The organism is Marinococcus sp. PL1-022 (assembly GCF_033845285.1).
Classification (GTDB): Bacteria; Bacillota; Bacilli; order Bacillales; family Marinococcaceae; genus Marinococcus.
Map to the genome: position 1 here is coordinate 56,664 of NZ_JAWXCX010000001.1, position 115,343 is coordinate 172,006.

Below are 115,343 nucleotides of genomic sequence, written 5' to 3' on the forward strand. Positions count from 1 at the left end.
CGTACCGGCTCGGGGAAATCGACACTTGTACAGCATATCAACGGCCTGCTGAAGCCTTCCGCCGGTGTGGTGACGGTAGGGGAGCACCAGCTGGAAGCCAGGACAAAACGAAAAATGGTCAAAACGGTGCGGAGTCATGTAGGGATGGTGTTTCAGTATCCCGAGCACCAGCTGTTCGAGGAAACCGTCGAAAAAGATTTATTATTTGGGCCGAAAAACAAGGGAATGGATGTTGCAGAGATACAAAAAAAGCTTCCGGAATTGCTGCAGCAGGTGGGACTCAGTGAAACACTGCTGGAGCGCTCGCCGTTCGAGCTGAGCGGGGGACAGATGCGGCGGGTAGCAATAGCTGGGGTGCTTGCCACCAACCCGGACATTCTTATCCTGGACGAACCGACCGCCGGGCTCGACCCCCAGGGGCAAAAAGAAATTTTGGAGTTATTTATGGACTGGCAGCGTGTGTATCAGCCGACTACGATTATGATTACGCATCAGATGGAGGAGGCGGCCGCATTTGCTGAGTACATGTATGTGATGGAGGATGCAGAGATCAGAATGCAGGGAGAGCCGGAAGCCATTTATGCCCAACGGGAAAAGCTGCAGGAAATGGATCTGGATATCCCGGAGCAGGTACAGGTGCTTCAGCAGATTGAACGGGACAGCGGCATCCGCTTCCCGCACTATAAGCTTTCTCCAACAGAAGCTGCCGATTACTGGGAGCATGCGGTTCAGAACGGGGAGGTGCCGCATGTTTGAAAATGTCATAATCGGCCAGTACCTGCCAGGGCGCTCCTTTCTTCATCATATGGATCCGCGGGCGAAGATTGCCGCCGTATTATTTTTGATCATCGCGGTTTTTCTCGTGAACAGCTGGAATGGCTACGCGCTTTTCGGAGCGGCAGCGATAGCCGTTTATTTTCTCTCAGGCGTTCCGTTTCGGTATATTCGCAAAGGCATGTTTCCGGTATTCATTTTAGTAATATTGACTTTCTTTCTGCATGCGTTTTTCACAAGGGAAGGGGAGGTGCTATTCTCAATCGGCATGTTTTCTTTTTATGAGGAAGGCATCCGCCAGGGACTGTTTATTTCTCTTCGTCTGCTGCTGCTCGTATACTTTACGTCGCTCTTAACGCTGACAACGAGTCCGATTGATCTTACAGATGCATTGGAGCAGATGTTTTCCCCGCTCGAGCGCTTTAAGTTTCCCGCCTATGATGTGGCGATGATGATGTCTATTGCGATCCGGTTTATTCCTACACTGCTTCAGGAAACAGAAAAAATCATTAAAGCCCAGACGGCCCGCGGCGCTGATTTTAACAAAGGCTCTATGCGGGATAGGATGCAGGCATTTGTCTCCCTTCTGGTGCCGTTATTTGTACGTGCCTTCCGCCGGGCGGAAGACTTGGCCTATGCGATGGAGGCCCGCGGCTATAATGGAGGAGAAGGACGGACCAAGCTTCGTCTGCTTGTGTGGGGATGGAGAGATACCCTGTGCTGTGTCCTGATCGCAGCATTTGGAATTGTTTTATTGTTTTTACGTCAGTAAACGAAAGGAGAAGAGCCCGATGCCGAGAGTGAAAGCAACGGTGGCGTATGATGGTACATTTTTTGAGGGCTGGCAGGTGCAGCCGGGACGCCGGACTGTTCAGAGAGAAATCGAGGAGGCACTGCAGAAAATGCATAAAGGTGTCCACGTGCCCGTTCATGCTTCTGGAAGGACAGATTCAGGCGTGCATGCAAAAGGCCAGGTCTTTCATTTTGATTCTCCGCTGCAGCTGCCGGAGCACAAATGGGGAAAGGCTCTCGAATCGTTCCTGCCAAAAGATATCTATGTCTGGCACTCCGCTTATGCCGATGAGGATTTTCATGCACGTTTTGATGCGGTGGAAAAAGAGTACCGGTACTGTGTGCTGCTGCGTAAGGAGCGGGATGTATTCCGGCGGAATCATGCCTTTTATTATCCGTATCCTACGGACGTTGAAGCTGTGAAGAAGGCCGTCCGCTACCTTGAAGGGGAGCACGACTTTTCCTCCTTTTGCGCTGCCAACACCGACGTGAAGGAAAAAACCCGTACGGTATACAAAGCAGATGTTACGCTCGACGGGGAAGAGCTGTGGTTTACGTTCCGCGGCTCAGGCTTTTTGTATAATATGATTCGTATTGCTGTAGGGACGCTGCTTGAAATAGGGAAGGGAAACCGTTCCCCTGAAGAAATGAAAGCCATTATTGAAGCGAAGGAGCGGGCAGCTGCAGGCAATACCGCTCCCGGCCACGGGCTGTACCTTTGGAAGGTAAACTACTGACAGAGAAGTATCTTTGAATAGAACGGACTTAAAACATAGTATTGGATAGGAAATTAAGGGAGCTGAGGTCATGACGTTTGTGAGTTTTCTTTTCGTGCTTGTTTTTGCTGCTGTCCATGCGGCGGTTAAATTTGTGGGCCGTATATCCAATGCGAGTCGCCGTAAGCTGATTTCGATCTCCGGTGGAGTGGCAATCGCTTACGTGTTTTCTATTACGCTGCCGAATTTGAGCACTTCTCAAAAGCAGATCGACAGCCAGACCAGCACTGGTTTTTTAGAAACAGTCAATAATGATGCCTACCTGGTGGCCATGGCTGGACTGCTTTTAACCTATGCGCTGGAAAAGGTGGCTCATTCATTTCATAGAGAAGACAGCGTCAGAGATCGTCTTCGGAGCGGGAACCTCTACTTTTTAATCCCGCTTATATTTTATACATTATTTAATGTTGTCGTGGGCTACCTGCTGCTTCACGGGCAAATGGGAACAACAAAGGAAACTATCTTTTATTTCGCTGCCCTTTCGGTATACCTGTTAACCTCAGATATCAGCATGCGCTCCATCAATCATCGTCTCTTTGATAAGTTTGCCCGTTGGCTTTTAGTAGCTGGAGTTTTAGCAGGCTGGCTCTTCGGATTGACCGTTGATTTAAAGGACGAGTGGGTCTCAATTATCTATGCGTTTATTTCCGGGGGTATTATTTATCAAGTAATGCAGGAGGAAATACCTCAGCACCGGAAGAGTACTTTCCGGTATTTTGCCGTGGGCTGTGCACTGTACACAGTACTCTGGCTGGCTGTCCGTTAATGGTTTTTAAGGTCAGCTGAAGGCGTTCAAGTCCCGAAGAAAATTGATTATAAAAAAACAACGTTTCCTGGTGTTTTAACATTGACATTTGGTCCCTATTATTATACGATGTTATTTGGCATTTCACGTCCCACTGCCCCGGGATACGGAATGATGAGCGTAAATAAGACAAGTGATCGATGATATAATCGGCAGAGAATTGATTTAGGAGGGAAACAACTATGCGTACGACATACATGGCTAAGCCAGGCGACGTAAAACGCAAATGGTACGTAGTAGACGCACAAGGCCAGACACTCGGACGTCTTGCAAGTGAAGTCGCTGCAATCCTTCGCGGTAAAACAAAGCCACAATACACCCCGCACATCGACGTTGGGGATAACGTGATTATTGTTAATGCAGAAAAAATCCACTTGACAGGGAAAAAGCTTTCTCAAAAGTATTATCACCGTCACAGCGGTTATCCAGGTGGACTGAGATCTACACGCGCAGACGACATGCGTCGTGAGAAACCAGAAAAAATGCTCGAAATTGCTATTAAAGGCATGCTTCCGAAAAATACTCTTGGCCGTGAACAAGGCAAGAAGCTATTTGTATACGAAGGCCCAGAGCACAATCACCAGGCACAACAACCAGAAGAACTGCAACTGCGCGGTTAAAATAAAAGGAGGGACTACATTTGGCACAAGTACAATATTACGGTACTGGACGCCGGAAAAACTCATCGGCTAGAGTTTTTCTTGAGCCAGGCGATGGAAAAATCACTGTAAACGACCGTGAACTCGACGAGTATTTCAATCTTGAAACATTGAAGCTTGTTGTAAAGCAGCCACTCGCTGCTACAGGCACGGAAGGTTCTTATGACATTAAAGTAACTGTAAGAGGCGGCGGCTTCACCGGCCAGGCTGGTGCTATCCGTCACGGAGTAGCGCGCGCTCTCCTGAAAGTAGACCCGGATTTCCGTCCTACTCTGAAATCTGAAGGCTACCTGACTCGTGACGCACGTATGAAAGAACGTAAAAAATACGGTCTCAAATCAGCACGTCGTGCGCCACAGTTCTCGAAGCGTTAATTCATCTCTTTATCCAAAAACTCCTTCTGCATTCAGCAGAGGGAGTTTTCTTTTTATCTGGTTTGCTTATGTGTAAAGAAAAAACGCCGGGTTTTAGTTGTAAACGTTTGAAATCTGCTTCTTAAAAACGGTATGCTAGATAAGGAATGTTTCCAATAGTTACAGCTATAGTCTAGAGAAGGAAGGTGTACAATGTGATTACAGAAGAACAGGTGCGCGAAGCACTTCAGTCCATAGAAGATCCTGATCTGGGCAAGCCGATCGTTGAAACCGGCGGTATCCGTAGTATCAGTGTGAAAGATGACAGCAAGGTGCGTTTAAAAATAGCATTGGCTAAGACTGGTACTCCTGAACAAATGCAGATGCAGCAGCAGGTAGTGGATACGCTCAAAGAAGCCGGGGCCGACTCAGTGGGACTCCGCTTTGAAACTCTTGAACCCGAAGAAGTAGAAAAAGCCGGAGGGTTAAAAGGAGAAGAAGGACCGAAAATTTTATCTGAGGACAACAAGACTCAGTTTATTACCATTGCAAGCGGTAAAGGCGGAGTCGGTAAATCTACAGTTACAGTGAACACAGCTGTGGCGCTGGCCCGTGCCGGAAAAAAGGTAGGTATTATCGACGCAGACATATACGGCTTCAGTGTACCGGATATGATGGGCATTGAAGAACGCCCGAAGGTACAGGATGAACGGATTTATCCGGTAGAGCGTTTCGGCGTTAAAGTCATTTCGATGGGATTCTTTGTGGAGGATAACGCTCCGGTAGTCTGGAGAGGCCCAATGCTTGGAAAAATGCTGAATAACTTCTTTAATGAAGTGGAGTGGGGCGACCTTAATTACCTGCTGTTGGATCTTCCGCCGGGAACAGGGGACGTGGCACTCGATGTTCACACTACCCTGCCGGAAAGCCAGGAAATCATCGTTACTACGCCGCATCCGACGGCGGCATTTGTAGCTGCCCGTGCCGGAGCAATGGCGATTAAAACCAATCACCGTGTATTGGGGATTATTGAAAACATGGCTTATTATGAAAGCCGCAGCGGTGAGAAGGAATACGTCTTCGGCGAGGGCGGAGCAGACCGTCTGGCTGACGAGTTAAAGGTTGGCATTCTCAGCCGCATTCCATTGGGTCAGCCGCTTGAAGACGACAGTGTGTTCGCCCCATCTGTTTATCAGCCGGAGCACCCGATCGGTGAGCTCTATGATGAATTGGCGTCAACGATTATGAATAAAGTACCGAGTGAATAGCATCCAGTAAACAGAAGCCGCCCGCAGATATCTGCGGGCGGCTTCTTGCTATTTGTTGTATTGAATGAGCTCTTCCATCGGCTGCTGAAGAGATGGCACAGTATAAATATATTTGGAGGGAGAATCAGCTAAAGGGCTGATATGAATACCTTCAATTCCAAGCAGAACGCCGGGCATCACATCATTCATTAGGTTATCTCCGATGACCATCGTTTCCTGAGGACTGACCCGGTACTCTTCCAATAATTGTTCGTAATGATCCTTCGTTTCTGCCGGTTTGTTCGCAGAAGTAATCCTGGTGTAGGGAGGAAGCAGATCATGCAGGTTTAACTGCTGTAAAATGGATTCTGCGTCTTCATCGTCGCTATTGGTGACTAACACCATCTGCTTTCCATTAGATTGAAGCCACTGCAGCCCGGATCGAAGCGAAGGAGTCTGGGAAAGCTGGAAGGCTTCAGATGACATATATGTTTTTGTTTCCACGTAAGCGGCATAGGCTTCTTCTTTCGAAACACCGAAATGTCTGGCAGTAGCGTGGGGAGTCCACCACCCGTCCCCGATAGCTATTTTTTTGTCAAAGTCAAAAGAAAGGTTCTTATACTCTCCGGCCCACAGAGAAGGTTCCATTTCTTTCCCGCTCCAATTGACGACTCTTACTGGCTGGGCGGTGACCGGGTCGAGATAGAGGATACGGTCGTTCTCTGCATCATACGCTGTGCCTATCTGCAGAGCCCGCTCGCCGTTTTGAACAGCTTCGTACTCGGAGAAAAATGCAGGTCTTTCTTTTTCTGCGATAAAGGCAGCCAGCCGTTCAGCGTAATAATCAAAGTGTTCAGTATCCTCATATAGAGTACCATCGAGGTCGAAAATCAATAACTCTTTATCATTCCAGTGGATATCGGCCAACGGTCAATTCTCTCCTTTCTTCCATTACATACCACTAGAATAGCATAAAATACGAAGCAGTTAGTAATCAGAATAAAAAGAAAAGACCTATAAGAGGCTAACGGAAGCAATAGATAATTACACATTACTTTATTTGTACATTTTTTTAAAAGAAATTATAAAAAGTTGTTGACCGCTTAGAGCCACGGTGATATATTTATACATGCGCTTCCGAGAGAGGCGGAAAAACAACAGCCGGAAATAATAAATTTCATAAAAGTTGTTGACTTTCATTTACCTACTTGGTATGATATTAATTGTCGCTTTGAGCGGCAGATCGTTCTTTGAAAAGGAAAGACAAGCCAGAGCCCCAAAGAAAAGAATCAAATTTAGGGCATTTCGGATGCCACAGCATCAAACTTTTTACGGAGAGTTTGATCCTGGCTCAGGACGAACGCTGGCGGCGTGCCTAATACATGCAAGTCGAGCGCGGGAAGCCGGCGGACTCCTTCGGGAGGAAACCGGTGGAACGAGCGGCGGACGGGTGAGTAACACGTGGGCAACCTGCCGGACTGATGGGAATAACCCCGGGAAACCGGGGCTAATGCCCAATACGCCCTGACCTCGCCTGAGGTCAGCGGTAAAGCAGGGATCTTCGGATCCTTGCACAGTCCGATGGGCCCGCGGCGCATTAGCTAGTTGGAGAGGTAAGGGCTCCCCAAGGCGACGATGCGTAGCCGACCTGAGAGGGTGATCGGCCACACTGGGACTGAGACACGGCCCAGACTCCTACGGGAGGCAGCAGTAGGGAATCATCCGCAATGGGCGAAAGCCTGACGGTGCAACGCCGCGTGAGTGATGAAGGTTTTCGGATCGTAAAGCTCTGTTGACAGGGAAGAACCCACGTCAGTCGAACAGGCTGGCGTGCTGACGGTACCTGTCCAGAAAGCCCCGGCTAACTACGTGCCAGCAGCCGCGGTAATACGTAGGGGGCAAGCGTTGTCCGGAATTATTGGGCGTAAAGGGCACGCAGGCGGTTTCGTCAGTCCGATGTGACAGGCCACGGCTCAACCGTGGAAGGCCATTGGAAACTGCGAAACTTGAGGACAGAAGAGGAGAGTGGAATTCCACGTGTAGCGGTGAAATGCGTAGATATGTGGAGGAACACCAGTGGCGAAGGCGACTCTCTGGTCTGTACCTGACGCTGAGGTGCGAAAGCATGGGGAGCAAACAGGATTAGATACCCTGGTAGTCCATGCCGTAAACGCTGAGTGCTAGGTGTTAGGGGTTTCGATACCCGTAGTGCCGAAGCTAACGCATTAAGCACTCCGCCTGGGGAGTACGACCGCAAGGTTGAAACTCAAAGGAATTGACGGGGGCCCGCACAAGCGGTGGAGCATGTGGTTTAATTCGACGCAACGCGAAGAACCTTACCAGATCTTGACATCTTCCGCTACGCCTCGAGAGAGGCGGTTCCCCTTCGGGGGACGGAATGACAGGTGGTGCATGGTTGTCGTCAGCTCGTGTCGTGAGATGTTGGGTTAAGTCCCGCAACGAGCGCAACCCCTAATCTTAGTTGCCAGCATTCAGTTGGGCACTCTAAGGTGACTGCCGGTGACAAACCGGAGGAAGGTGGGGATGACGTCAAATCATCATGCCCCTTATGATCTGGGCTACACACGTGCTACAATGGATGGTACAACGGGATGCGAACCCGCGAGGGGGAGCCAATCCAGAAAAGCCATTCTCAGTTCGGATTGCAGGCTGCAACTCGCCTGCATGAAGCCGGAATCGCTAGTAATCGCGGATCAGCATGCCGCGGTGAATACGTTCCCGGGCCTTGTACACACCGCCCGTCACACCACGAGAGTTTGCAACACCCGAAGTCGGTGAGGGAACCCTTCTGGGACCCAGCCGCCGAAGGTGGGGCAGATGATTGGGGTGAAGTCGTAACAAGGTATCCCTACCGGAAGGTGGGGATGGATCACCTCCTTTCTATGGAGCAGTACCCCGGTCCCGCAGGGACCGGGCAGGGGCCTGGCTTGGCTTTCCTTTTGAGAGATACGATCTCTCTATTTGTTTTTTGCACGTGGGACCTTGACAACCGAATACCGAGACCAACACACACAAGCAACACAAGGCTGCCGGCTGTTTCGGCCGGCGGCCGCGTCGAAGAATGACCGCGTATCGAGTGGTTAAGAAGAAAAGGGCGCACGGTGGATGCCTTGGCACTAGGAGCCGAAGAAGGACGCGACGAACGGCGAAACGCTCCGGGGAGCTGTACGTAAGCTTTGATCCGGAGATGTCCGAATGGGGAAACCCGCCTTCCGTCATGGGAAGGCGTCCGGCCGCTGAACACATAGGCGCCGGACGGTAGACCCGGAGAACTGAAACATCTTAGTACCCGGAGGAAGAGAAAGCAAACGCGATTTCCCGAGTAGCGGCGAGCGAAACGGAATCAGCCCAAACCGGGATGCTTGCATCCCGGGGTTGTAGGACCCCCGCACGGCAGGCGGGGAGGATAGGCGAAGCGGCCTGGAAAGGCCCGCCAGAGACGGTAACAGCCCGGTAGCCGACATCCTCCCCCCGCCGGGGGTATCCTGAGTACGACGGGACACGAGAAATCCCGTCGGAAGCTGGGAGGACCATCTCCCAAGGCTAAATACTCCCTAGTGACCGATAGTGAACCAGTACCGTGAGGGAAAGGTGAAAAGCACCCCGGAAGGGGAGTGAAACAGATCCTGAAACCGTGTGCCTACAAGAAGTCGGAGCCCGTTAAGGGGTGACGGCGTGCCTTTTGTAGAATGAACCGGCGAGTTACGCTCGTCTGCAAGGTTAAGCCGCAAAGGCGGAGCCGCAGCGAAAGCGAGTCTGAAGAGGGCGATGCAGTAGGCGGGCGTAGACCCGAAACCAGGTGATCTACCCATGACCAGGGTGAAGGCCAGGTAACACTGGCTGGAGGCCCGAACCCACGCAAGTTGAAAATTGCGGGGATGAGTCGTGGGTAGCGGTGAAATGCCAATCGAACCTGGAGATAGCTGGTTCTCCCCGAAATAGCTTTAGGGCTAGCCTCGGGTATGAGAGTCCTGGAGGTAGAGCACTGATTGGACGAGGGGTCCTTCCCGGATTACCGAATTCAGTCAAACTCCGAATGCCAGCGACTTGCTGCCCGGGAGTCAGACGGCGAGTGCTAAGATCCGTCGTCGAGAGGGAAACAGCCCAGACCACCGGCTAAGGTCCCTAAGTCTGCGTTAAGTGGAAAAGGATGTGGAGTTGCTTAGACAACTAGGATGTTGGCTTAGAAGCAGCCATCATTGAAAGAGTGCGTAATAGCTCACTAGTCGAGTGACTCTGCGCCGACAATGTACCGGGGCTAAACGCAGCACCGAAGCCGTGGACTCTCCCGCATGGGAGAGATGGTAGGGGAGCGTTCCAGGGGCTTTGAAGCCGGACCGTGAGGACCGGTGGAGCGCCTGGAAGTGAGAATGCCGGTATGAGTAGCGAAAAGAAGGGTGAGAATCCCTTCCGTCGAAAACCCAAGGTTTCCTGAGGAAGGCTCGTCCGCTCAGGGTTAGTCGGGTCCTAAGCCGAGGCCGAAAGGCGTAGGCGATGGAAAACAGGTTGATATTCCTGTACCACCTCCGTTCCATTTGAGTGATGGGGGGACGCAGGCAGGCACGGCCGCGCGCTGCTGGACATGCGCGTTGAAGCTGGCAAGGCCGGGGGAGCGGCAAATCCCTCCCCCAGACGGCCAAGCGGTGACCAGGAGGGCCCTACGGGGCCCGAAGGGCCGGCACCTACCCTGCCAAGAAAAGCCTCTAGCGAGGAACGTGGTGCCCGTACCGTAAACCGACACAGGTAGGTGGGATGAGTATTCTAAGACGCGCGGGAAAACTCTCGTTAAGGAACTCGGCAAAAGGACCCCGTAACTTCGGGAGAAGGGGTGCTCCCCGGGGTGAATAGCCCCAGGGAGCCGCAGTGAAAGGGCCCAAGCGACTGTTTATCAAAAACACAGGTCTCTGCGAAGCCGTAAGGCGAAGTATAGGGGCTGACACCTGCCCGGTGCTGGAAGGTTAAGAGGAGGCGTTATCCCCCTTCGGGGGGAGAAGCGCCGAATTGAAGCCCCAGTAAACGGCGGCCGTAACTATAACGGTCCTAAGGTAGCGAAATTCCTTGTCGGGTAAGTTCCGACCCGCACGAAAGGTGCAACGACTTGGGCACTGTCTCAACGAGAGACCCGGTGAAATTATAATACCTGTGAAGATGCAGGTTCCCCGCGACAGGACGGAAAGACCCCATGGAGCTTTACTGTAGCTTGACATTGGATGTGGGTACCACTTGTACAGGATAGGTAGGAGCCATCGAATCCGGACCGCCAGGTTCGGAGGAGGCGCTGGTGGGATACTACCCTGGTGGTATCGACATTCTAACCGCAGGCCGTGATCCGGCCTCGGGACCGTGTCAGGTGGGCAGTTTGACTGGGGCGGTCGCCTCCCAAACAGTAACGGAGGCGCCCAATGGTTCCCTCAGAATGGTCGGACATCATTCGCAGAGTGCAAAGGCACAAGGGAGCTTGACTGCGAGACCTACAAGTCGAGCAGGGACGAAAGTCGGGCTTAGTGATCCGGCGGCACCGCATGGAAGGGCCGTCGCTCAACGGATAAAAGCTACCCTGGGGATAACAGGCTAATCTCTCCCAAGAGTTCACATCGACGGGGAGGTTTGGCACCTCGATGTCGGCTCATCGCATCCTGGGGCTGAAGTAGGTCCCAAGGGTTGGGCTGTTCGCCCATTAAAGCGGTACGCGAGCTGGGTTCAGAACGTCGTGAGACAGTTCGGTCCCTATCCGTCGCGGGCGCAGGAAAGGTGAAAGGAGCTGTCCTTAGTACGAGAGGACCGGGATGGACACACCGCTGGTGTACCAGTTGTTCCGCCAGGAGCACTGCTGGGTAGCTACGTGTGGACGGGATAAGTGCTGAAAGCATCTAAGCATGAAGCCCCCCTTAAGATGACCTTTCCCCTCTACGGAGATAAGACCCCTTGAAGATGACGAGGTAGATAGGTCCGGCGTGGACGCATGGCGACATGTGCAGCGGACGGATACTAATCGGTCGAAGTCTTATCCACGCACAGCACGATACGCGGCGGTGGCTGCGGTCTCGGTATTTGGTTGTCAGGGCCCGACGGGCCAGTCCGGTGGCAACAGCGAAGAGGATCCACCCGTTCCCATGCCGAACACGGAAGTTAAGCTCTTCAGCGTTGATGATAGCCGGGGGTTCTCCCCCCGTGAAAGTAGATCGCTGCCGGGCACTAAAGCCTTTTTCTCTTACTGGAGAGAAAGGCTTTTATTATATGAAATCATTTAACAATTGAGGTTGACTATGGCTTTAATGCCCTTTACAATAGTATTTGTGTCTGAATAGGGCATACGTAAGCTTACATAGCATAGATGAGACATTTTATTTTATCTGCTTCCTTAGCTCAGCAGGTAGAGCGCATCCATGGTAAGGATGAGGTCACCGGTTCGAATCCGGTAGGAAGCTCCATTAGTTAAATGACAACGCCAGTCCGAAACATCGGACTGGCGTTTTTTATCCAGGACGCTTATAACAGAAGACGTGTGGGATAAATATACTCCTTATTTTAAAAATTAACGTAATAGGGTAAACTATACTCGTTCCGACAAATGGATGGTTACTGTTAAAGAAGCGGTGGTGAAGTTTAAATGAGGAAAAAATACGCTGATTATGCTGAATTAAATGCTGGTGAATTAGAAGGCCGTGATTATGACATACGTGTACTTTTGGGTAGCCATAGAACCCTTGTGGCTCTGGCTCCGCATGGGGGAGCTATCGAAGCGGGAACCAGCGAACTGGTCGAAGAGCTTCACCGCAGCTGTCACTTTTCCGCCTATGATTTTCACGCTAAAAAGCGTACTGGTAACAGAAGGCTCCATATCAGATCCACGTGTTTCGATGAACCAAGAGCCCTCTCACTGGCTGCTGAAGCTTTATTTACAGTTACTCTTCATGGATACCGGGGCGAAGAGAGAAAAACCTATATAGGAGGACTGGATACGTCCACGGCAGACCTTATAGGTGCAGAGCTGGCTGCTTCCGGTTTTAGTGTGGATTTTGAACCACCATCTGCTATAGAAGGAAAATATAAAGGGAATATATGTAATAAAAACAGAAGAAAGCAGGGCGTACAGCTTGAAATCAGTTCAGCCCAGCGCCGTGCTTTTTTTGCTAATGAAGACTTGAGCAGTGCGAATAGAGGCAATCGCCTTTCTTCTTTTTATGAGTATGCCGGGGCGATTGGGAGAGCTTTGAGGCGGGCGGAAACCACCGTTTGTGTTACAGAAATGCAGATGTCTGAATAATCAACCGGGATGTTTCAAAAGCCTGGTTATTACATAAAAAGCTGATAAAAAGCGATACCCGCATTCACAGCAAACAGAAGGCCGATAAGGATGCCTCCCAGTAGGGACAGGGAGCTAACCCGTATCCGTGGATCGCGGACAGTAAGAGCTGCGGCCAGGATTAACGTGACGAGTGCTGAAAGGTAAAATCCGAGCCGCCGCCAGCTTGGGAATTGCTGCCGGCTTTCTCCTGCCCCTTGTAAGTATAACGCATGGGGAGATGTCCTTTATAATAAAATAGGGAAAAAGAGAGGAGCTTTTATGTTTACATATCGTATCCGGGAAGATCTTTATTTAAAGCTGCTGGAGCCATCAGATGCCGAGGCCGTTTTTACGCTCACAGACAACTCGCGGGAGCATCTAAGAGAGTGGCTGCCGTGGGTGGATCATACAAATGAAAAAGAGGATACAAAAGCGTTCATTCATAATGTGCGGCATGGATGGGCGGATCAAAAAATGTTTTCGGCCGGTATCGTTTTTCAAGGAAGCATTGCTGGAATAGCCGGCTTCAACCGTCTGGATCACCAAAACAACCTTGGGGAAATTGGTTACTGGCTTGGAGAGAATTATCAGGGAAAAGGCATTATGACTGCGGTAACAGAAGCCTTTATTTCTTATGGCTTTGAACAGCTTGGTTTAAATAAAATCGTTATAAAAGTTGCCACGGCTAACGAAAAAAGCCGTGCTGTACCGGAGAGATTGGGATTTAAGCAGGAGGGCACACTGCGGCAGGAGCACTGGCTGCATGACCAATACGTGGATATTGCGGTATATAGTCTGCTGAATGAAGAATGGAAAATTTAAACGGTCGCAACTGCGCAGCAAAGTATATTATAATAGTGCAATGTGTGCAAATCCATAATTAGATTGAGGGGTTATTTTTGGTGATTGTAGTAAGCGGAATGATTGGAATTGGCAAAACGAGTGTCGCGCAGATACTTGGAGACGGCCTGGACTCGAAAGTGTACTATGAGCATGTATCGGACAACCCGATTCTTCCTTTGTTTTATCAGGCAGATCAAAAGGAAATTAATGAAAAAAGGTATCCATTTTTGCTTCAGCTCTATTTTCTCCGGACAAGGTTCCAATCGATTAAACAGGCTTACAAGGATAACGATGCTATTTTGGATCGGAGCATTTATGAAGACTGGTATTTTACAAAAATTAATCGTGATCTCGGAAACATTAACGATATGGAGTTTTCCATTTATGAAGGCCTGCTTGAAGAAATGATGAAAGAAATTGAAGGTCTCCCTTATAAAAAGGCACCGGATCTTAATGTTTATCTGCGTGGCTCCTTCGAAACAGTAATGGACCGGATCTTCGAACGCGGACGGGATTTCGAACAGGATGAGGAGCTGGTGGAATACTACCGGAAGCTCTGGGAAGGCTACGACGACTGGCTGGAAAATTACTATAGCGCAAGCGATACACTAATTGTAGATATGGATAAGACCGATGTCGTTCATAATCCGCAGGATGCTGAAGATTTGGTGGAACAGGTGAAGACTCTCCTGCATGCGAAAAATAAAATATAGACAGAATAAAGCTCCCGGGAATAAAGTCTCCGGGAGCTATTTCTTATATAACTAGAAAATTATGAAGGAAAAGTATGGAAAAGGATAAATATTGAATATTATTGCATGACAAACATTGCAGGTTTATTTCAAAAAATTGTAATAGTTTACAGTCTTCTAACAACAATGTGTAAGACCTTGTAGTGCTGAGAGCCGCTACGTATACTAAGCCGTAAGCAAACATATCAAATAAAAAATCAGGAGGTGACAGCGTTAATTTATTAACAGGCAGAGCTTATACATATAGGAAACAAAGACGTACCCCAAAGGCAACACTGTTAATAAACATAACGTGCACTATTTATGAAAAAATTTGTAATGAGTTCGGCGGTAGCGGCAGCAATTTTATTCGCTCCCTCAGTAGCGGACGCTTCTATTGGAGATCAGAACCTTAAATCGGGTATGAAGGATTCAGATGTTTCAGAGCTGCAGCAGTGGTTGAATGATAAAGGCTACGAAGCAGGGCCTGTAGACGGCGTCTTTGGACCGCTGACAAAGCAGGGTGTTGAAGCGTTTCAGGCAGCGCAAAGTATTTCCGTCGATGGCATTGCCGGACCACAAACATTTGGAGAGATGAATTTAGGAGATTCGACTACCCCGCAAAGCAGCTCTGACTCGTCAGAGGATACAGCGGTAGCCGCAGAGTCTACATACAGCAGCTCCGGATTTGCGCTTCCGGCTTCCGGGCACGTAACGTCTGAATACGGCCAGCGCGGCAGCGGCTCCCATAATGGAATCGACATTGGGTACGGCGGAAGTTCAAGCATTTCTGCTTCCGCTTCTGGAACAGTAACATACGCCGGCACCATGAACGGCTATGGCAATACAATTATTTTAGAGCATACTGTTGATGGGCAAACGTACAATACCCTATACGCTCATCTGAGATCCATCAGCGTATCAAACGGGGAAGCAGTATCTCAGGGAGAAGGTATCGGTATCATGGGTAACACCGGCCGAAGTACGGGCAGACACCTGCACTTTGAAGTGCATGAAGGAGCCTGGAACGGGGCAAAATCAAACGCTGTTAACCCGCGTTCCTACGTTTCTTTCTAAGCAAATTCTAAAAACAGCGCAGCCTCTGCATAAGAGGCTGCGCTGTTTTATTCGTATAAAAAGCCCCGGCTTAGCAGCCGGGGCTTGAGATCAGTTATTCTTCAGAATCGCTGTTTCCTTCTGATTCGGATGCTACATTGTTTTCGATGTCTGCATCCTCACGCAGCTGATCAGTATATTCCTGCTGTTGCTCCTGCTGTTTCTGTGATTCAAGCTGTTGTTCGAGCTGCGGACGAAGGTCCTCAAGAGAACCGGCTTCTTCTCCCTGACCCTGGGAGATCTGATCGTATAATTCTTCTACTTCTTCGTCAGACACTTCAACTTCTTCGACTTGTTCATCCAGAAGAGCATTTATCTGTAGAGAAGTTCGTGCTTCTTCACGCAGTTCTTCCTCTGTGTAACCCTGCTCTTCAAGAGCCTGCTGGTATTCTTCATCAGATTCAAACTGCTCTTTAAGAGAGCTAATCTGCTCATCTATATCTTCTTCATTCACTTCATAATCCCCTGCCTCGGCTTCCTGGGCCAGAAGCTCCTGGTCAATAAGGGATTCAGCTGTTCGCTCTTTTAGATCTGTTTGAAGTTCTTCATTGCTTTGATCACCGGAGGCGGCAGCTTGCGCAGCATACTGCTCATAGTTAGTAGTGAATATTGGTTCAAATTCCTCTTTGGTAATTTCTTCTCCATTCACAGTAGCTACTGTGTCAGGTACATCGCTTAAATCCGGTTCAGGTAAATCTTCCGCCTGTTCTTCGCCGGATGCCTGTTCATCAGAGGATCCTTCATCTGAATTTTCCTGCTGGTTGTTTTCATTGTTGTTATTGGAGTTTTCCTCTGACTGCTGCTCTTCGTTTTCGTTATTGTTATCAGAGGAATTCTCCCCGCCGTCGCCGTTACTGCAGGCGCCAATGATAGCTACCGACAGGGCGAGGCCTGTGCTCAGAATCCATTTTTTACTCACTCTGATTTCTCCTCTCCATTGTATGCTCTCCGGGCATTGTAACACACGCCGTTACTCCTGTATGCTTTAATAGTCTATAAAAATGTATAATTATTATGAAAACTTGTAAAAGAAGAAAAAAGTGTTGAAAGTTACGAAAGAATGTAGGGAAATCTCAAAATTTCCCGGGAAATGTCCATAATATTACGGAAAGAAGAGGTGGGAGCTCAGTATGGCTGCGTATATTATGCTTATTATGGTAGTGTTTTTTTATTCTGGAAATATCCTGGTTGGAAAAGCCATCAACGAGCTGCCTCCCTTTACAATAGCTTTTTTCAGGCTGATGATAGCCTTTTTATGCATCGTACCGCTTGGATGGAAGAGCGCCTGGAAAGCAAAAAACATATTCTGGGCACACAGGCTGCCGCTGATTGTTTTAACAGTTACAGGAGTTACGTTTTTTAATACCTTCATTTATGGAGCGCTCCAATTTACTTCATCCACCAATGTTTCTGTACTGGAAACAATAATTCCGGCAGTAACCGTTTTGTTAAGTACATACATTTTAAAAGAACGGCTGCGCTTTATTCAATGGATTGGGGTCGTACTGTCAATTGTAGGGGCCCTTTGGGTTGTAATGAATGGAAGATTGTTTGCCATAGCAGAAATGAACTGGAATGCCGGCGACGGTATTATGGTAGGGGCGATAGCCTGCTGGTCCATTTATTCCATCGCTGTCAAACGTTATATGCATCTGTTTCCCCCCTACGGGGTCCTGCTCGTAATGACGGGGATATCAATTATAATTTTAGTTCCTTTTATTACGGCGGAGTGGCTCTTTCTTGGCGTGCCTTCCTTCACCCTAAGCGAGCAGCTGCCGAGCCTTGCTTACCTGGGGCTCTTTCCAGGGTTCATTGCTCTATTGTTTTACAACCGGGCGGTGGACCAGCTTGGAGCCTCAAAAGCTTCGGTTTTCCTGAATTTCCTTCCGGTGGTTACGATGGCTGGGGCGGTGCTTTGGCTCGAGGAAACGTTAACACCGGCCAAGGTAATAGGGGCGCTGATTGTAATAGCCGGGGTTCTGCTGACTACCCAGGGGAGACCAAAACGATTTCCAGGAGGGCACCCCAGCAGAAAACCATAAAAAGCTGCTTCTCCCGAACAGGGAGAGGCAGCTTTCATTGTTCCACTGGTGTCTCTGGGCCGGAGAGGGCACGCTGGTAAAAAACAAGGTCAAGCCATCGTTCAAACTTGTATCCGGCCTTTTTCACCGTGCCCACGTATTCAAAATCCTCTGTTTCGTGCAGATAGATGCTTCCCGGATTGGAAGAATCTATGCCGGCAATCATGGTGGCGAAGCCCTCCTGTTCCGCATGGTCGATTAATTTGCGGAGAAGAGTGCGGCCAACCCCGGCGCCACGGGCACGAGGGTGGACATATACTGAATGCTCGATGGAGTATTTGAAAGCTGCCCATGGGCGGAATGGACCGTAAGCAGCATACCCCTGAACCTTTCCATTTTGTTCATAAACAAAAACCGGAAGACCGTTTTTGTTTTTTGTGCGGAGCCATTCCAGCCGGTTTTCTGCCGAATATGGATGGTAATCGTAGACAGCGGTGGTGTTTAGAATTGCATCATTATATATCTCGGTAATTGCGTGAATATCGGCTTCTTCAGCCTGACGGATGTTCATAGGAATTCTCCTTTCTCCGCTTAAAAATAATACAATTCCCAGCTTTTCGCAATCATTATGTATAAAGAAACGACGAGCAGGGAATATATTTGAAGGACCATACAGAGAAGAGATTAAACAGGAGGGAGAGCAGGAAATGACACTAAAAGTAGTTTTTGATTCCGGAGTCGCCGGCAGTGACCGTATTCAGGTGAATGATGAAATCACGCTGACGTATACGTGCGAGCATTATGAGCCAATAGACAGCTCTCCTTATTTCAAAGTGAATTTTGAGACAGAGGATCCTTTCGAACCACAGGAGGGAATTGTCTATTTTAATGGGACGAATTCCAGAGTGGACAAGTATGGTCATGTGTTTTATCTATTATAAAAAGAAGCTGCCTGTGCGGCTTCTTACTACATAAGAACAAGTAGGAGTGCGGGCCATGTGGTTTATTTTAGCGCTGTTAAGTGCCGTGGTATTTGGATTTTCCTCTTTTTTCATGAAGGTTAATTCTTTTTGGAGGCTGCCGTTAATGCCATTTTTGACGGGGCTCTACACGAGTGGGAGCGTCGGTTTTCTGGGATATGCTCTAATGGAGGATTCGTTTCATTTGAGCCTGGCAGTGCTTTTTGGAGGGATAATGGTGGGGGCCGGATCCACCTTTGGAAATCTTTTATATATGAAAGCTTTAAACGTTGGGCCGGCGAGTCTTTCTTCTCCGCTGGTAAATACCAACATTCTGCTGATTGTTCTGCTGGGTGTGTTTGTATACGGTGAACAAATTGGAGCAGTTCAGTACGCGGGCATTGGGTTCATTATGGCAGCCATTGCTGTACTGCCGTTGGATCCGAAGGAGGACTTCTCGATAAAAGGAGGCGTATGGTACGGGTTTATTTTAACAGCCACGTTATTTATGTTTTTCCGGAATGGAGGACTGAAAATAACAGAAGAAGCTGGACTTGAAAATACGCCGGTATTGTTTACAGGCTATCTGTTTGGCATGCTTTATTCGTTATATGGTTGGAGCCGGGAAAAGAATCAGCAAGCCCGTGATGCCACTCATTTACATATGAAAAAGGCATTTGGATGGGGGCTGGTTACAGGGATTTTTTCGTTTGGGGGAATGCAGCTCTACGCTGCTGCTCTTCGGGAAGGACCGGCAAGTATCGTTTCTCCTCTGTTTGCGGCCCACGCGCTTTTAGTAGCACTGCTATCGATGCTTTATCTAGAGGAGCGCATTACAAGATATCAGGCGGTAATCCTTGCAGTTGTCCTTATGGGGGTCATTTTTCTGCGCCTGTAATAAAAAAATCCGCCAAAAAAGTGGCGGATTTGAATTTTATGCGCGTTCGCCAACGACAGCGAAACGCTGGTTTTCATGAGCTGCTGTTTCTATTTCATCGACAACGGCCACCGCGTAGTCCGCATAGCTGATATAGCTTTCGTGATTGCTGTTAAGCGGCAGTACGTCCTCGGAGGTGGAGTAGGAGCCGGTTCGCCTGCCCTCTACATCAAAGTTTACAGCCGGACTGATAAACGTCCACTGTAAGCCGGTTGTCTGCTGAAGATCCTGTAAATTCCTGTTCTGCCCGTTAGCGGTAGGCTTCACCGCCTCGGGAAATTCCGGCGTTTCCACGACCCGGGTGGTTTTTGCGTTGTCTGTAAACAGGCTGCCGGCGCCGCCTACAACGATAAGACGGACATTTCCAGCTTCTTTTATAATAGAAATGAGATGCCGCCCGGCGTTTACATGTGCTTCTTCTTCCCCGAGTCCGGCTCCAAACGCATTCACCACCACATCAAAATCCGATACGTCTGATGCGGTTAACGAAAACAAATCTTTTTCTTTTAAATTTAAGCTGCTGTCAGGAAGCTTCGAAGCATCCCGGACGATGGCTGTCGTTTCTATGCCCCGGGCTTCTGCTTCTTTTAAAATACGGCTGCCGGCTTTTCCGGACGCGCCGATAATTCCTGCTTTCATACATCAATCACACCTTTTGTTTATAGCTTTTGAAGATACATATTATGAGTGAAAATTGTCTCTTCCTATTTTATACAAAGAGATGGGCCGTGACGTCTGCCAGGCTCTGCTTTTCCAGTTCTGCTTCCATGGCATTCTGTGCCCGCTTAAATGAGTCCTCCAGGGCGCTTTGAATATTTCGGCCGACAGGGCAGTCAGGGTTTGGGCTGCTGTGAGTGGAAAAAAGCAGGTCGTCCTGCTGAACTGCCCGGTAAATATCAAGAAGCGTAATATCTTCGGGCGCTCTGGTAATTAAAGAACCGGAGACTCCGGGCTTTGTCTGCAGCAGGCCTGCCTGCTTTAACATACCTGAAATCCGGCGGATAACGACAGGGTTTGTATTAACGCTTGCTGCGATGTAACTGGAACTGAGTCTTCGCTCCGGTTCACTTGCAAGCAGCGAAAGAATATGCACAGCGACAGAGAATCGTGTATTTATCATTGCTGGTCACCACCTGTAGCTTTAATGGTTACGAAACAATTATAGGATCATCGTTTATAAAAGTTTAGTACCATTTCTGATTTCGGCATCCTGGCTTTTAAATTGAACGCTATCAGCCAAGTGCTTTTAACTATACCCATTTTTATCGATAATAGAACTAGAAATTGAGATGGGCCGGATCTCTTGAATGAAAGCTGTGTTCAGTGTTCAGCATTTTCGGGCTCCACGTGCACATGAACGTCATGTACACCATGCTGCTCAATTAAAGCATATTCCACCTTTGTAGCTGTGTTGTGTGCTTCCTGGATATCGATTGAAGGGTCTACCAGAATGGTAATATCAACCACGGTGTTGTTTCCGTAATTTCTTGCTTTAATATTTCGGACCTTCTGCACATCATACAGTTTGGAAATTGTTTCCCGGTAATCTTCAATTTTATTTTCATCGAAGCCGTCGGTGAGCTGGAGCGCCGCGCCCCGGAAAACGTCCCAGCCGGTTTTAATAATTAACAAGCCTACAAGAGCAGCTGTCAGTGGATCAAGCCAATACAGCTGAAACTGAGCGCCAATAATGCCGATAACTGTGCCGATACTCACCATGGCATCGCTCCAGTTATCCTTGGCGGCGGCCATGATGGATGGGCTGTTAATTTTTTTGGATAAATTTTTGTTGTAGGTGTAAACGCCGAACATACAGACGGCGGCAAAAGCGCCGACAAAGGCAGAAATTAAGCCGGGAGGATCAGAAGGCCCGGCGAGAATAGATTGCACCGCGCTTACAAATACCTGAAGACCGACAGCAAGCATAATAAAAGAAGTAAATAAAGAAGCCACCATTTCTGCCTTCCAATGGCCGTAAGGATGGTCGGCATCCGGCGGCTTCTGGGAATAGCGGAGGCCGAACAAAACAGCGATCGACGCGATGGTATCTGTTAAATTATTCAAACCGTCGGCACGAAGAGCCGCAGAATTAGCCAGCTGGCCGACGGTGAGCTTTAAGGCAGAGAGAAATAAATAAGCGAAGATGCTGATGATAGCTCCCCGCTCTCCACGTTTTAAGTTACGAATACGTTCATCATTCATATTGACCCGGTCCCCTTGCGCAATTGATCGAACTATAGAGTAGCAGGAAAACTGCCATTGAGTCTACAGCAACGTTTTTCTACAAAGGTATAAAAATAACTAAAGGGAAAAAAAGTTGTTTGATGGCAAAAAACGTAATAATGTATAAAGTGCAAGCTTTTTGTTCCCAATCGTCTGTAATATTTGTTATACTAAATCCATCAACCAGTTATATAACAATGAACCATTCGTTATGCTTGGGTTAAGAAACCATCAGTAGCAACGGATGGCATCAGCTATCAAGGAGGCCAATAGAATGGTTGAAAGAAATGCAGACGTAGAAGAATTTTTAAATTCGCTCCCGGAACAGCAGAGCTCGATATTCCGCTACATGCGAGATGAGTATGAAGCATTGGCAGAGCGGGGCGAGCGGTTCGACGAAGCTAAGAATGACGAATACGTGGAAACTCTGGCCAGTAAAAAATTCGACGTTTCTCCTTTAGAAGCTGGAAACATTTATGCGACGGTAGAATCGCGCATTAACGCTTTTGAAGCCCTGCGTTCTTCGTAAAAAAACTCTAAAAGACCAACGATGATAAAAACCTGCTGAGCCAGCAGGTTTTTTTATGCAGATAAGCTGACAAGAGATGGTGCTGGGTAATAATACTTCGTATTGAGAGCTCTGCTGTCCAGAAATAGCTGTTAAGAAGAACGGTCTTTCTGATACAATATATCCGTACCTTTCATTAGAGGCGGAGGAACAAGGCATGAAAAAGATCTTTTACAGTCTGCTTTTTGTTATAGGAGCAGCTTTATTAATCAATGCATCGTTTTTTGCACTTCCGCAAAAAACCGTAGCATCCCTTTTAACACACCAGGACGAGCCGAAAAACGCAGATGTTATTATTGCTCTTAGCGGCGATTTTGAACGTTTATATACGGTAGCTGATTTAATGGAAAAAGGCTATGCGGATAAAGTGATCTTAACCAATGGAGAAGATGGCAGCTTTAATGAAAACCTGGCTGTGCGCGCTGGAATACCTGAAGAGGCGATTATTATGGAAAACAAGGCAGTCAGCACTCATGAAAATGCTGTATATTCAAAGGAAATCATGCAGGAGCGTAATTTTGATTCTGCTCTGGTGGTAACGAGTGATTACCATATGAAACGAACCAAATTTCAATTTGATGATGTAATGGCAAATACAGGCATTACTCTGGATTATGTACCTCATGTGCATGCAAAAGAAGCCTGGGGGGCTAAGCACGTACAGCTCTGGAAGGAATTTTATAAACTTACCGGCACTATAGGAATCGAATCCTGGGACCGGATGTCATAAAAAAACGAGCAGAGAATATCTGCTCGTTTTTATTTATTTAAGACCGGACAGAACCGTGTGGATCAATAACGAATTTCTTCGCGGCCCCTTTGTCAAAGTCCTGATAGCCTTTAGGTGCGTCGTCGAGTGAAATCAGCGTAGCGTTTACTGCTTTGGCAATCTGCGCTTTATCGCTTAGAATCAATTTTAACAAGTTGCGGTGATATTTCATGACCGGTGTCTGCCCGGTAACGAACGTATGGGCCTTCGCCCAGCCTAAACCGATACGGATTTTTAGGGAGCCCTGCTTGGCGTCGCTGTCAGAAGCGCCGGGATCTTCTGTAACGTACAGACCCGGGATACCCAGCTGCCCGCCGGCTTCTGTAACTGTCATGATCGAGTTCAGTACGGTAGCTGGAGCTTCTTTCGCGTCTGGCCCGTGGCCGGATGCTTCAAAACCAACGGCGTCAACGGCGCAGTCTACTTCCGGTATGCCGAGGATCTGCTCAATCTGTTCGCCAAGACTGTCATGCTTTGTTAAGTTTACAGTTTCGCAGCCGAAGCTTTCTGCCTGCTTCAGACGCTGTTCATTAAGGTCGCCCACAATAACAACGGAGGCGCCGAGAAGCTGGGCGGAGTGAGCGGCTGCAAGCCCTACAGGCCCTGCACCGGCGACATACACAGTAGACCCGGGACGTACCCCTGCAGAAGCGGCTCCGTGGAAGCCGGTTGGGAAAATATCTGAAAGCATGGTCAGGTCCATAATTTTTTCCATCGCCTGCTCTTTGTCCGGGAAGGCAAGCAGCTGAAAGTCTGCATAAGGAACCATAACATATTCAGACTGACCGCCTACCCAGCCGCCCATGTCTACATAACCATAAGCGCCTCCAGGACGTTCAGGGTTCACATTTAAGCATATATGAGTTTTCTGTTCTTTACACAATTTACATCTGCCGCACGCTACATTAAACGGTACAGAAACAAGATCGCCTTTTTTAATAAATTCTACGTCGCGTCCTACTTCCACTACTTCCCCTGTAATCTCATGTCCAAGAGCCAGTCCTTTAGGGGCGGTTGTTCTGCCGCGAACCATATGCTGGTCGCTTCCGCAAATGTTTGTCGTCACAATCTTAAGAATAACACCGTGTTCACATTTTCGTCCTGCATTTGACGGCGGGACCCCCGGGCCTTCGTGAAGTACTAAATCAGGATAGCCAATGTCTTGAATCTCAACGTTACCAGCACCTTGATAAACCACTGCTTTGTTGCTCATCCTTTGATTCCTCCTCATAGTAGTGAAGTAGGAGCGCTTACGCCCTACTATCAGTGTATGTGATAAATTGACAGCAAGGAAGTACGCACTTTCTTGTTTGTTGCTTTCTGTCATGATACTATGTATAAAAAAGGGAGCGCTTTCATATGATGGATCCATTCCAGGCACATTGCGAGATGGAAGTGACGCTGGCTGTAATAAGTGGTAAATGGAAAGCAGATATTGTCCGGATACTCTCCGATGGTACTCCCCGAAGATACGGCTTCTTTCAGAAAAACCTCCCTGAAGTTACCCCGAAAATATTGACGAATCAGCTTCGTGAGCTTGAAAATGCAGGTATTTTGACACGTGTCATTTATCCAGAGGTGCCAGTCCGGGTAGAGTACCAGCTTACGGAAGCCGGAACGGGTCTTCTCCCGATTTTAGAAGCAATGGAAAGATGGGCTCAAAGCTATACGAAAAAATTTCAGTAAAGTGGTTGTAAAATACAGTCCGGCATCCCCTTTTATATATAGAAGCCGCAATATACCGGCTGACTATATGAAAAAGGGGATGTTTTAATGTTTCAACAACTGCCTCAGCTCGTCGATGTACGGGGAAGCGTAAAAAGAAATGGTTCTTATCAGAAGCGGTCGCTATCACAGATTACAGGCATCGCTAGACACCATTCAGCAACAACAAGCGGTGACGCTTTTTCCTTTGCCAATTATCATGTGGATACGCTTGGCTGGCCGAGCGTCGGTTATCATTTTGTAATTACAAAAGACGGAACGATTCAATGGGCCAATGGGATCGACCGGATTTCATACCATGTAGGAAACAACAACACCCCATTAATAGGCATCTGCCTGGTCGGAAGCGGTTCATTTACCGAGGCGCAGGAGCGCTCATTCTTTGATCTTCAGGCGGCCTTAAGAGGAACCGATGGTGTAGAGGTTTCCACTAGTGACGTAAAAGGACACCGGGAGTATCCCGGCCACTCATCAAATACTTGCCCGGGCATCGATATGGATATTGTGAGAGAAGCGGTGCGTGAAGGTCACCCGGTAGGAGAAGATTTAACACCGACGCTTCGCCCAGGCGACAACGGTCCGGCAGTCGCCCGAATGCAGCAGCTGCTGATGGAAGCTGGGGAGAAGCTTCCGCTGTACGGCGCAGACGGCGATTTCGGAGACGAAACAGAAAATGCGGTCCGTTCCTTTCAGGAGTCGCAAAATTTAACCGTAGACGGCATTGTTGGCCCAAACACGTGGGAAGCTCTTGAAGCCTCTGCAGTTAAAGGAAAACTCGCGGTAATACTGGCCGAGGTGCTGAATGTCCGTTCCCGCCCGTCCTTTGATGCTGATGCAGTAGCAGGAACGGTCAGTCAGGGAGAAGCATTCACCATTATGGAAAAAGTGAAGGTGGACGGAAGCAGCACTGAAATGTTCCGGTTAAAATCAGGGCTGTATATCACTGCCCATCCAGGCTATGTGCAGGTAAAATAAAATGTTCAGAAGATGGGTGCCATAGAGGCATCCATCTTTTTTACTATTTTTTTCTTATTTATAATATTTATCCAAATAGATGGTTTTTTTCTATATAATGGTCATTATGCAGTGTTAAAAAAAACAGAATATTCCAGAAGTTAATGCACATCTTCATGAAAAAACCGCCTCCTGCAAACAAGCAGGGAGGCGGTTAATTAAAAGATGAAGGAATTAATCGATTGATTTTGCACCGATGTAGTGCTCTTCCCAGTAATCACTGTTCGTGTCAGCGACTTCGACACCGTTTGAACCGGAGTGGATCATTTGACCTTCCCCGATGTAAAGGCCGCTGTGAGAAGCGCCTTCTGTGTTGTACGTATCTTCATAAAAGACAATGTCGCCAACGCTTGGCTCGTCTACGAATTCACCGTTGTTCTGCCAGATGCCTTCATGGGTTCTGGAAAGGTCTGTTCCGTTTTCCTCAAACACATAGTTGATAAAGCCACTGCTTCCGAATCCGCTTGCTGTAGTCCCGCCCCATTCATAAGGAGTGCCAAGTACACTTTCCGCAGAAGCGACAAGTCCGGAATCAGATGTATTGGCTGATGTGCTTTCAGCGGTCGGCTCTGAAGATTCTTCAGAGGATGCAGAAGCCACTTCTTCGCCTTCATCATTATCTTCGCTGTTCTCGCTGCTGCTTTCTTCTGTTTCACTGCCGGCCTCGGAGGTGCCGTCTGTTTTGTCTAATGCTCCCATTGTTTCAGGGCCTGCGATGCCATCTATGCTTAAGTTATTTTCTGTTTGAAATGCTTCTACAGCCTGTACAGTTTCATCATCGTAAGTACCATCAGCTTCGGAGTTATAGTAATCAAGGTCGCTTAAAGCCGACTGAAGAGATTCTACACTGCTGCCGGTATCGCCGAGATAAAGCAGGTTATCATCAGCAGATTCAGTTTCGTTTTCTGTATCGGAAGAGTCACTTTGGCTGGAGCTGCTGCTTTCGTCTGAATCAGGATCAGCGAATGCATCGGCATTTCCGCTTAAAGCCGGTGTTAAAGCTAAAGCCGTAACGACGGCTGAGGATAATATATATTTTGGTGCTTGTCTGTTGGATTTAAACATTCAGGTTCCTCCTTGTGGTGTTGATCAATTTATCGAACCGGGAGTAAGTGTAACAGACAAAACAATTCGGGAGGTTTCAGCCAGATTACGTTTTAATAACGTTATTTATGAAAATAGGACATAATTAATGATCAATTCCTATTTGATATAGAGATAAATGGCGGGAGGAAGGAAAGGAGCCAATCTCAACAGCTGTAATATTTTTAATAAAATGAATATTACGATTATTTATAAAGCTAGTATTTAAAAGGAGGTCGAACAATGGAGAGAACAGAAAAGAGGCCGCTGAGAGAAAGAGTAAAGGTGCTTGGTCCGGGAGTGATTGTAGCAGCATCGTTTATAGGACCGGGAACGGTAACAACGGCCACAGGTGCAGGAGCCTCTTTTGGCTTTGCCCTGCTCTGGGCAGTGGTTTTTTCAATTATTACCACCATCATACTTCAGGAGATGTGCTCGCGGCTGGGGATTATTACAGGAAAGGGGCTGGGAGCGGCAATCAGGGACCAGTTCACAAACCCGCTGCTGAAATACGGATCCATGTGGCTGATGATTATCGCTATTGTATTCGGCTGTGCTGCCTACATCGCAGGGGACTTACTCGGTACTTCTTTAGGATTAACGACCTTGACGGGCGTTTCTGAAAATACGATCGGTCCTGTCGTAGGCATTATTATTTTATTGATCGGTCTTAGTGGAAGCTACAAGCTCATTGAACGGGTCATGATAGTACTAATTACGGTCATGAGTATAACGTTTGTGACTACAATGGTCACGGCACAGCCTGATCCCGGCGGTCTGTTTCGGGGTGCTTTTGTTCCATCGATTCCAACGGGAGCTATTATTACCGTGATTGCAATTGTAGGTACCACGGTTGTTCCTTATAATCTGTTTCTTCATTCCGAAAATGTAAAAGAACGCTGGAGTGAGCCGCGGCATTTAAAGGAAGCACGTCTGGACGTGTTTTTGTCCATTGGCTTGGGCGGCTTAATTACTGCAGCGATTTTAATTACGTCCGGGGCTACAATCCGCGGTCTGGAAGTAGAGTCCGTGGCAGATCTTGCTTTGCAGCTTGAACCACTGCTTGGCAGCTGGGCCACCGCTTTTATCAGTATCGGCTTATTTGCCGCCGGTTTTTCTTCCGCGCTTGCATCACCGCTCGGGGCCGCAGTTACCGTCAGCAGCGTATTGAAGTGGGAGCGCGGTATGAAAAATATCCGCTTCAAACTGGTGTTTTTGTCTGTGATGGCTATTGGAATTATTTCCTCCGGACTTGGGTTCGAGCCACTCGATGTTTTACTTTTTGCTCAGGCATTAAACGGTCTTATACTGCCCTTTGTCTCAATTATGCTCCTGGTTATTATGAATAACAAAAACCGCCTTGGCCATTACGTGAACCACTGGAAGATGAATCTGGTGGGTGGGATTATTGTTTTAATCTGCGTATTTCTCGGCGTTTACAGTATTGTAGATGCGATTATGAGCTTTAATTCGTAAACTGCCTGTTTTTCTTGAAGGAAAATAAAAAAGACGCAGCATAGGAGTGACGAGAACGGGAATAGATAGTACAAATCGGTACGGCACTCTGGCCCGGACGCGAAAGCAAAAAGCGCATTAAAAACGGGCTGGTGAAAGGAGGGGCGCTTCATGAATCATCATGATTATGAAAAAAGGCTTGCTCTGCATGAGCTGTCCCCAGCAGAGCTTCGTTTGGAATTTAATGCTGAAGCCTTCTCATTTGAAACGACAGAGGACATGAACGATTTCCCTTATGAAATGATCGGCCAGGAGCGGGCCGAGCGGGCCATGGAGTTTGGTCTTTCAGTAAGCCAGGCGGGGTATAATTTATTTGTAGTCGGTCCCACGGGGAGTGGAAGAATGACATATACCCAGCACAGTGTGGAAAACCTGGCCCGGAAACAGAAGCAGCCGGATGATTGGTGCTACGTGCATAATTTTGATAATCCGGACCGCCCGGAAGTGCTTTCATTTCAGGCCGGGGAAGGCCAGCGTTTCCGCCGCGAGGTCGAAGAGCTTCTGGTAAACATCGGGCGTGAACTAAAGACAGCGTTCTCAAGCGACAATCACGAAAGACAAAAGCGGGAAATGTTTGAACAACTGCGTACGGAGATGGACGAGCTGTGGAAAGAAACTGACCAGTTTGCCGTGCAGCATCATTTCAAACTCGAACGCATGCAGAACGGCATTAATAAAATTCCCCTTCAGCGCGGTCAGCCAATGAACAGGGAGACGTACCAGCACCTGCTTGAAGCAGAAAAGGAACAGCTGAGGGCAAACGAAAAACTCGTGGAGGAAAAAGTGCAGGACGCTCTCCGGCGTGTGGCCAAAATGGAGGAAACCTTCCGTAAAGACGTGCAGATATTTATGGCAGACACAGCCTCGGCCGCGGTACAAAAGCTATTTGAGCCGCTTCGCAGGCAGTACGGTCATATGCCAAAGGTAACGGCTTATTTAACCGCCTACGAGCGGGACGTTGTAGAGCATTTTTACTTTTTTGCCGAAGGCCAGGGACAGGATGGCTCGGCGGGGGCACTTGAAGGAATGAAGGAAAAACAGTATCAGCGGTACGTGGTGAATCTGCTCGTCAACAACAAGCATTTAGACGGAGCCCCGGTAATTTACGAATCGAATCCGACGTATCACAATCTGTTTGGCAAGGTGGAATACCAGGGGCAGATTGGCAGCCTGGTGACGAATTTTACTTTCATTAAACCAGGAGCGGTGCATCTGGCGAACGGCGGCTATTTGATTCTTCAGGCGGCGGATTTACTCCAGCATCCAGGTGCCTGGCCGGGATTAAAACGGATGCTTCAGACCGGGCATGTGCATATTGAAAACTCCTATGAAGAGCGGGGGCTGCTGCCAACCAGTGCACTAAAGCCGGAGCCCATTCCCTTCCGGACAAAGGTTATTATTATTGGCTCTTATTATGTTTATGATCTGCTCTCGAGGCTTGATGAAGAGTTTGATAAGCTGTTTAAGGTCAAAGTAGAGTTCGATACCGTCATGACCAAAAGCAATGAAAACAGCTGGAAAATGGCCGGATTCGTGAAAAACTACGTTCAGGAAGAAGGCCTGCTTCCGTTTCACCGGGAAGCTGTGGCCAGAGTGATCGACTACAGCTCCCGATTAATAGATGAACAGGGAAAAATGACTACCAGGTTTCAGGATATTACAAAGCTGCTCGTAGAATCCAGCCACTACGCGCTGCAGGAGGGTAATGCTTACGTCAAAGCAGAGCACATCTTCCGGGCGCTTGAGGAAAAATACAGACGCTCAAGCCATATTCCCGAACAGTACCGGGAGAAAATTCACGATGAAACGATCATGATTCAAACGGAAGGCTACCGGGTCGGGCAGATTAACGGACTGGCTGTGATGGGAACAAGAGACTCCATGTTTGGCATACCGACGAAAATTACGGCGCAGACGTATGTCGGGAAAAGCGGGTTGATGAACATTGAGCGTGAGACGTCTCTCAGCGGCCAGATTCATCACAAGGGCATGATGATTTTGACCGGCTTTCTTTCTGGCCAATTTGCTAAAAACCGTCCTATTCCTTTATCGGCGAGCATCACTTTTGAGCAGACCTACAGTCTGATCGATGGCGACAGCGCTTCAAGCACAGAGCTGTACGTGCTGCTTTCATCTTTGGCAGAAGTACCTATTTACCAGGGTATAGCAGTAACCGGCTCGGTCAATCAGTGGGGAGAAATTCAGCCAATCGGCGGTGTTAACGAGAAAATCGAGGGTTTCTATCATATTTGCCGGGAAAAAGGGCTGACCGGCAGGCAGGGGGTCATTATCCCGAAGCAGAATGCCCGCAATTTAATGCTCGCTCGAGAGGTTGTGGAAGCGGCGGAAGCAGGCAGCTTCCATGTATGGGCAGTCGGCCATATTTCGGAGGGTATGGAAATTCTGACGGGTGAACGGGCGGGAGCGGTACGCCGAGAGGACGGCACGTATCCGGAAGGTTCGGTATTTGCCCGCACGGAAGCCCGTTTTAACCGCATGTATGAAATGGAAATCCGGCAGCATGGGACGGAATAATTAGCGGAGAGCACAGCCTGTAAGCGCGGGCTGTGTTTTTTATAAAATTGAGAAAATTGCTCTTGACTTTTCATGTATGCGGTTCCATAATAAAACCAAGTCACCGTGAATACGTATTCACCAGGAGTTAAAAAATGATTTCTTCCAAAGAAGTTGCCAGAGAAGCAGGAGTATCCCAGTCGACAGTGTCCAGGGTGCTGAATAATTCCAACAAGGTAAGCAAGGAAAATGTAGCAAAAGTCACAGAAGCAATGAGAAAGTTAAACTACAGACCAAACGCTATAGCCAGGTCGTTAGTCAGTAAGCGTTCCAAAACAATAGCGCTTATATCGGGCCCGTTGCATAACCCCTTTTTTGTGGAAACTACTTCATCTATTGTGAACTACGCGAAAGAGAAGGGGTATAACACAAACGTTTTTTTTGAAAACAATGGAGACAATATGGCTGTATATGAAACGGTTCTCTCCATGCAGGTGGACGGTATTATTTTATCTTCGGTTTTCATGGATGATCCCATTCTTCAAGAATTGCAGAACTCTCAAATACCTTATGTAATGTTTAACCGCAAGCATAACGAAGGTGGAAATTTTGTTGAATTAAATAATTACCAGGCTGGAAAGATGGCTGCAGATCATTTATATCAGCTCGGGCACAAGTATATAGGCTTCATCGGAGGGCCGATGTATACATCCACTTTTTACGGCCGGTATTTAGGATTTACGGAAGGAATAGCGGAACAAACCATGGAGACTGATAAAGTTTTTTTAAACGAAACGGACACCAGTGAAGAAGCAATAGCAGATGCCATCTTTAAAATGATGGGGCGCAAAGAACGTCCTACAGCGGTGTTTGCTGCTACAGATGCTATAGCTATTACTGCCATGGATACACTCATGGAACTCGGGTACCGGATCCCTGAAGATATTAGTATTTGCGGAGTGGACAATGTACGGATGGCCCGGCATCATGCGTTTGAATTAACCACTATCGGTGCCCAGTCCAATAAAAATTTAGGAAGACTTGGAATTGAACACCTTATTAATTCCATTGAAGCCGGAAAAGAAAATATGTCCCCGATCCAGGTTACCCTGGAACCTGCGCTGTATCAAAGAAAGACGACGGGACCTTTTAAACCAGGCTCAGTATAAACTGAGCGGTTTAATTTCGCTTCCAAGAATACGTATTCACGAATTTTGTTAGGAGGATGAAGGATGAAAAAGGGTTTGTTTTTATCAGGAGAGGATAAGGCGGCTGAAAAATATTATTCAGTTTTTAATCCCCATACGGAAGGTTTGATTGGAGAAGCAGCTGACTGTACCCCCTCCGAGATGAGTGAAGCAATAGAAAAAGCAGATGAAGCGTACAAAAAAATGAAAGCGTTAACATCAAACGAAAAAGCTGAGATTTTATTCCGGGCTGCAACGATTCTGCGGGATAGGGAGGAAGAAGCTGCGAGGATTATCTCTCAGGAAGCCTGTAAACCGGTAACTGCTGCCCGCACAGAAGTCCAGCGGACCGTGCAGACGCTGCAATTTTCAGGCGAAGAAACCAAGAGAATGAACGGGGAATACTTACAATTAGACGCTGCAGAAGGCGGTGAAGGACGGGATGCTTATACACTCCATGAATCAATCGGAGTGGTCGGAGCAATTACTCCTTTTAATTTTCCATTAAATCTTGTTACTCATAAGGTTGGCCCGGCAATAGCCGCAGGAAACACTATCGTGGTTAAACCAGCGGAGCAAACTCCTTTTTCAAGCATGCTCCTGGCAGAAATATTAAGTGAAGCAGGTCTTCACCAAGGTGCAATCGCAATAGTTCCTGGAGATGGAAAAACGCTGGGAGAGGTAATGCTGAAGGATGAACGGATTAAAATAATATCTTTTACCGGCAGCCCGGAAATAGGAAAGCTGCTCAAAGCAGAAGCCGGCCTGAAAAAAATGACTCTTGAATTAGGAAGCAACTCGCCGATGTATGTGGATCAGTCATGCCGCGGGGAAGTGAGTGAAGTGGCTGAGAAATCAGTTAAAGGGGCGTTCGCTTATAATGGCCAGGTTTGTTTGAGTACACAGCGCATTTATGTGCATGAAGAAATTTTTGATGAATTTATACAAGAGTGCTCAGAAAAAACTGCCCGGCTTCAATTCGGAGACCCTTTGGAAGAAAGCACGGAGGTTTCGAGCCTGATTAATAAAAAATCACAGCAGCGCCTGTATGAATGGATTAAAGAAGCAAAAGCAGAGGGAGCAGAGGTTCTGGCAGGAGGAGAAAAAGTTGGTAATGGTCTAGAGCCAACGATTTTATCCAATGCTTCTTCTACATCCTCTATATCCTGCAAAGAAGCTTTTGGGCCGGTAGTGATCATCAACAAAGTAAAAAACTCTGAAGAAGCTCTGGAACAAATGAATAACAGCCGATTTGGCCTGAATGCGGGGGTGTTTACAAATGATCTGAAACAGGCCGTTGATATGGCACATCGCATAGAAGCCGGGCAGGTTCTCATTAACGATGTCCCTACTCTCCGTTTCGACCATATGCCCTACGGAGGAGTGAAGGATTCCGGCTATGGAAGGGAAGGGGTAAAATATGCTATCGAAGAAATGACGGAATTAAAAATGATAAGTATAAAATACCGTTAAGGAGAGAGTAGTATGCAAATACAGACAATGAGAGGAAAGAAAAAAGAGTATTTGTTTACTTGTTATTATCCTAAGTACGCAGCTGAATGGCTCGTAACGTTTCAGACCCTATTTGGCGAACGAACAGAAAAAATTATTACCGCTGGAGACGGGATAACAAATCAGCAGGGCATCATAGATGGTCTGCCGGTCTGTGAAACTATCGAAGTACAGAACGAAGCAATTATTCCTTATGAGATCGAGAAGCAGGAATTTCAGGAGCAGGGAAAAGAGACATTAAGAAAATACTTTTTATATCAACGCCGTTCCTGGAAGGTTCCTGTAGTAAAAAGGGAGAACACGTATGTTTTTTATGCTCCTTATCAAATTGAAAGTGCAAAAAAACTTAACAGTAATAAAATGAAAGTAATGTTATATGAAGTGAGTTCAGAATCTTACGATAAATTAGAAAAGTTTCCTATTATCCAGCGATTTTATCAAGAAAGGGGAGCGTAGAATGAACTTCCTGATAATTATGGCCGTTTGTATAGTTGGCACCTGGGTCGGGATGGCACTGACACTTTGGAAAACAAATATTTTAAAGGAAAAAGAATAGGGGGATTCGATGGATACACAAATTGTAACCTATTCCTGGATTTTCATGGGCTTATTTATACTAATGATGCTTTATTTCGGCTGGATTGGAATGAAAAAAACGAAAACGTCAGAGGATTTTGCCACCGCAAGATCAAGCTACAGCCCCTTAGTAATCGCCTTAGTAATTGCAGCAGGTATATCCAGTGGCTCCACTTTTATGGGCATGCCGGGGCTTGCTTACAGCATCGGGACTCCGAGCCTCTGGTATCCGCTGCTTTATCCTATAGCCACCGTTATTGGCATGCTTTTTGTAGCTAAGGTTATAAAGAAATATGGCGATGAATTCGGTACAAGAACGATTCCGGAATTTATTGGAGAAAGATACAAAAGTGATTTTCTGCGGATTGCTTTAACGATTATTTCCATTTTGCTTATTTTTTACGTCGTTTCTCAATTTGTTGCTGCTGCGACAATGTTTCAAACTATGATGGGTGTTGATTACGGAGTTGGTTTAATTATCACAGCAGCAGTACTTGCTGTGTATGTATTTATGGGAGGGTCGCACTCAGATATTATTACCGATGCTGTACAGGGACTTTTAATGCTGATAGTGGCCATTACAGTATTTGTTTGCTTTATGACGAGCGTAGGCGTCAATGGTGGCTTTACCGATATGCTGAACACAGTGAGTAATGAAAATCCCCAGGGCGGCTTTAATCAATTGTTTCTTCCCGGTGATAATACGTACGGAGCTTTTTGGCTGGTAGCCTTACTATTTGTAGCTCACTTACCTTTTTCCGTGCAGCCGCACCTTGGTAACAAATTTATGGCTGTGAAAGGCAGTAAAGATATTAGAAAGCTGATTATGTATTGTACTATTTTTGCTACAATCCTGCCTTTAATGGCGTTGGGCGGAATGCTTGGAGTGGCCGTAGTCGGTGCAGACGCAGGTATTAGTCCTGACCAGATAATTCCGGTCCTTTTCAGTGAAATATTTCCGCCAGTAATTGCAGCATTTCTGGCAATAGCTGTACTATCTGCTGTAATGTCAACTTCAGACGGTCTGATAGTATCACTGACTCAACTGCTGGCTAATGATTTATATCGTAAAACGATTGTGCCTAAAATCAATATTTCGAAGGCAAAAGCGGAACGCAATGAATTGATTATCAGTCGTTACAGCACCTTTGTAGTAATCATAGCAGCTATCTTTTTCGCCTGGTCCCCGCCAGAATTCCTGGCAGTTTTCATGTGGATCGGCATTGGAGGTATCATGGCGGCTACTGCAGGCCCTATCGTGGTCGGTGGTATATGGGATCGGGCAAATAAAACAGCGGCTATTTCCTCTTTGATAGCAGCCACAGTTGTATACTGGTTCGTGTATCTGCCAATTGGACTTAACTTCTCTAATCCTTTCGGAGCTGCTGGTATTGGGGTCATCGTCGGTATGCTGACGATGTATATTGTAACTATAGCTACTACGGAGGCACCAAAGGAAAGCGGCTTAGATATAAAACAAAAACCTAGTACAAGGAGTGGAAAAAATGTATAAATCGTTTGTTTCCCCAATCAGAATTGTTTCAGGTGAAGGAGCGGTAAATGAAATACCGGCTTTGCTGAAGTCCTATCAGGCAGGGCGGGTGATGGTTTTTGCTGACCCGGGGGTGTTGGATGCTGGCATCGTAGCTCCTTTAGAAGACCAGTTAAAAGAAGCCGGGGTAATATATGAAATATATTCCGACCTAAAGCCGGAACCGCCTGTAGAAATTGGAAAGAATGCCCTGCAGGCACTAAAATCATTTGATGCAGATTTTGTTATCGGAATCGGAGGAGGAAGCTCGCTTGACATCGCAAAGGCAGTTTCTGTATTGCACGGTAACGAAGGGTCCATTGAGAATTATTTAAACCTTTCAGGAGATAAATCCCTTGCAAATAGAGGTCTGCCAAAGCTTTTAATACCAACAACTGCCGGTACAGGGGCAGAGGTAACAGATATAAGCGTATTTTCGCTGGAAGGTACCAAGGACGTAATCACCCATGAATTTTTATTGGCAGATGTTGCCGTGGTAGATCCGGATCTTACGATGACAGTGCCACCTAAGGTTACTGCTGCTACTGGGGTGGATGCTCTTACTCACGCAGTAGAAGCATATATTTCTGTTAACAGCACTCCGCTGACGGATGCCCTCGCTTTGGACGCAATGGAAAGAATAGCGAAAAATATTCGTACAGCTGTATGGAATGGCAGTAATAAAGAGGCGCGTGCACAAATGAGCTGGGGGAGCATGACTGCGGGGTTAAGCTTTTATAACGCAGGTGTTGCTGGTGTACACGCTTTAGCCTATCCGTTAGGGGGGTTATTTAAAATCCCTCATGGTGAATCGAATGCTGTACTTCTTCCTTATATCTTTGATTACATCTGGCCTTCCTGCATGGAAAAAATGGGAGTGATAGCAGAGCGGATAGGGGCAAATACTGAAGGATTATCAAAAAGAGAAGCCGCAATAGCGGGTGTGCGGGAGCTGAAAAACATTGTGGAGGATGTTGGGATTCCCTCTACATTGGAGCAATTCGGAATTAAAGAAAGTGATCTCGTGAATTTGGCTGAAAGTGGGGAAAAACAAACAAGGCTTTTAGCAAGAAGCCCTAAGCCGTATTCTTATCAGGATATTTTAGGAAGGTATGAAGCGGCTTATGCAGGTATTTTAGAAATTGACAAGTAAGTAAAAAAAGGCCCTGTTCTTATAAAAGAACGGGCCTCTGCTTTATTCGCCGGTAATTTTTTCTACTGAATCGTTGAGCTGGTATTCACGGCCAAGCAGCGTGAAATCACTCCATTTTGTATTGTTTACATAATAAAACTGGTCGTTTTGAACGGCTTCGGTATCAGCAAGCAGATCATCCACAAGCTCCTGGGATTGCTCTGTCGGTTCTCCCTGGTCGGTTAAAACGAACAGGTAGTCTGCCCCTTCCACGTACTCAGGCACTGTTTCAAGAGAGATGGCCTGCGTTTCCGTGTTTTCTTTCACGCCCTCTGTCGGTTCAAGTCCTGCGCCTTCATACAGGCCGGCAAATACGGATTGATCGTGAACGTATACTTCTTTGCCAATGAATTGGACGACGGCTGCTGTTGCATCTTCCGGCACGTTATTGTCTGCAAGCGTCTGTCTGGCTTCCTCCGCCTGCTGTTCATATTCGTTCAGCCATTCTTCGCTGGCATCTTCTTTGTTCAATGCATCAGCGGTGTTTTGAAGCTGCTCTTCCGGCGTGTCCCCAAAAGCAGTCATATACACCGGAGCAATTTGTTCGAGCTGATCGAGAGAGTCCGACTGATAATCGGATAAAAGGATCATATCCGGCTCAAGCTCGTTGATCTTCTCGACGTTTGGCGTATCACCGCCAACGCTTTCCACTCCCTCGAGCTGGGCTCCGTACGTATCGAGATAATAGTCAGAAGTGCCTATCGGCTGTTCATCAAGAATCAGCATGTCTGCTACATTCTGCAGGGCTACAACGTTTTGCGGATCTGATGGAATTTCCACTTCCCGGCCGGTGGGGTCAGTGACTGTTCTTGTTTCTGCCTCCGCATTCTCGCCACCGTCTTCACTTCCGCCGGAATCTCCGGATGAATCGTTGCCGCAGGCAGCAAGCACAAATAAAAAGGCGAAGCCAACTGCAAATAAAGAAATCCACTTTTTAACCAATATGTATATCCCCCTAGTTGATAATAATAATCATTTGCATGACTATTATATGGTATTCATTTTATAATTACAATGTAAACCTTTGGAACTAAGTAAAAAATGTTTTTCGCATATTTTTAATAGAGCGGGAGGGGTGTGCTTTAGCCTGTTTAACGTTACACTGAAGGTACTTTGCTTTTACGATTGTAAAACGCATGCCGGAGACTCTGCGTACAGGAGGAAAATTTATGCGATTCGAACCGTCTGAACAAATCGAACGACTGCCGGAACAGTTTTTTGCTTCACTTTCAAGAAAGGTCCAGAAACGCAGGGAAGAGGGACAGGACTTAATTAACCTGGGCCAGGGAAATCCTGATCAGCCGACTCCTGAGCCTATTGTCGAAAAGATGAGGGGCGCTGCTGAAAATCCGGAATATCATAAATATTCCCCATTTCGGGGGTATGAATTTTTGAAGAAGTCAGCGGCTGATTTTTATCAGCGGGAATACGGTGTGACGCTGGATCCAAAAACGGAAGTGGCGGTTTTATTCGGTGCAAAAACGGGGCTTGTGGAGATCAGCCAGTGTCTTCTTAATCCAGGGGATACCGCGTTACTGCCAGACCCGGGTTATCCTGACTATCTCTCGGGAACAGCCCTTGCCAACGCAGAAACGGCTTTTATGCCGCTTAAAAAAGAAAATAATTTTCGTCCCGATTTTCGGCAGATTGAAGAAGATGTGCTCAACCGGGCAAAAATGATGTTTTTAAATTATCCTAACAACCCGACTGCCGGCACTGCTACAACGGAATTTTTTGAAGAAACGGTCCGGACTGCTGTCCAGCACCACATTTGTGTCGTTCACGATTTCGCCTATGGGTCGCTCGGCTATGAGGGCGAAAAGCCTCCCAGCTTTCTTCAGACCCCCGGGGCCCGGGAAGTGGGCATAGAAATGTATACACTTTCGAAAACGTTTAACATGGCCGGATGGCGTGTGGCTGTTGCGGTGGGTAATGCTTCAGTCATAGAAATGATTAATAACATCCAGGATCATCTGTATGTAAGTTTGTTTGGGGCGGTTCAGGAAACGGCAGCTTATGCGTTTGATCATGGGGCAGAGATGGCTGAAGATATACTGAATGTTTATGAAAGCAGAAGAAACGTATTTATTCAGGCGCTTCACGATCACGGTGTAGCGGTACAGTCGCCCCGTGGTTCCTTTTTTGTATGGATGGAAGTGCCAAAAGGCTACACCTCTGCTTCGTTCACCGAAGAGCTGCTCGAAGAAGCAGGTGTAGTAGTCGCCCCGGGCCATGGCTTTGGCAGCATGGGAGAGGGGTACGTCCGCATTGGTCTGCTCGAAGAGGAACAGCGATTAAAAGAAGCGGCTGCACGGATCGCGGGCGTAGCCGTGGCGGTGAAATAAAAAAGCTGTTTAACTTTTTATTTCACCCATATTTCTGCTGATGGTCTTTTTTCCACGATAAATAGGTTTCGTCCTCCCGGGCCTTAATCCATTTTTCCTCAAAAATCCGGGCGGATTCGGCTTTTTCTTCATTGATCTGACGATCGTTCACGTTACCGTCTTTGTCGTATTTTTTGCCTCCTTTATAGTTGGCGTACCGGCGTGAGCGCGTATAGCCCATCTGCAGAAATTTTCTTGCCATATCCATTCCGACGAAGTCTTTTTGCTTTTTATACTCCAAAAATAATTCATAAATTTGCCCGGAGGACTCCCTGGCAATGTCCGGGGTCTTAAACCTCCAATACGGAAGAATTTCACTTTTATACGGCTCCACCATTAAAACGCCCTGTTCCCCGCGTCCTACGCGGTATTTATCCGGCTGTTCACGAAAATCAATACGTTCAAAATCTTCATTATAATTAAAGCTCATAGCTGCTCTCTCCTTTATTTGCCTTTGTTTTCTTTGCCCGAAAATGATAAGAGTTATGTGTGAAAATACGTGCCTTATCAAGATTTATTTTCCTTGAAAAGGGGAATAACTAGTATGCGTAGCAGAAAAAAGGATTATTGAACATACATATCGAATTCTTGTGGTGGATGGAGGTTTTAAGATGGAATATATTGAAAATGTACGCAGCCAGCTTCTGGAGGAAGTCGAACCAGTTCCGGAAGCAGATTGGAACATAAAGACAGACACTACTGATTGGAGTATCGCCCAGGTAGTGGAACACCTCCGGTTATTTGAAGCTTTCGTAGGGAGGAGTATGAAAAGTGCTCTGGAAACAGAACCTACCACAAGAGCGGAAGAAAAGCCGATTCAAATGATGAAGTACCGGCGCCGGCCGGCAGAAGCGCCGCAGGAGCTCCAGCCGGAGGACATGGAATTTGGCAAGCAAAACCTGCTTGAGGAACTGAAGGAAACAAGAGAATATATCCGTCACCTGGAGGAAAAGCATACCAGGGAAGACTTAGCAGCACGTTCCATTTCGCACCCCAATTTTGGGCCTATGCCTCTTCATCAGTGGCTGGAAATGATCGGTCTCCATGAGGAGCGTCATATCGCTCAAATTCAAGATATAAAAACTAAATTATAGACTGAGGGAGGATAACAAATGAAAAAGCTCATTAATGGTGTGGACCAGATTGTTTCTGAAATGGTGGAGGGACTGGTGGCCGCTCACCCGGATAAGCTCCGGTCGATTGAGAACACAAATGTCATCGTGCGGGCAGATGCCCCGGTGCAGGGGAAAGTAGCATTGATCAGCGGCGGTGGAAGCGGACATGAACCTGCCCATGCGGGATATGTGGGAGAAGGGCTGCTCGATGCAGCAGTAAGCGGGGAAGTCTTCACCTCGCCGACACCGGACCAGGTGCTTGAAGCCATTAAAGCTGTCGACAGCGGATCGGGAGTTCTTTTGATCGTAAAAAACTACAGTGGGGATGTCATGAACTTCGATATGGCTGCTGATCTGGCAGAAGCAGAGGATATTACGGTCAAACAGGTTGTTATACGGGACGATGTAGCGATTTCTAATCCGGAGGACCGCCGCGGTGTAGCTGGAACGACGCTTGTGCATATGATTGCCGGTGCAGCAGCAGCTGAGGGAAAAAGCCTGGACGAGGTGGAAGCCATTGCCCAGAGTGTGGCTGACAACTTGCGTTCAATGGGCGTGTCCCTTTCTCCGTGTACTGTTCCGGCTTCCGGTAAACCTGGATTTACCCTCGATGAAAACGAGATGGAAATCGGGACCGGCATTCACGGCGAACAGGGCGTGGAACGGCGCGAGCTAATGCAGGCAGACGCTGTTACGGAAGAATTGGTTCAGCACGTGCTCGATGATATGCATCTAAATGACGGCAGCGAAGTAGCGTTAATGATCAACGGTCAGGGTGCGACGCCTTTAATGGAGCTGTATATTGTGGCAAGAAAGGCCATTCAGCTGTTGAAGGACCGTGGTATTCATGTAAAGAAAACCTTTGTAGGAGAATATATGACGTCACTTGAAATGACAGGGTGCTCGGTAACGATTTTAAATTTGGATAAGGAACGTAAACGGTTGCTACTATCCGGCAGGGAGTGAAGTTTTCATGGAACTAAGCACAGCAGTAATGAAGCAGTGGGCACTAAGAATCAATGCAAAAATGCAGGAGCATAAGGACAGGCTCTCCGAGCTTGATCAGGCCATCGGAGACGGAGATCACGGGCATAATATGGCCCGCGGCTTTCAGGAAGTAGCCAATAAATTGGAGGATACTTCCTACGATGATATTGGCGCGATGTATAAAGACGTAGCTTCAACACTGATTTCGAAGGTGGGAGGAGCTTCGGGCCCGCTGTATGGAACGGCATTTCTTAAAGCAGCCAATGCATGGAAGGGAAGAGATGCGCTCGACAGCGCAGCGTTTACCGAAGGCATCGAGGCAGCCGTTGGTGGTATTGAAACGAGAGGGAAGGCTTCCCTTGGCGACAAAACGATGCTCGATGTATGGATTCCTGTGCGGGATGAAATGAAAGAGGATGGTGCAGACGCGGAGAAGGCTGCCAGCACAGCTGAAAAAGAAGCAGAAGCCACCATCGATAAAGTTGCTAAAAAAGGAAGGGCTTCTTATTTAGGAGAGCGTTCGAAGGGCCATATGGACCCTGGAGCCTTTTCATCTCAGCTCGTTTTTGAAGCATTGGCAGAAGTGTACAAAGAGGGGGCCTCTTAATGGCTAAAGTCAGCATCATCGTTATTTCTCACAGCAAAGAACTCGCTGACGGCATTGTAGATCTCGTATCACAGACGAAACAGGAGGATGTTGCAATCGCCGCAGCCGGCGGAACTGAAGACGGAGAAATCGGCACGAGCGTTGATCGGATCACAGGAGCCGTCGAATCAGTTACGACCGAAGAAGGTGTGCTTCTGCTTTTTGACATCGGAAGTGCATTAATGAACGCGGAAATGGCACTTGAAATGCTGCCGGAGCTTGAAGGCCGTATTACAATAGCTGATGCTCCGCTTGTGGAAGGAACGTATATCGCTGCGGTTGAAGCTGGCATGGGAAAAACGCTTGAAGAAGTAAAAAAAGCAGCAGAATCGGCAAAAGAATGGAAAAAAATCGAGGATTAATAAATAAACCCTGCAGCCATAAATTTGACTGCAGGGTTTTCGTTAATATACAGTTCTGCACAAAAGCTGAAATGACCGGGTTCCTTAGTGTTCCAGCTTAAGAGCTGGTTTTTGGTTTTGCATTTTTATAATAGGAATCCTGAGATGATTTTTCTTTTTCGGCAGAAGGTGTTTTCGACGAACGCGCGAGTAACACGTAGCTGAGCACTGCTGCAGCATCCGCTCCAAAAATCACTATCCCCATCGGTACTGCTGTATGCTCTCCGGCAATGCCGACCAGCGGGGCTGAAGCCGCACCGAATAAAAATGGAAGCAGCCCGATTAAAGCAGCAGCGCTGCCGGCACGGTGACCCTGTTCTTCCATCGCAAGAGAGAACGAAGCCGTATTGACAAGCCCGAGGCTTGAAACGACGAAAAACATTGGAATGACGATAGCAGCAAGCGGTGCCTGAATTACTGTCATTGTTAATAAGACAGAGCTTGAAATGAGGGTCAGCCCAAGCCCGAAGGTGAGTATTTTTCGTTCCGGGATAACACCGGCGAGCCGGCCGGTTGTCTGCGAACCGATAATAATGCCGATCCCGTTAAGTGCGAATAAAAAGCCAAAGGTTTGCGGTGACGCTCCGTAAATGCCTTGATACACAAACGGTGTGCCGGAAACGTAAGCAAAAATGCCAGCCATTTTTAAACCCTGGGCGAGAGCAAAGCCCATAAACGAACGATCCTTCAATAAACTGCCAAAGGTACGTACTGTTTCTTTTATATCGCTGTCTGAACGGTTTGTTTCCGGAAGGGTTTCCGGAAGCAGGGATAAAACAATAATAAAGATAATGATTCCTATCGCACTTAGTACGGCAAAGACGCCGTTCCATGTCGTAAAGTTAAGAATGGCCCCGCCAAGCACTGGAGCAATTATTGGTGCAAGGCCATTTACGAGCATTAACAGTGAAAAGAACTTTGTCAGTTCTTTTCCGGAGTACATGTCCCGGACAATTGCCCGGGAAATAACGATGCCGGCTGAAGCTGAAAATCCCTGCAGGAAACGGCAGGCTATTAGAATCCAGATGGTTGGGGCAAATATACATAAAATAGAAGCGGCTATATAAATAAATAGGAAAACAGACAGCGGTTTTTTTCTGCCATTCACATCACTCATGGGGCCCACGATTAATTGGCCAAAGGCGAGACCGAGCAGGCAGGCTGTTAAACTAAGCTGAACAAGCGATGTACTTGTATCAAGATCCTGGGCTATAGAAGGAAAACTGGGTAAATACATGTCGATAGTCAAAGCGCCAAATGCAGCCAGCGAGCCCAGCAGAATAGCCAGGCCGATCCGTTTTTTAGACGATACTGCCTGTGTGGAACTCATGATAAAATCTACTCCCTTGTTATAAAATACGTATTACGGGACACATCTGTTTTTTGCACACAAGAGAGGATTCTATCACAGAGCATATAAAAAGAAAAGCCCGTTTTTAAGACGGACTTTTCCTGGTCGTTGCTTCCAGAGCGGCAAACAGCAGATGCCAGCACTCTGCAGCAAGAACGAAAAAGAGAATAACAAGCGCTCCAGCCCATTCCTGAAAAAAGGCGAGAGCAATGATTACGTACCACGAGCATCGAAGCAGGTGCTGAAGCGGCGGCATCCATAAAAAGCACAGGGGCCGAAGGAGAAGAAAAAAGGCGAAGCTGAACAGGAAAAATACATATTCCTGGGTCAAGTCTACGGCAAATACAGCACTCAGCCCTTTATTTATTAAGGAAAAAAAGGAAAGATTCATCGCTTTCACTTACTCCTCATTATCTGCAGGAAAGCGGACGCCGATCTGGGCACGTATTTCATCAAGCACCTGCAGCACCTGCATAGAGCGTTCGATAGAAATGTGCCGCACGTCTTCACCGGCGCACAGCTGAATAAAGGCGCGTATTTCATGAGCCATGGAATCCTCCTGATTGTTTTCCCAAAGAACAGTCGTTGCATCTTTTTTTGTAAGGGTCACCCGGTGCATATGGTTAATATGATCGATGGTGATTGTCCCGTCTTCACCCTGCAGCTCCACCGGCTGGGTGGAAGAAGAAATTTTTGAATAGCTTACAACAGCCTGGGCTTCCGGATAACCGAGAAGCACAGCGGCCTGGCCGTCGGCTCCGGTTTCAAGCAGGTAGCCATGTGCCTGTACCGTTTGCGGCATGCCAAGGAGTTCAAGGGCGGGGTGAAGGCAGTAGATGCCGATATCCATCGAGGCTCCGTTGGAAAGCTCCGGCTTAAAAGCATTGAGTACGGTCCCTTCGCGGTAGGCATCGTAGCGGCTCGAATACTGGCAGTAGGAAATCGATGCCCGGCGCAGTCTTCCAATGTCGTCAAGATGGTTCGAAACAGCTTCCCATGCCGGAAAATACATGTTTTTGATCGCTTCCATAATGGTGACGCCGTATTCTGAAGCAGCGGCCAGAAGCCGCTTTGCTTCTTCCGCATTGGAGCACATCGGTTTTTCGCAGATGATGTGCTTGCCGTGCTGAATGCCAGCCATAGCGATGGAAAAGTGATGCCTGGTAGGGCTTGCAATGTACAGCGCTTCAACGTTTGTATCCCGGCAAAGCTGTTCTAAATCATCGTAAGCCGAAGGCGCGTCGTACTGATCCGCGAGCGTTTGGGCACGCTCAATATTCCGGGAATAAACAGCCTGCAGCTGAAAGTCTTTAAGCGAACTGCCGGCCTGAATGAAGGCTTCGGTGATCCAGTTTGTCCCCACAGTAGCAAAATTCATTATGTAAAACCTCCTTAAATGTCAGCTGGTCCTAAGAGCTTCCTTTTCTTTTCCGAGTCGTACGTGTTTTTGCTTCCGCTTTTGGGATGGAAGCCCGTCGTTTTCGTTCCTCAAAAAAGAGAAAAAACTGATCGTATGCCTCCACAGCAGCTGCAAAGCCAAGAATGAAGAAAATAGACCCGGCCTCCTGCAGTAAAACATAGCCGAGGGCCGCGTACCACAGCATTTTTAGCAGCCGGGCAGCTGCTGGTTTCCACAAAAAGAAGACAGGACGAAGTAAAAGGTACAGTAAAATAGCGAGAACAAATACAGCGATATTTTCGCCGAAGGTCCCCGGTACCCGGGAAATAATTTGATCGATGATTTGTCCGAATTCTGCTAAGCGTTCTTCCATTGGCTGCAGCTCCTTTGAGTGATGTAGATACAAGTATTCATAATTGTATCGTAGCGGTTTTAGACTCAAATGAACAGCCTTGAATCAAAAAAGGACAAATGATAAAAAGCTCCCTTCTTAAAAAAGAAGAGAGCGCAGCGTAAAAAGCATATAAAGTGAATTATGGACGGACAGGCCGCAGATCTTCATTTTCCTTCAGGGAACAAATGTATTCGACCAGCAGCTCGATAACATTTTCGATATCGTCCATGCTGGCTGTCTCCACCGGGGCATGCATGTACCGTAGTGGAAGAGAAACATTGACGCTTGGAACGCCGTTGCCAGCGAGCCGCAGCCGGTCAGCATCAGTGCCGGTCACCCTCGGGGTGAGCTCGTATTGCACGGAAAGACCGGCCTTTTTGGAAGCCTGCTCCAGTCCTTCATTAGCTTTCGGGTGGATCGGAGCTCCCTTGGCGAGGACAGGGCCGCCGCCGAGTGTCACTTCTGTTTCCTGGTTTGGATTGGACCCGGGGTAATCATACGCAAATGTAACGTCAAGGGCGATTGCTAAATCTGGACGGAGGCCGGCACCGGCAAAATGGGCCCCGCCCATGTTTGTCTCTTCATTGACTGTGCTCACGCCGTAGACGCCCACCGTCGGTCGTCTGTCCTGCAGCCGGCGCAGCACTTCTGCAGTAATAAAGGCACCTGTCCGGTTGTCGAGCCCGCGTCCGCTGAAACGGTCGTTTAGCAGTTTTTCGGGCGTGCGCTCATAAACTCCGGGATCACCGACGGAAAGATACTTTTCCATTTCTTCTTTGCTTTTAGCCCCAAAGTCTATGTACAGATCAGAAAAGGCGAAATCTTTTTTACTGCCGCCCTTATGTTCCGCATTGACACCCGTAACGCCTGTGATAGGTCCCTGCCTGCCCTGAAAGGTTACTTTCATTCCCAGAGCAGGCGCCTGGCTGATGCCGCCGAGCTTTTCCACCCGTACGAAGCCGCTGCTGTCGATGGACTTTACAAGAAAACCAATTTCATCGCAGTGCCCGGCTAAAAGGATGTGAAACGAGGCTTCCGGATTGATGACGCCCCAGGCATTGCCTATCGTATCCGTGTGAACTTCATCCGCATACGGAGAGACGTATTGAAGCCACTTACGCTGAATAGCTGTTTCATGTCCCGATGGGGAGGGAGTCTGGAGTAAATCGTATAAAAACTGTTCAGATGATTCCTTCATGGGTTTTCCTCCTTGGAAGTTCAATTTATTACAGCATCCCGTTTTTTATCTTTGCCGTCAACTCCTGTTCCTGAATCAGCTGGGGCCTACTTGTAGTGCCCCCCGATTTTTTCTGCCCGGGCAAGGGCCTGGCCGCCGGGAAGAAGCGATGAGGCCTGGAGCACAGCTGCTGGTCCGTACCTGTCCTTGAGAGCATCAATCGTTTTGTTTAAATCTTCGCGGTGCTCTTTTTCAGAAAACAGATCCAGCTGCACAAATTGGTTGCTTTCAAGCTGCTGCAGGCTGACGCTCAGCCCCCGGACCGGGAAGTGTGTCCAATGTTTATGAAACAGAAATGCAGCGGCTCTGTAGATAGCTTTGCCGTCATTAACCGGTTCAGCCTGGGCCGCCTGCCGGTGAAAATGAAGAGAATTTCCGTTGTCATGCCCCTCGGCTCCTACGGTAACTGTCCAGCCTGCACAGCCCTCTGTCCGGGCCCGGCGTCCAACCTCTTCGCTCAGCTCGCGCAAAACGACGCTGATATCCTCCCAGCTTGAGTAATCACGAGGGAGGGTCATGTGGTGTCCTATAGCCTTTCGGCGCGTGTGAGTGCCGGGAGAGACAGGGGAAGGGTCAATACCGTGCGCCGTCTGCCAGAGAAGTTCTCCGTTCAGTCCAAAACGGTGGCGAAGCTCTTCTACAGGATAGGCAGCAAGGTGGCCGGCTTTTCGGATTCCCATCTGCTGCAGGTGTTTTTCCATCCGGCGCCCGACCCCGAACAGGTGATTCACAGGAAGAGGCCAAAGCGTTGAAGCCAGCTGATCCTGCCTCAGGGTGAAAATCCCATCGGCAGATTTTTTGGCAAAATGGTCACAGGCCATCTTGGCGAGAACCTTGGTCGCTCCGATGCCGGTGCGGGGATAGACGCCGAATGCCCGGAGAAGATGCCGGTTGATGAAAAGAGCCGCCTGCTCCGGCGTGGAAGCTGTATGCTTGTATGTATGCGTCATGTCTGCAAAAAGCTCGTCTACGCTGTAAGGTTCTATTTTATCGCTGTAAGCCTCAAGCGCCGTCGCAATCTGCACAGAAATTTTTAAATACAGCTCCATGCGCGGAGGAATAATAACGAGCCCAGGGCACTTTTGCTGTGCTTCTCCGATTGTTTCGGCTGTTTTCACTCCTTCACGTTTAGCAACAGGACATGCAGCCAAAATTATCCCGCTCCGGATGGACGGGTCTCCGGCTACGGCTGTTGGTTTATGCTGCAGGTTGGAATAATACAGTTTTTCAACATTGGCGTAGAACGACTGCATGTCGATAAGAAAAATAATCCGCGCCACAGCCCCTCCTCCTTTGGTGAAAAAATTGCTCCTTTCTATAGATTATACCTCAAAATAAATATTTTAAACGAACAAACGTTCTTATTTTAAATAAAAACCGGACCCTGGTCCAGGGCCCGTTATCTGCATTATGAAGAAGGGAGACCCCTTTTTTGTACGAGGGTGTTATTGAAACGCTCAAGCAGCTGGGCAAATTGATCGCGTTCTTCCTTATCCCAGTCGGCCAACAGGCTGTCATACATATGAATCCGTTCCTGCTTCAGCGTATTGATCGCTTCGATTCCTTCGTTCGTAATAAAAATCTGATTGACCCGTTTATCGTGATGATCCGGCCGGCGGGAAACAAGGCCTTTTTTCTCCAGCGAATGGATCTGGCGACTGAGTGTCGAAATATCGAGGAGAAAATGATCAGCGAGCTCACGTGCAGAACGGGGGCTCTGCTGGTGCAGCACCTGGAGAATCAAATAAGCGGAACGATCCAGGCTGCTGGCCTGGCTGTCAAGCGTCCGTTTAAAATCCGCCCGGCGCATTAACGTAACTACGCCAGTTTCAATTAGTTCGAGCATTTCCTTATCATGTTCGTTCATCGGGGCCCTCCAATTCCAATCGGTCTTTTTCTCTATTGTAATATAGATCAGGATCGAAAAAAGAGATAAGCGTAAAACGATATATATAAAACGAAAATAACATACGTTCTTTCCTAGTCGGCTCGCTGCATAGCCCTTCTTTCAGCGTATTCGAGGCATTTTTCACAGACAAATACTTTTTCATTCTGTTTTGTAAAGTATGGGCGCATATAGGACGTTTTTGATCTGCAATAGTAGCAGCGCTTTGAGAAAGAGAGGCTTCTTATCCATTGCTTAAGCAACAAATTTTCCTCCTTTTGTATTGGGATGTATTTTTACGATAAGAGAAAGGGAGGATGAATGCGAACGATTTGCTCATGAAAAATTCAAAAAGAATGATTTGCTTTTATATGAATTTATATAATTATTCAATAAAATAATACTTCAATTCATGAATGAAAACCTTCATTTTCGGGAAAGAAACTGTAAATGAAGACTAATAAGAAGGTGATCAGCGTGGCAAAAAGATTAGACCGTGAACAATGGAGCGTATTTCAAAGCGAGCTCTATCAGACAAATACGACTGTCGTCGTGACAGATGATTTGATATTAATCACAGACCCTACATGGCTCCCAGCGGAGATTGAGGAGATCCGGAATTTTGTCGAGGAACGAAAAAAGAATCAGCCGGTATATCTGCTGCTGACCCATTCGGATTTTGATCACGTTATCGGAGCCGGTGCTTTTCCGGAAGCAACTATCATTGCTTCCCGTGGATTTAATGCAAGATCCGATAAGGAAGAGATTGTTCAGCAAATGAAAGAGTTTGACAGTGCATATTATATTCACCGCATCTATGAACTCCAGTATCCGAAACCAGATATTATTGTTGATTCGGATGAGCAGGTGCTTGAAGAAGGGGAGACCAAAATTACATTCTATCTGGCACCGGGCCATACCGTGGACGGACTGGCAGCAGTCGTAGAACCGCTTGGTCTCTGCATCGCCGGAGACTACTTAAGCAATGTAGAGATTCCCATTATTGAATATCACAGCGAATCCTACCAGTTTACGTTAAAAAAGCTGGATGAGCTCTGGAAGGACAGCAAATACAGCACTGTGGTTCCGGGACACGGTCTTGTGGCCTCGAAGCCGGAAGAAATAGAAAAGCGTCTCCGGGATTCAGAATGGTATATTGAAAATACGAAAAAATCGCTGAAAGACCCATACGTGGAGAGTGCCATTTTTGCGTTTATTGACCGTCATAAGTTTGAAGCACCGTTAAAGCAGGTACACGCAGATAATAAAGAACAATTAAAAACGGAAAGATAGAAAACTGGCTGCCCTTTTAAGGAGCAGCCAGTTTTTGGTTTAGTATTTCTTATTCAGAGGACTCGTTTTGATTACGTGGAAGAATCAATACCTCCACGCGCCGGTTCTGGGCACGGCCCTCTTCGGTATCATTAGAAGCCACCGGTTCAAACTCGCCGAACCCCTTGGCACTGAAGTCTCTTGGGTCGAGATCGGGATTTTCGAGCACTATCTCCATAAAATGCACTGCCCGCATGACGCTGAGTTCCCAGTTTGTGCTGAAATCGGCGTTCGCGATAGGGGTGTCATCCGTATGGCCGCTGATAATAATGTTGCGCGGGGGATTTAGTACCAGCAGCTCGGACATATCCCCGGCAGTTTCAAGAGCCTCTTCGCGTATTTCTGCTTCACCAACATTAAACAAAATATTGTCTTTAATGGAGAGGAGCAGTCCATCATCAGAGAGACGGGTCGTAAACTGGCCTTCAAGTCCCCGTTCATCAATAAATCCTTCCACTCTCTCCTGGAGCTCGGCAAGTTCGTTTTGATCCTCTGCCTCTTCGATTGCTGTTGGAGGACTTTCATCGATATTGTCTTCGGCATTCAGCTCTTCGACAGAGCTTCCGGATTCGTTGATGCCGCTTCCACCAGTGAAAACAGAGTTAAAGGAGTCGGAGATCTGGTCAAATTTTCGGGCATCCACCTCACTTGATGCAAATAGCACGATAAACAGTGCAAGCAGGAGGGTCAGGAGGTCTGCGTAAGGAAGAAGCCAGGCTTCACTGACGTGTTCTTCCTCTTCCTTTTTCCGCTTACGCCGCCTAGCCATTTTCGGCACCTTCCTTCCATTCGGCTTCCTGGGCCGCTTCCATAATCTTTTCCCGTTCCTTCGCTGGAACGTACATTAAAAGCTTTTGTTCAATTGTTTTGGGCGGCTGCCCCTCCTGGACCGATAATACACCTTCAATCATGACACTGCGGACATGAATTTCGTGCTTGGATTTGCGCTTGAGTTTATTGGCAAAGGGGTGCCAGAGCACATAGCCGGTGAAAATGCCGAGAAGTGTGGCGACGAAGGCAGCGCTGATTGCTTCTCCAAGCTTATCGATATCAGACATGTCGGCAAGCGCCGCAATGAGACCGACCACAGCACCGAGCACACCGAGTGTAGGCGCATAGGTTCCTGCCTGGGTGAAAATAGAAACGCCTGTTTGATGACGGGATTCGATTGCTTCGAGCTCTTCGCTCATGATGTCGCGGATAAAATCTGAGTTCTGGCCGTCCACAGCCATCGTCATACCATTACGAAGAAAGGGGTCCTGAATGTCCTGAACGTCGCCCTCGAGGGCCAAGAGACCTTCTTTTCTAGCTGTCTGGGCCCATTTGGAGAACATGGGAACAAGCTGAGCGACACTCCATTCATTCTGATTTTTAAATAAAACGCCGAAAAGCTTCGGCACGTTTTTTAATTCATTACCGGGGAAAGCAATTACTACAGTGGCGATCGTTCCCCCAAAAATAATTAATAAAGCGGCCGGGTTCAGCAAAGAAATGAGCTCCATCCCTTTAATGGCGATACCGCTCATGATAGCTGCAAAAGCTATAATAATGCCGATGATTGATGCCTTATCCATACGTATCAATCCCTTTATGTTTGATTCTACTGTTTATATCGGCGCTTAAGATGCTAACATAAAGAAGGATAGAAAAATTCATGAGGAAGTAAGGAATAATTAACTAGGCAGACGATCTTGTGAATAAAAAAGCATAAAGACGCCTTGAATGGCAGGGAAAGGATGTCCATGATGAAAAAATGGATGATCGTTGCAGGAATGTCGGGGCTCTTGGTCAGTACCGGCTGTGCGAATAACGGGAACGAAGAGAGCGGAGCTGAAGAAGCTGAAGAAGCCTCTTCGGACGCTTCAGGGGAAAATAACGGAGAAGGTCAGGAAGAAACAGAGGGCGATACAGAAGAGAATGCAGAGGAAGCAGAAAATGACGAGCAGGCAGATGCAGGAGAGGAGCCGCCCAAGACAGAAGAAAACGGAAATTTGGAGAACCCATCGGCTATCGACGCTTTAATTAACCGTGAATACCATCTGCCTTCAGATTATGAACCGGAAAACTTAGTAATTCCGGACGTGGCTTTTCCATTTGAGGGAGAGCCCCAGAAAAAGTATATGAGAGAAAAAGCGGCAGCGCAGCTTGAAAACATGTTCGCGGAGGCGCAAGAGGAGGATATTGAGCTTTCGGCTGTGTCGGGATACCGTTCGTATGACCGTCAGGAAAGTATATTTGCAGCTAACGCGGAAGAAGACGGAGAAGAAGAGGCGAACAAATATAGTGCAAGAGCCGGGGAGAGCGAGCATCAAAGCGGTCTGGCGATGGACGTGAGTGCTGCATCCGTCGGCTATTCGTTAACGACAGATCTCGGTGAAACAGAAGAAGGGGAATGGCTTGAAGAAAATGCGCATGAGTACGGCTTTGTAGTCCGCTATCCTGAGGATAAAACGGATATTACCGGCTATCAGTATGAGCCCTGGCACGTGCGGTATGTAGGAAAAGATTTAGCCGGAATGCTTCACGAAAACGATTGGGTGATGGAAGAGTATTACAGAGAGGAGCTCGAAGAAGAGTCATCAAACGGCGAAGAAGACAAATAAAGCCGGGGGACGCCCCCAGGCTTTATTTTTTAATCTTCATCGATTGTCGGCAGCTCGGTTTTTGCGATCTTTTCATCTAATGCTTCGTAATCGTAGTACGAAATCGTACGGTACAGCTCTTCGCGTGTCTGCATATCCTCAAGCATATCCTTTTGGGTGCCTTTATCATGAATTTCCTGAAAAACCCGTTCGACGGCTTTGGCAGCGGCCCGCATGGAAGTAACCGGATAGATGATCATATTAAATCCCCATGATTCGAACTGGTCCGCATGATAATACGGGGTTCGGCCAAATTCAGTCATATTAGCGAGCAGCGGCGTGCCGCTGAGGCTATCCCCGGCCCGGCGGAAATCCTCCTCTGCGGAAAGAGCTTCCGGGAAGATGCCGTCTGCGCCGGCCTCCCGGTAGAGAGCCGCCCTCTCCATAGCTGCGTCTATACCTTCCACGCCCTTGGCGTCGGTACGGGCAATAACGGCGAGCGTCGGAGCGACTTCTTTGATAACTTTAATCTTTTGAACCATTTCTTCGGCGGAGACTAATTTTTTCCCGTTTAAATGGCCACATTTTTTCGGGAGGTCCTGGTCTTCAATCTGTACGGCGGCCACCCCGGCTTCGGTCATTTCCCGGGCGGTGCGTGCCACGTCGAGCACTCCCCCAAAGCCGGTATCAATATCAACGAGCAGAGGGAGCTTTGCTGCGCGAACAATATCCCGGGCCCGTTCAGCAACTTCATGGGAATGAATGATGCCAAGGTCCGGCAGGCCCCGGCTCGCTGTATAGGCAGCGCCCGATAGATATAAAATATCAAAGCCGGTGTTTCTGGCGATCAGTGCAGACATGCTGTCATGAACACCGGGAATTTTTACCGCCGGCTTCTGCTTAATACGGTCACGAAATAATTGGGCGAGTTCCTTTTGGGAAACAGGTTCTTCGGTTAACCAACTCAATGTATTTCCTCCTTTTAGTAAACCCAGTCTGACATAAAATGATGAACAGGAGTTTCTGCCAGCCGGTCATGGTCGAGCATTTGCTCCAGAAGCAGAGAGGCCTTTTTTGGCGGATAGTGGGCATTCAGGTTCTGCCGGCATTTTTCGATAATCTGCGGCTTGGCCTCTTCCCGGCGGCGCTGGTGGCCGAGCGGGTATTCCACTTCTACGGGAGCTGTGCTTGTGCCGTCCATAAAGTGTACCTGCACCTGGTTGGGGATGGAACGCTTGGATGGATCCAGGTAATCCTCGGTGTACTGTTTGTTTTCTTTAACAATCATTTTGTTGCGGAGCTGGTCAATCACAGGATTTGCGGCAGCGGAATCCTCATAGTGATCAGCGTCAAGCCGTCCAAAGATCAAGCCGACAGCTGTCATATACTGCAGGCAGTGATCCCGGTCCGCAGGGTTTTGCAGCGGGCCGGTTTTATCGATAATGCGGATAGCAGCTTCATGAGTAACAATATCGATGCGCTCAATATCCTGCAGCCGTTCTTTTATCTCCCTGTGCAGCTCGATAGCGGCTTCCACAGCGGTTTGGGCGTGGAATTCAGCCGGGAAGGAGACTTTGAACAGGACGTGCTCCATCACGTAAGTACCCATTTTCGGCACAGACAGCTCCTCACCGTTCATCATTACGTCCTGAAAGCCCCAGCCTTTAGCAGAAAGAGCGGTAGCATACCCCATCTCCCCTTTCACAGCCATTAAGGCAAGACGGACTCCACGGCTGGTGGCGTCACCAGCGGCCCATGATTTACGGGAGCCGGCGTTTGGATAATGGCGGTAGGTGCGTAGACTGGAATTGTCCACCCATGCGTTGGAAACCGCATTGATCATTTCCTGCTTACTGCCGCCGAGCATGTGGGTGACTACCGCTGTCGTAGCTACTTTAACGAGAAGCACATGGTCGAGCCCGACCCGGTTAAAGCTGTGGTTTAAAGCGATGGATCCCTGAATTTCATGGGCTTTCACCATGGCGGTTAGTACGTCGTACATCGTCAGGGGATTTTTGCCTTCTGCTACGCGCTTTCGGCTTAAATAGTCGGCGGTGGCAAGAATGCCTCCGAGATTATCGGAAGGGTGACCCCATTCTTTGGCAAGCCAGGTATCGTTATAATCGAGCCAGCGGATTGCGCAGCCGATATTAAAAGCAGCATGCACCGGGTCGAGTTCAAACTGGGTGCCCGGCATGCGTGCGCCGTTCGGAACGATAGTGCCCGGCACAATAGGTCCGAGCTGCTTGGTGCACTCCGGATATCGTAATGCCAGGATTCCTGCCCCTAGCGTATCCATTAATACATAGCGGGCGGTATCATACGCCTCGCTGCTTGAAATGTCCTGGTCATATACATAGTCGGCGATGTCGGTCAGTAAAGCATCTGTCTGCTGCATCGTCTGGTTCATTTTCATTTCCTCCTTTAGGTTAACGTAATGCCCCGCGGGCCGGTGTAGTTGACTCTCGGGCGGAACAAGCGGTTATTGCTGTGCTGCTCGATCACATGAGCTCCGAGTCCGGCGGCCCGCGATGCAAAAAAGATAGGCGTATACAGGTCAATTGGGATGCCGAGCAGATAATACACCGGCGCTGCGTAGTAGTCGAGGTTTGGATGCAGCCCTTTTTCTTCTGCAATCAGCTCTTCACCGCGTATGCACATATCATACAGGTCCATGCGATCCTGCTTTTCCGCGAGTCGGTGCAGCGATTTTTTCATCAGCTGGGCGCGCGGGTCCATTTTTTTCATATACACCCTGTGGCCAAATCCCATGATTCGTTCTTTGTTGGCCAGCTTTTCCCGGAAGAGCCGCTCGACTCCGTCCGGGGTGCCGGCTTCGAGCAGGAGATGCATAACGGCTTCATTGGCTCCCCCGTGCAGCGGTCCTTTCAGAGAAGCCACCGCACCCGTAAAGGCACCATACATATCGGCCTGTGTGGAGGCAATCACCCGGGCTGCGAATGTTGAGTTTGGCATTTCATGCTCAATGTAGGCCACAAGCGACTGGTCAAACACTTCGGTTTCCAATGCTGTTGGCGTTTTCCCGGTGAGCATGTGAAGCATGTTGGCGCTAAAAGACATGGAAGGGTCTGGAGATATGAGTGATTCATGCTGCTGGGTACGATAACTGCCGGCGATGATGGCAGGTACAGCACCCAGCAGTTTGACCGCTTTTTTCTGGTTGGCTTCTGTAGTCTGATCATGCATATGCTTCTCTGAGCCCGCAAGCAGGGAAATGCCGGTACGGAGCATATCCATGGCACTCATTGAAGCAGGAAACAACGAAAAGGACGAAGTCAGGGATTCCGGAAGATCGAGCTGTTGATAAAGGCGATCCTGAAATGATTCCTTCTCCCCTGTTTTTGGAAGAGAGCCGTAAAGAAGCAAATGAGCAACATCCAAAAAATGACGGTTTTCCGCTAATTCAATTAGATCGTAGCCGCGTATAACAATTTGTTCCTGCTCCACATCAAGATAGGAAATCGACGTCTCGGCGGCAATAACACCTTCGAGTCCGGGGCTGTACTCGTTTTCTGCAGACATAGTGGTGCCTCCTTTATTTTTAAAGCGTTTTCAAAAACGGTTAAAAATATAAGCTGCTTCTTTGTATAATTGTATACAATTATTTGGAAAAAGGCAAAAACCTTTTCGACAGGCTGCTAGGAAGAAGAAATATGAAATTCAAGTGTTTCTTTCGTCGAGGCGAGGCTTCTTTGGATATGAGTGCGCATGTAATGCTCAGCCGCCGGGCCATCTTTTTGTTCGATAGCAGCCAGGATTTTTTCGTGTTCAGATACTGGAGTATCGATTGTATAATCAGGGTGTCTGTAGCCGCTGAGCCGCCGGTATCTTTCAAGACGGCTGTTCAGCTGGTTTAAAAACTGGACCGCCGTAGGCGAAGCGTGTTCATACAATAGATGATGGAAGCGGCTGCCGTACGTAATGGAAGTAAATCGTTCATCTGCTTCAGCCATATGCAGAAGTGCTTCTCTCATGGCTGTAACAGCCTCAGAGGAGGCCCGCACGGCAGCTTCTTTAGCCACAAGTCCTTCGAGTGCTTCCCGGACGGCAAAAATATCGACAGCTTCTTCAATACTGAGCTCCTGGACCTCCATACGCCCATTCGCTTTTTTCACAATTAATCCCTCGAGCTCGAGACGGTAGAGCGCCTGACGGAGCGGCGTACGGCTTACTGCGATTTCTTCAGTTAGTTGTTCCTCACGGAGCGCCTGCCCCGGGGAATAATGAAATTCAATGATGTTTTGCTTTAAAGCTTCATAGGCTAAATCGCTTACGGATACACGGCGTCTCTGCACAGGCCTTCGCTCCCTTCGGTTTGATTTAACCTATTATAGCAAAAAAGAGACCGGCTGAGTGCCGGTCTCCTTATTCAGGATTTTTCTCCGACCGGGGCTCGACCCGGAAGGCGCGGAAGGTGTACATAAACATGGCAAGGGCGAACAGGGAAACCAGGGTCAGGACGAGATAAACGTTAGAATAAATGGCGCTGCTGCCGCCGGAAGCAAACGGGTTCAACGAGGTGGTCACGCCCTGAATTCCGAGCACAGCTCCAAAGATGGCACTGCTGAAAGCTCCGGCCATGAAGTTCATCAGGTTGAACATGCCGATGCCGACGCCGGTTTCATTTTCTTCAAGGACAGAAGACAAAATGTTGGCGGTTGAGCTCTGAATGAGGGGGAATCCTATATAAGCAATAATCAGGACAACAGAGACAGCGACTGCGGAAACGCCGGCAAATCCGGAAAGCAGCATTGTTCCAAAAGCAATGAAAACCAGGGCAGCGATAACAACTACCTTTGGCCCGTGGCGGTCTGCAAGGTCGCCCCCGGTGCGTCCGAGAAAACCGGCAAGGATGGCTCCCGGAAAGATAACAAGGCCAATCTGCGTAGTGGAAAGTTCATACAGCTCTCTGGTCATTAGCGGAATGATAAACAAAAGACCGAACATGCTGCAGACTCCGAGAAAACTCGTCAAAATAGTAACAGTATAGTATTTGTTTCTCAAAAGGGATGGGCGGATAAATGGATCGTCCGCTTTCGCCGTCCGAAAAGCGAAAACAGCCATGAAAACGATAAACATAAGAAGAAAGATCCATTGAAGAGTAGTAACAAACAGTAAAATTCCGGCTATTGCCACTCCGAAAAGAGCAGCACCTAAATAATCGATAAACCCGGAACGTTTTTCTTCATCCGGCAGCCATTTTCTAAGAAAAGGGAGAGCTAAAAGCGATAGAATAGAAAATAAGAACAAATAACGCCAGCTGAGCCATCCCCCGAGCAGCCCGCCAACAATTGGCCCGACGCCGGAAGCGAAGGCTATTGTGGAAGAAATCAAGCCAAATACCCGGCCTTTGTCCTCCGGGAAAAAGCGGGCAGGTATCACAAACCCGAGCGCGGGAATAGTTGCTCCGCCTGCCGCCTGAAGGACCCGGGCGACGATAAGCATGGCAAAGCTTTCAGAAAAAAGGCCGAGCGTTGCACCAGCAGCAAAAAGGATAATGCCAAAGGTGAGCAGAGCTTTAATGGAATAAAAGTCTGCTAGTTTTCCATACATCAGGGCCCCGATAGCGTAGACCATAATGTATGAAGTAAGTACCCAGCTGACCTGGGAGGAAGAGATGCCGAAATACGACTGGATATCGGGAATTGCTACGTTAAACATGGTGCCGTTCATAACCGCGATGGTTAAAATCAGAGCCACCAGAAAAATAAGCTTCTTTTTCTGGGCCGGCCCGACGTGTAAGGATTCATTTGTCATAAAAATTCACGCTTTCTATTGTTAGTTTCAGGGAATTTGGTTTTGTGTGGAACTATCATATATTAACTGAAACAATACCGAGAAACAAATATAATGAACGAAGCTGTACAGACGCCTCGGGGAATCGCAAAGTCGTCATTCTCGTCTTTAAGATTATGTGATAATATAAAGTGGTGGATTTGTGTAGATGAAAAATTACTGGGATATTGTGTTTCAGCTGATAATTTTACTGTGTTATAAAGGTTTATTACATAGGATGCGGTCATGAATGGCAGGTCTGCATTATGCAGAATATAGAAAAATTAGAATAGGAGAGTCTCGCTGTGTATATAGATATAGATGGGGTTAACGTGAACTACCATGTGTCCGGCGAAGGGGAAGATGTCGTCTTATTACATGGATGGGGCGCAAACATTCAGGCATTTGCCCCAGTGCATCAATCACTGGAAAAAAACTTCCGGGTCTGGTCGATTGATTTTCCAGGCTTTGGCCAAAGCGGGGAGCCGCCTGAATCCTGGACGGTCGGTGACTATACCGAATTGCTGAAAAAATGGCTGCAGAAAACCGGCATAGACAACCCGATTCTTATCGGCCACTCCTTCGGGGGGCGGGTTTCGATTAAGTATGCAGCAGACAACCCGGTGAAGAAAATTATTCTGGTGGACAGCGCCGGCGTAAAGCCAAAACGAAAGCTGAAATATTACGTGAAAGTCTATACGTATAAAACCTTTAAAAAGCTGCTGAAGCTGCCTGGGTTAAAAAACCGCGAGCAGGAAATTCTAGGTAAAGTCAAAGGCCGGGTCGGTTCGGCAGATTACCAAAATGTTTCCGGTGTGATGCAGCAGACGATGGTGAAGGTGGTCAATGAAGACCTGCAGCACCATTTTGAGCATGTTACGCCTCCGGTGCTGCTCGTGTGGGGAGAAAATGACGAGGCAACTCCTGTATCGGACGCCAGGATCATGGAACAAAAGATGCCAAATGCGGGTCTTGTCGTACTGCGCGGAGCCGGCCATTATTCGTACATTGACAATTTAAACGAGTTTTTAATCATTATTGACCACTTTTTAAGAAACGAAGAGCAGGAGGCCGCACAGCATGATTAATACAATATTAGCGATTTTATACCTGGCGGCTTGGGCATTTTACACTGTGCGCTTTACGAAACGAAGCACACATATGCTCCAACAGAATTCTTACAAGAATGAGCGCTTCTGGGGATGGATTAAAGCTCATACTTCGAGGGCATTTCCAATCCGGAACACGATCGGCCTTGCAGCTGTTGTGCCGTTTCTTTTCGGAGCAGAGGCATTAGGCCTGATTATTGGCTTTATTTACTTTCTGTTTATGGCCCTGACTATGCCGCAGCTGAAGGAGAAGAAGGCGCTGGTAGTCACAGCACGGGTGAAACGGTTGTTTATCACGATCGGTGTCCTCTTCGTACTGTTTACTGCAGCGGGGCTTCTGCTCGGTAACACGGCATTATTTTATACGTATGGATGGCTCGTGTTTTTAACAGTCATTGCGACGATTCTTACGTATTTTATTACGATGGGCGCGAACTATATTAATTACCCAATGGAACGAAAAATCAGCCAGCATTACGTCAATGATGCAGAACGAATTATTAAATCGATGCCGGACCTTGAAGTAATAGGCATCACAGGAAGCTACGGAAAGACAAGTACTAAGCACATGCTTGAAACGGTTCTTTCCTCCGAATTTAATACGCTGATGACCCCGGAAAGCTACAACACGCCGATGGGCGTGACAAAAACGATCCGGACGATGCTGAGGCCGTATCACGAAATTTTCATTGCCGAAATGGGCGCGAAAAGACCGGGAGACATTGAAGAAATCTGTGATATTGTGCACCAGCGGTACGGTGTTTTAACTGCGGTAGGAGAGCAGCATCTCGAAACATTCAAAACGCTCGATAACATTAAAAAAACCAAATTTGAAATTGTCGAAACGCTTCCGCAGGAAGGTACTGCTTTTGTGAACAAAGATGATGAAAACATTATGAGCTACGAGCAGCAGAACCAGTGCCGGACGATTTACTACGGCATCGACGCCGAAGATCTTCATTACCGTGCTAAAAATATTGGATACTCTTCCAAGGGTACGTCGTTTACCGTGGTGAAATATGACGGAACCACTGCAGAGATTCAGACCAAACTGCTCGGCCGCCATAATATTTATAATATTTTAGCTGCCGTGGCTATCGGCTCTGAAAAGGGCATCTCGTTTGAAAAAATAGCGAGAGCGCTGCGGAAGGCTCAGCCGGTGGAACACCGTCTGGAGCTGAAAAAAACGAATGGCAACATTACGATTGTGGATGACAGCTTTAATTCCAATCCGGTTGGCTCCAGGATGGCTATGGAAGTATTAAGTCATATGCCGGAATACAAAATTGCCATAACCCCGGGCATGGTTGAGCTTGGGGAAAAAGAGTATGAATTAAATAAAGCACTCGGTACTTACATGGCAGATGCGTGTGATTTCATTATTTTAGTCGGAAAGAAACAGACTGTGCCGCTTCAGGACGGGTTAAAAGAAAAAAATTATCCGGAAGAGCAGTTGTACGTTGCCTCCGACCTTCAGGACGCCCTGGCAAAAATGAACGAAATCGCGACTCAGCCATCCGTGGTACTGCTTGAAAATGACCTTCCGGATTCATTCAACGAGTAAAGACATAGGGAGCGGATATTATGAAAACGAGAATAGGAGTATTTTTCGGCGGTATTTCCGTCGAACACGAGGTTTCTGTCATTTCAGCTGTACAGGCTATGGAGTCCATGGATGAAGACCGGTACGAAATCGTCCCGATTTACATCAGTAAAGAACGTAAGTGGTATACCGGCAATGTCTTGCGGGATATTGAAGCCTATAAAGACATGACGAAATTATTGAACGAGGCTCAGCAGGTGCTGATTACGTACGGGGAAGAAGATAACGTGGTACTTCACAAAAAGCCTGCACCTAAATTCGGCAAAAAAGAAGTGGCTGCAATTGATGTTGCTTTTCCAATTGTTCACGGAACGTTTGGCGAAGACGGAGCGCTTCAGGGGCTGTTTGAGCTTTACGGCCTGCCTTACGTCGGCTGCGATGTAGCCTCTTCGGCCGTGGGCATGGATAAGGTAATGATGAAGCAGATTTTGAGAGACTCCCGTCTGCCGGTACTAAATGATGTGTGGTTCTACAGCAACCATTGGGCAGAGGACACCGAAAGCGTCATTGCCATGATCGAAGAGAGTGTTCCTTATCCGGTCATTGTAAAGCCGGCCAACCTTGGTTCAAGCGTCGGTATCGGCGCAGCAAAAAACCGGGAGGAACTGGAGCAGGCGGTTGAAGAAGCTACTGAATTCGCGGGAAAAATTCTCGTGGAAAAAATGCTCGAAGGTATGACAGAGGTGAACTGTTCTGTTGTAGGTGACTACGAAGATGTAGAAGCGTCGGTAATCGAAAAAGTACTCAAGACAGATGAAATACTGAGCTATAAAGATAAATACCAGGGCGGTAAAAACGGCAGCTCGTCCAAGGGAATGGAAGCGACAGACCGGGAAATCCCGGCTCCCATCACAGAAGAAAAAGCAGGCGAAGTACGGGAGCTTGCCAAGGATACGTTCCAAATTCTTGGCTGCAGTGGTGTCTCCCGGATTGATTTCCTGATTGAGGACAGCACCGAAACAGTATTTGTAAATGAAATCAACACGATTCCGGGATCGCTTTCCTTCTATCTATGGGACCCGGCAGGGAAAAGCTACAGCGAATTGATTCATCAGCTGATTCAATTAGCGTTAAAGCGGAAACGGGAAAGAGAAAGACTGACGTTTTCGATCGATTCCAACCTGTTTTCTCTTCAAAGCGGCCAGGGAAGCAAAGGCGGCACAAAAACAGGCTCTGCATCTAATCGATAATAATTGTTCAGCCGGCCTGATATCATGGGCCGGCTTTTTATATACTGATAGAATAAAACAAGAAAATATCAAACTTTTTTGAATATAGTAATTTGGTTGCAAGAGAGAAAAAAATGCTTTAAAATACTTTACTGTAGCAATGAAAGAAAAGCTTCATGCAGTTTATGGCCCGTTGGTCAAGTGGTTAAGACACCGCCCTTTCACGGCGGTATCACGGGTTCGAATCCCGTACGGGTCACCATACATAAAGCTGTTTTTGCCGAGAGGCATGTATCAGGTTTTTCACATGCCGGTCTAGCTCAATTGGTAGAGCAACTGACTTGTAATCAGTAGGTTGGGGGTTCAAGTCCTCTGGCCGGCACCACGTGGAGGGGTAGCGAAGTTGGCCAAACGCGGCGGACTGTAAATCCGCTCCTTCGGGTTCGGCGGTTCGAATCCGTCCCCCTCCACCACTTAATACGAGCCATTAGCTCAGTTGGTAGAGCATCTGACTTTTAATCAGAGGGTCGGAGGTTCGAATCCTCCATGGCTCACCATTGTTATTATCCTTGTTTGGAACTGCGGAAGTAGTTCAGTGGTAGAACACCACCTTGCCAAGGTGGGGGTCGCGGGTTCGAATCCCGTCTTCCGCTCCATTATTTGACGGACAGGGTAAGCAGTGATAGTATGAATAATGTTGATTTGTATATAGATTATGCGGGTGTAGTTTAGTGGTAAAACCTCAGCCTTCCAAGCTGATGTCGTGGGTTCGATTCCCATCACCCGCTCCATTTTTGTTAGATCAAACATATGCAGGGGGCCTTAGCTCAGCTGGGAGAGCGCCTGCTTTGCACGCAGGAGGTCAGCGGTTCGATCCCGCTAGGCTCCACCAAACAACACGAACGTGTTCAGCCTGAAGGGCTGATTTTTTTATGTCAATTTTAAGGCTTTTAATCCTCCAGGGATGAATGTCTGAAAGAATCATGGTAGAATACGCGGGCATAGAAAAACTCTTATGCATTTAGGAAGAACGCATAAGAGTTTTACGGGATATAAGCTCATATTTATTTAAAAGAACATCCAGTTCCTTGCTTAAAGCCAGGACATCATCCGAAATCAGGGAAGCCGTATGATCGGAAGTCAGTTGATGGAGTCTGTCTCTTGTTTGTTCTATTTCCTGCCGTAAATATTGTTGAGACAAACGTTCTTCACCTCCTATATGGTGCGTGTTTACATTATTACCCATTTTAACTCATTTTCAAAGTTATTTATGCCATATTTTCCAAAATGTGACTATGGTTCTAGAGGGTGCATAAATAGTAATATGGATAAAGATAGAGAATGGAAATCGTGTTACAATTGGCTGAATTGAAAAAATTACCATAATAAAGATGAGTTAAGCAGCCGAAGGCTGTTAAATAAATGAAACGGATAGACTCATTGAACGTATGTATAGTCCCACGAGGTGGAGGTCGCCAAATGGATGCAACAGTGAAACGGTTAGTGAAAGAAGTGAAAAAAGACGGGGATCAGGACGCTTTCCGGGAATTGGTTGATTTGTACAAAGACAAGGTATACCAAATCGCCTATCGGATGGTGGGCAATGCCTATGAAGCTCAGGATATGGCCCAGGAAGCGTTTTTAAGAGCATACGCCAATATTGAAAGCTATGACGAAAAAAGAAAATTCTCCACCTGGCTTTTCCGTATTACTACAAATCTCTGTATCGACCGTCTCCGTAAGAAAAAGCCGGACTATTCCCTGGATGCAGAAATACCCGGGGCGGAAGGACTTGATGGATATTCGCAGCTTTCCTCGCCGGACAGGCTGCCGGATGAACAGGTCGTAACAATGGAAATGCAGGAATGGGTGCAGGAAGGGATATTGAAGCTGCCGCCGAAATACCGGACAGCTATTGTTCTTCGCTACATCGAAGACCTTTCTATTCAGGAAATTAGTGACATACTGGATCTTCCCGAAAACACGGTAAAAACGCACGTGCACAGGGGGCGCGAAGCTTTAAGAAAACATTTGGGAAACACGTGAATGAGGGGGTGGGACCATGGCTTTAAACGAGCGGGAGGAAGAGTACATCCAGCGCTACATTGACGGTGATATGGATGAACGTGAAAAAGAAAAGTTTCACACGTATATCAAAGAAAATCCGGAATGTGCACACCGTCTCCAGGAATTGAAACGGACAGTAACGATAGTGCAGGGCACTTCGCACGTTTGGGCTCCAGAAACTTTTACCGACAGCATCATGAAAGAGCTGCCTAAGAAAAGAAAACGGACAGCCTGGAAATCATGGTCCAGGCAGCATCCTGTGCTGGTTGCGGTTTCCATGTTTATTGTGCTGATGGCTTCAAGCGTGCTGTTTGCCTGGAATGATCAGGCGGGGGCTGAGATGACGGTTTCTGGCGATAGAGAAAATGTAAACATTGATTACGATAACAACGCAGTAATCATACCGGAGGGGGAAACGGTGCAGGGAGATTTAACCGTTCGAAACGGAGAAGTTGATGTGCACGGGAACGTCAATGGTGACCTCACGGTGATTAATGGGGAGCCCTACATGGCTTCGGCTGGAAGTGTTTCCGGCAATATTGAGGAAGTGGACCAGGTGCTTGAGTGGATCTGGTACCATACGAAACGAATAAGTCAGGAAGCCTGGCACATGGATGAAGAAGAAGCGGCATAACACGGGCGTTTATAAACAGCAGCAGGCTTTTATCAGAGCGTGCTGCTGTTTGCCTATTAATCCGGGCGCAAACTACATAATAAAATTGCCGGAAATCCAAATAAAGCACGCAGAGAATAGAAGTGATTGTGATATAATATAACCGTTACTTTGCTTACGGGATAGAATCAATTGGAGGAAGTGCCATGTTTGCTGGACAAGATTTCGATTTACTCAACATCATACGAATTGTCGTAGACATATCGCTGGTGGCGTATGTCATTTACAAAGCGATCACGATTATCCGGGGCACTCGGGCCGTCCAGCTGGTAAAAGGCATTGCTGTTATTTTAGCTGTTTGGTTTATAAGCAGTTTTTTTGGTCTGCGAACGCTTCAATGGATTATGGGGAACTCGGTTACATACGGACTGCTTGCCATCATTATTATCTTTCAGCCGGAACTCCGGCGTGCCCTTGAACAGCTCGGCAGGGGGAGGCTCTTCGGCAGAGCTTCTTATGTAGAAGAAGATGAAACGTTAAAAACGATTGATGCCATTATGAAATCAACAAAGTATATGGCAAAGAGGCGCATTGGAGCGCTGATTTCCATCGAGCGCGAAACTGGAATGAATGATTACATTGAAACCGGCATATCTATGGATGCAAACATTACATCAGAACTTTTAATTAATACCTTTATTCCAAACACTCCGCTTCATGACGGGGCGGTAGTGATGAGAGAAAACAAAATAGCCGCTGCTGCCTGCTATCTGCCTCTATCAGAAAATCCCTTTATTTCAAAGGAGCTGGGCACCAGGCACCGCGCCGCTCTTGGTGTGAGTGAAGTAACAGACGCGCTTACGCTGGCTGTGTCGGAGGAAACCGGCAGTATTTCCATTACCAAAAATGGAGATCTTCACCGGGATGTTGATGAAGAAACACTCCGCAAAATGCTTGAAAAAGATTTGATGGCAGAAAATAACTCATCCAGTATTTGGCAGTGGGGAGGGAAAAAGGATGGATAAACTTTTTGCGAATAAGTGGTTTGTCCGCTTTATCTCTCTTGCTTTTGCCGTCATGCTTTACTTAATTGTGAATATGGATCCAACGGTAAATAACGCCGGCGTCGTACCAGACGGTGAAGATCAGACATATACAATCGAAGACGTGAATATTACCCCGGAATACAATGAGGAAGAGTACGCGATTACAAATATGACTGAAAATGCAGATGTAACGCTCGCTGGTTCGCAGACGGCTATTATGCTGTTTCGCCTGTCTCGGTCCGACAGCTATGAACTTTATTTAGACATGCAGAACCTGGGCGCCGGAACGCATAACGTTCAGGTAAGTCATCGTGATTTTCCGACAGATCTGGAGGTAACCCCGTCACCGGAATACGCCACGGTAACGCTCGAAGAAAAGCAGGAAACGACCTTTCCGCTTGAAACACAAATTTTGAACGAAAAGGAAAATGAAGAGTTTTCTTTTGGGAACCCGACCGTCAGCCCTGAGGAAGTGACGGTAAGCGGGGCCGGTACTGTTATCGAACAAATTGACCGGGTTGTTGCCCAGGTGGATGTATCTGAAGCAGATGGTGACATTAGTGGAAGCTTTCCGGTAGCGGCACTCGATACGGAGGGCAACGAGCTGGATGTAAATATAGAACCGCAGGAGGCATCAGTGGAGCTATCTGCTGATGCTCCTTCAAAAGAAGTGCCGGTAAACGTGGAACGGACAGGCAATTTAAGTGCAGATACATCAATTAGTGAAGTCACAGCTTCCGAAGAAGCAGTAACTATTTACGGCAGCGAGGAAGCAGTACAAAATACAGAAAGCATTAATGCATCTCTCAACCTGAATGAAATTAGTGAAAGCGGCACGTATGAACTGGATGTACAGCTTCCGGACGGCATCCAACGGACAAATCCTGAAAATTTAAGCGCCTCTGTGACGATAGAGGGCGAAGATCAGGCTACGCTTGAAAACGTACCTATTTCGATTGTGAATTTGCCTTCAGGTGCATCGACGAGCTGGGTGAACCCTTCCTCGGGCCAAATGAATGTGCAAATATATGGAGCAGCCGGAACGCTTGAGGGTGTCAGTGCAGAAGATATTACGCTGGAGGCACTTTGGAGCGGCAGCGGCTCCTCCAGTGAGGAGTCCTATATTCTTCCTGTGGAAGCGAGCGGGCCGGAAGGAGTGCAGATTTCTCCGGCAAGGGAGAATGTGGAAGTAACCCTTCAGCAGGAAGAAAGCAGAGAAGAAACGGAAGAGGAAGCAGAGCCGGAAGGTGAGACGCCGGAAGAGCAGCAGAACGAAAATACAGACGAGCCCGAAGACTCTGGTCAGAATGATGAAGAAGGTGATTCTTCCGGTCAGGATGGCTCGACAGAAGATACAGAAAATGGCAGCGGGTCAAATGGACAGGATAATGATACAGAAACAGAGCCGGCACCAGAATCTGGAAACACTGAAGAAGATGGCTCCGGGGGTACAGAAGAAACACCGGCAGAAAATGAAGAAGAGGTTCCTGCGGAAGAAAATACTGAAACGGACGGGGAACAGCAGTAAACATCATCAGGGAATTGTGTAAGAATAAAGGAGAGATTTAACCATGGGGAAATATTTTGGTACAGACGGAGTCAGGGGTGTTGCCAATACAGAACTGACACCGGAATTTGCTTTCCGGCTCGGACGTGCTGGCGGTTATTTGTTAACGAAGGATCATGAACATCCAAAAGTATTAATAGGCAAGGATACGCGGATCAGCGGGGAAATGCTTGAAGGAGCGATGGTCGCGGGTCTTCTTTCCATTGGAGTGGAAGTGATGCGTCTTGGAACCATTACTACGCCGGGAGTGGCTTATTTAACTAAGGCAGTCAGTGCTCAGGCAGGGATTATGATTTCCGCTTCCCATAACCCGGTGGCAGATAACGGCATTAAGTTTTTCGGAGCAGATGGCTTCAAGCTGAACGACGATCAGGAAGCGGAAATCGAGCGCCACCTCGAAGGAGACGACCAGATGCCCCGCCCGGTGGGAGGGCAGCTTGGAAGCGTTAATGATTATTTTGAGGGCCGTCAGAAATATCTCCAGTTTTTGAAGAATACAGTCAGTGAGGACTTCTCGAGTCTGCACATCGCTCTTGACTGTGCAAATGGGGCTGCTTCTTCTTTAGCTCCGCATTTAATGGCAGATCTTGAGGCTGATATTTCTACTATTGGAAACAACCCGGATGGAATTAATATTAATGAGGGTGTTGGCTCTACGCATCCGGAAGCTTTGGCTGCCTTCGTCGTTGAAAAAGGAGCGGACCTTGGTCTTGCCTTTGACGGCGACGCAGACCGGCTGATTGCTGTAGATGAGAACGGGAACATTGTTGATGGCGATCAGATTATGTATATCTGTGGCAAGCATTTGAAGCAGGAGCTGATGCTGAACAAAAACACGGTAGTAACGACGATTATGAGCAACATAGGCCTGCATAAATCCCTGCAGGAGATTGATGTTGAAACGGTGCAGACAAAAGTTGGAGACCGCCACGTCATGGAAGAAATGAGGGCAAATGGGTACAGCCTGGGAGGAGAGCAGTCCGGGCACCTGATTTTTCTTGACTTGACCACCACAGGGGATGGAATGCTGAGCGCACTGCAGCTCGTGGATATGGTAAAAAAATCGGGCAAAAAATTATCAGAGCTTGCCGCTGAAATGCCGAGATTTCCACAAAAGCTGGTCAATGTCCGCGTGACGGATAAATACGAGGTGGAAAATAATCCAAAGGTTAAAGAAGTAATAGACCGGATCGAAGCGGAAACCGGAAACAAAGGAAGAATCCTTGTGCGCCCTTCCGGCACCGAACCACTCGTCCGGGTGATGGCAGAGGCTGAAACAGAAGAGCTGTGCAACAATTACGTAAAAGAAATTGCTGACGTAGTTCAGGCAGAAATGGGCCTGGATAAATAAGTAAAGAATGCCGGGTGGCAGAGCCCGGCGTTCTTTAGGTTTAAAATATAATAATTTCGGTAACGGTCATGCGGTGTGTAACTTTTTTATGTAAATTGCGACTAATATTAAGTGTTTCTTAAAAAGAGGAAATATACATATTTGCATGAAAAAATTTCACAATTTCACAATTGATTACAGCAAGCAGATAGCGTATTATTATGTATAAATCTAGTGAAGAAAGGAGCAGGAGTAAAGTTTCATTATTGAAGCGCTAGGACTGTTTTGGAACGAAAAACAGAACAGTTGACGAGGTGGAGGTTTATCGATTAATCGGCGGATGCCTCCCGGCTGCATGTCTCAGCTGAAAGTGCTGGCTTAAATCATGAAGGCGACTTCGTGGCTAAAGGCCAGGACAAAGGCATGAAACTGGAAAATGAAATCGTGAAAGAGCACCCGTGAAAACAACACCAATAAAAAAATTAAACGAGACGAGTGGGGCATCAGTAAATGTCCCGCGACATATGCTCATGCCCCGCCGGTTATAGGAGGGTATCCACGTATGTGTGGAATTGTAGGATATATTGGAAATGAGCAGGCGTCGGACATTTTGTTAAAGGGACTTCATAAGCTTGAATACCGGGGCTACGATTCGGCCGGTATAGCGTTAGTAGACAATGACGGTGTTAGTGTATACAAGGAAAAAGGACGCATTGCCGCTCTCGAAGAAACGGTAAACGGCCAGGCAAATGGTACGATCGGGATCGGCCACACGCGCTGGGCGACACACGGAGCGCCGAGCCGGGACAATGCGCATCCGCATCAAAGCATCAGCGGCCGCTTTACGCTTGTACACAACGGGGTCATTGAGAACTATCAGCAGCTCCAGCAGTATTACCTTGACAGAGTGTCTCTTCGCAGCCAGACTGATACGGAAATCATCGTGCAGCTTGTAGAGAAGTTCAGCCAGGAAGGGCTTAAAACAGAAGCTGCCTTCCGGCGTACTCTGGCTCTTCTAAAAGGATCCTACGCTTTGGCATTAATCGACAACGATGATGAAGAAACCATCTATGTCGGAAAAAATAAGAGCCCGCTCCTCGTTGGTTTAGGAGAAGGTAAAAACGTTATTGCTTCGGATGCAATGGCAATGCTTCACACGACGAAGCAGTTTATTGAAATTATGGACGAAGAAGTTGTTATCGTGACACGTGATTCTGTGCAGGTAAAAGACCTGGAAGGAACTGTTCAGAGCCGCGAGCCTTTTGTGACAGACATTGACGAATCTGATACCGAAAAGGGCACCTACGATCACTTTATGCTCAAGGAAATTGATGAACAGCCATTTGTTATTCGTAACATCATCCAGAAATACCAGGACGAAGACGGCGACATTAAGCTTGAAGAAGATATTCGTGCAGCGATTAATTATTCTGACCGCATTTATATTCTCGCAGCCGGTACAAGCTATCATGCCGGACTCGTAGGTAAAGAAATGATTGAAAAAATCGGACAGAAGCCGGTGGAAGTACACATTGCGAGCGAATTTTTGTATAACCAGCCGCTTCTTTCCGAAAAGCCGTTGTTTATCTTTATTTCCCAAAGCGGGGAGACTGCCGACAGTCGTGGTGTGCTCGTAAATGTGAAAAAACAGGGTCATCCTTCGATCACGATTACGAACGTACCCGGCTCGACGCTGTCCCGTGAGGCAGATTTTACGCTTCATACGTACGCCGGTCCTGAGATTGCGGTTGCTTCAACGAAAGCCTACACTGCTCAAATGGCGGTAATGTCAATTCTTGCTATGGACATTGCCCGGGCCCGCGGCATTGAATCTGATTTTAATGCTATTCAGCAGCTGGGGCTCGCGGCTAACGCCATGGAGACACTTTGTGACCAAAAAGATGTTATGGAAGGCATCGCAAGAGAATATTTGAGTGAAACGCGCAACTGCTTCTTTATTGGACGTGCACTTGACTATCATGTGGTGCTTGAAGGTGCATTAAAGCTGAAGGAAATTTCATACATTCAGGCTGAAGGATTTGCCGGTGGCGAATTGAAGCACGGTACAATTGCGCTTATTGAAGAAGGCACCCCTGTCATTGCCGTAACGACGCAGAACCATGTCAATTTAAATACGCGGGGGAACCTGCAGGAAGTGGTGGCACGTGGAGCCAATCCATGCGTGATTGCCTCCGAAACAAATCACCAGGAAGGCGATAACATCGTACTTCCGGATCTGCACGAAGTAATGACGCCTATTGTTTCTGTCATTCCACTGCAGCTTATCTCTTACTATGCAGCGATGCACCGCGGCTGCGACGTGGATAAGCCGCGTAACCTGGCAAAAAGCGTAACTGTCGAATAGTCAAAGGTTCGGCAGGACAGCAATATATACTAAGGGTCCATTGGAAAAAAATCCAATGGACTCTTTTTATAAGTTAATGTTGAATAAAATATTGAGAGGCAATGGAAATATGAGCTTTAATTAACTTAGCCTGAATCAACTATATTTTATAGGAAACTTTAACGGAATTAGGTATAATAAGGGAGATGTATTGCGCTTACCCTCTGTTATTGAAGTAATATAAAAATGGTCTTATTTCAGAAGGATATAAGCAGAGCAGTCCCCGGGCAAGGGAGTCGAAAATTCTTTGCAAATAGTATATTAAGTTTTTTTAAGAATATTAAAGTGAGGGTGAAGCGGTTGGCGTATTTGTTTTTACTCATTGGTTTTGCACTCCTGATTAAAGGTGCCGATTTTTTTGTTGATGGCGCCTCAAGCATTGCCGGCAATTTAAAGGTGTCCCCGCTTTTAATCGGGCTGACGATTGTAGCCTTTGGCACAAGCTCTCCGGAAGCAACGGTGAGTGTCCTTGCCGCCTTGGACGGCAGTGCCGGTGTTGCTCTCGGTAACGTAATTGGAAGCAATATTTTCAACATCACGCTTGTGATCGGTGTAACGGCATTAATTGCCCCGCTCGCCGTCGAAAATGAAACAGTGAGAAAAGAGATTCCTTTCACACTGCTTGCGGGTGTGGCGCTTCTTATTCTAATGAGTGACACTGCTCTTCAGGCGCTTAGTGAAAATGTAATCACACGTAGTGATGGCTTTGTGTTCCTGTTGTTTTTCACCGTGTTTTTATATTATATATTTGAAGTGGCCCGAAGGAACCGGGCTGCCCAGTCAGAGAACCAAATGAGTGCTCCGGCTGCCCCGTGGACAAAAAATATACTGCTGACCGTCGGCGGGCTCGCAGCCATCATTTTTGGCGGGGACCTGGTAGTCGACAGCGCGACTGAAATTGCGCTTGCGTTTGGGATGAGTGAAACACTGGTTGGTTTGACTATCGTTGCTATTGGGACGTCCCTGCCGGAATTGATTACTTCCATTACGGCGGCGATTAAAAAAGAAACAGACATAGCGATCGGCAATATTGTCGGAAGCAATATTTTCAACATTTTCTTTGTGCTCGGTGCCGCTTCCATAATCTCTCCGCTTGCAGTAGAAAGCAAAATTTTTATGGACATTTCGCTTATGATCATCCTGACAGTGCTGCTGCTCGTTTTTTCGAGAACCAATTTCAGAATTGGCCGCCGGGAAGGCGCTGTTCTTGCAGCCGCATATATTATTTACCTGATTTATATTATTATCCGTAACTAAATAGAATGATTGAACTGTCTGGGAGCTCCGGGCAGTTTTTTTAGGCTCTATAATATTTGTTGGGGTACAGACACAAAAAAACACGCAGACTCCGATATCCGTTATACTTGCGTCGACGAAAACCAAGCAGGATAGGAGTTGCGTGCATATGTATAGTAACATAACGATCCCCGGCCTCCAAGGGGTAAGGGTCCTCCACACCGACGAACGGGAAGGAATGGTGCACCTTCAGGTGGCGGTGCCCCGGAAACGGTCCCGGTGCCCAGCCTGTGGCACGTGGACCCGGCGGGTCCACGATTACCGGTGGCAGCGGGTGCAGCATACGGCCTGGTTTGAACGGCCAACCGTGCTTCATTATCGTCGGCGGCGGTACGCCTGCCCCTGCGGGAAGCGATTTGCTGAAGCTAATCCACTGGTCGATCGGTATCAGCGGCACAGCCGGGAATGGAATCAGGCCCTCGGCCTCCGGCTGGTCACCGGCAAGAATTTCACCGATACAGCCCGCCAGTTTTCCACGTCAGTCACGACGGCGCTGCGCCGGTTTGACGAGTTGGCTTCCCGGACGCTCCCGCACGTGGAGCAGCTGCCACGGGTGATTGCCGTCGACGAGTACAAAGGCGACACGAGCGCCGGCAAGTATCAGCTGTTGGTGGCGGACGGGGCTACCGGACGTCCGGTCGACATTTTGCCGGACCGGAAGAAAGAGACACTGAAGCAGTACCTGCAGCAGAAAGGCGGCCAGGTGGAGGTGGTCGTGATGGATATGAGTGCGCCCTTTCACCAGGCGGCCCGGCGGGCCCTGAACCGTCCGATCATCGTGGCGGACCGGTTTCACGTGCACCGGCACGTGTACTGGGCTCTCGAACGGGTCCGGCGCCGCGTGCAGCACACCCTGTCGTCCTACCACCGCAAGCGGTGCAAACGGCTGAAGCACGTGTTTACCAAAAAAGCCGAAGACCTCACCGCCCAACAGGTGAAGATCCGGGACTATTACCTGGCCGAGTCGGAAGAGCTCCGGACGGCATATGAACTCAAAGAAGCCTTTCGGGCCTGGTTTGAGCGGAGCAAGCGCCGGATGACAACCGGCCAGGCCGGCGCGATCCGGGATGATCTGTACGCCTTCTACCGGCAGGTGGAAGCGAGCGGGTGCCCGGACATGGCCCAGGCTGCCGCCACCGTCCGGCGCTGGCAGACCGAAATCCTGAACAGTTTTACGTTCGATTATCACAATGGCACCGTGGAAGGACTGAACAACCAGACCAAGGTGATCAAACGGAACGCCTTCGGGTTCCAGCGGTACGACCGCCTGCGGGCCAAAGTGTTATTGCATCATCAATATAAATGGTCGCTCGCCGGATAATGGAGGGGGTCACCCCAACATTAGACATAGAACCTTTTTTTATGCCATTTTCAGGTGCCTCCGGTTATAAATGTTTACTATTTCCTGTTAGCAGGTAACTAAAAAAGTATTACCTTAACAATGAAAAAGGAGCACTGATATAAATGGATATTAATAAACAGCAGATGGGTGGACAGCCAAAGCAGAGCCAGCCGGAGCAGCCGGGCCTTGAGTCAGAGATGAAGCCGCTGCCAATCCAGCCGCTCGATTATAAAGGAAGCGGAAAGCTGACGGACCGGGTGGCTCTGATCACTGGTGGTGACAGCGGCATCGGCCGCGCGGTGGCCATCGCCTATGCCAAAGAGGGAGCCCATGTAGTCATTAATTATTTGGAGCAAGAGCAGAGCGACGCCGATGAAACGAAAAAACTGATTGAAAACGAAGGCGTACAGGCTATGCTTCTGCCCGGAGATGTCTCGGAGGAAGAAACGTGTAAATCACTGATTGAAAAGACAGTGAATGAATTTGGCAAACTCGATATTCTTGTAAATAATTCTGCGATTCAGTTTCCAACGAGCGATTTGCAGGATATTTCGCTGGAACAGTGGGATAAAACATTCAAAACTAATTTATATTCCGTATTTCATATGACCAAGTTTGCAATTCCGCATTTAAAAGAAGGAAGCTCTATTATCAACACTACTTCCATTAATCCGTATACTGGTAACCCGAACCTGATTGATTATACGTCCACCAAAGGAGCCATTAACGGCTTTACCCGCAGTATGGCAGCCAACCTTGTCGGTAAAGGCATACGGGTAAATATGGTGGCACCGGGACCAATCTGGACACCGTTAATCCCTTCAACCTTTGATGAAGATTCCGTGGCGGAATTTGGAACTACGGCGCCGATGGGACGTCCGGGACAGCCTTCGGAACTGATGGGCCCTTATGTTCTGCTGGCATCGGATGAAGGCTCCTATATGACCGGCCAGTGCATTCATGTGAACGGCGGTATGTACACGTCATCTTAAGAAAAACAGGAGGAACCTTATGAAGCTGAATGATTTAACAGAGATTGAAGTTCAGAGAAAAGTAAATGAATACTTCCGGCTGGCAGACATTACGCTGAAAGACGAAGAAATACGGGATATTCAGATTAATGATTTCGGTCTTGGGCGTCTGGACGAACTGGGTCTGCAGCTGTTTGTGTATATTAATACAGAACGGTACTGTGCTAAAGAATGGGCGCTCTTCCCGCGTCAGACGTGCCCTGAGCATCTTCATCCTCCAGTGGAATCGGGGGACCCGGGCAAGCAGGAAACATTCCGCTGCAAATTTGGAACTGTCTATTTGTATGTGGAGGGAGAAGCGACTTCACATCCAAAGGCGCATCCCCCGGAACAGGACAGGGATCAGTTTACAGCAGCCCACGAAGTTATATTAACGGCCGGGGATCAATACACGATTCCTCCGAATACAAAGCATTGGTTCCAGGCAGGAGAAGAAGGCGCTGTAACCGCAGAGTATTCCTCGACAAGCACTGATAACCATGATATTTTCACGCATAAAGATATTTAACCGTATGCTTCATTCATCCCTTCAGCCATATTGGCGGGAGGGATTTTGTTTATTTTATCCATAAAAATCCATTTCTTCCTATAAACTATGAGGTGATTATTACGATAATAATAGTAAGACATCAGCTTAAGGAGGAAAACGGTGAAAGGATTTATACAAAAGCTTACGCTTGGCACAAAGCTGAACATAATTATGGCTGCAGTTCTCATTGGTTTTTCTATTGTGATTGGTTTTATTACGTTCGACCAGATAAAAAAGGGCGTGGAAGAAACGGCTGTAGAAAAAGCGGTTTCCGACTTAAATTTAGGCTATGAATACATAAATAGTGAATACCCCGGGGAGTGGCGTATTGAGGATGGGAATTTAATAAAAGGGGAAACGACTATCAGCGGAAATACCGATATTGTTGATTTTATCGGGGAAATGACCGGGGGCACCGTAACCATTTTCATGAATGATACCCGTGTAACGACCAATGTGATGCTTGAGGGAGAGCGTGCTGTCGGCACCCAGGCGTCAGAGGAAGTGGTGGAAACGGTGCTGCAGGATGAAGAAATGTATACAGGAGAAGCAGACGTAGTGGGAACAAGCTATCAAACAGCTTATGAACCTATTTATAACGAAGCGGGAGTGCCTATTGGCATGTGGTACGTAGGCGCATCGCAGGAAATACTGGATGAAATTACCGGTGACGCACTCATTACCTTTTTGATTGCTTTAGTGATTGCCGGTATTGCAGCAATGGGCGGCGTATTTTTATTTTCACGCAGGATATCCAAAAGACTCGGACGTGTGACAGGTGCGCTGACAGCAGCAGGAGAGGGAGATTTTACCACGAAGCTTTCGGATCCTTCAGATGATGAAATAGGCCGGCTGACAGCGGGATACAATCAAATGCGGGAAAACTTGGGTGCATTGGTAAGACAAATCTTAACCACGTCTGAGCAGGTCGCAGCCTCCTCTGAACAGTTTAGTGCGAGTGCGGAGGAAACAAGCTCGGCTGCTGACGAAGTGTCCCGTGCAGTGCAGGAGGTGGCCGGCGGGGCGGAGCACCAGGCCCGCAGCGTGGGAGAAACAAAATCGCTGGTGGCAGATATTTCCGGCGGTATGGATCGTATATCGGGAAACATCCAGGCAATTAATGAATCCTCGTCGATAAACGTCGAAACGGCGGAAAACGGGTCACAGGTTATTCAGCAGACGCTCGGACAGATGTCGTTGATTCAGGATAAAACGAATCATACCGCAACGTTTATTCATCACCTGGAAAACAAGTCTGGTCAGATAAATGACATTATTTCGCTGATTACCAATATTGCCAATCAGACCAACCTGCTGGCATTAAACGCAGCCATCGAAGCTGCACGCGCGGGAGAAAGCGGCCAGGGGTTTGCCGTGGTGGCTGAGGAAGTGCGCAAGCTTGCCGAGCAATCCGGCAGTTCCGCGAGTCAGATTGGTTCGCTGATTAAGGATATCCAGGCAGACATCCAGGAATCGGTTACGTCGATGGAGGACGGGAAAGAAGCCGTAGAAGGGGGTATCCGTCAGGTAAAGGAGGCGGAGAGTGCCTTTCAGTCGATTTCTGTATCGACGAAAGATATCGCCGTTCAGCTTGAAGAATCATCGGCAGCTGTGGAGCAGATGACAGCCCAGACAGAAGCATTGATGCATTCCGTGCAGGGGGTCGCAGACATCGCCGACCAGTCCATGGAGCATACACAAAGCGTAGCTGCTTCCTCTGAAGAGCAAAACGCTTCCATGCAGGAGATATCATCTGCATCAAACACCCTTGCGCATATGGCAGAGGAGCTCGGGCGCTCCGTGCGCTCGTTTAAGGTTTAAGTTCTGAAAAAGAAGCACCGGAGGCTAAAGGTCCCGGTGCTTCAATATTTATTCCGCGGCCGTCTAACAGAACATCGCAATATCATTTGCACTGATACGTCGGATAAAGGCATGTTAGCGGCTGTCAGACCTATGATACAGTTAAATGGAAAAACAGGCTTAAAGATAGAGCACTTATACAGCTGAAACAGAGGAGGATGCATTCATGCACATACGCAGAGCTCAGTCCAAAGATTACTATACGGTTAAGTCGGTGATTAACGAATGGTGGGGCGGAAGAAATATGGCCGGTAAGCTGCCAAAGTTTTTGTTTGATCATTTCCAGGAGACAAGCTTTATCATGGAAGTAAATGGCCGGATGACAGGGTTTCTTGTCGGATTTTTGTCGCAGACAAGAACGGAGGAGGCATATATACATTTCGCCGGAGTTCATCCGGATAACCGGGGAGAAGGAGTCGCAGAAGAATTATATGACGCATTTTTTGACTTCGTACTTGATGAAAACCGCCGCATTATCCGGGCAGTGACGTCACCTGGCAATGAAGCTTCCGTGGCATTTCATCAGGCGATGGGATTTAATCTGTTGGCGGGGGACAAAACGGAGAACGGGGTCCCGGTACATACTGACTATGACGGAGAAGGACAGGATCGCATACTTTTTGAAAAAAAGCTGTAAAACAGCCGGCTTCTCTTTTTATAGAGAGCCGGCTTTAGCTGTCTTATTCTTTTACAGCGGCAAATTCACGCAGGATCCGGACGGTGGTGGCCCGGATTAAATCGGGGAGAACGTGAAAGGAGTAAGGCTTGTAGACCCTCTCAGTCCATTTATGCCCGTCCTTCCCGTAAACACCCATGTTGATGGAGGAGATGTTCAGCTGCTTTATAGCTTCGACCGGCACTGGATAAAGGGTGTCTCCCTCCGGTAAATTTTTCAGCAGAGGCTGAAGCTCTGCATCTGATTCCTGAATGGATAAAAAGCTGCCGTCGGATAAATAGGGAAAGAAATTGCGCATCTCAAATATTTCCCCGGTACCGGCCGCGTTGTCCTGAAGAATAGAGGAGAGGGATGCCTTCAGCTGCCGGTGCCGGCTATTATCATCTGTTAAATAATTATGCGGGAGAAACGGCGGAGCGTAAAAGAAAATGATCTGCGGTGCTTTATCCGGATCAAGCTCGCGCAGAGCGTGCACCAGTTCAAAGCTTCGCAGCCGGAGATCCATGCCGGCGGTTTCAGAAAGCCGTTTTTGAATGGCTGCCTGCGTGTCGAGTCCCTTTTGTTCGAGTTCAAGGCGGTAGTTTTCATACGTCTTAACGTCTATTTCCCAGGAAATATTTTTCGGAGGCATGCCGGTGACCTCGATGTATCTATCGTATTGAGAAGCAAAGTACTGCTCCGATTCTGCTGCTGCCCGACGTGCCGCCTGAAGCATTTGTTCGGTTACCTGTTCCGCGGTGGTTTCGTATAAAAAGTAATTAAAATACAGCCGGCTGCCTGAAGCAGTCTGAACAGTATAGCTTTCCTTCGTATCACGCTGATAAAGACATGTCGGGGGTAAAATCAGCTCTCCAGGAATATGCTCGGTTAAGTCATAATTGTTGTGGATGCGCTCCGTGAGCTTAGCGGCAACGAAATTAGGATCTACGCCGGCAAGCGTATCACCAACGTGCACTTCGCGCCCAAAAACGAAAAAGGCAGGAAGCAGTTTTCCGGCGGTTCCTGTATAGATGTACTTTGTGGTATCTCCTTCATACAGTGGGGCAATAAAGTCGTTATTAATCGCGAGCAGGTACTGAAGGCCGTGAGAACGTTTTAAATCACGAAGAACAGGCAGTGCGCCGATAAGGCCGCAGTGCTCGCTTTCTTCATCGGGATTCAGTAAAAGCAGGATATTGCCTTCAAGTTTTTCCGGATGCTCCGAGAAATAAAGCAGATTCACGATATGCACGGCGATGCCGCTTTTCATATCGACGGACCCGCGTCCGAACATCCAGTCTCCGCTTTGGGCATCTGTCTGCGCTTCGGGATCATTTGTATAGCTTTGAAAGTAAGAAAGCAGTTCTTTTGGTGAACAGGCCTGGTGTTTAATGTTTCCATAATCTTCGATTCCTACTGTATCGATGTGGGAATGATAAAGGATTGTCTGGGCTGAAGAAGATGGGCCTTTGATAAAGGCAAACACATTCTGGCGTCCGTGAGGGTCTCCGTGAACCGGCTCTACCCAGACGCGTTCCGGGAACTGTTGGAAATAAGGAAATGTATGCAGGATGCGGTAAAGCTCCCGCGCGATGGATACTTCGCCATCGGAAGCGTTCACGCTGTTCCACTCCACCAGATATTCTGTAAGATACTCCGCCTGTTCTGCTGTGGTAAGAGACTGTAAGTTTTCGTACATTGCTGATCACCTCGCCGCAATAATTGCTGTTGTCTCTTATTCTACTGTATGAATCTGCCAAAGTAAGCAAATAAGTGAATTTTCCTGCGAAAGATTGTTTTATGTCTCAAGTCCTGAGCCGTGCAGAAATAAGCAGGGGCGCCGTATAATAAACATATAAAGGAGGAAGATGCATGACAGTAACCATTAAAGCATTTCTGCAGGCACAGCCGGGAAAAGAAGAAGCTTTGAAAACAGAGCTGAAAAAGGCGCTGGCCCCGTCGCGGGCAGAAGCAGGCTGTATAGAATATGTTCTGTATGAATCGGAAGCGCAGGACGGGGTATTTATCTTTTCCGAACAGTGGAAGGATGAAGAGGCCGTGCAGCAGCATATTCAGACTGAACATTATCAGGCCTACCGGCAGAATACAGAAAATCTTGTCGTATCAAGAGAAGTGTATAAATTGAAACCGGTGGAATAAACGAAAAGAAGCTGCTTGCCGGCAGCTTCTTTTTTGGCTTTTCCTTATTTCATCACTTCGAACCGTTCGCAGACGACTGTCATATCCTCCCGGAATATTTCCCCGACCTCTTCGAGCGCTTCGGTAAAAAATTGTTCATGTGCCTTCCACCAGTACTCGTATGAACGGTCTCCTTCCCCTTCGGCTTCAGCAAATTCTTTGGGCACTTCGTTCATCGGCATAATTTTGACGCTGGTAGTCTGGATAATGCATACCGGATCGCCGGCTCTGTTTAAAACGACGCTGTAATCCCCTATCGAAGGAAGAGGTTCATTTTCAATCTCATAAAACATGTAAGCCGAACATGTGGCCGTTTTGACTCCGGAAACGACAAGCTCTGCAAGTTCATCGGCATCTACGCCAAAGGACCAGGCCGTCACCTGTTCGGGAGGGGTCTCGTTTCGCTGCTGCCAAAAATTTTTCCAATAAGTATCTGCTGCCTGGTTCATTGCAACTCCCCGTTTCTGTGATGGTCTTTCTTTTATTAAAACATACTTCCACCGGAATATATAACTTTGAAGAGCATATTAATAGAACCCTGCTGCAAATTTATTCGCGACATCTCCAAAAGTTTATGATAAAAGTAAATAAGAAAGATTCATATCGTCATTACATTGGGAGGAAATCAGAAATGAAGCTAATCGCTGTTGATTTAGATGGAACACTTATTAAAAAAGATCGCTCCATCAGTGCAGAAAATGTAAGGACTATAAAAACCGCTCAGGAGGAGGGGGATATAGTAGCCGTCTGCTCCGGACGGTCTCTGCAGGATACTGAGGATATTTTAAAGACTGCCGGCCTGGACTGCCCGATGATGGTCGGAAACGGGGCATGGACCTATCAGGACGGGAAAAGTATTGATCAGCTGGTGATGCCTGAAGAGATTACTGAGGAACTGCTTCCCGACCTTGAAAACGAAGGTTGGTACTACGAGATATACACAAATCAGGGAGTAATACTGCTTGAAGGCGGAAAGGAGCGGCTCAGGGCAGAGGTGCAGAAGGTACAGGAAGAGAATGAGGAGATGAACACAGCCTGGGCGGAAGAGGAGATGGGCATCCAATACGCCCAGCACGGCACGGGATATATGAAGGACTACCGTGATGTGGATCCGGCAACGGCAGGAATATACAAAATATTTGTATTGTCCTTTGATCAAAAAAGATTAAAAAAACTGCGGGACCGGATGTCCCCGCGTACAGACGTTTCTTTAACTTCCTCTGGGATTACAAAGCTTGAGATCGCACACCCAAGCGTGAGCAAAGGGTATGCTCTGCGCCGCATGGCAGAAGAAATGGGTGTGCCGCTCGAAAACACAGCGGCAATTGGTGACAATTTGAATGATTTATCCATGTTTGACGTTGCCGGTACAAGTATTGCCATGGGAAATGCAGTGGAAGAAGTGATAGAAGCTGGGGATCATGTTACCAAAAGCTATATGGAAGACGGGGTAGCTTACGCAATTGAACACTATTTATAAACAGCGGAAAAGATGCAAAAAGCCAGCAGCTCTCTTTAGAGTAGCCACTGGCTTTTTTGCTGAAGTTGTTTAAATTTCGCCTGCTCCCATGTAGCGCGGTGCCCAGTAGGAGCTGTTCATGCTTGAGACAGTAACACCGGTGGAAGCGCCTGCGTGAATAAATTCGTTGTTTCCAGCGTAAATACCAGCATGGGATGCGCCGCCCCGTGTATCAAAGAAAACGATATCGCCAACAGACGGGCTTGAAACCTTTGTGCTTGCACTATAAATAGAGGCCACAGTACGCGGCATGCTTTTGCCGTGTTTATCATATACGTAGTTGATAAAGCCGCTGCAGTCGAACCCGCTTGAAGACATGCCGCCCCATACGTAAGGAGTGCCCATGTACTGCTTGGCTGTACTGACGATGTCTGAACCAGTGCCAGTTGAAACGCCGGCTACTTGTTCATTGCTGCTCGAGCTGCTGGCAGAAGAACCGTCGTAATCCATCAGGGCACTCTGCGTGGACGGCCCTGCTACTCCGTAGTAGCTGCCGGCAGGAGACGAGATGCCTGTTGCCGATTGGAAGTCCTTAACAGCCTGGAGCGTTTTAGGACCAAAACGGAAACCGGTGTAGCCCTCGAAGAAGCCGTGCTCTTTTAGTTTCTTTTGAAGAGCGTTTACGGAAGAATTCACATCACCGTAGGATAATGAACCGTGGCTTCCAATGGAAGTGGAGCTAGAACTGCCCGATGTGTTTGAAGAGGAACTGGATCCGATTACGTCCATTAATGCTCCCTGAGTCGAAGGTCCTGCTACTCCGTAATAGTTACCTGCTGGAGATGAAATGCCTTCTGCCGATTGGAAATCCTTAACAGCCTGAAGGGTTTTAGGGCCGAAGCGGGAACCGGTATATCCTTCAAAGTATCCTTCTTCTTTTAATGCTTCCTGAAGATCATTTACGGAAGAGTTTACATCACCATAGGATAAAGAACCATGATCATCAATTGCTGCATCCGCTGCCTGAGGGCCTGCGAATAGTACTCCTGCTGTTACTGCTGTTCCAAATAAGTATTTTTTCATTATGTGTGTTCACTTGCTTTTTCTATCATCCGCTGTCTTATATATGTAGGAGTATAATGATAAGTTTTTCGATATGATTACTGGATTTTATAAGTATAAATGGTAGACAGGCTAATGGATGTAGCGAAGTGAAGCTGCACCTCCTAAATGTATTTTTGTGAGTCTTTAGTATGTGTTTTTCTATAAACCCAATTCTATAAGAATGTGAGAGACAATTCAATAATGTGCAAGTTTTGTAATATAGTTTTAATAAAAATGCTTTTATAAAAGTACTTTTGAAATAATCGAAGCAAAAAAACCCAACTGTCTTATTAATAGTTTGAATTTTTAATAAGTAATGCTAAAGACTGTTATTTAGGTAAAAAAGACTATGTATAAAAATGGCAGTGAATTAAAATATGACGTTTTTTAAATGAATATTAAGGGAAAATAGTAGAGTTATTAAAGGTGTACAGTAATATACTTGTAACATTTTTGTAATATAAAATGATAAATCATAATAAGTGTTAAATATACATGTTTTATTTTTGCAATAATTCAGTAGTTATCCAAACGGCTTATTGATAAATGGGCCGTACAGGAACTGCATTTGGGTGTTCCGTCCTATAGAGCGGGACGTCTTCGTTTTATGCACAGAAAAATTAAAAAACGAGAAACTTTTTCAGGACGAATCGGTATCCTGCGTACAGGCATAGAAATGCAGTTAGTGCGATGGCCTGAAGCGTGATTAAATAATACGGCCACGGGCCGAACAAATCGTACGGGGAGGGCGACGCTGGTTTTTCCATTAAATACATGTAATTAGCGCCGAAAGAGAGATTTACTAAAAACGCCAATGCGGCCGCAGTATTCAGGGCTCCCCAAACGACAAACAAGGAGCGAAAGGAGATAAAGGTACGCTTCACCACCACCTGATAAACAACGCCTGCCACAATCAGCGCGTGAGTAATAAAAAAGTGAAGAAACCGAAAATGAGGGAAGCCGTACCGTTCCATATCCGGAAATATTATAGTAAGTAAGGCGCTGGAGGTTCCGGCATAAAACGCGAAGGAAGTCCAAAAGCGGCTGCCGGTGATAAGCATAATAACAACTGCTATCCAGGCAAGATCGCTGACTTTAAGCGGAAGTGAAAAACGAGGGTTCCAAATGCCGTTGGTAATATAAAAAAGCTGCAGGGCCAGCTGTCCAAGCAGAAAGGTGGAAATGATGAGCCACTTAATCGTCTGACGGGCCAGGGGCTCGCTCCGAAGGTAGTTCTGAAAAAGTATAATACCGGTACAGGCAAGGGCAAGGCAAACCCATACCATAAGCTGCCCGATACCAAAGGGTTCAAAGACCGGACCGTCATGATTAAATCTCCACCACCACATATTTAATTCCCCCCTCGTTTTCCTTTTACCAGTATACGCGTTGCCAAAAGCTTCCCTCAAGGCCAGTTCTTTAAACAAATTATTCCGGGGCAGGCGTGGTTTCAATAAAAGAAGAATGTAAAGGAAAACAAAGTATTCCGCTTCCTTTTTCCCATTAAAGGATTGAAATGTTAAGGCAATAGCGTTAAAATGCTAAATATTTCATAATTTAGAGAAAATAAAGGAGTGGGAGAATGAACAGCCTGAATATATTCGTAAATAAGTATTTTGCTGTTTTTGTGTTAATTGTTGCATTTATTGCTTATCTGCTGCCGGATGTATTTGTAGGAATTACTGGTTACATAACTATTTTACTCGGGATCATAATGTTTGGAATGGGGCTTACGCTGAATCTCTCCGATTTCCGTATTGTGGCAAAAAAGCCGCTGCCGGTGCTGACCGGGGTGGTTGCGCAGTTTGTTATCATGCCGCTTGCTGCCTTTATCATTGCCCTGGTTCTGCAGCTTCCGCCGGAAATAGCGGCAGGTCTCGTGCTTGTAGGTGCGTGTCCGGGCGGTACAGCCTCAAACGTTATGGTGTACCTGGCTAAAGGGGATCTCCCGGTATCAGTGGCTATGACGACGGTGTCGACACTGCTTGCGCCGCTGTTGACGCCAATTGCTCTTTTAGTGTTTGCAAATGAGTGGCTGCCGGTGGATCCGCTGGCAATGTTCTTATCCATTTTCCAGGTGATTATTGTACCTATCGCACTCGGTTTAATGATCAAACAGCTATTTCCAAGGACGGTGGAAAAAAGCGTTCAGGCGCTCCCGATTGTGTCCATGGCAGCCATTATTGCGATTGTGGCGGGAGTCGTCGGGGCAAACCAGGAAAACATTGCTGCAACCGGGCTGTTGGTTTTTGCAGCGGTGGTGCTTCATAACGGCTTTGGGCTGGCCCTTGGCTATGTCACGGCGAAGCTGGTGGGGTTAGACGAAACAAAACGGCGGGCCGTATCGATTGAGGTCGGAATGCAGAATTCCGGGCTTGGCACCCAGCTGGCGACGGTCCACTTCACGCCGCTTGCTGCGCTTCCAAGTGCTGTTTTCTCTGTCTGGCACAATATTTCGGGGCCGCTGCTCGTGTCCTGGTGGGGAAGGAAAAGCCAGAAGAAGGAAGAGGCTGTGAGGGAAAAGGAATGGAAGCATTATAAATAATAGAAAAAATCCCGTGCTCACAGTGAGCGCGGGATTTTTAAAACGGAAAATTACATGTGTTTTTCAAGCAGGCCCTGGAGCTGATCCTTTGGCTGGAAGCCGACGATTTGTTCTACCATTTCGCCGTCCTTGAAAATCATGAGTGTTGGAATACTCATAACACCGTATTTACCGGCGGTTTCCTGATTTTCGTCAACGTTTAATTTAGCAATTTTGACGTTGTCGCCGATTTCTTCGTTAATTTCTTCGAGAACCGGAGCGATCATTTTGCAGGGTCCGCACCAAGGTGCCCAAAAGTCAGTTAGAACGACACCTTCGGAAATCTGTTGGGAAAAGTCCTGATCTGATACGTGTACAATAGCCATTTATGAGAACCTCCTTCATTTCGCTTCATTGCGAGTATAGAGTAATCGTAGTACGAATAACCCTATTTGTCTAAAAGTATGCTTGAGCGGTTCAATTTTTTCAAGGGGAAGGAATGGATAATGAAGTGCACGGGAAAGAATATAAATAAGAAAATTCACAGAGAGTAAGTATTCGGAAGCATAGAGAAGAAAGGGGTTCACCTATGGCAAATAATGATAGGGATAAAGAAATAAGAAGCTATTTTAGGGAAATGGATCGCAGTTTTTATATGGATACGGACAAAAGCCTTGCCAAGTGGGATCAGGCTTTATCGATTGGGCACGGGCAAACCATCTCTCAACCGTCGCTCGTATTGAAAATGACGCTGGAGCTGGATGTGGAGCCAGGCTCCCGGGTGCTCGAGATTGGTACAGGCTCCGGCTACCAGACCGCTCTGCTAGCAGCTTTCTCCGACTTTGTGTACACGGTCGAACGAATTCCGCCATTGCAGGAAAGGGCACAGGAGCGCCTGTTGGAAGCAGGGTTTACAAACATTAATTACCTGCTGGGCGACGGCAGTAAAGGCTGGCCGGAGCATGCGCCGTACGACCGTATTATGGTAACGGCAGCAGCTGAAGCTGTGCCAGATTCCTTAGTGGATCAGCTGGCAGCTCCCGGGAAAATGATGGTGCCGGTAGGCGGCCGTACGGGGCAGGAACTTCTTCTCATCGAAAAAAACCAACAGGGAGAAGTGCACTCTCATGTAGTCGAATATGTAGCATTCGTGCCGCTCGAGCAGGACGATAAAACGTGAGAAAACGTGGAAGGCGTAAAGGACCAGTCAATATGAGGGAGATTATGTGGGCGGTTTCCACTGTGTTACGCTTTACATGCACGTTATTTTAAAGAGGAGGTTTACTATGCCAACGGTTCACGTAAAAGGCTATGGTACATTTGAAGTGGAAGAAGGAAAAAAATTAGTGCTTGCACTTGAAGACAACGGTGTTGATATTCTGCACCGCTGCGGCGGAAACGCCAGGTGCACCACCTGCAGGTGTGAAGTAAACGAAGGAGAGCTCGGGCCGAAAGAAGCTCCTGAAGCCGCGGTTCTCGAAAACAAAGACATTACTGATGAAAATATCAGGCTCTCCTGTCAAAACCGGGTGTATTCCGACCTGACAGTAACACCAGTTATGACGGCCTCCAACTCTGATATGGAGCCGGGAAGACGCCCGGTAGATTAATAAAAAGCCGCGGTCTCTTTTTAGGGACCGCGGCTTTTTGCTATTTTTCGGCAGCACTGCCTGTTTTTTCTGTTTTATTAATCAGCTTTGTTCCGACGAGATCGCCTGTAACATTTAAAGCGGTCGCGCCCATGCCGACAAGTACGTCAACAGCGGTTAAAAGTGCTACTGCTTCCATGGGAAGTCCGACCTGGGCAAAAACGGTGGCAATCATAATAATGCCGGCGCCCGGGACTCCGGCTGTACCGACCGTGGCAAGCGTCCCGACGATGACGATTTGCAGAATGGCCACAAAGCTGAGTGGCTCCCCGACGACATTTGCTGCGAAAACAGCGGAAACAGCGACCCGAATGGCAGCGCCGTCCATGTTAATCGTCGCTCCGAGAGGCAGGCTGAAGCCGTAGAGGCTCTGCTTTAACCCAAGGTCACGCGCAGCGTTTAATGTGAGAGGCAGCGTGCCGGAGCTGCTCTGGGTGACGAAGGCCGTAAGCATCGGGGTGCGCGCTTCCCGGAAGAAGGCCCCCAGATTAGTTTTGGCGGCTAAAAGAAAAACAATATAGAGCCCCAGCTGTACTGCAAGGGCAACGTACAGCACGATTATAAAGTTACCGAGGGAGAGAAGGGTATTTGCTCCCTGGCTGCCTACAATCTCAGCGATAATGGCAAAGATGCCAAATGGTATGAACTGTAAAATGCCTTTCATCACGGTGAGGGTAAGTTCGTTTAGAGCTTCTGCCCCGCGGTATAGACGCTCGCCTATTTCTTTATAGCTTGAGGAGGAACGCAGATAGGTTAATGCAATCCCAAAAGCAAAGGCGGTAAAAATAATGCCCAAAAGATTCATTTCGGTAAAGGCTACGGCAATATTATCCGGGACAATGTTTAATATAACCTCTGTGACCCCAGGGTTATCAGGAGTCTCAAAGCTTTCGCTCCCATCCAGTGTAGTACCGGTGCCAGGGTTGAAAAGGCTGGCAACAGAGGTGCCCACCACGATTGCTACAGCAGAGGTAAGAAGATAATAAATGAATACTTTTCCTCCCATCCGGCCGAGACCTCCGACAGTAGTCTGGTTGATCCCTACAATCAGCGTAAATAAAATCAATGGAACTATAATAAACTGAAGCAGTCGCAGCATAAGGTCGCCGATAGGTGCGAGCACGGCGGCACTTTCGCCAAAAATAAGTCCCACAGCGATACCGGCAATAAGAGCAGTTGTAATTTTGGCAATCAGTGAGACATCAAAGTAACGCTTTAACAGGTGTTTCAATAGCTGGCCCTCCTTTATTAATGAATTCTTATCGGTTTAATCAACATGATAAAACTAAAGGAAACAGACAGTGTTGTCAAAATGAATGCTCAGAAAAGATGTAATGAATGTAAAGATAAAAAAGAGTTTCCCCAAAGTGGGAAAACTCCTTTGTAAAAATATACTGCATCACCGAGAGCAATATTAAAGCATTTGGCTGATCGTTTTTGGATGGAGATGCTGAATCAGATAATCCGGGCCGCCGGCTTTGGCATCCGTACCGGACATTTTAAAGCCGCCAAATGGATGATAGCCAACGATGGCGCCGGTGCAGTTGCGGTTGAAATACAGGTTGCCGACGTGGAAATGAAGCTTCGCATATTCCAGCCGGTCGATGTTATTGGAGATGACCGCCCCGGTTAAGCCGTATTCGGTATTATTGGCAATATCAATGGCTTCTTCGTAGGAGGACGCTTTCGTAAAAGCAACGACCGGACCGAAGATTTCCTCCTGCATAATGCGTGCTTTCGGGTCCAGATCGGCAAAGACGGTCGGATCAATGAAGTATCCTTTGGAGTCGTCACTTGTTCCTCCAGCCACAAGCCGGCCTTCCTGCTTGCCGATATCGATATAGCCGGTGATTTTATCAAATGCCTTCTGATTGACCACAGGGCCCATGTAGTTGTCATAGGAAGTTGGATCCCCTACAGATAAAGCTTTGGCCTGTTTTTCCACCTTGCTCAGAACGTCGTCGTACACATCCTGGTGAGCGACGACCCTGGAGCCTGCCGAGCATTTCTGGCCGGAAAAGCCATAGGCGGAAGCGATAATGGCCTCAGCAGCCGTATCAAGGTCCGCTTCGCTGTCGACGACAATGGTATCTTTGCCCCCCATTTCAACGATGACCCGCTTCAAATGCTGCTGGCCTTCCTGGATATCCGCGGCTTTTTTATAAATGCGTGTACCGGTAGCCCGGGAGCCGGTGAAGCTGATGAGCGCTGTTTTGGGATGATCCACGAGATGATCGCCAATTTCTTCCGGTTCCCCGGGTACGAAGTTAATGACGCCGTCCGGCACGCCGGATTCGATCAAAATGTCGACAAACTTTGCAGCAATGACAGGGGTCGGCTCGGCCGGCTTTAATAAAACAGTATTGCCCGTCACCAGTGGGGCGACCGTTGTGCCCACCATGATCGCGCAGGCGAAATTCCATGGTGGAATGGTAACGGCCACACCAAGCGGCTGGTAGACATACTGGTTGTATTCTCCCTCCCGGCTGTTAATGGGCTTGCCGTTTTTCAGCTCAAGCATCTGGCGGGCATAATATTCGACGAAATCAATGGCTTCGGCTACATCTGCATCTGCTTCCTTCCAGGGCTTGCCACCTTCTTTGACGAGCGTGGCCGACAATTCGTGCTTCCGGCGGCGCATTTTTGCGGCTGCCCGGAACATCACTTCGGCACGGGCATCGGCACTTGTGGTTCTCCAGGACTGAAACGCTTCGCTTGCGGCATCGAATGCCTGATTAATTAAGGCCGGATTGGCTTTGGAGACACGGCCAATCACTTCCTTTTTATTTGCAGGATTGATGGAAACAAGCTTTTCACCCGTGATAATCCGTTCGCCGCCAATAATCAGCGGGTAGTCCTGTCCGAGATGTTTTTCGACGTCTTTGATGGCCTCCGCAAATTCTTTTCGGTTCTGCTCATCCGTAAAATCCGTAAAGGGTTCATGCCGGTACGCTGTATACATGTAAAAGCCTCCTATTATTAAAGTTCAGCAAGCACTTCTTCAATTCGTTCAGCCGCCCAGTCGAGATCTTCCTTTGAAATGATGAGTGGCGGCGCGAAGCGGATAACAGTTTCATGCGTTTCTTTACAGAGAATTCCCTTGTCTTTTAACTGCTCACAGCAGGCGCGTGCCGGGACATCGAGTTCGATGCCGATAAACAGCCCTCTTCCCCTCACTTCTATAATATGAGGGTTTGTGATAGCGGCGAGTCTTCGTTTAAAATGCTCTCCAAGCTCGAGTGAACGTGAGGCAAGCTGCTGCTCTTCGATCACTTCAAGAGAAGCAACCGCCACTGCGCAGGCCAGGGGATTGCCGCCGAACGTAGATCCGTGGGACCCAGGGGTGAAAACACCAAGGATATCTTCATTGGCTGCTACGCATGATATAGGGAAAACGCCGCCGCCGAGCGCTTTACCAAGAATGTATATATCAGGAGTAACCCCGTCCCAGTCGCATGCGAACATTTTACCTGCGCGCCCAAGGCCGGATTGGATCTCATCGGCGGCAAACAGCACCTGGCGGGACTGGCACAGCTCATACGCGCTCTGCAAAAATCCTTCAGGGGGTATTACAATTCCGGCTTCCCCCTGAATAGGCTCGACTAAAAATCCAGCTGTATAAGGGGTGATGGCTTTTTCGAGCGCATCGAAATCTCCGTACGGTACGATTTTAATTCCCGGGAGCATCGGGCCGAAGCCCCGTTTGTATTCTTCCTCCGAAGAGAGAGATACAGCGCTCATCGTACGTCCGTGAAAATTTCCCTCGCATGCAATAATTTCCGCCTTTCCTTCCGGGATTCCTTTTGTTTCATAGCCCCAGCGTCGAATCGCTTTGACTGCTGTTTCTACTGCTTCAGCCCCGGTATTCATGGGAAGCACCATGTTCTTGCTGGTCAAGGCCGACACTTTGTCATAAAAAGGAGCAAGCTGATCATTATGAAATGCCCGGGAGGTAAGCGTCACCCGGTCGGCCTGGTCTTTCAGGGCGTGAATAATTTTGGGGTGGCGGTGTCCCTGATTGACAGCAGAGTATGCGCTCAGCATGTCAATATAGGACCGGCCTTCCGGATCCTTCACCCATATGCCCTCCGCTTCAGTAATAACAATGGGAAGCGGTGTATAATTTCGGGCACCGTGTTTATCGTTTTGATCGATAATCTGACTCGAGGACATTATTTCTGCCATGCATACCCACTCCTAAAGTAAGGTTACTGTAAAAGTTGCAAGAACTGTGCCAACTTCGGGAAGCACCCACAGCAGGGAGAAGCCGTCGAAAGGAATGAGAAAGGAAAAAAATTTTGCAGCCAGTGATTAATTTTTTTGCACTTTTTTGAAAATTAAAGTGCAGCAATTACAAGTAAAAGACCTGACATTATAAACGAAACAAGGACGGGCTTTTCAGCTTCGGTCCTTTTATTATCCGGGCAATAAATAAGTCTATGATCCTTCTATTCAAAACATACGCTTGTATAGCTATTATTTTATTGGCTTCCGAAAAGAATTGTTAAAAAAACAAAAAAACAGAGAAAAGGAGAATTCCCTTTCTCTGCAGTATATTACTGTGCTTCTTTTTTGGTTTCACTCTCTATAGAAGAGGAGGCTGTAATCCCCTGTCTTTGGGCCATGGCTTTGGCTGCTTTCGGTGCGAGCCAGAGCGTTGGCAGCAGAATAAGGGACACAGGGACCGCGGTTACTACAATAAATGACTGAAGGGCGTCCACGCTGCCTTCCCCAATAAACAGCAGACAGGCAGCTACAGCTCCCATAATAATCACCCAGAAAACGCGAATGGCAGGATGAGGCTCCTCGCTGTCGCTGACTACAATTGAAATCGTGTAGGACATAGAATCTGTTGTAGTTACCACGAAAAGAATAGTAACTAACAGAAAGCAGAAAGCGATAAAGGTTCCGAGCGGCAGCTGCTGTACGATAGCCATCATCGAAGCTGGCATGCCTGATTCAAAGAGGGCGTCTGAAACTGATCCCGGATTATTTAATTCATAAAAGATGCCCGAGCCGCCAACGATGGTAAACCAGAAGTTTGTTACGAGCGGGGCGATAATAGACACGGCGAGGATCAGCTGCCGGATCGTTCTGCCACGGGAAATTCTCGTGATGAAAATAGCCATCATCGGCCCGTAGCCTAAAAACCATCCCCAGAAAAAGACCGTCCATAAACCGAGCCACTCATTGCTTCCGCGAAAGCTGCTCATCTGTGCAAATTCCTGCGTGTACACTCCAAATGAAGAGATAAAGGCGTCTAAAATGAAACCGCCCGGACCAATAAGCAATATAAATAAAATCAAAACAATCGTAAACCATACGTTAAACCGGCTCAAAAGCTGAATCCCTTTATGAATACCGGTGACGGCGGATATAGAAGCAATAGCTACAAGTCCGGCAATAATCATAAACTGGGTCGGGTAATTATTGGGGATCCCCATGAGGGTCTCAAAACCGTAGCCTGTCTGAGTGCCTAAAAAGCCAATAGGACCAATAGTACCGGCAGCGACCGAAACGATCGAACACACATCCACGATGGTACCAAGCGGACTGTGAACAGCGATTTTTTCGCCGAAGACCGGATAAAGGAGCGTCCGCGGACGAAGAGGCATGCCTTTATCATAATGAGCATGCATTAACACTATGGTGCTCAGTGTTCCGAGAATAGCCCAGGCGAGAAAGCCCCAGTGTAGAAAGCTTTGAGCGAGCGCAGGCTGCACTGCTTCGGAGGAGCTGCTTTCAAGCCCGGAGAATACCGGAGGAAGATCCATAAAATGATAAATAGGCTCCGCTGCGGCCCAGAAAACACCACCGCCAGCCAGCAGGGTACACATAATGATGGAAAGCCATTTAAAATAGCTGAATTCCGGTACGGCTAAATTTCCAAGGCGTACATTTCCGTATTTCGAAAAGCCGATGTAGAGTCCGATGAAAAAAGTGGCAAGTAAAAGAATCTGCCAAAAGGCTCCGAAAAAGACAACAGCCCAGTTAAAGGTGGTCGTGACAAACTGGCCGACAGCTCCAGCGTTAATAAGAGAAAAAACGACAAATAAAATCAACAGTCCACCGCTTAAAAGCGTGACCGGCCAGTCATTGTTTTTCCAATGATTTGGGGGTTGTGAAGACACAAATATTCCTACTTTCTTTTATATATAGAGTAAAGATTTATGCAGGCAGAGAAACGCCGGGACAGGGGGAGCGGTTTTCAGCAGCCGGACACAAAGAACATATCTTAGTAGAACCGATGGGCTTCGTCAATAAAAAAGCCCGCAATTTTAGTAAAAGCCTCGGCTTTGAAGGTGGAAAATCACTTTTTAATAGTAATTCCTTCTGTATTAATACAGAAGGAATTTGAAGAATAGTTTATTTAAAAGAGAAAAACTATTTAAACAAGGGATGCGGAGCCTCTATTACAGAAGTAAATAAAAATTTCAAAAAATTATTATAAAACAGTTGACGAAAAATACATGCTGTTATAATATAGTCTCAACAAAACAAATTGTACTATAACAGAAAGCGCAGCTGCATTTTCAATTTGTTTAATCTGAAGAAAAAGGAGAGAGACATATGATCCGTCAGGAAGATGTAAAGCAGATGGAAGAAGCCTGGGAGAACGAGGAACGGTGGAAAGGGATTACACGCCCCTACTCGGCAGAGGATGTGTTGAAGCTTCGCGGCTCGATCAAAGTAGAATATACACTCGCTGATATGGGAGCAAATCGTCTTTGGAATTTAATGCAGGAGGACCCGTTCGTCCGGGCGCTTGGGGCCCTTACAGGCAATCAGGCTGTACAGCAGGTGAAAGCAGGATTGAAAGCGATTTATTTAAGCGGCTGGCAGGTTGCCGCTGACGCTAACCTCTCCGGCCATATGTATCCGGATCAGAGCTTATATCCCGCCAACAGCGTTCCGCACGTAGTGCAGCGTATCAACCAGGCACTGCAGCGGGCGGATCAGATTGAACATCTCGAAGGAAACGATGAAACAAACTTTTTTGCTCCAATCGTAGCTGACGGAGAAGCAGGATTTGGCGGCCGGCTGAACGTGTTTGAATTAACCAAATCGATGATCGAGGCAGGAGCCGCCGGTGTGCATTTTGAAGACCAGCTTGCATCCGAAAAGAAATGCGGTCACCTGGGCGGAAAGGTATTAATACCGACGAGCACCGCTATCCAAAATCTCATTTCGGCAAGACTTGCAGCAGACGTGATGGGAGTGCCGACAATTATTGTGGCCAGAACCGATGCAAACGCGGCCGATCTGCTTACAAGCGACATCGACGCCTATGATCACTCATTTATCCGAAGCAACGAACGGACCGAGGAAGGCTTTTACCGCACAAACAACGGGCTGGACCAGGCGATTGCAAGGGGACTTGCTTACGCACCGTACGCCGATCTTGTCTGGTGCGAAACCTCTGAACCAAACCTTGAGGAAGCACAGAAATTTGCAGATGCGATTCACGAAAAATTCCCGGGAAAAATGCTTGCCTACAATTGCTCGCCTTCCTTTAACTGGAAAGCAAAGCTGAGTGACGAAGAAATTGAAACCTTCCAGGAGCGGCTTGGCGAGATGGGCTACAAGTTTCAGTTTGTTACTCTGGCCGGCTTCCATGCTCTTAACAACAGCATGTTTGAACTGGCTGGCGGCTATAAAGAACGCGGCATGGGAGCTTATTCCGAGCTTCAGCAAAAGGAATTTGCCAACGAAGACCATGGCTACACAGCAACGCGTCACCAGCGTGAGGTTGGTACAGGATACTTCGACCAGGTAGCAACTACCATTTCAAGCGGAAAATCATCCACGACAGCGATGAAGGGATCGACAGAATCAAGTCAGTTCAGCCGTTAATTATTAAAAAATCATGAGGAGGTTTTTCCAATGAGAGAAACGACGATGGAGTATCAAAGAGAAATACCGACAATGATTTGCAGCGACTGCGGAAGCGAAATGACAGAGCATCAGGAAACACCAATGATCCAGTGTGATCACTGCTTAAGCAAAATCGAAGAATAGCAGAAAAGATACGGCCGGTGCCCCGCGTTACAGCAGGGCGCCGGTTTTTTCTGTATACATATGTAATAGAGCGGTCTGAATGCGGGGGCGCAAAAAAGAACCTCAGGCTTTCCGCTTTAGGGAAAGCCTGAGGATGGAGAAAGGAGGCTATTTGGCTTCTGCTTTTAAACGATCCTTAGCTTCTCTGCGTCGTCTATGGAGAATAGGCTCGGTATAGCCGTTTGGCTGATTGTACCCCTGGAATACTAAATCGCATGCGGCCTGAAAGGCGGTCGACTGGTCAAAATCCGGACTCATCGGGCGGTATTCGGGATCGTGGGCGTTTTGTTCATCTACAACAGCGGCCATTCGTTTGAATGTTTCCATTACCTGCTGCCTGGAGCAAATGTGATGATGAAGCCAGTTGGCAATGTGCTGGCTGGAGATGCGAAGCGTTGCCCGGTCTTCCATAAGTGCAACGTTGTTGATATCCGGCACCTTAGAGCAGCCGATGCCAAGCTCGACCCAGCGGACAACATATCCAAGAATGCCCTGAGCGTTATTGTCGAGCTCCTCCTGTACTGCGGCTTCTGACCAGTCAGCATTAGCGGCGGTGGGTATAGTTAAAATAGAATCAAGATGAGATTCAGATAGCTGTTTTAAATCTTTTTGGACTTCCGGGACATCGACCTGGTGATAATGGAGAGCGTGCAGCGTAGCGGCCGTTGGTGAAGGCACCCAGGCGGTGGAAGCTCCGGCTTTTAACTGTCCGTCCTTCTGATCCATCATAGCTGCCAACTGCTCGGGCATGGCCCACATGCCTTTACCGATCTGGGCACGCTGTTCAAAGCCGGTGGCAAGTCCGGTCTGTACGTTTGATTTTTCGTAGCTTCCGAGCCAGGCAGAGGTTTTCATTTCGCCTTTCCTGATCATCGCTCCTGCCTCCATGGAGGTATGAATTTCATCTCCGGTCCGGTCCAGGAAGCCTGTATTAATGAACATTACCCGGTCTTTTACTTCCCTGATGCAGGCCTTCAGGTTTATCGTTGTTCTTCGTTCCTCGTCCATAACGCCTATTTTCAAGGTGTGGCGTTCGAGGTGGAGCATATCTTCAATCCGGTCAAACAGCTTGTTTGCAAAGGCAGCTTCTTTAGAACCATGCATTTTTGGCTTAACAATATAGATGGAACCTTCGCGGGAGTTTCCGTATTTTCCGTTTCCAAGCAGGTCGTGTTTGGAGATAAGGCTCGTAATGACGCCATCCATAATGCCTTCAGGAATTTCTTCTTCCCTTTCATTTAATATGGCATCGGTTGTCATCAAATGGCCGACGTTCCGGTTCAGCATCAGAGAGCGGCCTGACAGAGTAAATTCTTCGCCGAAAGGAGACGTATAGCTGCGGTCCGGATTCATAATGCGTGTCACTGTTTTATCGCCTTTTTGAAACCGGGCGTTAATATCTCCTTTAATGAGACCGAGCCAGTTGCGGTAAACCAGTATTTTATCTTCAGCATCTACAGCAGCTACAGAATCCTCGCAATCCATAATAGTTGTAAGCGCAGACTCTACAGCCACATCTTTTACTCCGGCCGGGTCGGTTTTACCAATCGGGTGACTATAGTCAATTTGAATTTCGATATGCAGCCGGTGGTGCTTTAAAAGCACAGCTACCGGACGGGCGCTTGCGCCCTGGTAGCCTGAAAATTGTTCAGGATGTTGAAGCTGCCCCTTGCTGCCATCCTGAAAGGATATTTCGAGGCCCCCGTTTTCAATAGAGTAGCTGACCGCGTCCTTGTGGGAACGGCTGCGAAGTGGAAAGTATTCGTCCAAAAATTGCTTAGCGTAAGCAACAACCTTTTCACCGCGTACAGGATTGTAGGATTGCTGCTGCTCCGCTCCGTCCTCTTCATTGATGATATCGCTTCCATATAAAGCATCGTAAAGGCTTCCCCAGCGTGCATTAGCTGCGTTAATGGCAAAGCGTTCGTTGCTGATGGGGACGACAAGCTGCGGCCCGGCCTGCATGGAAATCTCTTCGTCCGTGTGTTCCGTGGCAATTTGAAAATCATCCGGCTCTGGTTCAAGGTAGCCGATTCTTTCAAGAAATGTTCGGTACTGATCCGGATCCCGCTGAGGGTGAGCCTGATGCCATTCGTGAATCTGGTTCTGCAGATTGTCTCTCGTGTGCAGAAGCACTTCGTTTTCAGGGGTCAGATCATGAACTATCTGACCGAAATCCTGCCAAAACTGCTTTTGTTCCAGTCCGGAGCCGGGAAGAACTTCTTCATTAATAAATTGATATAAAGAAGGGTGCACATGAAGTCTGCCTGCCGATCGGTACGTGTTCATATTATTCCTCCTTCAAGGTAAGAGAACAGAAAAAGCTGCTCCCAGGATATAATACCATTGTATTATAACAGTTATATAAATATCAACACTGTTATATAAAATTATAAAACTTCGTCAAACAAAATTTTTTTTAGTATAGTGAAAGCATTGTGAATTAAATTTAAGAAACGTATTTTATGATTGTACTCACAATGGCATTGGGAGTAGTATTTCCCGTTGGAACATTTGTGATGGAGTGAAATTAGAAATAACCAGGTCTTATGCTGAGGCTGATAGCGAAATGAGGTATACATGGGCCTGGAAACGGGATAGAATAACTAATGTATACAGAAGCTGTGAAATTGTATGCGGATGCAAGGTCCAATTCAAGCAGAAAGGTGTTCCTTCTATATGATTCAGAATCCTAAAGGAAAAGAGCGGATCGGTCTGGCGCTGATTCTTAGTATGCTTGCAATTCTCGGGCCGCTCAATATTGATATGTACCTGCCAAGCTTCCCGGGAATAGCGGCAGATTTAAACGCCCGTGCCTCCATGGTGCAGCTTAGTTTAACTGCCTGTCTTGTTGGTCTTGCAGTCGGTCAGGTGATCGTCGGCCCGATTAGTGATGCAAAAGGGAGAAGAAAGCCGCTGCTGGTTTCTATTACGCTGTTTGCGGCTGCTTCGTTTATTTGTGCAATTGCACCGAATATATACATATTGATTGCTGCAAGGCTGCTGCAGGGCTTAACTGCTTCTGCCGGCATTGTCGTTTCAAGGGCGGTGGTGAGAGACATTTTCAGTGGAAAGGAACTGACCCAGTTCTTTTCGCTGTTGATGGTTATTAACGCCATCGCCCCTATGGCCGCTCCGATGATTGGAGGCGCCATTTTACTCCTCCCATTTTCAGAGTGGTCGACAATTTTCCTTTTTCTCGCGGTCGTCGGGCTTGCCATCGTAATTACAATTGGTTTTCGGCTTGAAGAGACCCTTCCGGAGGAAAAAAGAACGCCGAGCTCACTCAAATATACGATTCGCACCATTGGTGATTTGTGGAAGGATCGTTCTTTTATCGGGTACGCATTAACGCTTGGCTTCGTGCACGGGGGCAGCTTCGCCTACGTTTCCGGCACGCCATTTGTGTATCAGGAGATTTACGGGGTCTCAGCCCAGGTGTTCAGTGTATTATTTGGCATTAATGGCCTGGCTATTATCACCGGCAGTTTTTTAATCGGCCGGCTGGCCGGCATTATTGCTGAACGAAAACTACTTCGCACGGCGGTGATCACGGCAGTAAGTGCGAGTTCTTTTCTTCTCGCGATGACAATCATTGAAGGCCCGCTCGCGCTGCTCGTCATCCCTATTTTCATTTACATGACAGCGATGGGGATGGTGCTGACAAGCTCGTTTACGCTGGCGATTGCCAAACAGGGCCACCGGGCAGGAAGTGCAAGTGCGCTGCTCGGCATGCTTCCGCTTTTGATAGGTTCAATAGTTTCCCCGCTTGCCGGCATTGATGAAACGACAGCTGTCCCGATGGGAGCTATTATGTTTATTACGACCGTATTTGGACTGACGGCGTTCAGCACGCTCAGTGAACGCCCGCAGAAAAAATAAAATAAAGCCGGTACGCTGTGTTGGGAGCGTACCGGCTTTGTATACCAAAGCATTTTAGGATTGAATGTTTTTTAATTTTTCCGGTGTTACATCGTTACCTTCCGGATCCTGCACGGTGGTGGTGAGCAGTGTCTCTTCCATCGATCCGCGGATCATTTGAAGGTACTCTTCACGAAGCTGCTTCTGCTCCTGCTGCTCTTGTGCAGTCAGTCCCTGATTTACTTTTTTTCTCGCCAATTCGTTAATGCGAGGAAGCGTTGCGATCATGTGAATTCCCCTTTCGTTTTATACCCATACATGTATATGGTATAAAAATAGTATAGCAGAAGCCTGCTGCGTATGCAAGCCGGGGCAGCAGACTGGTATTAATGCTTCAATTCCTGAAATTTAGTGACGGCTTCCACACGATTGCTTACTTCAAGCTTATCAAATATAACAGAAATATAGTTTCTCACAGTACCATTGGTAAGAGACAGCTGCCGGGCTATGGCCGTGGTGCTTTTTCCCTCTGCGATTAACGCAAGTACTTCTTCTTCACGTTTGGTAAGCGTGGCGGCATTGTTATATGCAAGATCCACCAGGTCAGGGGAATAGACCTTTCTGCCGCTCATAATAATACGGATAGACTGGGCCAGTTCTTCGCTCGGGCTGTCCTTTAAAAGATAGCCGCTGATTCCTGCTTTTCGGGCCCGCTCAAAATAACCGGTGCGTGCGAAGGTGGTAAGAATAATAATTTTGCACGTACTCTCCTTTAACTCCTCAGCAGCCTCTAACCCGCTTTTTACCGGCATTTCAATGTCCATAATACATATATCAGGCTGTTCTTTATCAATAAGGGCCAAGGCTTCCTGTCCATTCTCTGCTTTACCGACGACTTCCATATCTTCTTCTAAATCGAGAAGAGAACCAAGGGCTCCTAAAAGCATCTGCTGATCCTCAACGATCACTATTCTTATCATAGCGGGCGGCCTCTCCTTTATTTAATTTGTTGAACGACCAGAGGTACTTGAATAGCAAGCTTTGTGCCTTCGGAAGAATAATAGTTAAACTGGCCGTTGATGAAGCCGAGGCGTTCTTTAATGCCCTGCAGGCCGCTTTCGGACCAGGATTTCTGATCGGAGGAAATGCCTTTGCCGTCATCTTCGACTGTGAGGGAAAGGCTGGTTGTGGATTGATCGATCGCAATATAACAATTTGCTGCTTCACTGTGTTTAACAACATTGGTCACAGCTTCCTTTAAGCACATGCTGAGTACATTCTCAATGAGAGGAGGAGCTTCGTGAAAGCTGGCGCTGCCCTTTACATGAAGAGTAATACCTGCAGCCTGAAGAATTTCCTCTACGCGCAGAAGTTCATCGCTCAACTTCGCACCTTTCATATCGGATACGAGCTCACGAACTTCTTTTAAAGCGGTGCGGGCGGTCTGATGAATATCAGTTAATTCCGCCTGGGTCCGTTCAGGTTTAGTATCTATTAATTTTCCGGCGAGTTCACTTTTTAAACCAATTAACGAAAGCTTCTGTCCAAGAGTATCGTGCAGATCTCTGGCAATACGCTGCCGTTCTTCGAGAACAACGAGCTGGGAGATGCGCTGGTTCGCTTCGTGAAGCTCAGTTTCAAGCTTTTCGCGTTTGTTTCGGTTGTAGATATTAAAAGGAAGAAGAATAACCCCGATGACACTGATGGCAATAAAGGGAAGCTGCATCATAAACAGCTCGTTTTGAACGTAAAAGCCGATGACAACAGCGGCCAGGGTAGTAAGAAGGTGGAGAATGTACAGGGTAAGGAAGCCTGCCTTATGCTGAATATTACCAATAAAGAAGGCTAAAAACAGGGAAAAATAAACATAACCAAAATAAAGGGTCATGCCGATACTGATAAGCATTTCAATGCCCACAGATAAATAAACCGTCCAGCCCTTTTTAATAAAGGATAAACGATAGGTCGTAAAAAACAGAAGAATCATAAAGACACCAAGGATAATTTCAAAATAAGTGGCAGACCGAATAATAAAATAAAAGGGGAGCAAGCAAAAAATGATCCATGCGTACAGGCTGAGGCCGGTGCTCTTTGGGAATATATCGAACCAGTTTTGCATAAACGGGCTCCTTTTTCATGAGGCGTCGTATTTCTTTAAATTAAGTATAACAAACCCCTCTCCGTAACAGAGAAGGGTTTGTTGTTAAGATTTTTTATCGGACGGGGAGGCTAACGGCTCTTTTGCCTGTCTTTTGCTCCGGATGTTCGCTTCTTTAAAGCTGACAAACGTATTGTTTTCTTCATCGTACAAACGGAACCGAATAGAGGTGAGGCTTGTACCCAGAGTGATTTTTGTAGCCTGCTGCAGTGGTTCAATGTTTTCATGGGTTTTTGCCAGATTATAGTTCGGTACACGCGGGCTGAGATGATGCACGTGATGGTAGCCGATATTGCCTGTAATCCACTGAAGCACTTTTGGAAGCTCGTAGTAAGAGCTTCCGTCTACTGCAGCCTTTACAAAGTCCCATTTATCTTCGTTTTCAAAGTAGGAGTCTTCAAACGTGTGTTGGACGTAAAATAACCAAATGCCGAGAAACCCTGCTGTAAAAAGCATAGGAATCTGAATGGTGAAAAAGGCAGCCCAGCCGACAAGCCAGATTAACAAAGCGTAAATAACTACAATAGAAATATTCGTGAAATACGTGTTCAGGCGTTCTTTTCGTTTGGCACCTTTACGGTTGAAGCGGTTTTCGACAAGAAACAGATAAAATGGCCCTAAAAAGAAAAGCACGAATGGGTTGCGATATAAGCGGTAGCTGAGTCGCAGCCATCTGCCGGCGTTTTGATATTCGTCGACGGTCATGACCCAAACATCTCCGGTGCCCCGTTTATCGAGGTTGCCGCTCGTGGAGTGGTGAATCATATGGCTTCTTTTCCATTTTGCATAAGAGAAGTGAGTAACGATCCCGGTTAATGTACCGATTCGATCATTCGCCTTACTGCTTTTAAAAAATGAACCGTGCGTGCAGTCGTGAAAGATAATAAATGTACGGACGACAAAGCCTCCGGCAATAATTGCGAGGGCGACAGTAATAAAAGGAGAAATGGAATACGCTGCATACGCAAGCGCCCATAGGGCCAGTAAAGGAAGAATGGAGTTGCACAGCTGAATAATGCTTGCTTTATGGTCAGAATGAGCGTATGGGGCAGCGCTCTTTTTCAATTGCATTTGTTCTTGTCTGCTCATGGTTAATCGCTCCCTGTTTTATCGGGTATGTCTCTAATAATAGGGTATAAAATTTTGACTCCGGCTGTAAGTCATAGACGTCAGGGAGAAAAAATGACAAGTGTCATATACGGGTTGAAATAAGTGGAAAATACGAAATATGTATAAAATCAGCCGGAAAACTCCGGGCAGACTAAAGCCTCTGAACGTTCAGGTGTTCAGAGGCTTTGGCTTTTATAAAGCGTAGTTTGCCTGCAGTGCGTGGGTCAGCTCGGAAACGATATCAATGTCTTTAAAGCTGATGCCAAGCTGGACGGCAGTCTGGGCCATCTCTGGTCGCATGCCGCACAGCGTAGTTTTCACGCCGACGAGCTTTAAGGCGGTGGCAAGCTGCATAATACGCTGAGCGACAAACGTAGTGATATCACGAACGCCCGAAAGGTCAATGTACAGCCTTGTTAATTCGCTTTCGGTGCATTGCTTTAACGTATGCTCCACAATCACCTGGCCCCGCTGTTCATCGATATGGCCAATGAGCGGAAGCAGACCGGTTTTCTTTTGAATCAAAATGATCGGGGAGGAAAGCTCCAGAATCATAGCTTCTTTCAGCTGCATCTGTTCGTTCATATGATAAATAGCTTCCTTCATGAACGCCCGCCCGGCGTAATCGAAAGCCTGGAGTGCCTTGCGCTGCCAGCCGAGCACATGATCGACCGGAATTGATTCCTCATACTGGTGAACAAACAGGCGGATCTGTTCTAAAATGGCGTTGCGGTAATAGGTGAATTCTTCCTGGATAGTGAGCATCGGCTGCCACATTTCTTTATTCTCTTCCACAATGGCACTGATTTTTTCTTCAAAATGCTCGTAAAATTGGGTTTCTTCTTCCCGGAATACATGCACAAGCTCCTGGGCAAAAACCTTTTTCATTTCTTCGAGTTTTTGATTTGTATAATCATCAGAAGCATTGCCAGAAGAGGAATCGGAAGACCATGTGCCACGCATGGTGTCTATATGTTCAATCAAATAATCATATAAGGAGCCGTCAGCTTTTTCCTGATTAAATTGCACGGGCATTATTCCTCCAGAGTAAAAGTATGGTGCAGAACGGTCTAATTATAGAGTCTGGAAGAGAAAGTCACAAGCCTTTTATCTGTATTCATACCACATAATCCCCATGGTTTCTGCTCCGCCGTGAACACCGATCACCGGACTGAGAGGGCAAAGATGAATGGAGAGCCCGGGGGAAAGCTCCTGCAGCTCTTTTTTCCATGCCTCTGCTTTACCTTTTGTTGTTGTATAAATAATGCTCAGGTCTTCGACCTGCGAGGATGCTATGGCATCTTGAGCAATCTGCAGAAGCCGATTTTCGGCCCGTTTTCGTGTGCGAATTTTTTCAAAAGGAACAATTTGGCCCCGTTCAAAGGTAAGAAGAGGATGAATCTTCAAGAGCGTTCCAAGAATCAGCTTTCCGCGGGAGATCCTTCCCCCTTTATGTGCCTGTTCAAGGCTTCCGAGGAGCAGGTAGCCTTTGGCATGGCCTGCCATCTCTGTTAACCGCTGCTGTATTTCCTCCGGCGTGCTCCCTTCCTCTGCTAATTTTGAGCCTCTCGTCAGCAGGGGACGAATGCTGCCGGCACCCATCCCTGAATCTACTGTGAAGAGCGGAAAGCCGGTCGTTTCTGCCGCGAGCTGGGCTGTTTGAAGAGTACCGCTCAGGTGACTGCTGATATGTATGGCGATTCCTGCGTCATAAGAACCCTTTAATTGTTCAAACAGTTCGGAAAAGCTTCCCACAGAAGGCTGGCTGGTTGTAGGGAAAGCTTCTTCATGCGGCAGGCGCTTATAAAATTCCTCCGTGGTAATCTCGACATTTTCTTTATAGCTTTCATTTTCAAACACAACAGATAAGGGAATAATATGAATATTATACTTTGCGGCTGTTTTCGGATCGATAGAACTGGTGCTGTCTGTGATCCAGGCTATACGCTGTGTCATCATCCACCTCTTTTTCATGTTAATTTGACAACGTTTTCACTATACAGATTCTGAGGCGGGATTTCGAATGAAACCCCGATGGCTCCGTATAAAAACATTGGTAAAGAAAAACATGCCCGGGCCCGTGCAGGTGCCAGAACATGTTTAGTTAAAAAACAGGGCAATTAGGGAAAATCCAATTACGACAGTGAACAAAATCGTCATATGATTCAATGAAAAAATAAACATAGTAGTTGCCCATTTTTTGCTGTCCATCCGCCGGTAGCATATAAAGCTTGCTGCAAGCCAGGCTGCGCTTAATACAAAGGATACACCAACGATAAAGCTGCTGACAGGAAGGAAAAGAAAGCTCGATAGGGTCAGCAGAACAAGGTAAACGTTTGTCTGAATATAAGTCCGCCGGTTTCCCTTGATTACTGGAAGCATTGGGATATCTGCTGCTTTATACTCGTCGTGTCTGCGTATAGCGATAGCATAGAAGTGAGGCATCTGCCATAGAACCATAATAACGAAAAGGCCGAGAGCTGCCGGGTGGAAAAAATCATTAGAAATAGCAGCCCAGCCGATAAGCGGGGGCACTGCTCCGGAAATACTTCCGATTTCTGTATTGTAAATCGTGCGCCGCTTGCTCCACATCGTATAAGGAACAACATAAAAGAATAAACCTATAAAGCCGAAGAAGGCTGCGAGCGGTGAAGCCGCATATAAAAAGCCCAATCCTGCAAGTGTCATAACAATTCCCAGTATAAGTGCATTTTTCAGCTGCATCCGGCCAGTCGCCGTAGGGCGGTTTTTCGTCCGGTCCATAATCTTATCGATATCGCGGTCGTATAAGTTGTTAAACGTGCCGGCGGCGCCGATAACAAGACCCGAGCCGAGCGTGGCAAGGACTATCGCTCCGATTTTATCGGAAAAAGCGATGTTGTGGATATATAAAGCAAGGGTAATCCCTGCAAACATAACGATTAAATTGGATTTGATAATCCCTGTTTTAATCGTTTCCGCCAGTACTTTACGAAGTGCCTGTTTCGGGGCAGCGAGGGATCCTTGTTGAACCGTGCGTTCGATATTTTCCGATTTCATTTTATTCCCCCCAACCGTGTTCATCCGATACTAATGTATCACATATGTCGTAAAAATTAGAGATATTGACGAAAAAGTTCGCTATCTTGTCAATTGTTTGTGAACGATTCATGACAAATTATTGTATAAATGTACTTCGTACTTTCAGCAAACAAAATTATATTCTCACATTAACGGTGTATTGGCAAGTGTTACTTCCCGGCTCGAGCCGGCAGAGCAACCATGAAAATGATGGTCTCTGCACTTATTCCGGGCTGCCCGTACAAAAGCCGTCCGGCAGGGGACAGCATGAGTATCAGCTGCTTTTCGTTTTTAATTCATGGAGCATTTCATGCACAGCATGAGCGACTCCGTGTTCGGTATTTGTTTTTGTGGAAAAACCACATGCCTTTTTAATTTCCGGAACGGCATTGCCCATGGCAATGCTTCGTCCTGCCATCTGGAGCATATTTAAATCGTTAAAATTATCCCCAAGAGCCATAACATCCTCAAGGGAGATCCCCCGCTCCAGCGCAAACTCCTGAAGGGCAAAGCCTTTTTGGGCCCGTACGTGGTTTAATTCAAGGTTTCCCATGCCTGAAGAAGTAAGAGCGAGCTCGTTATCACCCCGGAGATCGTATTTCATCTGTTCGAGCACGGAAGCCTCTGAAGAAAAGGCGAGCATTTTATACACATCGATGTCCTCGTAGTCGAGTATTGAGAAGAAATCATCGGTGAACTGGAAATTTTCATCCTTAAGCCGGCGCTCAGCATACTGCTGTGCTGCAGCTCTCGTCAGCTCGGGGTGAGCGGTCTGCAGCATTCCCACAACCACATTCATATACGCTTCTCTTGAAGGCGCAAAGATACCATGACTGGTAAAAAGTTCAATATAAGAACCGGCAGCGTGATTCACGGTTAAAATCCGCTCACAGGAGCTTTCTGTGATTGGGGCAGAACGCTGTATTTCCTGCCGGTTTTTGTAAGTGACGGCCCCATTCATGCTGATAATTGGATAGGAAAGGCCGGCAGACTCCAATGGTCTGTGTGCTGCTTCGTAGGTCCTCCCTGTGGCGATGACAATATCAATGCCGTGTGCCGAAGCACTCTGAAGAGCTTCGGCGTTGTCTTTACTGATTTCTCCGTTCTGATCCAGCAATGTTCCGTCCATATCCGTTGCAATTAGTTTCATTTCTTCTCCTCCGATATGCGTTCGATCTGTTGATCCGTCTTAATTGGTATCTTCTATTATCGAACACTTTTTCTGAGTCATCAACTTTTTTGTTTTCAGCAGGAAGACTGGCATCATAAAAACATCGGCAGCTTATCTTACAAGGTAATTGAACAGAAGTGTAAGCGATCAGACCGGATGAATATTTTATTTTTAAGTAAAGAAAAAACATCTATTTTAATGAAGAAATAAAAAAAGACGAATTAAATGAAAAATTCATAAATAAAAGTGCGAAAACCACATTATCCCTGTAAGTAAATCTCATAATGAAGTACTGCAGTGCTGGAGAATAAAGAAAAATAACCCTTTGTTAAAAATATGAACCGGGAATATAGGTATTTAGAACTTTTTTTGAAGATAAATCGATTAAAAAGTTTAGATCTGTGAAGTAAAAGGTAATCTCAACTAAAGCAGTTATTCAATTTAGATGAGAAAGCGAGTGTTTGTCATGATTCGTACAATTTTAATGGTTATTGGAGCTATTGTTGTGATTGGAGCAATCCTCTCCTTAATTTAAGAAGAAATTGCTTAAACGATTACATTAAAGACCCTCTCCAGCCTAGCGAATTCATGACTGTCTGTTTCCAGTTATCCATTGGAAAAGCATGAAGCCTTTGGCGGGATGAGGGTTTTTGCGTATAGATTAAATTTTCACATAAGAAAGGTGAGGTACAGTGACCGACGCTAAAGATAAAGTTACGTACGGATTGATGGCCGCTGGAAGTCTTATTGGCGGTGCGCTTCCTCTAATAACTAAAGGGACGAAAAACAAACTTCAATCTTCGGAAGAAGCTTCCGTGGAAGAAAATACCGATGGACCTGCTGAAAGCCAAAAAGAAGGAAAAAATGCTCCCCGGCTCAAACAGGCAGCAAAAAAGCCTGCGATTAAAGCAAAGCAGGCGACAGACAACGTAAAAGAATCAGAAAAGCAAATACAGGGCAACCTGAAAAATAAGAAGAAAAGCGCTGAAGATAACGCAAAAAACGTGAGCGCTAAGGCTAAAGATACCGTTACAGAAAAAGCTAAAGGAGTCACACAGGCGGCTGAAGCAAGTAACGTTGTTTATAAAGGAAACAAAAAGGTAAAAGAAACTAAAGGTAGAATAAACGGAATTAAAAATACTGTTGGTGAAAAAGTAGAAAAAACCGGCATGAAAATACAGGATCAAAAAAATGCCCATAGCAGTGTTAATAAAGCTGAAGAAGAAGCAGAGCAGCCAGCTCAGGAAATGAAAAGCAACGCCCCGAAAAAGGCAAAAAAGATTTCTAAAAAAAGCGCCCGCCGTCTTATAGATGCGACCGGTCTTGAACAGAGCGCAGCTTCAGCAGAGCCGGGCGTGGAAAGTGCGGAAGAGTCCACGTTAACTCAGGAACTTGAGCGCCGCCCGGAAGAAAGGCATGAGGCTGAAGTTGATGCCTATCAATCCGGCAGTCAGAACGGAAGTAACATGAACCACAGCCTGACCGAAGTCATGGATACTGTGAACGATTTCTTTAAAAACTATGTAGCCGAGCCACAGCGGATTACTTCCACAGAAAAGCAGGAGGGTCAATGGCTTGTAGAAATTGAAGCATTAAATAAAGAAGGAAGAAAAGCGAAAAAAGAAACGTATCAGGTGCAGGTTGATGATCATTTAGAGGTAACCTCCTATAAGCGGGTAGATGGAAATAAATAATGCTTCGGTTTGAGGAGACCAAATTATGGCAAAAAAGATTTTACTAACTGAAGGCGGAAAATATGTCGATGGTTCAAAGCCAAGGGTAAGAAAGACGTTCTCCGTTCCGGACGAAGCCTGGAAGAAAACTCACTTTTCTTCTTATTCCAAAGCAGAATCATCCGGTGATAAATCAGCCGGGAAGCAATCAACTGATGAAGAAGAAAGCTCCCAGGATGAAGAAGACTCATTTTTGGATAAGGTGAAAAACAGCGGTCAAAAAGCCGCTAAATGGGTTCCCTTTAAAAAAACGAAGGAATATCTTGATGAGCAGACAGAGGATACCTTCATTGAACCGATTAAAGATACAGCCGAAGAAATTTCTGATTTGGACCCCTTAGAAACAACGAAAAACATGATTCAGGGAAATGCCAAAGAAGAACTCGTAAAAACGGCTACTAAGGGAGTTAAAAATAATCCTCAGGCCGCTAATGCTGTAGCCGCGGCCTATATGGGCAAAAAGTTTTTTAACACCCTGGAGAGTGCTCGTCTGGCAAAGGAACATGCACAGGAGAAAGTACAGGAAACAAAGCAGGCTTTGGAAGGAAAAGGAGAAGAAGCCCAGGAAAAACTTCAGAAAGCTGTCGAGCAGGCTAAAGAAAAAGGCCAGGAAGCCCAGGAAAAACTGGGTGAAGCTACAGGTCAGCTGCAGGAAAACGTTCAGGGAGGCTCCAATAAGTCCGGGAAAGGGGGCGGTAAAATCCTTCGATCGCTGCCCGAAAAAGGCTTGAGCGATCTAAAAGGAATGGAAGATATCAAAGGACCGTCGAACATCAAGAGTTACAGCGAGTCCAGGTTAAGAAGCTATGACGAGGTCAAGGGCGTTGATGATATTAAAGGCATAAGCGAACTGAAAGGCTTATCTGACATCAAGAGCTACAAGGAATCGAAGCTGAAAAGCTACGATGATATCAAAGGTATCAGCGCCATTAAAGGAACAGAAAATATTAAGCACTATGATTAAGGAGTGAAAGATTATGGCAACAATTGAAAAAAGTACAGATTCTTCCAGCTTAGCAGAGGTTATTGACCGTATACTGGACAAAGGTATTGTTATCGACCTGTACGCCCGTATTTCTGTGGTAGGAATTGAACTGATTACAATTGAAGCACGTATCGTTATTGCAAGTGTTGATACTTGGCTCCGTTACGCTGAAGCAGTCGGACTGCTCCGCGACGATGTCCAGGGCGAAATCGATGAAGATGCAGACTCTAATGAGCGTGCCGGGCAGTTAAACTTTGCTTAAATTTCTCTAATCCCGTCATGCGTATGACTGCATGGCGGGATATATTTCTATTGTAAGAAGAAAGCGGGGACCACTATGAAGGAAGTAATGAAATCAATTAACGATTTTTTTGAAGAAAATGTAAAGCCTCCGTTTCGAATTACTTCGGTTTCCGAAGAAGACTACGGCTGGTTTGCAGAAATAGAAGTGATCGAAGAAGACGAATATATGCAGAAGTACGGCCATGACCAGCTTCTGGGCGTCTATGAAGTGAAGCTGAACAATAACCAGCAGGTAGGGTCGTTTGAGCGTGTAAACCTGAGACCAAGAAGTGCTTTTGTAGAAACAGCAGAAAGGAGATAATTCCAGATGGCGGCCAAACAATCTACGGCGAAAACAGAAGAAAAAACAGACGAGAGCCAGGGGCAGGAACTGAAAACCAGTAAAAGCGGCTCATATAAACCTTTCTCTTCTGAAGAAGGAGAAGAAGAGCAGCCGAAGGAGCAGATTAAAGGCCCGGCAAAATCAGATTCTTCGAGTGAAGCTTCACAGAAATCTTCCGGACAGAATGAAAAGACGGATGATAAAGGAGAAAATGAAGAAGTGAATAATACCACGGCGACCGCCAGTAAAAAAAATACCGCTAAATCCAATCAGACAAAAAAAGAGGCTAATGAAGAAACTGCTCAACAGGAAGAATCATTTGCGCCTATCTCAAGTGATATGTTCGAAACCATACGTTCGTTTTTCGAAGAAACAATGAACTCCCCTGTCCGTATTACAGCTATTGTGGATGCAGGAAACGGCTGGAATATTGAAGTAGAACTAGTAGAAGAGAAGGAATACACGCAAAAATACGGAAGAGACCAGTTGATTGGGATTTATGAAGCCACGATGAACAAGGATCAAAAAATAACTTCCTATCAAAGGATGAACACTCGTCCGAGAAGTACTCCTTTTGAGAAAAAAGAGAGGTAAAAAAATATGGCTACTACTAACGAAAGAAAGCAGCAGACTCAGAAAAAGTCATCCAACACATCAGGGAGCTCCCGCACAAGCCAGCAAAAAAACAGCTCCCAGAACAACAGAGGACAGTCAAAAAAAATCAATGTACCTGCCAAGACGAAATCAAAACAAACGATCTCTGAAGAACGGCAGCAGTCAAAGCAGCAAAAGATCAGTACTATTAATAAAATCGTAGAGACTGAAGAGATGCAGTCGATTTTAGAGCGTTCTGAAAAGTATTTAACCTCCGGGTACCCTGTACACTTTACAGGCGCAGCCGGAGTAGGCAAAACTACCCTTTCCTTTCAGCTTGCACGCCGGTTTAACCAGCCTGTTACGCTGTTAAACGGGAATGAAAGCCTTTCGAACACGGATCTTCTCGGCGGAAGAATCGGTTATACCAGTGACAAGTTAATTGATAATTACGTCCGGAAGGTATATAAACGTGAAGACCAAATTACAGAACGGTGGAGTACGGGTCGTCTGCTCGAAGCAGTAAAAAATGGCCATACGCTTATTTACGATGAATTTACCCGTTCTTTGCCATCTACAAATAATTTGTTTCTTTCCGTTCTTGAAGAAGGTATACTGCCGCTTTACGGCACGCAGCGAAATGAAAGCTTTATTTCCGTGCACCCGAATTTTAAAGCAATTTTCACAAGCAATCCGGAGGAATATGCCGGTGTGCATAAATCCCAGGACGCCCTTCTTGATAGAATGATCACAATTCCGGTGGAGGACCCTAATAAGGAAGCTCAGGTCTCTATCCTGACTGAAAGAGCATCCATCAGCGAAAAAGAAGCCGAAACCATTATTAAAGCATTGGATTGGGCGAAATCCACGAGCAGAGAAAATGATACGCATGTGCCAAGCTTCCGTCTCGCTGTTATGACCGCGATGTTAAGCTCGGAGCATGATGTTAAAATAGATGTAAAAAACGACGATTTTCAACAGCTGTTTTTTGATGTGATGGGGCATTATTTCCTGGAAAATATCCAGGGTGAAGATGTCAGCGAAGCACAAAAAAGAATGAAGGAAGAGTTGAAAAAGGTCTAGGAGGCAAGTAACCGTGGGAATTTATATGTTTGGGGTTATTGAAACTACTGAAAAACCAACCTTCGGCACCGTGGAACTCGAGGGCAAGGAGCGAAAAATTTATACCCTCCAGCGCGGGCAGGAGGCGATGGTGGTAGCAGAAGCTCCGATGCAGATTTATGATCCAACGAGGAAAAACCTGCGGGCTCATCAAGATACAGTGGCCAGAGTAATGGAAGAATACGACGTCATTCCGATGAGTTTTGGGAACGTCCTTGAGGACCAAAAAGAAGTCTTTGCTTTAATGGAAAAGCTGCAGGATCAATTTGAAGAAATTTTTCCGAAGATCCGCGGTAAAATGGAAGTTGGGCTTAAAATCATCGGAAAGAAAGAATGGTTGAATGAACAAATCCGTCAGGAGCCGGGGATGGAAGACCTGCGCAAAAAAACGGATACGAAAGGTAAAAACGCCAGCTATTACGAGCGGATGCAGCTCGGGGAATCGGCGCAGAAGTTCATGATGAGACTGCACGAGCGCTTTGAGGAAGAGGTTTTCCAGCCGCTCGCACAGATTGCCAACGCAGCTAAAAGCAACGAAGTGATCAACGAGCGGATGCTGTTGAACGCCGCTTTTTTAATAGATAAAGAAAATGAAGAAGCTTTTGATGCAAAAGTAAACGAGATTTTTAATGAATGGAATGAACACGCTGATTTCAAGTATACGGGCCCATGGCCGGCATACAACTTTATTGACTTGAAAATAAAGGCAGGGAACAGCGTATGATTCATAAATTATTTACCTGGCCGCTTGATACTGTCGTCTGGGCTGGTAAAAAGGTAAAAGAAGAGGCGGATAAAGAATATTTTGATGTCCGCCAGATTCAAAAAAAACTCGCCAATCTGCAGATCATGTATGAAATGGAAGAGATTTCTGAAGAGGCCTTCACTGAGCAGGAGGAAGAGCTGCTGCAACGGTATCGCAGGGCGAAGCAGATTGAACAGGAAGAATTACGGGAAGAGTTAGAGGAAAAGGATTAAAGGAGTGAACCGGCAGTGCAGACAAACTCGGGCGCACCGGCTCTTTTGTATTTGTATGCCTTGATTCCCACGAGCGAATATGAGGAGGCTCCTATGGAGCCGATGGAAGGCATGGAGCCGGACAATAATATCAGCTTTATTAAACATGGCAGTATCACTGCAGTAGTTACTCATGTTCCGGAAGAAGAATTTTCTCAGGAAAAGCTGCAGAAGAATGTAGAAAAAATGGAATGGCTGCAGGCTAAAGCCTTTCACCATCATGAAACGATGAACCAGCTGCATGATCGCTATACCACGATCCCGTTAAAATTCGGCACGATTTTTGAACAGGAAGCAAACCTTGCGGAAATGATTGAAAAGTATCACGAGAGCGTAACGGCTCAGCTTTCTTATTTGAAGGGCAAAGAAGAATGGAACGTCAAAACTTACGCTGATCAGCAGTTGTTCACTGAAGCCGTCGTGCAGAACAGCGAAGAAATTCAGGCGAAGGAAGCAGAGCTTGAAGCGATGCCGGCTGGCCGGCGCTTTTTTGAAAAAAAGAAAATGGACCAGTTCATTGAAGCGCAGGCAGACGAGCAGATTGAAAAGCACTGCCAATCGTTTCATGATGAGTTAACTGCCTGGAGCGAAGGCACGGAAATAAAAAAGAATTGGGAGAAACGCGTCACAGACCGGGAAAAAGAAATGGCATGGAACGCCGTATACCTGATCCACTCGAAAGACCGGGAGGCGTTTATTCAATTGATTGAACAGCGCCAGGAAAAAGAAGAAGCAGAAGAGACCGGAATGGATTTAGAGTGTACAGGCCCGTGGCCGGCATTTCATTTTTCAGGCCTGACAGACAGGAGGGAGCAAAATGCCCCAGGACACTCTTAAAAACCGGGAAGTTTCCCTGCTCGACGTCTTGGACTCTGTTCTGGACAAAGGGGTTGTGCTTCAGGGCGATGTAACGATATCCATTGCGGGGATTGACCTTGTTTATTTGGATTTACGCGTACTAATCGCTTCTGTAGAAACCCTGCGTCAGTCGGAATTGAAGACGCAGAAAGAATTTGTTTCTAATTCTTCAGAACCTTCCCAGGTCGAATAAAGGAGACTGAATACAGATGGAAAATAATAACCCGCAAGTAACCCAAGCCGAACAGCCGACCGGGCGCATATCACTGGATCCGGACAAAGCAGAAGAAGGACTCACACAGCTGGTGATGACAGTGGTGGAACTGCTGCGTGAGCTGGTGGAACGCCAGGCGATGCGAAGAGTCGAAGGCGGCGATTTAACAGAGGAGCAAGTCGAGCAGCTTGGTGTAGCGCTCATGCAGCTGGAAGAAAAGATGGAAGAAATGAAGGAAATCTTTGGCCTCACGACAGAAGATTTGAACATTGACCTTGGACCTTTAGGGAACCTGCTGTAAGCTTCAAAATAGCCTTGAAAGAAGGGAATATATTATGGCTGAACAACCCGTACAACGCTCAGCACCCGATCACCTGGAGAGACCGTCCGGCGGTCTTGTTGACATTCTGGAAACAGTACTGGATAAAGGCGTCGTCATTGCCGGGGACATTAAAGTAAATATTGCCGACGTAGAACTGCTGACCATTAAAATCCGTCTGGTCGTAGCCTCAGTGGATAAAGCAAAAGAAATGGGCATCGACTGGTGGGAAACAGACCCGCATTATTCTTCCAATGCTAAAAGGCTTGAGGAAGAAAACCAGCGTCTGCTTGAGCGGGTAGAGCAGCTCGAAGATAACCAGCAGGCGGAAAGCGAAGAGCAGCAGGCGACAGCACAGAATAAAAACAAATCCGAAAAGTGAGGTGAACGCACGTGATTTTCCGTGATCTGTCTAAAGACATTGGCCAGCTGGTACGGGATCTGCAGAACCAGGATAAGTCGCAGGTTCAACGTACAGAAGAGCGCACGTTTGGAAAAGACGAAAACGCACCGAAGCTTCGGATGGAATATAACATGAAAGCACGAACGCTTCCGTCGAAGGAAGAAATGGAAGAATACCGAAAAGAAATCAAACAGCGGGACAGCAATCGCCTAAAATAACAGGTGCTGCCCTGCAGCAAAGCTTTTCCGGGGATGCCTGTTTTTCTCCGGAAAAGCAGTACATAGCGATATTAATTAATAAAGGGGCTGGGCACATGGCTAAAGATAAAAAGCGGAGGAGCTTTTTAAAGAAGAAAAACATTGACGAATCAACATTGAAGGGCCGATTGAAACGATTGAACCCACGGGCGAAAAAATACGCAAAAGACCCGAAAGAAACAGAAAAACTGCTGCAGCAGGCGAGAGAAAAAGCGGATGATAACCAGAGTCCGCTGAAAAATGTATGGCAGGAGCTGCAGCTGATGCTTGAAATGCTTCGTGCCTGGTGGAAAAAAGATTATCAGCATGCGCCCTACAAATCGATTGTAGCCATCATCGGGGGACTGATTTATTTTGTTTCCCCAATCGATTTGATTCCGGACTTTCTTCCGGGCGGTTTGATTGATGATGCAGCGGTCATCTCGTTTGTTTTCAAACAGGTGCAAAAGGACCTCGATGACTTTAAAGAGTGGAAGCTGCAGCATGACAATACGATTGATGCAGATGAATAGGAATCAAAAGCACCGGCATGCAGATGTTGGTGCTTTATTGTGTCTCAGGTGAGATCAGCACATAATATTTAGAATAGTGTAATAAAATATAAAATTTGCATTGAAAATTGAAAGCGCTTCCTGTAGAATGTTGTTAATTAGTTAGATCGATCTATTAATTAGATCGATCTAATAAAAAGGCGATAATGTATGCGCTTACTAATGTGGGGAGGCGTGAATGTGAAGAGGTTGGGTTTAGGTTTAACTTTTGCCGCTGGAGCATTTTTAATTTCCGGGTGCTCTCCGGAGGTTTCTGGAAATGACAATGATGAGCCAAAAAAAATGAGACTGGCTGTAGCAACTTCAGAAGATAGATCATTGACACAGGGGTTGTACGAATTCCAAGAAATTGTGGAAGAAGAAACTAATGGCGAAATAGATGTTGAGGTTTATCCTAGCGGTGTACTTGGCGGTGACCGTAAGGTATTAGAGGGCATGCAGCTCAACACGA

The 115,343-nt window shown here is 47.2% G+C and carries 114 protein-coding genes, 8 tRNA genes and 3 rRNA genes (2 of these 125 cut by a window edge); 82 read left to right on the plus strand and 43 right to left on the minus strand.

The window, feature by feature from the left end:
• The 7 genes from SIC45_RS00330 to SIC45_RS00360 form a co-directional block, all read left to right on the plus strand.
• Positions 1-756 carry the 3' portion of an energy-coupling factor transporter ATPase gene (locus SIC45_RS00330; protein WP_319630642.1) on the plus strand. The gene continues 120 nt to the left of window position 1, outside the view, so only the last 756 of its 876 coding nucleotides appear in the window; its start codon lies off the left edge, out of view; its stop codon occupies positions 754-756.
• Positions 749-1,546, plus strand: a complete 798-nt coding sequence (locus SIC45_RS00335) for an energy-coupling factor transporter transmembrane component T (protein WP_319630643.1) — start codon at positions 749-751, stop codon at positions 1,544-1,546. The genes SIC45_RS00330 and SIC45_RS00335 overlap by 8 nt, the downstream gene beginning before the upstream one ends.
• A gap of 19 nt (positions 1,547-1,565) precedes the next feature.
• Positions 1,566-2,303 carry a tRNA pseudouridine(38-40) synthase TruA gene (gene truA / locus SIC45_RS00340; RefSeq protein WP_319630644.1) on the plus strand — a complete coding sequence of 246 codons (738 nt, stop codon included), beginning with the start codon at positions 1,566-1,568 and terminating at the stop codon, positions 2,301-2,303.
• Positions 2,304-2,373: 70 nt separating this feature from the next.
• On the plus strand, positions 2,374-3,108 hold the full coding sequence (locus tag SIC45_RS00345) for a hypothetical protein (RefSeq protein WP_319630645.1): 735 nt from the start codon (positions 2,374-2,376) through the stop codon (positions 3,106-3,108).
• A gap of 221 nt (positions 3,109-3,329) precedes the next feature.
• Positions 3,330-3,767 (plus strand): 50S ribosomal protein L13, encoded by a 438-nt coding sequence (gene rplM, locus SIC45_RS00350; protein WP_022794500.1) that lies wholly within the window; start codon positions 3,330-3,332, stop codon positions 3,765-3,767.
• A 20-nt stretch (positions 3,768-3,787) separates the two neighbouring features.
• Positions 3,788-4,180, plus strand: a complete 393-nt coding sequence (gene rpsI / locus SIC45_RS00355) for a 30S ribosomal protein S9 (protein WP_091616686.1) — start codon at positions 3,788-3,790, stop codon at positions 4,178-4,180.
• 194 nt (positions 4,181-4,374) lie between these two features.
• Positions 4,375-5,427 (plus strand): Mrp/NBP35 family ATP-binding protein, encoded by a 1,053-nt coding sequence (locus SIC45_RS00360; protein ID WP_319630646.1) that lies wholly within the window; start codon positions 4,375-4,377, stop codon positions 5,425-5,427.
• A 48-nt stretch (positions 5,428-5,475) separates the two neighbouring features.
• On the opposite strand, the gene SIC45_RS00365 is transcribed toward SIC45_RS00360, so the two are convergent.
• Positions 5,476-6,333 (minus strand): HAD family hydrolase, encoded by an 858-nt coding sequence (locus SIC45_RS00365; RefSeq protein ID WP_319630647.1) that lies wholly within the window; start codon positions 6,331-6,333, stop codon positions 5,476-5,478.
• A gap of 401 nt (positions 6,334-6,734) precedes the next feature.
• Between SIC45_RS00365 and SIC45_RS00370 the strand changes: the two genes are divergently transcribed.
• The 8 genes from SIC45_RS00370 (at position 6,735) to SIC45_RS00405 (ending at position 15,366) form a co-directional block, all read left to right on the plus strand.
• A 16S ribosomal RNA gene (locus SIC45_RS00370) occupies positions 6,735-8,307 on the plus strand.
• Between the two features lie 198 nt (positions 8,308-8,505).
• A 23S ribosomal RNA gene (locus SIC45_RS00375) occupies positions 8,506-11,439 on the plus strand.
• 65 nt (positions 11,440-11,504) lie between these two features.
• Positions 11,505-11,621 (plus strand): 5S ribosomal RNA (rrf, locus tag SIC45_RS00380).
• Together the 16S, 23S and 5S rRNA genes with 1 tRNA gene alongside form the textbook arrangement of a ribosomal RNA operon.
• Before the next feature lie 161 nt (positions 11,622-11,782).
• Positions 11,783-11,858 (plus strand) — tRNA-Thr (locus tag SIC45_RS00385).
• Positions 11,859-12,037: 179 nt separating this feature from the next.
• Positions 12,038-12,694, plus strand: coding sequence for a poly-gamma-glutamate hydrolase family protein (locus SIC45_RS00390; protein WP_319630648.1), 657 nt, complete (start codon positions 12,038-12,040; stop codon positions 12,692-12,694).
• A 300-nt stretch (positions 12,695-12,994) separates the two neighbouring features.
• Complete coding sequence (locus SIC45_RS00395) at positions 12,995-13,537, plus strand: GNAT family protein (RefSeq protein ID WP_319630649.1); 543 nt, start codon at positions 12,995-12,997, stop codon at positions 13,535-13,537.
• 80 nt (positions 13,538-13,617) lie between these two features.
• A complete protein-coding gene (locus SIC45_RS00400) occupies positions 13,618-14,271 on the plus strand; it encodes a deoxynucleoside kinase (RefSeq protein ID WP_298784533.1) in 654 nt (217 codons plus the stop codon).
• A 342-nt stretch (positions 14,272-14,613) separates the two neighbouring features.
• On the plus strand, positions 14,614-15,366 hold the full coding sequence (locus SIC45_RS00405) for a peptidoglycan DD-metalloendopeptidase family protein (RefSeq protein ID WP_319630650.1): 753 nt from the start codon (positions 14,614-14,616) through the stop codon (positions 15,364-15,366).
• A gap of 94 nt (positions 15,367-15,460) precedes the next feature.
• Here the strand turns inward: SIC45_RS00405 and SIC45_RS00410 are convergent, their stop codons facing one another.
• The gene (locus tag SIC45_RS00410) at positions 15,461-16,324 is read right to left on the minus strand and encodes a SurA N-terminal domain-containing protein (protein WP_319630651.1); all 864 of its coding nucleotides are present in this window, start codon (positions 16,322-16,324) and stop codon (positions 15,461-15,463) included.
• Between the two features lie 211 nt (positions 16,325-16,535).
• On the opposite strand from SIC45_RS00410, the gene SIC45_RS00415 reads away from it, so the two are divergent.
• Positions 16,536-17,447 (plus strand): DMT family transporter, encoded by a 912-nt coding sequence (locus tag SIC45_RS00415; protein WP_319630652.1) that lies wholly within the window; start codon positions 16,536-16,538, stop codon positions 17,445-17,447.
• 34 nt (positions 17,448-17,481) lie between these two features.
• Here SIC45_RS00415 and SIC45_RS00420 read toward each other — a convergent pair whose 3' ends face one another.
• Entirely contained in the window at positions 17,482-17,997 is a 516-nt protein-coding gene (locus SIC45_RS00420) for a GNAT family N-acetyltransferase (RefSeq protein WP_319630653.1), read from the minus strand.
• 136 nt (positions 17,998-18,133) lie between these two features.
• Here SIC45_RS00420 and SIC45_RS00425 point away from each other — a divergent pair, with 136 nt between their 5' ends.
• Both SIC45_RS00425 and SIC45_RS00430 read left to right on the plus strand, forming a co-directional pair.
• Complete coding sequence (locus SIC45_RS00425; protein ID WP_319630654.1) at positions 18,134-18,367, plus strand: hypothetical protein; 234 nt, start codon at positions 18,134-18,136, stop codon at positions 18,365-18,367.
• Between the two features lie 55 nt (positions 18,368-18,422).
• Positions 18,423-19,283: a DMT family transporter gene (locus tag SIC45_RS00430; protein WP_319630655.1), complete on the plus strand. Its 861-nt coding sequence runs from the start codon at positions 18,423-18,425 to the stop codon at positions 19,281-19,283.
• Positions 19,284-19,319: 36 nt separating this feature from the next.
• On the opposite strand, the gene SIC45_RS00435 is transcribed toward SIC45_RS00430, so the two are convergent.
• The 3 genes from SIC45_RS00435 to SIC45_RS00445 form a co-directional block, all read right to left on the minus strand.
• Positions 19,320-19,961 (minus strand): NAD(P)-dependent oxidoreductase, encoded by a 642-nt coding sequence (locus SIC45_RS00435; protein ID WP_319630656.1) that lies wholly within the window; start codon positions 19,959-19,961, stop codon positions 19,320-19,322.
• A gap of 70 nt (positions 19,962-20,031) precedes the next feature.
• Positions 20,032-20,442 (minus strand): Rrf2 family transcriptional regulator, encoded by a 411-nt coding sequence (locus SIC45_RS00440; protein WP_298784547.1) that lies wholly within the window; start codon positions 20,440-20,442, stop codon positions 20,032-20,034.
• A 200-nt stretch (positions 20,443-20,642) separates the two neighbouring features.
• Complete coding sequence (locus SIC45_RS00445) at positions 20,643-21,524, minus strand: cation diffusion facilitator family transporter (RefSeq protein WP_298784549.1); 882 nt, start codon at positions 21,522-21,524, stop codon at positions 20,643-20,645.
• Between the two features lie 295 nt (positions 21,525-21,819).
• Here SIC45_RS00445 and SIC45_RS00450 point away from each other — a divergent pair, with 295 nt between their 5' ends.
• Positions 21,820-22,074, plus strand: a complete 255-nt coding sequence (locus tag SIC45_RS00450; protein WP_298784551.1) for a hypothetical protein — start codon at positions 21,820-21,822, stop codon at positions 22,072-22,074.
• A gap of 196 nt (positions 22,075-22,270) precedes the next feature.
• Positions 22,271-22,843, plus strand: coding sequence for a YdcF family protein (locus tag SIC45_RS00455; RefSeq protein WP_319630657.1), 573 nt, complete (start codon positions 22,271-22,273; stop codon positions 22,841-22,843).
• Positions 22,844-22,880: 37 nt separating this feature from the next.
• On the opposite strand, the gene fdhA is transcribed toward SIC45_RS00455, so the two are convergent.
• Positions 22,881-24,095 carry a formaldehyde dehydrogenase, glutathione-independent gene (fdhA, locus tag SIC45_RS00460; RefSeq protein ID WP_319630658.1) on the minus strand — a complete coding sequence of 405 codons (1,215 nt, stop codon included), beginning with the start codon at positions 24,093-24,095 and terminating at the stop codon, positions 22,881-22,883.
• Positions 24,096-24,241: 146 nt separating this feature from the next.
• On the opposite strand from fdhA, the gene SIC45_RS00465 reads away from it, so the two are divergent.
• On the plus strand, positions 24,242-24,568 hold the full coding sequence (locus tag SIC45_RS00465) for a winged helix-turn-helix transcriptional regulator (protein WP_298784556.1): 327 nt from the start codon (positions 24,242-24,244) through the stop codon (positions 24,566-24,568).
• An 87-nt stretch (positions 24,569-24,655) separates the two neighbouring features.
• The gene (locus tag SIC45_RS00470) at positions 24,656-25,582 is read left to right on the plus strand and encodes an N-acetylmuramoyl-L-alanine amidase (protein ID WP_319630659.1); all 927 of its coding nucleotides are present in this window, start codon (positions 24,656-24,658) and stop codon (positions 25,580-25,582) included.
• Between the two features lie 213 nt (positions 25,583-25,795).
• Here SIC45_RS00470 and SIC45_RS00475 read toward each other — a convergent pair whose 3' ends face one another.
• Complete coding sequence (locus tag SIC45_RS00475) at positions 25,796-26,686, minus strand: C40 family peptidase (RefSeq protein ID WP_319630660.1); 891 nt, start codon at positions 26,684-26,686, stop codon at positions 25,796-25,798.
• A 261-nt stretch (positions 26,687-26,947) separates the two neighbouring features.
• Between SIC45_RS00475 and SIC45_RS00480 the strand changes: the two genes are divergently transcribed.
• The 7 genes from SIC45_RS00480 to SIC45_RS00510 all read left to right on the plus strand — a co-directional run bounded on the left by SIC45_RS00480 (position 26,948) and on the right by SIC45_RS00510 (position 36,692).
• Positions 26,948-28,180: an Nramp family divalent metal transporter gene (locus tag SIC45_RS00480; protein ID WP_319630661.1), complete on the plus strand. Its 1,233-nt coding sequence runs from the start codon at positions 26,948-26,950 to the stop codon at positions 28,178-28,180.
• A gap of 150 nt (positions 28,181-28,330) precedes the next feature.
• Entirely contained in the window at positions 28,331-30,754 is a 2,424-nt protein-coding gene (locus tag SIC45_RS00485; RefSeq protein ID WP_319630662.1) for a Lon protease family protein, read from the plus strand.
• A 134-nt stretch (positions 30,755-30,888) separates the two neighbouring features.
• On the plus strand, positions 30,889-31,902 hold the full coding sequence (locus SIC45_RS00490) for a LacI family DNA-binding transcriptional regulator (protein ID WP_298784570.1): 1,014 nt from the start codon (positions 30,889-30,891) through the stop codon (positions 31,900-31,902).
• 63 nt (positions 31,903-31,965) lie between these two features.
• Positions 31,966-33,393 (plus strand): aldehyde dehydrogenase family protein, encoded by a 1,428-nt coding sequence (locus tag SIC45_RS00495; RefSeq protein ID WP_319630663.1) that lies wholly within the window; start codon positions 31,966-31,968, stop codon positions 33,391-33,393.
• A 12-nt stretch (positions 33,394-33,405) separates the two neighbouring features.
• Positions 33,406-33,888, plus strand: coding sequence for a hypothetical protein (locus SIC45_RS00500; RefSeq protein ID WP_319630664.1), 483 nt, complete (start codon positions 33,406-33,408; stop codon positions 33,886-33,888).
• Between the two features lie 109 nt (positions 33,889-33,997).
• Positions 33,998-35,521, plus strand: coding sequence for a sodium:solute symporter family protein (locus SIC45_RS00505; protein ID WP_298784576.1), 1,524 nt, complete (start codon positions 33,998-34,000; stop codon positions 35,519-35,521).
• A complete protein-coding gene (locus SIC45_RS00510) occupies positions 35,514-36,692 on the plus strand; it encodes an iron-containing alcohol dehydrogenase (protein WP_319630665.1) in 1,179 nt (392 codons plus the stop codon). The genes SIC45_RS00505 and SIC45_RS00510 overlap by 8 nt, the downstream gene beginning before the upstream one ends.
• Before the next feature lie 42 nt (positions 36,693-36,734).
• Here SIC45_RS00510 and SIC45_RS00515 read toward each other — a convergent pair whose 3' ends face one another.
• On the minus strand, positions 36,735-37,673 hold the full coding sequence (locus SIC45_RS00515; RefSeq protein ID WP_319630666.1) for an ABC transporter substrate-binding protein: 939 nt from the start codon (positions 37,671-37,673) through the stop codon (positions 36,735-36,737).
• Between the two features lie 227 nt (positions 37,674-37,900).
• On the opposite strand from SIC45_RS00515, the gene SIC45_RS00520 reads away from it, so the two are divergent.
• Entirely contained in the window at positions 37,901-39,076 is a 1,176-nt protein-coding gene (locus SIC45_RS00520) for a pyridoxal phosphate-dependent aminotransferase (protein ID WP_319630667.1), read from the plus strand.
• A gap of 22 nt (positions 39,077-39,098) precedes the next feature.
• Here the strand turns inward: SIC45_RS00520 and SIC45_RS00525 are convergent, their stop codons facing one another.
• Positions 39,099-39,545 carry a DUF4385 domain-containing protein gene (locus tag SIC45_RS00525; protein ID WP_319630668.1) on the minus strand — a complete coding sequence of 149 codons (447 nt, stop codon included), beginning with the start codon at positions 39,543-39,545 and terminating at the stop codon, positions 39,099-39,101.
• Between the two features lie 181 nt (positions 39,546-39,726).
• Here SIC45_RS00525 and SIC45_RS00530 point away from each other — a divergent pair, with 181 nt between their 5' ends.
• From SIC45_RS00530 to dhaM, 4 genes are read left to right on the plus strand one after another with little or no spacing between them, the layout of a single operon-like run.
• On the plus strand, positions 39,727-40,209 hold the full coding sequence (locus tag SIC45_RS00530) for a DinB family protein (protein ID WP_298784584.1): 483 nt from the start codon (positions 39,727-39,729) through the stop codon (positions 40,207-40,209).
• Positions 40,210-40,227: 18 nt separating this feature from the next.
• Entirely contained in the window at positions 40,228-41,196 is a 969-nt protein-coding gene (gene dhaK / locus SIC45_RS00535) for a dihydroxyacetone kinase subunit DhaK (protein WP_319630669.1), read from the plus strand.
• Between the two features lie 7 nt (positions 41,197-41,203).
• Complete coding sequence (gene dhaL, locus SIC45_RS00540) at positions 41,204-41,824, plus strand: dihydroxyacetone kinase subunit DhaL (protein ID WP_319630670.1); 621 nt, start codon at positions 41,204-41,206, stop codon at positions 41,822-41,824.
• Positions 41,824-42,225, plus strand: a complete 402-nt coding sequence (gene dhaM, locus SIC45_RS00545; RefSeq protein ID WP_298784590.1) for a dihydroxyacetone kinase phosphoryl donor subunit DhaM — start codon at positions 41,824-41,826, stop codon at positions 42,223-42,225. Before dhaL ends, dhaM begins: the two co-directional genes overlap by 1 nt.
• Before the next feature lie 97 nt (positions 42,226-42,322).
• Here the strand turns inward: dhaM and SIC45_RS00550 are convergent, their stop codons facing one another.
• From SIC45_RS00550 to SIC45_RS00580, 7 genes are all read right to left on the minus strand, one after another.
• On the minus strand, positions 42,323-43,594 hold the full coding sequence (locus tag SIC45_RS00550; protein ID WP_319630671.1) for a multidrug effflux MFS transporter: 1,272 nt from the start codon (positions 43,592-43,594) through the stop codon (positions 42,323-42,325).
• 106 nt (positions 43,595-43,700) lie between these two features.
• Positions 43,701-44,006, minus strand: coding sequence for a hypothetical protein (locus tag SIC45_RS00555; protein WP_319630672.1), 306 nt, complete (start codon positions 44,004-44,006; stop codon positions 43,701-43,703).
• A gap of 9 nt (positions 44,007-44,015) precedes the next feature.
• Positions 44,016-44,993: a Gfo/Idh/MocA family oxidoreductase gene (locus SIC45_RS00560; protein WP_319630673.1), complete on the minus strand. Its 978-nt coding sequence runs from the start codon at positions 44,991-44,993 to the stop codon at positions 44,016-44,018.
• A gap of 31 nt (positions 44,994-45,024) precedes the next feature.
• Positions 45,025-45,387, minus strand: coding sequence for a hypothetical protein (locus tag SIC45_RS00565; RefSeq protein WP_319630674.1), 363 nt, complete (start codon positions 45,385-45,387; stop codon positions 45,025-45,027).
• A 160-nt stretch (positions 45,388-45,547) separates the two neighbouring features.
• The gene (locus SIC45_RS00570) at positions 45,548-46,606 is read right to left on the minus strand and encodes a M20/M25/M40 family metallo-hydrolase (RefSeq protein WP_319630675.1); all 1,059 of its coding nucleotides are present in this window, start codon (positions 46,604-46,606) and stop codon (positions 45,548-45,550) included.
• A gap of 86 nt (positions 46,607-46,692) precedes the next feature.
• Positions 46,693-47,925, minus strand: coding sequence for a DNA polymerase IV (locus SIC45_RS00575; RefSeq protein WP_319630676.1), 1,233 nt, complete (start codon positions 47,923-47,925; stop codon positions 46,693-46,695).
• Positions 47,926-48,053: 128 nt separating this feature from the next.
• Positions 48,054-48,512: a MarR family winged helix-turn-helix transcriptional regulator gene (locus SIC45_RS00580; RefSeq protein ID WP_298784606.1), complete on the minus strand. Its 459-nt coding sequence runs from the start codon at positions 48,510-48,512 to the stop codon at positions 48,054-48,056.
• Between the two features lie 495 nt (positions 48,513-49,007).
• Here SIC45_RS00580 and SIC45_RS00585 point away from each other — a divergent pair, with 495 nt between their 5' ends.
• Entirely contained in the window at positions 49,008-49,823 is an 816-nt protein-coding gene (locus SIC45_RS00585) for an MBL fold metallo-hydrolase (protein ID WP_319630677.1), read from the plus strand.
• Positions 49,824-49,872: 49 nt separating this feature from the next.
• On the opposite strand, the gene motB is transcribed toward SIC45_RS00585, so the two are convergent.
• Positions 49,873-50,631 carry a flagellar motor protein MotB gene (gene motB, locus SIC45_RS00590; protein WP_319630678.1) on the minus strand — a complete coding sequence of 253 codons (759 nt, stop codon included), beginning with the start codon at positions 50,629-50,631 and terminating at the stop codon, positions 49,873-49,875.
• Complete coding sequence (motA, locus tag SIC45_RS00595; protein ID WP_319630679.1) at positions 50,624-51,436, minus strand: flagellar motor stator protein MotA; 813 nt, start codon at positions 51,434-51,436, stop codon at positions 50,624-50,626. Before motA ends, motB begins: the two co-directional genes overlap by 8 nt.
• Before the next feature lie 171 nt (positions 51,437-51,607).
• Between motA and SIC45_RS00600 the strand changes: the two genes are divergently transcribed.
• On the plus strand, positions 51,608-52,465 hold the full coding sequence (locus SIC45_RS00600) for a M15 family metallopeptidase (RefSeq protein ID WP_319630680.1): 858 nt from the start codon (positions 51,608-51,610) through the stop codon (positions 52,463-52,465).
• A 29-nt stretch (positions 52,466-52,494) separates the two neighbouring features.
• Here the strand turns inward: SIC45_RS00600 and prpB are convergent, their stop codons facing one another.
• The 5 genes from prpB to SIC45_RS00625 all read right to left on the minus strand — a co-directional run bounded on the left by prpB (position 52,495) and on the right by SIC45_RS00625 (position 58,222).
• The gene (gene prpB / locus SIC45_RS00605) at positions 52,495-53,412 is read right to left on the minus strand and encodes a methylisocitrate lyase (RefSeq protein WP_319630681.1); all 918 of its coding nucleotides are present in this window, start codon (positions 53,410-53,412) and stop codon (positions 52,495-52,497) included.
• 14 nt (positions 53,413-53,426) lie between these two features.
• Positions 53,427-54,854, minus strand: coding sequence for a bifunctional 2-methylcitrate dehydratase/aconitate hydratase (locus SIC45_RS00610; protein WP_319630682.1), 1,428 nt, complete (start codon positions 54,852-54,854; stop codon positions 53,427-53,429).
• Between the two features lie 14 nt (positions 54,855-54,868).
• Entirely contained in the window at positions 54,869-55,987 is a 1,119-nt protein-coding gene (gene mmgD, locus SIC45_RS00615) for a citrate synthase (protein WP_319630683.1), read from the minus strand.
• A gap of 116 nt (positions 55,988-56,103) precedes the next feature.
• Positions 56,104-56,760 carry a GntR family transcriptional regulator gene (locus SIC45_RS00620; protein WP_319630684.1) on the minus strand — a complete coding sequence of 219 codons (657 nt, stop codon included), beginning with the start codon at positions 56,758-56,760 and terminating at the stop codon, positions 56,104-56,106.
• Positions 56,761-56,830: 70 nt separating this feature from the next.
• A complete protein-coding gene (locus tag SIC45_RS00625; protein WP_319630685.1) occupies positions 56,831-58,222 on the minus strand; it encodes an MFS transporter in 1,392 nt (463 codons plus the stop codon).
• A gap of 323 nt (positions 58,223-58,545) precedes the next feature.
• Here SIC45_RS00625 and SIC45_RS00630 point away from each other — a divergent pair, with 323 nt between their 5' ends.
• From SIC45_RS00630 to SIC45_RS00675, 10 genes are all read left to right on the plus strand, one after another.
• Positions 58,546-59,328, plus strand: a complete 783-nt coding sequence (locus SIC45_RS00630) for an alpha/beta hydrolase (RefSeq protein WP_319630686.1) — start codon at positions 58,546-58,548, stop codon at positions 59,326-59,328.
• Positions 59,321-60,913, plus strand: coding sequence for a Mur ligase family protein (locus SIC45_RS00635; protein ID WP_298784628.1), 1,593 nt, complete (start codon positions 59,321-59,323; stop codon positions 60,911-60,913). Before SIC45_RS00630 ends, SIC45_RS00635 begins: the two co-directional genes overlap by 8 nt.
• 20 nt (positions 60,914-60,933) lie before the next feature.
• Positions 60,934-62,142, plus strand: a complete 1,209-nt coding sequence (locus SIC45_RS00640; protein ID WP_298784630.1) for a D-alanine--D-alanine ligase family protein — start codon at positions 60,934-60,936, stop codon at positions 62,140-62,142.
• 166 nt (positions 62,143-62,308) lie between these two features.
• Positions 62,309-62,383: transfer RNA gene (locus SIC45_RS00645), tRNA-Glu, on the plus strand.
• A 47-nt stretch (positions 62,384-62,430) separates the two neighbouring features.
• Positions 62,431-62,506 (plus strand) — tRNA-Thr (locus SIC45_RS00650).
• A 3-nt stretch (positions 62,507-62,509) separates the two neighbouring features.
• A tRNA-Tyr gene (locus SIC45_RS00655) sits at positions 62,510-62,594 on the plus strand.
• Between the two features lie 8 nt (positions 62,595-62,602).
• Positions 62,603-62,678 (plus strand) — tRNA-Lys (locus SIC45_RS00660).
• A 24-nt stretch (positions 62,679-62,702) separates the two neighbouring features.
• Positions 62,703-62,777: transfer RNA gene (locus SIC45_RS00665), tRNA-Gly, on the plus strand.
• Between the two features lie 61 nt (positions 62,778-62,838).
• Positions 62,839-62,912 (plus strand) — tRNA-Gly (locus tag SIC45_RS00670).
• 25 nt (positions 62,913-62,937) lie between these two features.
• Positions 62,938-63,013, plus strand: a tRNA-Ala gene (locus SIC45_RS00675).
• Positions 63,014-63,142: 129 nt separating this feature from the next.
• Here SIC45_RS00675 and SIC45_RS16500 read toward each other — a convergent pair.
• Entirely contained in the window at positions 63,143-63,367 is a 225-nt protein-coding gene (locus tag SIC45_RS16500) for an aspartyl-phosphate phosphatase Spo0E family protein (protein WP_366139511.1), read from the minus strand.
• A 233-nt stretch (positions 63,368-63,600) separates the two neighbouring features.
• On the opposite strand from SIC45_RS16500, the gene sigW reads away from it, so the two are divergent.
• The 12 genes from sigW to SIC45_RS00735 all read left to right on the plus strand — a co-directional run bounded on the left by sigW (position 63,601) and on the right by SIC45_RS00735 (position 77,843).
• Positions 63,601-64,167, plus strand: a complete 567-nt coding sequence (gene sigW / locus SIC45_RS00680) for an RNA polymerase sigma factor SigW (protein WP_298784633.1) — start codon at positions 63,601-63,603, stop codon at positions 64,165-64,167.
• Between the two features lie 16 nt (positions 64,168-64,183).
• Positions 64,184-64,822, plus strand: a complete 639-nt coding sequence (locus SIC45_RS00685; RefSeq protein ID WP_298784635.1) for an anti-sigma factor — start codon at positions 64,184-64,186, stop codon at positions 64,820-64,822.
• 185 nt (positions 64,823-65,007) lie between these two features.
• Positions 65,008-65,826, plus strand: coding sequence for a diadenylate cyclase CdaA (gene cdaA / locus SIC45_RS00690; protein WP_022794289.1), 819 nt, complete (start codon positions 65,008-65,010; stop codon positions 65,824-65,826).
• Positions 65,819-67,375 (plus strand): YbbR-like domain-containing protein, encoded by a 1,557-nt coding sequence (locus SIC45_RS00695; RefSeq protein WP_319630687.1) that lies wholly within the window; start codon positions 65,819-65,821, stop codon positions 67,373-67,375. Before cdaA ends, SIC45_RS00695 begins: the two co-directional genes overlap by 8 nt.
• Before the next feature lie 43 nt (positions 67,376-67,418).
• The gene (glmM, locus tag SIC45_RS00700) at positions 67,419-68,765 is read left to right on the plus strand and encodes a phosphoglucosamine mutase (RefSeq protein WP_319630688.1); all 1,347 of its coding nucleotides are present in this window, start codon (positions 67,419-67,421) and stop codon (positions 68,763-68,765) included.
• Between the two features lie 541 nt (positions 68,766-69,306).
• Positions 69,307-71,109: a glutamine--fructose-6-phosphate transaminase (isomerizing) gene (gene glmS, locus SIC45_RS00705; RefSeq protein WP_319630689.1), complete on the plus strand. Its 1,803-nt coding sequence runs from the start codon at positions 69,307-69,309 to the stop codon at positions 71,107-71,109.
• 339 nt (positions 71,110-71,448) lie between these two features.
• A complete protein-coding gene (locus tag SIC45_RS00710; RefSeq protein ID WP_298784648.1) occupies positions 71,449-72,405 on the plus strand; it encodes a calcium/sodium antiporter in 957 nt (318 codons plus the stop codon).
• A 142-nt stretch (positions 72,406-72,547) separates the two neighbouring features.
• A complete protein-coding gene (locus tag SIC45_RS00715) occupies positions 72,548-73,765 on the plus strand; it encodes an ISL3 family transposase (protein ID WP_319630690.1) in 1,218 nt (405 codons plus the stop codon).
• Between the two features lie 143 nt (positions 73,766-73,908).
• Entirely contained in the window at positions 73,909-74,778 is an 870-nt protein-coding gene (locus tag SIC45_RS00720; RefSeq protein WP_319630691.1) for an SDR family oxidoreductase, read from the plus strand.
• A gap of 19 nt (positions 74,779-74,797) precedes the next feature.
• Positions 74,798-75,325 (plus strand): D-lyxose/D-mannose family sugar isomerase, encoded by a 528-nt coding sequence (locus SIC45_RS00725; protein ID WP_319630692.1) that lies wholly within the window; start codon positions 74,798-74,800, stop codon positions 75,323-75,325.
• A 141-nt stretch (positions 75,326-75,466) separates the two neighbouring features.
• A complete protein-coding gene (locus SIC45_RS00730; protein ID WP_319630693.1) occupies positions 75,467-77,167 on the plus strand; it encodes a methyl-accepting chemotaxis protein in 1,701 nt (566 codons plus the stop codon).
• A gap of 205 nt (positions 77,168-77,372) precedes the next feature.
• On the plus strand, positions 77,373-77,843 hold the full coding sequence (locus SIC45_RS00735; protein ID WP_319630694.1) for a GNAT family N-acetyltransferase: 471 nt from the start codon (positions 77,373-77,375) through the stop codon (positions 77,841-77,843).
• A 43-nt stretch (positions 77,844-77,886) separates the two neighbouring features.
• Here SIC45_RS00735 and SIC45_RS00740 read toward each other — a convergent pair whose 3' ends face one another.
• A complete protein-coding gene (locus SIC45_RS00740; RefSeq protein WP_319630695.1) occupies positions 77,887-79,560 on the minus strand; it encodes a M20/M25/M40 family metallo-hydrolase in 1,674 nt (557 codons plus the stop codon).
• A 173-nt stretch (positions 79,561-79,733) separates the two neighbouring features.
• Here SIC45_RS00740 and SIC45_RS00745 point away from each other — a divergent pair, with 173 nt between their 5' ends.
• On the plus strand, positions 79,734-80,021 hold the full coding sequence (locus SIC45_RS00745; protein ID WP_298784662.1) for a putative quinol monooxygenase: 288 nt from the start codon (positions 79,734-79,736) through the stop codon (positions 80,019-80,021).
• A gap of 44 nt (positions 80,022-80,065) precedes the next feature.
• Here SIC45_RS00745 and SIC45_RS00750 read toward each other — a convergent pair whose 3' ends face one another.
• Positions 80,066-80,509, minus strand: coding sequence for an ASCH domain-containing protein (locus SIC45_RS00750; RefSeq protein WP_319630696.1), 444 nt, complete (start codon positions 80,507-80,509; stop codon positions 80,066-80,068).
• Positions 80,510-80,691: 182 nt separating this feature from the next.
• Here SIC45_RS00750 and SIC45_RS00755 point away from each other — a divergent pair, with 182 nt between their 5' ends.
• The gene (locus tag SIC45_RS00755) at positions 80,692-81,540 is read left to right on the plus strand and encodes a Cof-type HAD-IIB family hydrolase (RefSeq protein WP_319630697.1); all 849 of its coding nucleotides are present in this window, start codon (positions 80,692-80,694) and stop codon (positions 81,538-81,540) included.
• A 69-nt stretch (positions 81,541-81,609) separates the two neighbouring features.
• Here SIC45_RS00755 and SIC45_RS00760 read toward each other — a convergent pair whose 3' ends face one another.
• Both SIC45_RS00760 and SIC45_RS00765 read right to left on the minus strand, forming a co-directional pair.
• Positions 81,610-82,602: an NlpC/P60 family protein gene (locus SIC45_RS00760; RefSeq protein WP_319630698.1), complete on the minus strand. Its 993-nt coding sequence runs from the start codon at positions 82,600-82,602 to the stop codon at positions 81,610-81,612.
• Positions 82,603-83,243: 641 nt separating this feature from the next.
• Positions 83,244-83,972 (minus strand): TIGR02206 family membrane protein, encoded by a 729-nt coding sequence (locus tag SIC45_RS00765; RefSeq protein ID WP_319630699.1) that lies wholly within the window; start codon positions 83,970-83,972, stop codon positions 83,244-83,246.
• Between the two features lie 233 nt (positions 83,973-84,205).
• Between SIC45_RS00765 and SIC45_RS00770 the strand changes: the two genes are divergently transcribed.
• Positions 84,206-85,168: a bile acid:sodium symporter family protein gene (locus tag SIC45_RS00770; protein WP_319630700.1), complete on the plus strand. Its 963-nt coding sequence runs from the start codon at positions 84,206-84,208 to the stop codon at positions 85,166-85,168.
• A gap of 50 nt (positions 85,169-85,218) precedes the next feature.
• Here SIC45_RS00770 and trxA read toward each other — a convergent pair whose 3' ends face one another.
• Complete coding sequence (trxA, locus tag SIC45_RS00775) at positions 85,219-85,533, minus strand: thioredoxin (protein ID WP_022794304.1); 315 nt, start codon at positions 85,531-85,533, stop codon at positions 85,219-85,221.
• A 203-nt stretch (positions 85,534-85,736) separates the two neighbouring features.
• Here trxA and SIC45_RS00780 point away from each other — a divergent pair, with 203 nt between their 5' ends.
• Both SIC45_RS00780 and SIC45_RS00785 read left to right on the plus strand, forming a co-directional pair.
• Complete coding sequence (locus tag SIC45_RS00780; protein ID WP_319630701.1) at positions 85,737-86,327, plus strand: protein-L-isoaspartate(D-aspartate) O-methyltransferase; 591 nt, start codon at positions 85,737-85,739, stop codon at positions 86,325-86,327.
• Positions 86,328-86,433: 106 nt separating this feature from the next.
• Positions 86,434-86,757 (plus strand): 2Fe-2S iron-sulfur cluster-binding protein, encoded by a 324-nt coding sequence (locus tag SIC45_RS00785; protein ID WP_319630702.1) that lies wholly within the window; start codon positions 86,434-86,436, stop codon positions 86,755-86,757.
• 40 nt (positions 86,758-86,797) lie between these two features.
• Here the strand turns inward: SIC45_RS00785 and SIC45_RS00790 are convergent, their stop codons facing one another.
• The 4 genes from SIC45_RS00790 to SIC45_RS00805 all read right to left on the minus strand — a co-directional run bounded on the left by SIC45_RS00790 (position 86,798) and on the right by SIC45_RS00805 (position 92,927).
• Positions 86,798-88,027, minus strand: a complete 1,230-nt coding sequence (locus SIC45_RS00790; protein WP_319630703.1) for a dicarboxylate/amino acid:cation symporter — start codon at positions 88,025-88,027, stop codon at positions 86,798-86,800.
• 183 nt (positions 88,028-88,210) lie between these two features.
• Positions 88,211-89,758, minus strand: coding sequence for an L-glutamate gamma-semialdehyde dehydrogenase (gene pruA, locus SIC45_RS00795; protein ID WP_319630704.1), 1,548 nt, complete (start codon positions 89,756-89,758; stop codon positions 88,211-88,213).
• A 17-nt stretch (positions 89,759-89,775) separates the two neighbouring features.
• Positions 89,776-90,981: an ornithine--oxo-acid transaminase gene (locus SIC45_RS00800; protein WP_319630705.1), complete on the minus strand. Its 1,206-nt coding sequence runs from the start codon at positions 90,979-90,981 to the stop codon at positions 89,776-89,778.
• Between the two features lie 371 nt (positions 90,982-91,352).
• Positions 91,353-92,927 carry a BCCT family transporter gene (locus SIC45_RS00805; protein WP_319630706.1) on the minus strand — a complete coding sequence of 525 codons (1,575 nt, stop codon included), beginning with the start codon at positions 92,925-92,927 and terminating at the stop codon, positions 91,353-91,355.
• Here SIC45_RS00805 and SIC45_RS00810 point away from each other — a divergent pair.
• From SIC45_RS00810 to yhfH, 3 genes are all read left to right on the plus strand, one after another.
• Positions 92,918-93,154: a hypothetical protein gene (locus SIC45_RS00810; protein ID WP_319630707.1), complete on the plus strand. Its 237-nt coding sequence runs from the start codon at positions 92,918-92,920 to the stop codon at positions 93,152-93,154. The genes SIC45_RS00805 and SIC45_RS00810 overlap by 10 nt on opposite strands.
• Positions 93,155-93,366: 212 nt before the next feature.
• On the plus strand, positions 93,367-94,650 hold the full coding sequence (gene aceA, locus SIC45_RS00815) for an isocitrate lyase (protein WP_298784703.1): 1,284 nt from the start codon (positions 93,367-93,369) through the stop codon (positions 94,648-94,650).
• A 30-nt stretch (positions 94,651-94,680) separates the two neighbouring features.
• On the plus strand, positions 94,681-94,815 hold the full coding sequence (yhfH, locus tag SIC45_RS00820; RefSeq protein ID WP_298784705.1) for a protein YhfH: 135 nt from the start codon (positions 94,681-94,683) through the stop codon (positions 94,813-94,815).
• A gap of 147 nt (positions 94,816-94,962) precedes the next feature.
• On the opposite strand, the gene SIC45_RS00825 is transcribed toward yhfH, so the two are convergent.
• On the minus strand, positions 94,963-97,143 hold the full coding sequence (locus tag SIC45_RS00825) for a malate synthase G (protein ID WP_319630708.1): 2,181 nt from the start codon (positions 97,141-97,143) through the stop codon (positions 94,963-94,965).
• Positions 97,144-97,533: 390 nt separating this feature from the next.
• Here SIC45_RS00825 and SIC45_RS00830 point away from each other — a divergent pair, with 390 nt between their 5' ends.
• Complete coding sequence (locus tag SIC45_RS00830) at positions 97,534-98,736, plus strand: Bcr/CflA family efflux MFS transporter (protein ID WP_298784709.1); 1,203 nt, start codon at positions 97,534-97,536, stop codon at positions 98,734-98,736.
• A 54-nt stretch (positions 98,737-98,790) separates the two neighbouring features.
• Here the strand turns inward: SIC45_RS00830 and SIC45_RS00835 are convergent, their stop codons facing one another.
• The 8 genes from SIC45_RS00835 to SIC45_RS00870 all read right to left on the minus strand — a co-directional run bounded on the left by SIC45_RS00835 (position 98,791) and on the right by SIC45_RS00870 (position 106,193).
• Complete coding sequence (locus SIC45_RS00835; protein ID WP_319630709.1) at positions 98,791-99,003, minus strand: DUF896 domain-containing protein; 213 nt, start codon at positions 99,001-99,003, stop codon at positions 98,791-98,793.
• A gap of 98 nt (positions 99,004-99,101) precedes the next feature.
• On the minus strand, positions 99,102-99,695 hold the full coding sequence (locus SIC45_RS00840; RefSeq protein WP_298784715.1) for a response regulator transcription factor: 594 nt from the start codon (positions 99,693-99,695) through the stop codon (positions 99,102-99,104).
• Between the two features lie 17 nt (positions 99,696-99,712).
• Positions 99,713-100,834, minus strand: coding sequence for a sensor histidine kinase (locus tag SIC45_RS00845; protein WP_319630710.1), 1,122 nt, complete (start codon positions 100,832-100,834; stop codon positions 99,713-99,715).
• A gap of 84 nt (positions 100,835-100,918) precedes the next feature.
• Positions 100,919-101,962 carry a fatty acid desaturase gene (locus SIC45_RS00850; RefSeq protein ID WP_319630711.1) on the minus strand — a complete coding sequence of 348 codons (1,044 nt, stop codon included), beginning with the start codon at positions 101,960-101,962 and terminating at the stop codon, positions 100,919-100,921.
• Between the two features lie 213 nt (positions 101,963-102,175).
• Complete coding sequence (locus SIC45_RS00855; protein ID WP_319630712.1) at positions 102,176-103,012, minus strand: STAS domain-containing protein; 837 nt, start codon at positions 103,010-103,012, stop codon at positions 102,176-102,178.
• A gap of 78 nt (positions 103,013-103,090) precedes the next feature.
• Positions 103,091-103,939 carry a DegV family protein gene (locus tag SIC45_RS00860; RefSeq protein WP_319630713.1) on the minus strand — a complete coding sequence of 283 codons (849 nt, stop codon included), beginning with the start codon at positions 103,937-103,939 and terminating at the stop codon, positions 103,091-103,093.
• A 144-nt stretch (positions 103,940-104,083) separates the two neighbouring features.
• Positions 104,084-105,022, minus strand: coding sequence for a heme o synthase (gene cyoE, locus SIC45_RS00865; RefSeq protein WP_298784724.1), 939 nt, complete (start codon positions 105,020-105,022; stop codon positions 104,084-104,086).
• A 295-nt stretch (positions 105,023-105,317) separates the two neighbouring features.
• Positions 105,318-106,193 carry a Cof-type HAD-IIB family hydrolase gene (locus tag SIC45_RS00870; protein ID WP_319630714.1) on the minus strand — a complete coding sequence of 292 codons (876 nt, stop codon included), beginning with the start codon at positions 106,191-106,193 and terminating at the stop codon, positions 105,318-105,320.
• Between the two features lie 713 nt (positions 106,194-106,906).
• Between SIC45_RS00870 and SIC45_RS00875 the strand changes: the two genes are divergently transcribed.
• The 15 genes from SIC45_RS00875 to SIC45_RS00945 all read left to right on the plus strand — a co-directional run.
• Positions 106,907-107,908 (plus strand): hypothetical protein, encoded by a 1,002-nt coding sequence (locus tag SIC45_RS00875; protein WP_319630715.1) that lies wholly within the window; start codon positions 106,907-106,909, stop codon positions 107,906-107,908.
• Positions 107,909-107,933: 25 nt separating this feature from the next.
• Entirely contained in the window at positions 107,934-108,911 is a 978-nt protein-coding gene (locus SIC45_RS00880; protein WP_319630716.1) for a hypothetical protein, read from the plus strand.
• A 13-nt stretch (positions 108,912-108,924) separates the two neighbouring features.
• Positions 108,925-109,194 carry a gas vesicle structural protein GvpA gene (gene gvpA, locus SIC45_RS00885; protein ID WP_022794406.1) on the plus strand — a complete coding sequence of 90 codons (270 nt, stop codon included), beginning with the start codon at positions 108,925-108,927 and terminating at the stop codon, positions 109,192-109,194.
• Between the two features lie 39 nt (positions 109,195-109,233).
• The gene (gene gvpO, locus SIC45_RS00890) at positions 109,234-109,536 is read left to right on the plus strand and encodes a gas vesicle protein GvpO (protein ID WP_319632904.1); all 303 of its coding nucleotides are present in this window, start codon (positions 109,234-109,236) and stop codon (positions 109,534-109,536) included.
• Between the two features lie 6 nt (positions 109,537-109,542).
• Entirely contained in the window at positions 109,543-110,151 is a 609-nt protein-coding gene (locus SIC45_RS00895) for a gas vesicle protein GvpO (RefSeq protein WP_319630717.1), read from the plus strand.
• Between the two features lie 6 nt (positions 110,152-110,157).
• Positions 110,158-111,234 (plus strand): gas vesicle protein GvpN, encoded by a 1,077-nt coding sequence (gvpN, locus tag SIC45_RS00900; RefSeq protein WP_319630718.1) that lies wholly within the window; start codon positions 110,158-110,160, stop codon positions 111,232-111,234.
• Positions 111,235-111,247: 13 nt separating this feature from the next.
• On the plus strand, positions 111,248-111,997 hold the full coding sequence (locus tag SIC45_RS00905; protein WP_319630719.1) for a GvpL/GvpF family gas vesicle protein: 750 nt from the start codon (positions 111,248-111,250) through the stop codon (positions 111,995-111,997).
• Positions 111,994-112,251, plus strand: a complete 258-nt coding sequence (locus SIC45_RS00910) for a gas vesicle protein GvpG (RefSeq protein WP_022794401.1) — start codon at positions 111,994-111,996, stop codon at positions 112,249-112,251. The genes SIC45_RS00905 and SIC45_RS00910 overlap by 4 nt, the downstream gene beginning before the upstream one ends.
• A 15-nt stretch (positions 112,252-112,266) precedes the next feature.
• Positions 112,267-113,127 carry a GvpL/GvpF family gas vesicle protein gene (locus tag SIC45_RS00915; protein ID WP_319630720.1) on the plus strand — a complete coding sequence of 287 codons (861 nt, stop codon included), beginning with the start codon at positions 112,267-112,269 and terminating at the stop codon, positions 113,125-113,127.
• Positions 113,108-113,341, plus strand: coding sequence for a gas vesicle protein (locus SIC45_RS00920; RefSeq protein WP_319630721.1), 234 nt, complete (start codon positions 113,108-113,110; stop codon positions 113,339-113,341). The genes SIC45_RS00915 and SIC45_RS00920 overlap by 20 nt, the downstream gene beginning before the upstream one ends.
• Positions 113,342-113,357: 16 nt before the next feature.
• A complete protein-coding gene (locus tag SIC45_RS00925; protein ID WP_319630722.1) occupies positions 113,358-113,663 on the plus strand; it encodes a gas vesicle protein K in 306 nt (101 codons plus the stop codon).
• A 34-nt stretch (positions 113,664-113,697) separates the two neighbouring features.
• Positions 113,698-114,063: a gas vesicle protein gene (locus SIC45_RS00930; protein ID WP_319630723.1), complete on the plus strand. Its 366-nt coding sequence runs from the start codon at positions 113,698-113,700 to the stop codon at positions 114,061-114,063.
• A gap of 11 nt (positions 114,064-114,074) precedes the next feature.
• Entirely contained in the window at positions 114,075-114,302 is a 228-nt protein-coding gene (locus SIC45_RS00935) for a hypothetical protein (protein ID WP_319630724.1), read from the plus strand.
• Positions 114,303-114,397: 95 nt separating this feature from the next.
• Positions 114,398-114,853, plus strand: coding sequence for a YkvA family protein (locus tag SIC45_RS00940; protein WP_319630725.1), 456 nt, complete (start codon positions 114,398-114,400; stop codon positions 114,851-114,853).
• 219 nt (positions 114,854-115,072) lie between these two features.
• On the plus strand, positions 115,073-115,343 hold the start of the coding sequence (locus tag SIC45_RS00945) for a DctP family TRAP transporter solute-binding subunit (protein ID WP_319630726.1). The gene runs 749 nt beyond the window's last position; only the first 271 of its 1,020 coding nucleotides appear in the window; it begins with the start codon at positions 115,073-115,075; the stop codon falls past the right edge of the window.

Coding starts and splice junctions, on each gene's coding strand:
- SIC45_RS00335 (WP_319630643.1), top strand. CDS start 749: ATGTTTGAAAATGTCATAATCGGCCAGTACCTGCCAGGGCGCTCCTTT.
- truA (WP_319630644.1), top strand. CDS start 1,566: ATGCCGAGAGTGAAAGCAACGGTGGCGTATGATGGTACATTTTTTGAG.
- SIC45_RS00345 (WP_319630645.1), top strand. CDS start 2,374: ATGACGTTTGTGAGTTTTCTTTTCGTGCTTGTTTTTGCTGCTGTCCAT.
- rplM (WP_022794500.1), top strand. CDS start 3,330: ATGCGTACGACATACATGGCTAAGCCAGGCGACGTAAAACGCAAATGG.
- SIC45_RS00390 (WP_319630648.1), top strand. CDS start 12,038: ATGAGGAAAAAATACGCTGATTATGCTGAATTAAATGCTGGTGAATTA.
- SIC45_RS00395 (WP_319630649.1), top strand. CDS start 12,995: ATGTTTACATATCGTATCCGGGAAGATCTTTATTTAAAGCTGCTGGAG.
- SIC45_RS00405 (WP_319630650.1), top strand. CDS start 14,614: ATGAAAAAATTTGTAATGAGTTCGGCGGTAGCGGCAGCAATTTTATTC.
- SIC45_RS00415 (WP_319630652.1), top strand. CDS start 16,536: ATGGCTGCGTATATTATGCTTATTATGGTAGTGTTTTTTTATTCTGGA.
- SIC45_RS00420 (WP_319630653.1), bottom strand. CDS start 17,997: ATGAACATCCGTCAGGCTGAAGAAGCCGATATTCACGCAATTACCGAG.
- SIC45_RS00425 (WP_319630654.1), top strand. CDS start 18,134: ATGACACTAAAAGTAGTTTTTGATTCCGGAGTCGCCGGCAGTGACCGT.
- SIC45_RS00430 (WP_319630655.1), top strand. CDS start 18,423: ATGTGGTTTATTTTAGCGCTGTTAAGTGCCGTGGTATTTGGATTTTCC.
- SIC45_RS00435 (WP_319630656.1), bottom strand. CDS start 19,961: ATGAAAGCAGGAATTATCGGCGCGTCCGGAAAAGCCGGCAGCCGTATT.
- SIC45_RS00440 (WP_298784547.1), bottom strand. CDS start 20,442: ATGATAAATACACGATTCTCTGTCGCTGTGCATATTCTTTCGCTGCTT.
- SIC45_RS00445 (WP_298784549.1), bottom strand. CDS start 21,524: ATGAATGATGAACGTATTCGTAACTTAAAACGTGGAGAGCGGGGAGCT.
- SIC45_RS00450 (WP_298784551.1), top strand. CDS start 21,820: ATGGTTGAAAGAAATGCAGACGTAGAAGAATTTTTAAATTCGCTCCCG.
- SIC45_RS00455 (WP_319630657.1), top strand. CDS start 22,271: ATGAAAAAGATCTTTTACAGTCTGCTTTTTGTTATAGGAGCAGCTTTA.
- fdhA (WP_319630658.1), bottom strand. CDS start 24,095: ATGAGCAACAAAGCAGTGGTTTATCAAGGTGCTGGTAACGTTGAGATT.
- SIC45_RS00465 (WP_298784556.1), top strand. CDS start 24,242: ATGATGGATCCATTCCAGGCACATTGCGAGATGGAAGTGACGCTGGCT.
- SIC45_RS00470 (WP_319630659.1), top strand. CDS start 24,656: ATGTTTCAACAACTGCCTCAGCTCGTCGATGTACGGGGAAGCGTAAAA.
- SIC45_RS00475 (WP_319630660.1), bottom strand. CDS start 26,686: ATGTTTAAATCCAACAGACAAGCACCAAAATATATATTATCCTCAGCC.
- SIC45_RS00480 (WP_319630661.1), top strand. CDS start 26,948: ATGGAGAGAACAGAAAAGAGGCCGCTGAGAGAAAGAGTAAAGGTGCTT.
- SIC45_RS00485 (WP_319630662.1), top strand. CDS start 28,331: ATGAATCATCATGATTATGAAAAAAGGCTTGCTCTGCATGAGCTGTCC.
- SIC45_RS00490 (WP_298784570.1), top strand. CDS start 30,889: ATGATTTCTTCCAAAGAAGTTGCCAGAGAAGCAGGAGTATCCCAGTCG.
- SIC45_RS00495 (WP_319630663.1), top strand. CDS start 31,966: ATGAAAAAGGGTTTGTTTTTATCAGGAGAGGATAAGGCGGCTGAAAAA.
- SIC45_RS00500 (WP_319630664.1), top strand. CDS start 33,406: ATGCAAATACAGACAATGAGAGGAAAGAAAAAAGAGTATTTGTTTACT.
- SIC45_RS00505 (WP_298784576.1), top strand. CDS start 33,998: ATGGATACACAAATTGTAACCTATTCCTGGATTTTCATGGGCTTATTT.
- SIC45_RS00510 (WP_319630665.1), top strand. CDS start 35,514: ATGTATAAATCGTTTGTTTCCCCAATCAGAATTGTTTCAGGTGAAGGA.
- SIC45_RS00520 (WP_319630667.1), top strand. CDS start 37,901: ATGCGATTCGAACCGTCTGAACAAATCGAACGACTGCCGGAACAGTTT.
- SIC45_RS00525 (WP_319630668.1), bottom strand. CDS start 39,545: ATGAGCTTTAATTATAATGAAGATTTTGAACGTATTGATTTTCGTGAA.
- SIC45_RS00530 (WP_298784584.1), top strand. CDS start 39,727: ATGGAATATATTGAAAATGTACGCAGCCAGCTTCTGGAGGAAGTCGAA.
- dhaK (WP_319630669.1), top strand. CDS start 40,228: ATGAAAAAGCTCATTAATGGTGTGGACCAGATTGTTTCTGAAATGGTG.
- dhaL (WP_319630670.1), top strand. CDS start 41,204: ATGGAACTAAGCACAGCAGTAATGAAGCAGTGGGCACTAAGAATCAAT.
- dhaM (WP_298784590.1), top strand. CDS start 41,824: ATGGCTAAAGTCAGCATCATCGTTATTTCTCACAGCAAAGAACTCGCT.
- SIC45_RS00550 (WP_319630671.1), bottom strand. CDS start 43,594: ATGAGTTCCACACAGGCAGTATCGTCTAAAAAACGGATCGGCCTGGCT.
- SIC45_RS00555 (WP_319630672.1), bottom strand. CDS start 44,006: ATGAATCTTTCCTTTTTTTCCTTAATAAATAAAGGGCTGAGTGCTGTA.
- SIC45_RS00560 (WP_319630673.1), bottom strand. CDS start 44,993: ATGAATTTTGCTACTGTGGGGACAAACTGGATCACCGAAGCCTTCATT.
- SIC45_RS00565 (WP_319630674.1), bottom strand. CDS start 45,387: ATGGAAGAACGCTTAGCAGAATTCGGACAAATCATCGATCAAATTATT.
- SIC45_RS00570 (WP_319630675.1), bottom strand. CDS start 46,606: ATGAAGGAATCATCTGAACAGTTTTTATACGATTTACTCCAGACTCCC.
- SIC45_RS00580 (WP_298784606.1), bottom strand. CDS start 48,512: ATGAACGAACATGATAAGGAAATGCTCGAACTAATTGAAACTGGCGTA.
- motB (WP_319630678.1), bottom strand. CDS start 50,631: ATGGCTAGGCGGCGTAAGCGGAAAAAGGAAGAGGAAGAACACGTCAGT.
- motA (WP_319630679.1), bottom strand. CDS start 51,436: ATGGATAAGGCATCAATCATCGGCATTATTATAGCTTTTGCAGCTATC.
- SIC45_RS00600 (WP_319630680.1), top strand. CDS start 51,608: ATGAAAAAATGGATGATCGTTGCAGGAATGTCGGGGCTCTTGGTCAGT.
- SIC45_RS00610 (WP_319630682.1), bottom strand. CDS start 54,854: ATGAACCAGACGATGCAGCAGACAGATGCTTTACTGACCGACATCGCC.
- mmgD (WP_319630683.1), bottom strand. CDS start 55,987: ATGTCTGCAGAAAACGAGTACAGCCCCGGACTCGAAGGTGTTATTGCC.
- SIC45_RS00625 (WP_319630685.1), bottom strand. CDS start 58,222: ATGACAAATGAATCCTTACACGTCGGGCCGGCCCAGAAAAAGAAGCTT.
- SIC45_RS00635 (WP_298784628.1), top strand. CDS start 59,321: ATGATTAATACAATATTAGCGATTTTATACCTGGCGGCTTGGGCATTT.
- SIC45_RS00640 (WP_298784630.1), top strand. CDS start 60,934: ATGAAAACGAGAATAGGAGTATTTTTCGGCGGTATTTCCGTCGAACAC.
- SIC45_RS16500 (WP_366139511.1), bottom strand. CDS start 63,367: ATGGGTAATAATGTAAACACGCACCATATAGGAGGTGAAGAACGTTTG.
- sigW (WP_298784633.1), top strand. CDS start 63,601: ATGGATGCAACAGTGAAACGGTTAGTGAAAGAAGTGAAAAAAGACGGG.
- SIC45_RS00685 (WP_298784635.1), top strand. CDS start 64,184: ATGGCTTTAAACGAGCGGGAGGAAGAGTACATCCAGCGCTACATTGAC.
- cdaA (WP_022794289.1), top strand. CDS start 65,008: ATGTTTGCTGGACAAGATTTCGATTTACTCAACATCATACGAATTGTC.
- SIC45_RS00695 (WP_319630687.1), top strand. CDS start 65,819: ATGGATAAACTTTTTGCGAATAAGTGGTTTGTCCGCTTTATCTCTCTT.
- glmM (WP_319630688.1), top strand. CDS start 67,419: ATGGGGAAATATTTTGGTACAGACGGAGTCAGGGGTGTTGCCAATACA.
- glmS (WP_319630689.1), top strand. CDS start 69,307: ATGTGTGGAATTGTAGGATATATTGGAAATGAGCAGGCGTCGGACATT.
- SIC45_RS00720 (WP_319630691.1), top strand. CDS start 73,909: ATGGATATTAATAAACAGCAGATGGGTGGACAGCCAAAGCAGAGCCAG.
- SIC45_RS00725 (WP_319630692.1), top strand. CDS start 74,798: ATGAAGCTGAATGATTTAACAGAGATTGAAGTTCAGAGAAAAGTAAAT.
- SIC45_RS00735 (WP_319630694.1), top strand. CDS start 77,373: ATGCACATACGCAGAGCTCAGTCCAAAGATTACTATACGGTTAAGTCG.
- SIC45_RS00740 (WP_319630695.1), bottom strand. CDS start 79,560: ATGTACGAAAACTTACAGTCTCTTACCACAGCAGAACAGGCGGAGTAT.
- SIC45_RS00745 (WP_298784662.1), top strand. CDS start 79,734: ATGACAGTAACCATTAAAGCATTTCTGCAGGCACAGCCGGGAAAAGAA.
- SIC45_RS00750 (WP_319630696.1), bottom strand. CDS start 80,509: ATGAACCAGGCAGCAGATACTTATTGGAAAAATTTTTGGCAGCAGCGA.
- SIC45_RS00755 (WP_319630697.1), top strand. CDS start 80,692: ATGAAGCTAATCGCTGTTGATTTAGATGGAACACTTATTAAAAAAGAT.
- SIC45_RS00760 (WP_319630698.1), bottom strand. CDS start 82,602: ATGAAAAAATACTTATTTGGAACAGCAGTAACAGCAGGAGTACTATTC.
- SIC45_RS00765 (WP_319630699.1), bottom strand. CDS start 83,972: ATGTGGTGGTGGAGATTTAATCATGACGGTCCGGTCTTTGAACCCTTT.
- SIC45_RS00770 (WP_319630700.1), top strand. CDS start 84,206: ATGAACAGCCTGAATATATTCGTAAATAAGTATTTTGCTGTTTTTGTG.
- trxA (WP_022794304.1), bottom strand. CDS start 85,533: ATGGCTATTGTACACGTATCAGATCAGGACTTTTCCCAACAGATTTCC.
- SIC45_RS00780 (WP_319630701.1), top strand. CDS start 85,737: ATGGCAAATAATGATAGGGATAAAGAAATAAGAAGCTATTTTAGGGAA.
- SIC45_RS00785 (WP_319630702.1), top strand. CDS start 86,434: ATGCCAACGGTTCACGTAAAAGGCTATGGTACATTTGAAGTGGAAGAA.
- pruA (WP_319630704.1), bottom strand. CDS start 89,758: ATGTATACAGCGTACCGGCATGAACCCTTTACGGATTTTACGGATGAG.
- SIC45_RS00800 (WP_319630705.1), bottom strand. CDS start 90,981: ATGGCAGAAATAATGTCCTCGAGTCAGATTATCGATCAAAACGATAAA.
- aceA (WP_298784703.1), top strand. CDS start 93,367: ATGATCCGTCAGGAAGATGTAAAGCAGATGGAAGAAGCCTGGGAGAAC.
- yhfH (WP_298784705.1), top strand. CDS start 94,681: ATGAGAGAAACGACGATGGAGTATCAAAGAGAAATACCGACAATGATT.
- SIC45_RS00825 (WP_319630708.1), bottom strand. CDS start 97,143: ATGAACACGTACCGATCGGCAGGCAGACTTCATGTGCACCCTTCTTTA.
- SIC45_RS00830 (WP_298784709.1), top strand. CDS start 97,534: ATGATTCAGAATCCTAAAGGAAAAGAGCGGATCGGTCTGGCGCTGATT.
- SIC45_RS00835 (WP_319630709.1), bottom strand. CDS start 99,003: ATGATCGCAACGCTTCCTCGCATTAACGAATTGGCGAGAAAAAAAGTA.
- SIC45_RS00840 (WP_298784715.1), bottom strand. CDS start 99,695: ATGATAAGAATAGTGATCGTTGAGGATCAGCAGATGCTTTTAGGAGCC.
- SIC45_RS00845 (WP_319630710.1), bottom strand. CDS start 100,834: ATGCAAAACTGGTTCGATATATTCCCAAAGAGCACCGGCCTCAGCCTG.
- SIC45_RS00850 (WP_319630711.1), bottom strand. CDS start 101,962: ATGAGCAGACAAGAACAAATGCAATTGAAAAAGAGCGCTGCCCCATAC.
- SIC45_RS00860 (WP_319630713.1), bottom strand. CDS start 103,939: ATGACACAGCGTATAGCCTGGATCACAGACAGCACCAGTTCTATCGAT.
- cyoE (WP_298784724.1), bottom strand. CDS start 105,022: ATGAAATCGGAAAATATCGAACGCACGGTTCAACAAGGATCCCTCGCT.
- SIC45_RS00870 (WP_319630714.1), bottom strand. CDS start 106,193: ATGAAACTAATTGCAACGGATATGGACGGAACATTGCTGGATCAGAAC.
- SIC45_RS00880 (WP_319630716.1), top strand. CDS start 107,934: ATGGCAAAAAAGATTTTACTAACTGAAGGCGGAAAATATGTCGATGGT.
- gvpA (WP_022794406.1), top strand. CDS start 108,925: ATGGCAACAATTGAAAAAAGTACAGATTCTTCCAGCTTAGCAGAGGTT.
- SIC45_RS00895 (WP_319630717.1), top strand. CDS start 109,543: ATGGCGGCCAAACAATCTACGGCGAAAACAGAAGAAAAAACAGACGAG.
- gvpN (WP_319630718.1), top strand. CDS start 110,158: ATGGCTACTACTAACGAAAGAAAGCAGCAGACTCAGAAAAAGTCATCC.
- SIC45_RS00910 (WP_022794401.1), top strand. CDS start 111,994: ATGATTCATAAATTATTTACCTGGCCGCTTGATACTGTCGTCTGGGCT.
- SIC45_RS00920 (WP_319630721.1), top strand. CDS start 113,108: ATGCCCCAGGACACTCTTAAAAACCGGGAAGTTTCCCTGCTCGACGTC.
- SIC45_RS00925 (WP_319630722.1), top strand. CDS start 113,358: ATGGAAAATAATAACCCGCAAGTAACCCAAGCCGAACAGCCGACCGGG.
- SIC45_RS00930 (WP_319630723.1), top strand. CDS start 113,698: ATGGCTGAACAACCCGTACAACGCTCAGCACCCGATCACCTGGAGAGA.
- SIC45_RS00940 (WP_319630725.1), top strand. CDS start 114,398: ATGGCTAAAGATAAAAAGCGGAGGAGCTTTTTAAAGAAGAAAAACATT.